Origin of the sequence: Pseudomonas imrae, from assembly GCF_046352735.2 — a bacterium.
GTDB classification, from domain to species: Bacteria; Pseudomonadota; Gammaproteobacteria; order Pseudomonadales; family Pseudomonadaceae; genus Aquipseudomonas; species Aquipseudomonas imrae.
Genome location: NZ_CP110853.2, coordinates 2413576 through 2528918, shown reverse-complemented (window position 1 = coordinate 2528918; position 115343 = coordinate 2413576). Strand labels below are relative to the sequence as shown.

At 58.8% G+C, this 115343-nt stretch carries 97 protein-coding genes, 4 pseudogenes and 2 riboswitches (2 of these 103 only partly in view); of the genes and pseudogenes, 55 read left to right on the top strand and 46 right to left on the bottom strand.

Annotated features, from left to right (window positions below; genetic code table 11):
- The 3 genes in view from mexE to OQ460_RS11310 are tightly spaced (at most 15 nt apart) and all read left to right on the top strand, a layout consistent with a single transcriptional unit that may run on beyond the window.
- A protein-coding gene (mexE, locus tag OQ460_RS11320; protein WP_410021879.1) for a multidrug efflux RND transporter periplasmic adaptor subunit MexE crosses the window boundary here: on the top strand, positions 1-134 show its 3' end. It extends 1111 nt beyond the left edge of the window; only the last 134 of its 1245 coding nucleotides appear in the window; its start codon lies beyond the left edge, outside the window; the stop codon is at positions 132-134.
- Positions 135-149: 15 nt separating this feature from the next.
- A complete protein-coding gene (locus OQ460_RS11315) occupies positions 150-3329 on the top strand; it encodes an efflux RND transporter permease subunit (RefSeq protein WP_410021878.1) in 3180 nt (1059 codons plus the stop codon).
- Entirely contained in the window at positions 3326-4741 is a 1416-nt protein-coding gene (locus OQ460_RS11310; protein WP_410021877.1) for an efflux transporter outer membrane subunit, read from the top strand. Before OQ460_RS11315 ends, OQ460_RS11310 begins: the two co-directional genes overlap by 4 nt.
- Before the next feature lie 81 nt (positions 4742-4822).
- Here OQ460_RS11310 and OQ460_RS11305 read toward each other — a convergent pair whose 3' ends face one another.
- Positions 4823-10537, bottom strand: a complete 5715-nt coding sequence (locus OQ460_RS11305; RefSeq protein WP_410021876.1) for a hypothetical protein — start codon at positions 10535-10537, stop codon at positions 4823-4825.
- 342 nt (positions 10538-10879) lie between these two features.
- Between OQ460_RS11305 and OQ460_RS11300 the strand changes: the two genes are divergently transcribed.
- Positions 10880-12262 carry a TcdA/TcdB catalytic glycosyltransferase domain-containing protein gene (locus OQ460_RS11300; RefSeq protein ID WP_410021875.1) on the top strand — a complete coding sequence of 461 codons (1383 nt, stop codon included), beginning with the start codon at positions 10880-10882 and terminating at the stop codon, positions 12260-12262.
- Positions 12263-12429: 167 nt separating this feature from the next.
- Here the strand turns inward: OQ460_RS11300 and OQ460_RS11295 are convergent, their stop codons facing one another.
- Positions 12430-13443: an AraC family transcriptional regulator gene (locus OQ460_RS11295; protein WP_410021874.1), complete on the bottom strand. Its 1014-nt coding sequence runs from the start codon at positions 13441-13443 to the stop codon at positions 12430-12432.
- 216 nt (positions 13444-13659) lie between these two features.
- Between OQ460_RS11295 and efeU the strand changes: the two genes are divergently transcribed.
- From efeU to OQ460_RS11270, 5 genes are all read left to right on the top strand, one after another.
- Positions 13660-14499, top strand: a complete 840-nt coding sequence (gene efeU, locus OQ460_RS11290; protein ID WP_410021873.1) for an iron uptake transporter permease EfeU — start codon at positions 13660-13662, stop codon at positions 14497-14499.
- A 10-nt stretch (positions 14500-14509) separates the two neighbouring features.
- Entirely contained in the window at positions 14510-15712 is a 1203-nt protein-coding gene (gene efeO, locus OQ460_RS11285; protein ID WP_410021872.1) for an iron uptake system protein EfeO, read from the top strand.
- Between the two features lie 14 nt (positions 15713-15726).
- Positions 15727-17031 carry an iron uptake transporter deferrochelatase/peroxidase subunit gene (gene efeB, locus OQ460_RS11280; protein WP_410021871.1) on the top strand — a complete coding sequence of 435 codons (1305 nt, stop codon included), beginning with the start codon at positions 15727-15729 and terminating at the stop codon, positions 17029-17031.
- 23 nt (positions 17032-17054) lie between these two features.
- On the top strand, positions 17055-17873 hold the full coding sequence (gene efeO / locus OQ460_RS11275) for an iron uptake system protein EfeO (protein ID WP_410021870.1): 819 nt from the start codon (positions 17055-17057) through the stop codon (positions 17871-17873).
- Positions 17874-18014: 141 nt separating this feature from the next.
- Positions 18015-19229 carry an MFS transporter gene (locus OQ460_RS11270; protein ID WP_410021869.1) on the top strand — a complete coding sequence of 405 codons (1215 nt, stop codon included), beginning with the start codon at positions 18015-18017 and terminating at the stop codon, positions 19227-19229.
- Here OQ460_RS11270 and pssA read toward each other — a convergent pair.
- A complete protein-coding gene (pssA, locus tag OQ460_RS11265) occupies positions 19226-20569 on the bottom strand; it encodes a CDP-diacylglycerol--serine O-phosphatidyltransferase (protein ID WP_410021868.1) in 1344 nt (447 codons plus the stop codon). The genes OQ460_RS11270 and pssA overlap by 4 nt on opposite strands.
- Positions 20570-20694: 125 nt before the next feature.
- Here pssA and OQ460_RS11260 point away from each other — a divergent pair, with 125 nt between their 5' ends.
- Together OQ460_RS11260 and OQ460_RS11255 are read left to right on the top strand one after the other, a co-directional pair.
- Positions 20695-21258: a TetR/AcrR family transcriptional regulator gene (locus OQ460_RS11260; protein ID WP_410021867.1), complete on the top strand. Its 564-nt coding sequence runs from the start codon at positions 20695-20697 to the stop codon at positions 21256-21258.
- Positions 21259-21304: 46 nt separating this feature from the next.
- Positions 21305-21784 carry a DUF1348 family protein gene (locus tag OQ460_RS11255; protein WP_410021866.1) on the top strand — a complete coding sequence of 160 codons (480 nt, stop codon included), beginning with the start codon at positions 21305-21307 and terminating at the stop codon, positions 21782-21784.
- 90 nt (positions 21785-21874) lie between these two features.
- Here OQ460_RS11255 and OQ460_RS11250 read toward each other — a convergent pair whose 3' ends face one another.
- A complete protein-coding gene (locus OQ460_RS11250; RefSeq protein ID WP_410021865.1) occupies positions 21875-23035 on the bottom strand; it encodes a PQQ-dependent sugar dehydrogenase in 1161 nt (386 codons plus the stop codon).
- A 39-nt stretch (positions 23036-23074) separates the two neighbouring features.
- A complete protein-coding gene (locus OQ460_RS11245) occupies positions 23075-23392 on the bottom strand; it encodes a hypothetical protein (protein WP_410021864.1) in 318 nt (105 codons plus the stop codon).
- A gap of 243 nt (positions 23393-23635) precedes the next feature.
- Here OQ460_RS11245 and OQ460_RS11240 point away from each other — a divergent pair.
- Positions 23636-24155: pseudogene (locus OQ460_RS11240) on the top strand (hypothetical protein); the annotation flags it as partial.
- A gap of 18 nt (positions 24156-24173) precedes the next feature.
- Here OQ460_RS11240 and lpxO read toward each other — a convergent pair.
- Both lpxO and OQ460_RS11230 read right to left on the bottom strand, forming a co-directional pair.
- Positions 24174-25073 (bottom strand): lipid A hydroxylase LpxO, encoded by a 900-nt coding sequence (lpxO, locus tag OQ460_RS11235; protein ID WP_410021863.1) that lies wholly within the window; start codon positions 25071-25073, stop codon positions 24174-24176.
- A 264-nt stretch (positions 25074-25337) separates the two neighbouring features.
- Positions 25338-26681 carry a Wzz/FepE/Etk N-terminal domain-containing protein gene (locus OQ460_RS11230; protein ID WP_410021862.1) on the bottom strand — a complete coding sequence of 448 codons (1344 nt, stop codon included), beginning with the start codon at positions 26679-26681 and terminating at the stop codon, positions 25338-25340.
- Between the two features lie 295 nt (positions 26682-26976).
- Here OQ460_RS11230 and OQ460_RS11225 point away from each other — a divergent pair, with 295 nt between their 5' ends.
- Positions 26977-27387 (top strand): TIGR03067 domain-containing protein, encoded by a 411-nt coding sequence (locus tag OQ460_RS11225; protein WP_410021861.1) that lies wholly within the window; start codon positions 26977-26979, stop codon positions 27385-27387.
- Positions 27388-27520: 133 nt separating this feature from the next.
- Here the strand turns inward: OQ460_RS11225 and OQ460_RS11220 are convergent, their stop codons facing one another.
- Positions 27521-28333 (bottom strand): class I SAM-dependent methyltransferase, encoded by an 813-nt coding sequence (locus tag OQ460_RS11220; protein ID WP_410021860.1) that lies wholly within the window; start codon positions 28331-28333, stop codon positions 27521-27523.
- Between the two features lie 740 nt (positions 28334-29073).
- Complete coding sequence (locus tag OQ460_RS11215; protein WP_410021859.1) at positions 29074-30021, bottom strand: polyprenyl synthetase family protein; 948 nt, start codon at positions 30019-30021, stop codon at positions 29074-29076.
- 425 nt (positions 30022-30446) lie between these two features.
- Between OQ460_RS11215 and OQ460_RS11210 the strand changes: the two genes are divergently transcribed.
- From OQ460_RS11210 to OQ460_RS11200, 3 genes and pseudogenes are all read left to right on the top strand, one after another.
- Entirely contained in the window at positions 30447-31439 is a 993-nt protein-coding gene (locus tag OQ460_RS11210) for a terpene synthase family protein (protein ID WP_410021858.1), read from the top strand.
- An 18-nt stretch (positions 31440-31457) separates the two neighbouring features.
- Positions 31458-31964: pseudogene (locus OQ460_RS11205) on the top strand (tyrosine-type recombinase/integrase); the annotation flags it as partial.
- Positions 31965-31969: 5 nt separating this feature from the next.
- On the top strand, positions 31970-33556 hold the full coding sequence (locus tag OQ460_RS11200) for an ABC-F family ATPase (protein ID WP_410021857.1): 1587 nt from the start codon (positions 31970-31972) through the stop codon (positions 33554-33556).
- A 280-nt stretch (positions 33557-33836) separates the two neighbouring features.
- On the opposite strand, the pseudogene OQ460_RS11195 reads toward OQ460_RS11200, so the two are convergent.
- Positions 33837-34060 (bottom strand): annotated as a pseudogene (locus tag OQ460_RS11195) (dienelactone hydrolase); the annotation flags it as partial.
- Between the two features lie 184 nt (positions 34061-34244).
- Positions 34245-34856, bottom strand: coding sequence for an FMN-dependent NADH-azoreductase (locus OQ460_RS11190; protein ID WP_410021856.1), 612 nt, complete (start codon positions 34854-34856; stop codon positions 34245-34247).
- 126 nt (positions 34857-34982) lie between these two features.
- Between OQ460_RS11190 and OQ460_RS11185 the strand changes: the two genes are divergently transcribed.
- Positions 34983-35891: a LysR substrate-binding domain-containing protein gene (locus OQ460_RS11185; RefSeq protein ID WP_410021855.1), complete on the top strand. Its 909-nt coding sequence runs from the start codon at positions 34983-34985 to the stop codon at positions 35889-35891.
- Positions 35888-36253, top strand: a complete 366-nt coding sequence (locus OQ460_RS11180) for an MmcQ/YjbR family DNA-binding protein (RefSeq protein WP_410021854.1) — start codon at positions 35888-35890, stop codon at positions 36251-36253. The genes OQ460_RS11185 and OQ460_RS11180 overlap by 4 nt, the downstream gene beginning before the upstream one ends.
- Here the strand turns inward: OQ460_RS11180 and OQ460_RS11175 are convergent.
- On the bottom strand, positions 36242-36634 hold the full coding sequence (locus OQ460_RS11175) for a DUF1294 domain-containing protein (RefSeq protein ID WP_410021853.1): 393 nt from the start codon (positions 36632-36634) through the stop codon (positions 36242-36244). The genes OQ460_RS11180 and OQ460_RS11175 overlap by 12 nt on opposite strands.
- A gap of 5 nt (positions 36635-36639) precedes the next feature.
- A complete protein-coding gene (locus OQ460_RS11170; protein ID WP_410021852.1) occupies positions 36640-37470 on the bottom strand; it encodes an undecaprenyl-diphosphate phosphatase in 831 nt (276 codons plus the stop codon).
- Positions 37471-37720: 250 nt separating this feature from the next.
- Here OQ460_RS11170 and OQ460_RS11165 point away from each other — a divergent pair, with 250 nt between their 5' ends.
- The 3 genes from OQ460_RS11165 (at position 37721) to OQ460_RS11155 (ending at position 40530) form a co-directional block, all read left to right on the top strand.
- Positions 37721-39355, top strand: a complete 1635-nt coding sequence (locus tag OQ460_RS11165) for a methyl-accepting chemotaxis protein (protein WP_410021851.1) — start codon at positions 37721-37723, stop codon at positions 39353-39355.
- Positions 39356-39445: 90 nt separating this feature from the next.
- A complete protein-coding gene (gene pnuC, locus OQ460_RS11160) occupies positions 39446-40009 on the top strand; it encodes a nicotinamide riboside transporter PnuC (RefSeq protein WP_410021850.1) in 564 nt (187 codons plus the stop codon).
- On the top strand, positions 40006-40530 hold the full coding sequence (locus OQ460_RS11155; RefSeq protein WP_410021979.1) for an AAA family ATPase: 525 nt from the start codon (positions 40006-40008) through the stop codon (positions 40528-40530). Before pnuC ends, OQ460_RS11155 begins: the two co-directional genes overlap by 4 nt.
- Positions 40531-40579: 49 nt before the next feature.
- Here the strand turns inward: OQ460_RS11155 and OQ460_RS11150 are convergent, their stop codons facing one another.
- Complete coding sequence (locus OQ460_RS11150) at positions 40580-42883, bottom strand: acylase (RefSeq protein ID WP_410021849.1); 2304 nt, start codon at positions 42881-42883, stop codon at positions 40580-40582.
- Positions 42884-43134: 251 nt separating this feature from the next.
- On the opposite strand from OQ460_RS11150, the gene OQ460_RS11145 reads away from it, so the two are divergent.
- The gene (locus OQ460_RS11145; protein WP_410021848.1) at positions 43135-43515 is read left to right on the top strand and encodes a fe2+ zn2+ uptake regulation protein; all 381 of its coding nucleotides are present in this window, start codon (positions 43135-43137) and stop codon (positions 43513-43515) included.
- Between the two features lies 1 nt (position 43516).
- Here OQ460_RS11145 and OQ460_RS11140 read toward each other — a convergent pair whose 3' ends face one another.
- From OQ460_RS11140 to OQ460_RS11105, 8 genes are all read right to left on the bottom strand, one after another.
- A complete protein-coding gene (locus OQ460_RS11140) occupies positions 43517-43711 on the bottom strand; it encodes a hypothetical protein (protein WP_410021847.1) in 195 nt (64 codons plus the stop codon).
- A 219-nt stretch (positions 43712-43930) separates the two neighbouring features.
- Complete coding sequence (locus OQ460_RS11135) at positions 43931-44704, bottom strand: enoyl-CoA hydratase (RefSeq protein WP_410021846.1); 774 nt, start codon at positions 44702-44704, stop codon at positions 43931-43933.
- Positions 44705-44718: 14 nt separating this feature from the next.
- Positions 44719-45846 (bottom strand): acyl-CoA dehydrogenase, encoded by a 1128-nt coding sequence (locus OQ460_RS11130; RefSeq protein ID WP_410021845.1) that lies wholly within the window; start codon positions 45844-45846, stop codon positions 44719-44721.
- Positions 45847-45869: 23 nt separating this feature from the next.
- The gene (locus tag OQ460_RS11125; RefSeq protein ID WP_410021844.1) at positions 45870-47063 is read right to left on the bottom strand and encodes an acetyl-CoA C-acyltransferase; all 1194 of its coding nucleotides are present in this window, start codon (positions 47061-47063) and stop codon (positions 45870-45872) included.
- A 12-nt stretch (positions 47064-47075) separates the two neighbouring features.
- Positions 47076-47843: an SDR family NAD(P)-dependent oxidoreductase gene (locus tag OQ460_RS11120; RefSeq protein WP_410021843.1), complete on the bottom strand. Its 768-nt coding sequence runs from the start codon at positions 47841-47843 to the stop codon at positions 47076-47078.
- Positions 47844-47864: 21 nt separating this feature from the next.
- Positions 47865-49529, bottom strand: a complete 1665-nt coding sequence (locus OQ460_RS11115) for an AMP-binding protein (protein ID WP_410021842.1) — start codon at positions 49527-49529, stop codon at positions 47865-47867.
- 277 nt (positions 49530-49806) lie between these two features.
- Entirely contained in the window at positions 49807-51111 is a 1305-nt protein-coding gene (locus OQ460_RS11110; protein ID WP_410021841.1) for an ATP-binding protein, read from the bottom strand.
- Between the two features lie 4 nt (positions 51112-51115).
- Complete coding sequence (locus OQ460_RS11105; RefSeq protein ID WP_410021840.1) at positions 51116-51817, bottom strand: response regulator; 702 nt, start codon at positions 51815-51817, stop codon at positions 51116-51118.
- A 175-nt stretch (positions 51818-51992) separates the two neighbouring features.
- Between OQ460_RS11105 and OQ460_RS11100 the strand changes: the two genes are divergently transcribed.
- The 11 genes and pseudogenes from OQ460_RS11100 (at position 51993) to OQ460_RS11050 (ending at position 64685) form a co-directional block, all read left to right on the top strand.
- Positions 51993-53147, top strand: a complete 1155-nt coding sequence (locus OQ460_RS11100; RefSeq protein ID WP_410021839.1) for an efflux RND transporter periplasmic adaptor subunit — start codon at positions 51993-51995, stop codon at positions 53145-53147.
- Positions 53148-53165: 18 nt separating this feature from the next.
- Positions 53166-56264 carry a multidrug efflux RND transporter permease subunit gene (locus tag OQ460_RS11095; protein WP_410021838.1) on the top strand — a complete coding sequence of 1033 codons (3099 nt, stop codon included), beginning with the start codon at positions 53166-53168 and terminating at the stop codon, positions 56262-56264.
- Positions 56265-56389: 125 nt separating this feature from the next.
- Positions 56390-56515: pseudogene (locus OQ460_RS11090) on the top strand (DUF1345 domain-containing protein); the annotation flags it as partial.
- 402 nt (positions 56516-56917) lie between these two features.
- Entirely contained in the window at positions 56918-57943 is a 1026-nt protein-coding gene (locus tag OQ460_RS11085) for a LacI family DNA-binding transcriptional regulator (protein ID WP_410021837.1), read from the top strand.
- Between the two features lie 66 nt (positions 57944-58009).
- The gene (locus tag OQ460_RS11080) at positions 58010-58792 is read left to right on the top strand and encodes a sugar phosphate isomerase/epimerase family protein (RefSeq protein WP_410021836.1); all 783 of its coding nucleotides are present in this window, start codon (positions 58010-58012) and stop codon (positions 58790-58792) included.
- Positions 58785-59729 carry a sugar kinase gene (locus tag OQ460_RS11075; RefSeq protein WP_410021835.1) on the top strand — a complete coding sequence of 315 codons (945 nt, stop codon included), beginning with the start codon at positions 58785-58787 and terminating at the stop codon, positions 59727-59729. The genes OQ460_RS11080 and OQ460_RS11075 overlap by 8 nt, the downstream gene beginning before the upstream one ends.
- A gap of 58 nt (positions 59730-59787) precedes the next feature.
- Positions 59788-61089: an MFS transporter gene (locus OQ460_RS11070; RefSeq protein WP_410021834.1), complete on the top strand. Its 1302-nt coding sequence runs from the start codon at positions 59788-59790 to the stop codon at positions 61087-61089.
- A complete protein-coding gene (locus OQ460_RS11065) occupies positions 61086-62063 on the top strand; it encodes a 2-hydroxyacid dehydrogenase (protein WP_410021833.1) in 978 nt (325 codons plus the stop codon). Before OQ460_RS11070 ends, OQ460_RS11065 begins: the two co-directional genes overlap by 4 nt.
- A 150-nt stretch (positions 62064-62213) precedes the next feature.
- The gene (locus tag OQ460_RS11060) at positions 62214-63641 is read left to right on the top strand and encodes a nucleobase:cation symporter-2 family protein (protein WP_410021832.1); all 1428 of its coding nucleotides are present in this window, start codon (positions 62214-62216) and stop codon (positions 63639-63641) included.
- Between the two features lie 8 nt (positions 63642-63649).
- Positions 63650-64117: an LEA type 2 family protein gene (locus OQ460_RS11055; RefSeq protein ID WP_410021831.1), complete on the top strand. Its 468-nt coding sequence runs from the start codon at positions 63650-63652 to the stop codon at positions 64115-64117.
- A 22-nt stretch (positions 64118-64139) separates the two neighbouring features.
- The gene (locus OQ460_RS11050; RefSeq protein ID WP_410021830.1) at positions 64140-64685 is read left to right on the top strand and encodes a GNAT family N-acetyltransferase; all 546 of its coding nucleotides are present in this window, start codon (positions 64140-64142) and stop codon (positions 64683-64685) included.
- Positions 64686-64726: 41 nt separating this feature from the next.
- Here the strand turns inward: OQ460_RS11050 and OQ460_RS11045 are convergent, their stop codons facing one another.
- Entirely contained in the window at positions 64727-64981 is a 255-nt protein-coding gene (locus OQ460_RS11045; RefSeq protein WP_410021829.1) for a hypothetical protein, read from the bottom strand.
- 163 nt (positions 64982-65144) lie between these two features.
- Between OQ460_RS11045 and OQ460_RS11040 the strand changes: the two genes are divergently transcribed.
- Positions 65145-65465, top strand: a complete 321-nt coding sequence (locus OQ460_RS11040; RefSeq protein ID WP_410021828.1) for a DUF883 family protein — start codon at positions 65145-65147, stop codon at positions 65463-65465.
- Positions 65466-65503: 38 nt separating this feature from the next.
- Here OQ460_RS11040 and OQ460_RS11035 read toward each other — a convergent pair whose 3' ends face one another.
- Together OQ460_RS11035 and OQ460_RS11030 are read right to left on the bottom strand one after the other, a co-directional pair.
- Positions 65504-66514: an Ldh family oxidoreductase gene (locus OQ460_RS11035; protein ID WP_410021827.1), complete on the bottom strand. Its 1011-nt coding sequence runs from the start codon at positions 66512-66514 to the stop codon at positions 65504-65506.
- A gap of 224 nt (positions 66515-66738) precedes the next feature.
- Positions 66739-67008, bottom strand: coding sequence for a PepSY domain-containing protein (locus OQ460_RS11030; RefSeq protein WP_410021826.1), 270 nt, complete (start codon positions 67006-67008; stop codon positions 66739-66741).
- 152 nt (positions 67009-67160) lie between these two features.
- Between OQ460_RS11030 and OQ460_RS11025 the strand changes: the two genes are divergently transcribed.
- The 7 genes from OQ460_RS11025 to OQ460_RS10995 all read left to right on the top strand — a co-directional run bounded on the left by OQ460_RS11025 (position 67161) and on the right by OQ460_RS10995 (position 73189).
- Positions 67161-68156 carry a FecR family protein gene (locus OQ460_RS11025; protein WP_410021825.1) on the top strand — a complete coding sequence of 332 codons (996 nt, stop codon included), beginning with the start codon at positions 67161-67163 and terminating at the stop codon, positions 68154-68156.
- Positions 68157-68495: 339 nt separating this feature from the next.
- Entirely contained in the window at positions 68496-68954 is a 459-nt protein-coding gene (locus tag OQ460_RS11020) for a hypothetical protein (RefSeq protein WP_410021824.1), read from the top strand.
- Positions 68951-69505 (top strand): adhesin, encoded by a 555-nt coding sequence (locus OQ460_RS11015; RefSeq protein ID WP_410021823.1) that lies wholly within the window; start codon positions 68951-68953, stop codon positions 69503-69505. Before OQ460_RS11020 ends, OQ460_RS11015 begins: the two co-directional genes overlap by 4 nt.
- A 68-nt stretch (positions 69506-69573) precedes the next feature.
- Positions 69574-70323: a hypothetical protein gene (locus tag OQ460_RS11010; protein WP_410021822.1), complete on the top strand. Its 750-nt coding sequence runs from the start codon at positions 69574-69576 to the stop codon at positions 70321-70323.
- 61 nt (positions 70324-70384) lie between these two features.
- A complete protein-coding gene (locus tag OQ460_RS11005) occupies positions 70385-71065 on the top strand; it encodes a C39 family peptidase (protein WP_410021821.1) in 681 nt (226 codons plus the stop codon).
- Between the two features lie 35 nt (positions 71066-71100).
- Positions 71101-71847: a hypothetical protein gene (locus OQ460_RS11000; protein WP_410021820.1), complete on the top strand. Its 747-nt coding sequence runs from the start codon at positions 71101-71103 to the stop codon at positions 71845-71847.
- A gap of 49 nt (positions 71848-71896) precedes the next feature.
- On the top strand, positions 71897-73189 hold the full coding sequence (locus OQ460_RS10995; RefSeq protein ID WP_410021819.1) for a hypothetical protein: 1293 nt from the start codon (positions 71897-71899) through the stop codon (positions 73187-73189).
- A gap of 11 nt (positions 73190-73200) precedes the next feature.
- On the opposite strand, the gene OQ460_RS10990 is transcribed toward OQ460_RS10995, so the two are convergent.
- Positions 73201-74526: a sigma-54 dependent transcriptional regulator gene (locus OQ460_RS10990; RefSeq protein ID WP_410021818.1), complete on the bottom strand. Its 1326-nt coding sequence runs from the start codon at positions 74524-74526 to the stop codon at positions 73201-73203.
- Between the two features lie 341 nt (positions 74527-74867).
- Here OQ460_RS10990 and OQ460_RS10985 point away from each other — a divergent pair, with 341 nt between their 5' ends.
- Positions 74868-75128 (top strand): hypothetical protein, encoded by a 261-nt coding sequence (locus tag OQ460_RS10985; RefSeq protein ID WP_410021817.1) that lies wholly within the window; start codon positions 74868-74870, stop codon positions 75126-75128.
- A 158-nt stretch (positions 75129-75286) separates the two neighbouring features.
- On the opposite strand, the gene OQ460_RS10980 is transcribed toward OQ460_RS10985, so the two are convergent.
- The 3 genes from OQ460_RS10980 to gnd are packed head-to-tail and all read right to left on the bottom strand — an operon-like array spanning position 75287 to position 78608.
- Positions 75287-76111 carry an HAD family hydrolase gene (locus OQ460_RS10980; RefSeq protein WP_410021816.1) on the bottom strand — a complete coding sequence of 275 codons (825 nt, stop codon included), beginning with the start codon at positions 76109-76111 and terminating at the stop codon, positions 75287-75289.
- A complete protein-coding gene (gene zwf / locus OQ460_RS10975; protein ID WP_410021815.1) occupies positions 76108-77631 on the bottom strand; it encodes a glucose-6-phosphate dehydrogenase in 1524 nt (507 codons plus the stop codon). The genes OQ460_RS10980 and zwf overlap by 4 nt, the downstream gene beginning before the upstream one ends.
- Positions 77628-78608: a phosphogluconate dehydrogenase (NAD(+)-dependent, decarboxylating) gene (gene gnd / locus OQ460_RS10970; protein WP_410021814.1), complete on the bottom strand. Its 981-nt coding sequence runs from the start codon at positions 78606-78608 to the stop codon at positions 77628-77630. The genes zwf and gnd overlap by 4 nt, the downstream gene beginning before the upstream one ends.
- A 285-nt stretch (positions 78609-78893) precedes the next feature.
- Here gnd and OQ460_RS10965 point away from each other — a divergent pair, with 285 nt between their 5' ends.
- The 4 genes from OQ460_RS10965 (at position 78894) to OQ460_RS10950 (ending at position 83721) form a co-directional block, all read left to right on the top strand.
- The gene (locus OQ460_RS10965) at positions 78894-79052 is read left to right on the top strand and encodes a DUF6026 family protein (protein WP_410021978.1); all 159 of its coding nucleotides are present in this window, start codon (positions 78894-78896) and stop codon (positions 79050-79052) included.
- Between the two features lie 150 nt (positions 79053-79202).
- Positions 79203-80942, top strand: coding sequence for a phosphoethanolamine transferase CptA (locus tag OQ460_RS10960; RefSeq protein WP_410021813.1), 1740 nt, complete (start codon positions 79203-79205; stop codon positions 80940-80942).
- A 156-nt stretch (positions 80943-81098) separates the two neighbouring features.
- A complete protein-coding gene (locus tag OQ460_RS10955) occupies positions 81099-83348 on the top strand; it encodes a TonB-dependent siderophore receptor (RefSeq protein ID WP_410021812.1) in 2250 nt (749 codons plus the stop codon).
- 154 nt (positions 83349-83502) lie between these two features.
- The gene (locus OQ460_RS10950; protein ID WP_410021811.1) at positions 83503-83721 is read left to right on the top strand and encodes a hypothetical protein; all 219 of its coding nucleotides are present in this window, start codon (positions 83503-83505) and stop codon (positions 83719-83721) included.
- A gap of 182 nt (positions 83722-83903) precedes the next feature.
- Here the strand turns inward: OQ460_RS10950 and OQ460_RS10945 are convergent, their stop codons facing one another.
- The 10 genes from OQ460_RS10945 to OQ460_RS10900 all read right to left on the bottom strand — a co-directional run bounded on the left by OQ460_RS10945 (position 83904) and on the right by OQ460_RS10900 (position 93484).
- The gene (locus OQ460_RS10945) at positions 83904-84395 is read right to left on the bottom strand and encodes a GNAT family N-acetyltransferase (protein ID WP_410021810.1); all 492 of its coding nucleotides are present in this window, start codon (positions 84393-84395) and stop codon (positions 83904-83906) included.
- A 146-nt stretch (positions 84396-84541) separates the two neighbouring features.
- Positions 84542-85651, bottom strand: coding sequence for a cell division protein ZapE (zapE, locus tag OQ460_RS10940; protein WP_410021809.1), 1110 nt, complete (start codon positions 85649-85651; stop codon positions 84542-84544).
- 43 nt (positions 85652-85694) lie between these two features.
- The gene (locus tag OQ460_RS10935) at positions 85695-86036 is read right to left on the bottom strand and encodes a nuclear transport factor 2 family protein (protein WP_410021808.1); all 342 of its coding nucleotides are present in this window, start codon (positions 86034-86036) and stop codon (positions 85695-85697) included.
- 52 nt (positions 86037-86088) lie between these two features.
- Positions 86089-86805: a helix-turn-helix transcriptional regulator gene (locus OQ460_RS10930; RefSeq protein WP_410021807.1), complete on the bottom strand. Its 717-nt coding sequence runs from the start codon at positions 86803-86805 to the stop codon at positions 86089-86091.
- 162 nt (positions 86806-86967) lie between these two features.
- On the bottom strand, positions 86968-89625 hold the full coding sequence (gene pepN / locus OQ460_RS10925) for an aminopeptidase N (RefSeq protein WP_410021806.1): 2658 nt from the start codon (positions 89623-89625) through the stop codon (positions 86968-86970).
- Positions 89626-89638: 13 nt separating this feature from the next.
- Positions 89639-90469, bottom strand: a complete 831-nt coding sequence (locus tag OQ460_RS10920; protein ID WP_410021805.1) for a DUF2797 domain-containing protein — start codon at positions 90467-90469, stop codon at positions 89639-89641.
- Complete coding sequence (locus OQ460_RS10915) at positions 90466-90726, bottom strand: YeaC family protein (RefSeq protein WP_029291449.1); 261 nt, start codon at positions 90724-90726, stop codon at positions 90466-90468. Before OQ460_RS10915 ends, OQ460_RS10920 begins: the two co-directional genes overlap by 4 nt.
- A 30-nt stretch (positions 90727-90756) precedes the next feature.
- Positions 90757-91626 carry a rhomboid family intramembrane serine protease gene (locus OQ460_RS10910; protein ID WP_410021804.1) on the bottom strand — a complete coding sequence of 290 codons (870 nt, stop codon included), beginning with the start codon at positions 91624-91626 and terminating at the stop codon, positions 90757-90759.
- Positions 91623-92594, bottom strand: coding sequence for a metallophosphoesterase (locus tag OQ460_RS10905; protein ID WP_410021803.1), 972 nt, complete (start codon positions 92592-92594; stop codon positions 91623-91625). The genes OQ460_RS10910 and OQ460_RS10905 overlap by 4 nt, the downstream gene beginning before the upstream one ends.
- A complete protein-coding gene (locus OQ460_RS10900; RefSeq protein WP_003217892.1) occupies positions 92594-93484 on the bottom strand; it encodes an NAD(+) kinase in 891 nt (296 codons plus the stop codon). Before OQ460_RS10900 ends, OQ460_RS10905 begins: the two co-directional genes overlap by 1 nt.
- Before the next feature lie 155 nt (positions 93485-93639).
- Between OQ460_RS10900 and OQ460_RS10895 the strand changes: the two genes are divergently transcribed.
- Positions 93640-94587 carry a DUF1853 family protein gene (locus OQ460_RS10895; protein ID WP_410021802.1) on the top strand — a complete coding sequence of 316 codons (948 nt, stop codon included), beginning with the start codon at positions 93640-93642 and terminating at the stop codon, positions 94585-94587.
- A gap of 117 nt (positions 94588-94704) precedes the next feature.
- On the opposite strand, the gene OQ460_RS10890 is transcribed toward OQ460_RS10895, so the two are convergent.
- The 4 genes from OQ460_RS10890 to cobW form a co-directional block, all read right to left on the bottom strand.
- A complete protein-coding gene (locus OQ460_RS10890) occupies positions 94705-95307 on the bottom strand; it encodes a vWA domain-containing protein (RefSeq protein ID WP_410021801.1) in 603 nt (200 codons plus the stop codon).
- A gap of 53 nt (positions 95308-95360) precedes the next feature.
- Positions 95361-96365, bottom strand: a complete 1005-nt coding sequence (locus tag OQ460_RS10885; RefSeq protein WP_410021800.1) for an ATP-binding protein — start codon at positions 96363-96365, stop codon at positions 95361-95363.
- Positions 96366-96599: 234 nt separating this feature from the next.
- A complete protein-coding gene (gene cobN, locus OQ460_RS10880) occupies positions 96600-100373 on the bottom strand; it encodes a cobaltochelatase subunit CobN (RefSeq protein WP_410021799.1) in 3774 nt (1257 codons plus the stop codon).
- A gap of 3 nt (positions 100374-100376) precedes the next feature.
- The gene (gene cobW / locus OQ460_RS10875; protein ID WP_410021798.1) at positions 100377-101438 is read right to left on the bottom strand and encodes a cobalamin biosynthesis protein CobW; all 1062 of its coding nucleotides are present in this window, start codon (positions 101436-101438) and stop codon (positions 100377-100379) included.
- A 102-nt stretch (positions 101439-101540) separates the two neighbouring features.
- Positions 101541-101743, bottom strand: a riboswitch (cobalamin riboswitch).
- Positions 101744-101785: 42 nt separating this feature from the next.
- A riboswitch (cobalamin riboswitch) is annotated at positions 101786-102011 on the top strand.
- Between the two features lie 95 nt (positions 102012-102106).
- Between cobW and OQ460_RS10870 the strand changes: the two genes are divergently transcribed.
- The 4 genes from OQ460_RS10870 (at position 102107) to cobM (ending at position 104245) form a co-directional block, all read left to right on the top strand.
- Entirely contained in the window at positions 102107-102295 is a 189-nt protein-coding gene (locus OQ460_RS10870; RefSeq protein WP_410021797.1) for a CbtB domain-containing protein, read from the top strand.
- Between the two features lie 11 nt (positions 102296-102306).
- The gene (locus OQ460_RS10865; protein ID WP_410021796.1) at positions 102307-103008 is read left to right on the top strand and encodes a CbtA family protein; all 702 of its coding nucleotides are present in this window, start codon (positions 102307-102309) and stop codon (positions 103006-103008) included.
- Entirely contained in the window at positions 103005-103418 is a 414-nt protein-coding gene (locus OQ460_RS10860; RefSeq protein ID WP_410021795.1) for a cobalamin biosynthesis protein, read from the top strand. The genes OQ460_RS10865 and OQ460_RS10860 overlap by 4 nt, the downstream gene beginning before the upstream one ends.
- 80 nt (positions 103419-103498) lie before the next feature.
- A complete protein-coding gene (cobM, locus tag OQ460_RS10855) occupies positions 103499-104245 on the top strand; it encodes a precorrin-4 C(11)-methyltransferase (protein WP_410021794.1) in 747 nt (248 codons plus the stop codon).
- 243 nt (positions 104246-104488) lie between these two features.
- On the opposite strand, the gene nfuA is transcribed toward cobM, so the two are convergent.
- Complete coding sequence (gene nfuA / locus OQ460_RS10850; protein WP_057436766.1) at positions 104489-105073, bottom strand: Fe-S biogenesis protein NfuA; 585 nt, start codon at positions 105071-105073, stop codon at positions 104489-104491.
- A 93-nt stretch (positions 105074-105166) separates the two neighbouring features.
- The gene (locus OQ460_RS10845) at positions 105167-107458 is read right to left on the bottom strand and encodes a fatty acid cis/trans isomerase (RefSeq protein ID WP_410021793.1); all 2292 of its coding nucleotides are present in this window, start codon (positions 107456-107458) and stop codon (positions 105167-105169) included.
- Between the two features lie 164 nt (positions 107459-107622).
- Here OQ460_RS10845 and metH point away from each other — a divergent pair, with 164 nt between their 5' ends.
- Positions 107623-111333, top strand: coding sequence for a methionine synthase (gene metH, locus OQ460_RS10840; protein WP_410021792.1), 3711 nt, complete (start codon positions 107623-107625; stop codon positions 111331-111333).
- Positions 111334-111472: 139 nt separating this feature from the next.
- The gene (locus tag OQ460_RS10835; protein WP_410021791.1) at positions 111473-111691 is read left to right on the top strand and encodes a DUF2970 domain-containing protein; all 219 of its coding nucleotides are present in this window, start codon (positions 111473-111475) and stop codon (positions 111689-111691) included.
- Positions 111692-111695: 4 nt separating this feature from the next.
- On the opposite strand, the gene OQ460_RS10830 is transcribed toward OQ460_RS10835, so the two are convergent.
- Complete coding sequence (locus tag OQ460_RS10830) at positions 111696-112775, bottom strand: ABC transporter substrate-binding protein (protein WP_410021790.1); 1080 nt, start codon at positions 112773-112775, stop codon at positions 111696-111698.
- A gap of 450 nt (positions 112776-113225) precedes the next feature.
- On the opposite strand from OQ460_RS10830, the gene OQ460_RS10825 reads away from it, so the two are divergent.
- Positions 113226-114884 carry a nitrite/sulfite reductase gene (locus OQ460_RS10825; RefSeq protein ID WP_410021789.1) on the top strand — a complete coding sequence of 553 codons (1659 nt, stop codon included), beginning with the start codon at positions 113226-113228 and terminating at the stop codon, positions 114882-114884.
- Positions 114868-115343: the 5' portion of a DUF934 domain-containing protein gene (locus OQ460_RS10820; protein WP_410021788.1), read on the top strand. Its footprint extends 19 nt past the window's final position; only the first 476 of its 495 coding nucleotides appear in the window; its start codon is at positions 114868-114870; its stop codon lies off the right edge, out of view. Before OQ460_RS10825 ends, OQ460_RS10820 begins: the two co-directional genes overlap by 17 nt.

The window sequence follows — 115343 nt, the reverse complement described above, 5'->3', positions numbered from 1 at the left end:
TTCCGATGGCCAGCAAGGAAACGCTCGCCGCCCTTGCACAACAACGACAAGCACTTGAAGCCAGCAACCTGGAGCAAGTGGCGCCGGACAAAACCGCGCCCAAGCTCGCCAGCGTCGCGACTCCACGCGGTTAAGGGATTACACACCAGATGAATTTTTCCAAGTTCTTCATTTCGCGGCCGATCTTCGCAGCAGTGCTTTCACTGTTGATCCTGATCGCTGGCGCGATTTCACTGTTCCAGTTGCCGATCAGTGAATACCCGGAAGTGGTGCCGCCGACCGTAGTGGTACGCGCCAACTTCCCCGGCGCCAACCCCAAGGTCATCGGCGAAACCGTGGCCGCACCGCTGGAGCAAGCCATCACCGGCGTCGAGAACATGCTCTACATGTCCTCGCAGTCGACGGCCGACGGCAAGATCACCCTGACCATCACCTTCGCCCTGGGTACCGACCTGGATAACGCGCAGGTGCAGGTCCAGAACCGTGTGACCCGCACCCAACCCAAGTTGCCGGAAGAAGTGACGCGCATCGGTATTACCGTGGACAAGGCCTCTCCGGACTTGACCATGGTGGTGCACTTGACCTCGCCGGACCAACGCTACGACATGCTCTACCTGTCCAACTACGCCATCCTCAATATCAAGGATGAGTTGGCACGCCTGGGCGGTGTCGGTGATGTGCAACTGTTCGGCATGGGCGACTACTCGCTGCGCGTATGGCTGGACCCGAACAAGACCGCTTCGCGCAACCTGACCGCCACCGACGTGGTGACCGCAATTCGCGAGCAAAACCGCCAGGTGGCCGCCGGTGCCCTGGGTGCGCCGCCTGCACCGAGCGCCACCAGCTTCCAGCTGTCGGTCAATACCCAAGGGCGCCTGGTCACTGAGGAAGAGTTCGAGAACATCATTATCCGCTCAGGCGATAACGGTGAAATCACTCGCCTCAAAGACATTGCGCGGGTGGAGTTGGGCTCCAGCCAGTACGCCTTGCGCTCGTTGCTCAATAACCAGCCGGCGGTAGCAATCCCGATTTTCCAACGCCCAGGTTCCAACGCCATCGAGATCTCCAACGAGGTTCGCGACAAGATGGCCGAGTTGAAGAAGAGCTTCCCCGAAGGCATGGATTTCAGCATTGTCTATGACCCGACGATCTTTGTGCGCGGCTCCATCGAGGCCGTGGTGCATACGTTGTTCGAAGCGTTGATCCTGGTGGTACTGGTGGTGATCCTGTTCCTGCAAACCTGGCGCGCCTCGATCATTCCGTTGGTGGCGGTGCCGGTATCGTTGATCGGTACCTTTGCGGTGATGCACTTGTTCGGCTTCTCGCTGAACGCGTTGTCGCTGTTCGGCCTGGTGCTGGCCATCGGGATCGTGGTCGATGACGCCATCGTGGTAGTGGAAAACGTCGAGCGTAATATCGAGCTGGGCCTGGAGCCGTTCCCGGCCACCGAAAAAGCCATGAGCGAAGTGACCGGCCCGATCATCGCCACGGCGCTGGTGCTGTGTGCGGTGTTTATCCCCGCCGCGTTTATCAGCGGCCTGACCGGGCAGTTCTACAAACAGTTCGCCTTGACCATTGCGATTTCCACGGTGATCTCGGCTTTCAACTCGCTGACCTTGTCGCCCGCCCTGGCTGCCGTGTTGCTACGCAGCCATGACGCGCCGAAGGACCGCTTCTCCAAAATACTCGACAAGCTGTTCGGTGCCTGGCTGTTCCGTCCGTTCAACCGCTTCTTCGAGCGTGCCAGTGGTGGCTATGTCAGCACCGTGCGCCGGGTGATTCGCGGCAGCGGCATCGCGCTGTTCCTGTACGCCGGCTTGATGGTGCTGACCTGGTTCGGTTTTGCCCACACTCCGACCGGCTTCGTACCGGCCCAGGACAAGCAATACCTGGTGGCCTTCGCCCAACTACCGGATGCCGCCAGCCTGGACCGTACCGAAGACGTGATCAAGCGCATGTCCGACATTGCCCTGAAACAGCCGGGCGTGGATAGCGCCGTGGCCTTCCCCGGCCTGTCGATCAACGGTTTCACCAACAGCCCCAACAGCGGCATCGTGTTCGTGACCTTGAAGCCGTTCAACGAGCGTAAAGACCCAAGCATGTCTGCCGGTGCGATTGCCGGTGCCTTGAATGGCAAGTACGCCGATATCCAGGAAGCCTATATGGCGATCTTCCCGCCGCCGCCGGTACAGGGCCTGGGCACCATCGGTGGGTTCCGCCTGCAAGTCGAGGACCGTGGCAACCTGGGTTATGAAGAGCTGTACAAGGAAGTGCAGAACGTCATCGCCAAGAGCCATAACGTGCCGGAACTGTTTGGCCTGTTCACCAGCTACACGGTCAACGTGCCCCAGGTCGATGCAGCGATCGACCGCGAAAAAGCCAAGACTCACGGTGTGGCGATCAGCGATATTTTCGACACCCTGCAGATCTACCTGGGCTCGTTGTACGCCAACGACTTCAACCGCTTTGGACGTACTTACCAGGTCAACGTGCAGGCCGAGCAGCAGTTCCGTCTGGACGAAGACCAGATCGGCCAGCTCAAAGTACGCAACAACAAAGGCGAGATGATCCCGCTGGCGACCTTTATCAAGGTCAGCGACACCTCGGGGCCGGACCGCGTGATGCACTACAACGGTTTTATCACCGCCGAAATCAACGGTAACGCAGCACCTGGCTATAGCTCCGGCCAGGCTGAGGCGGCGATTGAAAAACTGTTGAAGGAAGAGCTGCCCAACGGCATGACCTACGAGTGGACCGACCTGACCTATCAGCAAATCCTCTCGGGCAATACCGCGCTGTTCGTGTTCCCGCTCTGCGTACTGCTGGCGTTCCTGGTACTGGCCGCCCAATACGAAAGCTGGAGCCTGCCGCTGGCGGTGATCCTGATCGTACCGATGACCCTGCTGTCGGCGATTACCGGGGTGATCCTGTCCGGTGGCGACAACAACATCTTCACCCAGATCGGCTTGATCGTACTGGTGGGGCTTGCCTGTAAGAACGCGATCCTGATCGTGGAGTTTGCCAAGGATAAACAGCAGGAAGGTCTCGACCCGCTGGCAGCGGTACTGGAAGCCTGCCGTCTGCGTCTACGGCCGATCCTGATGACCTCGTTCGCCTTCATCATGGGTGTGGTGCCCCTGGTGTTCTCCAGCGGTGCCGGTGCCGAGATGCGCCATGCCATGGGCGTGGCGGTGTTCTCCGGGATGATCGGGGTGACGTTCTTCGGCCTGCTGCTGACACCTGTGTTCTATGTACTGATCCGTCGTTATGTCGAGCGCAGCGAAGCACGCAAAGCGGCCAAGGCCTTGAAGCTGGAGACACAGCAATGAGTGTGAAAGTGTTCCTGCCGAGCCTGCTGGTACTGGCGCTGAGCGCCTGTGCCGTGGGCCCCGACTACCAGAGTCAAACCCCGGAGGCGGCCAATATCACGGCCGCCGCCGACGCCAAACAGTATGACCACGCCCGGTTTGAAGGTATCTGGTGGCAGCAGTTCGAGGACCCGACCCTTAACCAGTTGGTGACTCAATCTCTGCAAGGTAACCGTGACTTGCGCGTGGCATTCGCCCGCCTGCGTGCAGCCCGGGCGATCCGCGATGACGCCAGCAATGACGCCATGCCGACCATTACCAGTCGCGCCAGCAGCGATTTGGCCAAGGGCCAGATACCCGGCCAGACCACGCGCCGGGTCAACAGCGAGCGCTACGACCTGGGCCTGGACATGGCGTGGGAGCTGGACCTGTTCGGCCGTATCCAGCGCAACCTGGAAGCCAGCGACGCCGACCAGCAAGCCGCCGAAGCCGACCTCTATCAACTGCAAGTCACGATGATTGCTGAACTGGTGGACGCTTACGGGCAACTGCGGGGTGCGCAGCTGCGAGAAAAAATCGCCCTGGCCAACCTGAAGAACCAGCAGGATTCGCGCACCATCACCGAGAGCCTGCGTGACGCCGGCGTCGGCGATCAACTCGATGTGGTGCGCGCCGACGCGCGCCTCGCCGCCGTTGAAGCCAGCGTACCGCAACTGCAAGCCGAACAAGTGCGCGAGCGTAACCGCATTGCCACCCTCCTCGGCCAGCGCCCGGACAAACTGACCGTAGACCTGAGCCCGGCTAACCTGCCGGCGATCGCCAAGGCCTTGCCGATTGGTGACCCCGGGCAATTGCTGCAACGTCGCCCGGACATTCTCAGTGCCGAGCGAAAACTGGCCGCTGCCACCGCGCGCATCGGCGTGGCGAAGGCCGACCTGTTTCCACGGGTCAGTCTCAGCGGGTTCCTGGGCTTTACCGCCGGGCGGGGTTCACAGATCGGCTCTTCGGCCGCCAATGCCTGGGCCCTGGGCCCGAGCATTACCTGGGCCGCCTTCGACCTGGGCAGCGTGCGGGCACGCTTGCGCGGCGCCGATGCCGAAGCCGATGGCGCCCTGGCGACCTATGAGCAACAAGTACTGCTGGCCCTGGAAGAATCGGAAAACGCCTTTAGCGACTACGGCAAACGTCAGCAACGCCTGGTGTCGCTGATTCGCCAGAGCGAATCCAGTCGCGCCGCTGCAGACCTGGCGCAAATTCGCTACCGCGAAGGCACTGTGGACTTCCTCGTACTGCTCGACGCCCAGCGTGAGCGCCTGGCCGCCGAAGATACCCAGGCCCAGGCCGAAGTAGACCTGTATCGCGGCATCGTGGCGATCTACAAGGCATTGGGCGGTGGCTGGCAGCCAGACACAGTGGTCGCCAGCAGCAAGTGAGGTAAAAGAGCTCCTTTGGTTGGTCGCATCCAGCCAATTTTTAGCCCCGTGGTCCATTCGGTCACGGGGCTTTTTTTGGCTTTATTGCCAGCGAAAGACGCTTTGCACCAGATCAACGACGTGCTGGCTGGCATTGCGATTGGCGGCGGTTTGTGCCGCAGGCATACGCTCGAAGACCGCCACGATGTCACCGGTCCGCTGATTACGTGCGATCAGAAAAGGAGGCATCTGTCGCGTCGCTGCTTCTCGTTTGGTGATGACCTTGACCGGTACGGTGTCCCTGATCACCCCGCCGCCGGCCTTATCCAGGGCAGCCGTGATCGCTGCTATGTTTCTGTTATACAGCGCTCGATTGTTTTTGGCCTGGTCCAGCAGCGCGACACCAAACATCGTGGAGTCAGCATTGTGGCCTCGCGCAACGTCGGGATGTTTGGCGAACAGACTGAGAGAGCCATCTTCCACTTCATCGCCTGGGTAGTTGAAGTCTTCAACTCGCGTCGACTTGCCCAGGTTCAACAAGTCAGCAATATCTTCCCGCGCGCCTCGCAACTTGGCGGCGTACACGAAATCTTCATCAGCGGGCATACCATGGCTCACCTCATGGATCAGCGTGTTGGCCAAGGCATCATCGCTGTTGCCCATGTCTCGATACACCTCCATCGCACCGTCGTCACTGACCTCCAGATACTGGGTGTCTACTTGCCCTGCGGCGTACTTTTTATAAGCCGAAGGATCAAGTTGTGCTATCCAGCCGCCCTCGCCTTCACCCGCAATGAAGCGGATATTCTTGAGTTCCAAGCGATCCAGATCGGTTTGCATTTCAAGTTGCTTGCTTTTGAATCCCTGAACGGTGGCATCGGAATCAGAGCCAAAGAAGATTTTACAGACTTGCCTGGAATCTTCCCGATGCGCTGGGTCGGCAATGGTGCGGATGGCTTGGCTGAGCCGACTGCGTGCAATCGGGAGTGCACGCTCAACAGCTTGTCGGCTTTGCTCAGCCGTGGACAGCACAGCGGTCATGCCCGTCACTATCTTCGGCGGACTGGGGGCTGGCGAATCGAGGGTCTTGGCTGGCGCACTGGGCTGCGCCTCCACCAACTCTCTTTTAATTTGCAATGGTTTGTCCCTGGGCGTTGCTCGCGCCGGCACCCTGTGCGCACTGGCAGCATGCCGAAGCCTATGTTCACGAATCTCGGATGGCGACAACGTTGCCGCGTTGGGCGTGGCTGCCTGAGCAACTTTGTTGCGCCCATGCGACAGAATGTGCCCACCTTCAATAAACTCTTTTGGATCGGAGGATCCGTAAGGATTAAAGGCCGTTTCTGCCGACCGCAGATTTGAAAAGTCCTTGTACTTTATGATCGCGTTGTCACTGGCTGTTTGATAAGCCTTCATCAGTGCCGGCTCCGGCAAAAACATCGGTTTGGTGAGCGTGGGCAGTCCTGAGTTTGCGAACTGTGGAGCCGTCAGATCAATAGCGTACGTGGTTCCCTTGTAATTACCGATAGGAAAAAAATGATTCCTGACCTCATTTGGGTTACGCGATACCCAGATGCGCATGGCGCGGTACCGGACTTTTTCGAATCCCTGGTCCACCATGAACTTGCCGACAATTTCGGACGCAACGGCACACTGCCCCGACGGTTTGGAAAAGGCTTCGGCCAGTGCGTCATTGTTGCGAAATTCATCCATGAACCCGCGCATGTGCGGTGGAATTTCACGAGAGGGGTTCGCTTCGATCTGCCGAAATGGCTCGACGCGTGTATCAACTGGCTGGCTGGAATCCGGCGGCTGATGGCTATTGGCGCTCGTTCGCGAAGGAGCCCGCTGCGCAGCCCCTGCAGAGCCGGTTAACGGAGGGTTTTCGATAATTGCTATCGGCGTCAGTTGCTGTTCGGCTGTTCTTGTCAGCGCATTGAATACGTGATTGTTGGTGTCCTGAAGCTGCGCAATAGAGTAAAGAACCCTGGCCAGTGGATCGTTATTTTTCGCGTAGGGTTGAATGTTCCGGGTCAAGGCAAATAGCCACTCGGCTCGAGTCAGTGCATTTGATTGGCCCGCAGCGTACGGGGCAGCGAGCATTTTCTGGTAATAGCCGTGGGCAATATCAGAACCCATCAGTGGCCCAACACCACTTGGGCGAAAGTTACTGGCGGGCTGAATATCGAACGTGGAAGTCAGGGCGCTATGAATGTCATCCACAATATTCGCGCGACTAAGATCCGCCCCTTGATACTGCTCAATAATCTGGCGAAGACGCCCTTCGGGCAATTTGACCTGACTGGACGCGGCCACCCACGACGCTGCAGCATGCTGAGGGTTGCCTATAGCCCTGGTGGTTTGAATAACAGGTGGGTGCGACCGCAATTGATCCAAGGCCTTGCTGGTCTGGGTCAACCGATTGAGGTCGGATTTAAGCTTGGTCCTGGCTCGAAAGGTCTCTACATATGCTTTGCCCCACTCGTAATGCTGTCTGGGGGCACCTGCACTGTCCATTTCCAGATTGTTGACCACCGATCCTGTGACCGCAGCCTCGCTGGTTTTTTCAGACAGCTTCCTGCCGACCGGAGAGTCAAGCGCTTGCGCCGACACACGGGCAACCTTGCCCGCATCGCTTAGTTTACTCCACCTCTGCGCTTGCTCTGCAACAGGCGCCGTCCCCTTTACGACGCTACTGCCTGCTGGCACACGGTTGATAGCCACTCGCGGTGCGCCGCCCACTCTGGGAAAAGGCTTGTTTGCAATCGCTGGCATCTTTACATAGGGGGTAGCACCGCCGGTTCTTCGGGCGATGAAGTCCCTGACTATTTGAGGCAAAGTGGCCTTTATTGTGCTTTTTGCGAAACGGTGATAGCCAATTTTTGAAGCAAAGCTGTCCACCGCTTTCGCGGTTTGGGCAGCGTTCCCGAGCCCGCCAATGGCTACTGGCGCGCCTACCATGACCGCGCTGGTTATCAGGGACGTCATGGCTTGTTTGTTGGCGGCATCACGCTCGGTTGGGTCGTCGGTTACTTGGCCCTGTATTGCGCTTAGCCCCGCACCAGCGGCGTTGATCACGGCAGGTGCTGCAAATGCGGCGGCTCTTGATAGAAACGACCCAGTGCCGGGGGCCAGCATCATGCCCGAGTAGCTGTATAAGTCGAATAACGCTTTGCCGACACGCAGTCCCTCAAGCCCGAACTGCTCCCAATCGGTGAAGATCAGCGTATCAATGTCCGAACGCACGCGCTCCATCGAGGCGTCGAACAAACCGGTACCGAGGCTTTCCAGGTTTTCTTTCGACTCAAAAGCAATGGGTTTGCCACTGACTTTTCCGCCGTGATCGCCCATGCCGATAAATGCGTTTTTTGCGTTCTTTGTTCTGGTGACATCAAATGCAGCGGGATTTCTTTCCAGTTTGACTTGTTCGATCTTGGGTAACTTTACGCGTATCCACTCTCGAAATTTTTTATCGCTGGGATAGTTCGGTATAACTTCTTTTTCTCGATAACCAAAATTAGAATAATGATTTATCTTTTTACCAATATAGAAATAAGCATCATCGTCCACACTGCACAGAACTGCTGTTTGACCGTGAGTAACAGCAAATACCCCATTTACCGCCGCACCATGGAATGTCACGGTAGAAGCCTTTGCATCCCCCTTGAGGAAATCCGTCATCAGCTTATGGCCCGGATGAGAGACCGGGGTGGCCTCCAGATAGTTGCGCGCAGCGTTTAAAACTCTTTTCTGATAGAACTCAAGCGAATTCTCTTTCAGCTCTGGGCGTTTTAAATAAGCATCAAATTCTGACTCCAGCTGATTCTTTATGGAGCTCTTATCTATGAAGTCAACCAGTTGCTCATGCTCAACTCCCACCACTTTGAAGCTGCGCCCTAACGCATCCTTCATCAGACTTAATTCGCGTTCGTGAATACCGGTAGCTACTTGATAAAGTGGAAACGACTTGCTCTTTTTGACCGACGCGGTGATTTGCCAGTTAGGGTTTGCCGATTGCGCCTCCTCATAATCAACTCGAATCAAACTCTCGGGTTTCAGATTCGTCGGTTTACCGGTTTCTTTTTCATAACGTTTAATCTGCTCGCTGACAATCTCATCGAGACGCCCGGCAGGGATCAGAATTGGCGAATAAAGTTGCTCCATCCATTTGAATGCCCGACTCACCGTCTCGCTCATCTGCTTTGACAACTGGGGCGCATACACGAGCTCCAATAGGGCTGCATGGCGCTCCAGGTCGGAGGAGATCGCCTGAGCCAACTCTTGATCACTGACTGAGTCGGCGATATCCGCGGCCTGGCGGATCAAGGATCCAAACGTCTGCGTCCCGCTGGGAGTCAACTCGTTCATGACCGCAAGCATTTGCCGGGCTTTGTCCGAAGGCTCGTCGATACTGGATGTATCTCGCCGATCCCGCGAATGCACCGTGTCCAGATAGTTTTGCAGGGCTTCTCCGATCGTTTCCTCTGGCTTGCCAGGCAGAGGTGTATCCAGGGCAATCTCGACCTGCCTTTCCAGGAGAGTGAGGTCACGCTCATGGGAAGGTATTGGCGGTTCATCCAGGGCTGGGGATGGCGGTAGATTCCAGGCACTGTACGTGTTGCTTATCACCCCCAAAGCAGCCAGTGCGCCGACGGTAATTACCGGATGCTGCTCGATCGCATTGCCAACACGCTGCGCCGCCAAGGCGCCCGTCATCACCAGCCATCCTCTTAGCGCGACGGCCATGGACTGCAACTGCTCGGTAAACTCCTCGCTCGCGATGCGCTCTGTTGTGGGGCGGTACACGCCGTTGCTCAACGCCTGCAAACTGACAGTTTCGGCATGACGGCCCTGCCCGACCATGTCTTTTAACAGGACAACAACTTCCTTCAGGTCCGCGCCCTCGGCACTTGGCAGACTTAGCAACTTATCGATGCGGCTCAAAAGTTCCCGGGCGTCTGAGGCGAACTGTTGGACCCACGAACTGCCAACTGCTGCGCAGGCTTGAGTGGTTTGCGGCGGTTTATCGAGGGCAATTGCTTCATTTGTCGCCCAGGCCTGGCGTTCATCCTCAGCAAACATTTTTGACCGGTTCTCATAGAGCCGGTTGGGCCGAGTACCGAATTCCCCACGGTAGAGGTCTTGCGCAGCACGGGCAGCCCCGCGGATGTCATCGCCTGCTTGCTGAAGCCCTAGATAAGTCGTCAGGTTGAACAACGGCATCAGGGGTTCGGCGTCTTTCGCAAAGTCCTGTCCGATGCTAATGGCCAAGCCGAACTTTGCTGCCTCATAGCGTTCCTTGAAGCGCTCAACCTGAGGCTTTAGCTCAGCTGCGAGAGCGTCAGGAAGGCTTTCAAGGGTCTGTTCTGCTGCCATCAGTTGATCGCTCATCTGCGCCAAGGCTTCTGCCGTGGCCAGTGGAACGTAGCGCTGGTTCAGTTGCGTCAAGCGTTCTTCTGCCGCCCATTTCTTTTGCATGGCGCAGTTCGGAACGTGTCCTGGTTGGTGGCCAGAGCCAGCCATTTGCACGCGCACCAACAGGTCCTTGAGCTTTTGAGCAGTACTTAGCGGATGTTGACGTACATCCTCATAGCCGGCGTGCAATTGGTGACGCTGAAGTTCCTCCGAGGTTCGCTTGATATCGCGCCGCAGTTGCGCCAATTCGGCCTGAATCGAAGGTTGTGCTGCGCTGTTGTTGACGCTCGACACCGCTCCACTGACGGGGCTCAAGTGACGACGGGCGAGATTATCCGACGGGCGATAATCTTTTACGGTATCAGCATAGAGGCAATCCAATGGCATTTCGGCACTCTTCATTACGGAAAAAGTGCTTCCAGCTTATAGTTCACATCATCGCCACCTATAGGAAGTTTCCTATATTGCTGCCGACTGTTTCGACAACCGAGGTCGTTGAGAGTCGAATGGCGGTCTTTCAAGAATTGGCGGCCAGCCAGAAGCCCCATCACCTTTGAAGTAACAATTGAGTCGAAGAGAGTTATTGGTCGAAAAGAAGCAGCAAGCTTCATAACAGTTTGTAAATTTATTTTACTATAAAACTAGTTACACTATTAAGCTTTGTTTCGCTTGTTATGTAAGAGCAGTATTGGCCGCGCTATCAGAATTAGCGCAGGGAGGCGTAGTCAACCTATTGGAGTTAATATGTTCAAGTCTCTCTCTGTGCCTAACCTGCCGACTCATATGGCAAGTGCAAACCATGCGCCTTTCCATGCTCCAGCTACTGCGAGCTTTGCCGCCTCTTATCCAAAGGATGAATTCAAACCCGTCCCAAACAATATTCATATGGTGTGGGTTGGTTCCGAGCCAGGAAAAGTACAAGAGCAATATCTTCGTCAGTGGGCAAAAATGAACCCCAGCCATACCGTCATGCTGTGGGTGGATTCCCTTCAGTTCAAGGCCTACGCCACCAACAAACTGGCACAGCAAAGAGCGCAGGATATTTACCCCGACTATCAATCGGAAAGACCTATGCGTGGCTTATTCAGCCAACTCAAGGTGGCAATGCAAGCCCCGGTCAATACCGAGCATTTACCTAGCAGTAAAGTTGCAAAGCTGCAAGTAATCAGTGAGTTGAACAAGGCGCTTTCCACTTCTGACAACAAACAACTTAAAGCGTTATTGCTTCCCGACGGCGGAAAAGTCAATCCAGACAATGCCACGGCGGTACTCAATGCATTTGCCAGGTATGCCGCTCGTACCGACGACAAGTTCTACCAGGCAGAAGCCGTGATTTTGGATCAGACGACGAAGTCCTGGGATCGCTATGCCAATAAGCCTTCCCGTGACACGACTACCCTGGATGCATTGCACGAGCGATTCGGCGACCTGAAAAACGTCCAGATCCGAGACCTGAGCGATCCCTCGGATATCCGCTTGAAGAACCGGGATGTGTATCAACATGAAATCATGGGCCGCAACGGTGGCTATGCGGCCGCTTCTGACGTCGCGCGTTATGAAATCGTCGAGCAGTACGGCGGCACCTATACGGACATCGATTTGGAGAGCACTCGGTCTCTCGACGGAGCGTTGAATGCTCACCCCGACCTTATGTTGATTGGCATGGCCGAAGGCAAGAATGAAGCCAGCGGCAGCAAAACCCCTTATTTTGCCAACGCCTTGTTTTCCGCCCACCCCGGGAGCGAGATGATTTCAAGACTGGTAAAAAACATCGGCAACGAATACCGCTGCATGAAAGGCAATGAATACACGGGCGATCGCTATTTTAGCCGCCCGAACAAAAGCACCATCGAAACCACCGGCCCCAATGCATTGCGGGCTCATGTCGACAGGGTCATACAAGAGGCCAAGGGACGGCCGGACTTGACCCGCAATGACGCCGCGTCCCTGGCGCAAAGGATCTGGGACGTGGATCAGCCGCAGAATGAGGAGTTCTGGGAAGTGATGGATTCGCACTTCAGGTTCCCGGATAACTTCGTCAACTTTGAAACGCAGGAGCAGCAAAACAGCTCGACCAAGGCCATGGCCGGAGGACCCGCTCTGGCGTTGAAATCGACCCAAGGGTGAATGGTTAAACCTTCGCAATACTGGTCACCCGAGGTTGACTCAACAACCCTCAGTTGCAGCACATCCGGAGTCTGATTTGGGACTTCGGATTTTTGATGTCTATTGCTCAGGATTCGAGCCCAGTCCTGCAGGTTGTCGAGCGGCCACTCTTACGTGAAGTGTGCGCCTTAGACGTCGTTGAGAATCAAACTGCGGTAATGCCCGGGATTGGAACCCGACCACTTGCGAAAAGCCTTGTAGAACGAACTCACATCGGCAAAACCCAACCGGCTGGCGATATCACCAAAACTGATGTCCGGCTCGGCCAGCCAGACAATGGCCAATTCCTTGCGCACGCTGTCCTTGAGGCCCTGGTAAGTCTGACCCTCTTCGGCCAGGCGTCGGCGCAATGTAGAGGCAGACATGCACAGGCTGTTGGCCAGGCCTTCGGTTTCCGGCCAACTGCCGGCGGGCATCTGGCGCAAGTCTTTTTTGATACGGGTAGCGAGACTGTCAGGGTCCCGGTACTTGACCAGGATATTGGCCGGCGCATGTGCCAGGAAGCGTTTGAGCTCAGCGGGGCTGCGCTTGATCGCCAGGTCGAGGCAATCGGCGGAGAAAATCATCCGTGTGCGTGGTCGATCAAAACGTAGGTTGTCGGAAAACATCACCTGATAATCATCACAGAACGCCGGTTGCGAACAGCGCAGTTCAATGGCCAGGATCGGGATACGCCGGCCTGCCAGCCAGCAGGCGACGCCGTGGACGATCATCCAATAGCAAAAATAGGTAAAAGCACGCCGAGGTTCGGTTTCGGGTTCCAGCAACACGATTTCCGCCAGGCTTTGCTGGCGCACCAGTTGTGCCGGCATGCGTTCAAGCATCAACGACAAGAAGTCCAGACCCATTTCAAGGGCCGTGCCCAGGCTTGGCTGGGCCATGGAGGTGCGGCAAAGGAACGCCAGGCTGCCGGATTTGAGCTTGCGCGGGTCCATGCCGAAAAACTCATCATCACTGCGCCACGCCAGCAACCGCCACAGCCGTGCGTAGGCCATGGCCGCAACCCGGGCCGACGGCTGCTCCAGCAACGCCGGGTCAATGCCAACCTTGATCAGCGCTTCCCGGGTCGCCGCCCCCGGAGCGCAACTCTGCAACAGCGCTTCACGTACCAGGTGGATGGAGATGGTGTCTTTTTCCGACATTGGCGGCAGCTCGATCTTGTTCTTCTGTGTGGTCGATCATTGTAGGAGCCAGATGGCCAGTGCGAAAGGCCGACGCCGGCAAGGTTCAGGGGCATCGGCTCTGGCTATTGAAAGCCCTGTTCAGCTGCCGTTCAGCAAACGCCAATAAATATCATTTGGGAATACGTATCACCATGTTACAACTTAGCTCCCTATCTAATTTGTCATCGGTGCCCAATGCTCGTTCCATTTCTGATCATGTTGCGCGAAGGGATTGAGGCGGCACTGATCGTTGGCATTATCGCCAGTTACCTGCAACAGACCGGGCGCGGCCAATGGATGCCCGCGGTATGGATCGGGGTCTTTCTCGCCGCCGCCCTGGCGCTGCTGGTGGGGGGCGGCCTGGAGTTGATGAGTGCCGAGTTCCCGCAAAAACAGCAGGAGCTGTTTGAGGGCATCGTCGGTCTGGTAGCCGTGGGCATTCTCAGCTCCATGGTGTTCTGGATGCGCAAGGTGGCGCGATCGATCAAACATTCCCTGCACCAATCCCTCGAATACGCGCTGGCCGGCCCCAGGCATCAGGTCCTCGGCCTGATTGCCATGGCGTTTTTCGCCGTAGCCCGGGAAGGCCTGGAAACCGTGTTCTTCCTGCTCGCGGTGTTCCAGCAGAGCGAAGGCCCCGGCGCACCCATCGGTGCCGTGCTGGGGCTGGCCCTGGCGATCGTCATTGGCTGGCTGATCTATAGCGCCAGCATGCGCCTGAACCTCGGCGCGTTCTTCCGTTGGACCGGGCTGTTCATCCTCGTGGTCGCCGCCGGCATTCTCGCCAACTCGGTGCAGGCCTTGCACGAGGCCGGCGTGTGGAACCATCTGCAAAACGTCTTGTTCGACTTCAGTGCCACGTTGCCCATGGACAGTTCGCTGGGCTCAGTGCTGGCGGGCATGTTCGGTTATCAGGAGGCGCCGACAGTCAGCACCTTGGGGGCGTATCTGATTTACCTGGTGGTCGCTCTGGTGATGTTCTTGCTGCCAGCGGCACCCGCCCCCCGCTCAACTTCCTCCGTTTGCAACCCGTAAGGACTGCCACTTGCCCAGCCAATCCCCTCAACCGTCCTCGCCTCCTCGCGCCTTGCGCTGGGCGTTGGCCGGCTCGGTGGTCGTGATGATCGCCGCGGCGGGCCTTTTCTACTATGCCTCGCAACTGGCCGCCGCCAAGCGCCAGGCCAATCACAGCGAAATAACCGTGACCATTCACGCTCACAACTGCGAGCCCGATGCCTTGGTCGTACCGGCGGGCCGAGCCAGCTTTCGCATCATCAACCGTTCGGACCGGGCAGTGGAGTGGGAAATCCTCGATGGCGTGCTGGTGGTTGAAGAACGCGAAAACATCGCGCCAGGCTTGAGCCAAGTGATCAACGCCAACCTGCTGCCCGGCGACTACGCCATTACCTGCGGCTTGTTGAACAACCCACGTGGCACCTTGCATGTAACGCCGACGGCAGCATCCGAAGCCCAGGCGAAAGCCAAGCCATCGATGGTCGCCTTTATCGGGCCACTGTCGGAGTTCCGTGTGTACCTGAGCCGCCAGGGCAGCACGCTGATTAATGCGGTCAACGCCCTTGAACAGGCAATAGAAGCCGGTGACCTGCAGCAGGCCCAGGCGCTTTATCTGCCTGCCCGCGAGGCATACCAGCGTCTGGCTCCGGCCTCCCAGCGCCTGGCCTTGCTGGACAACACCATCAACGCCCGCGCCGACTACTACGAAAAACGCGAGCAAGACCCGGCGTTCGGCGGCTTCCACCGCCTCGAATATGGCCTGTTCGAGCAACGCAATCTCGACGGTTTGATACCCGTCGCTCAGCAATTGCTCTCCAACGTCACACGCCTCAAGCAACAACTGCTGGCCCAGCCACTGCCCCCTGAGCAGTTGGTGAACATCCTGGTGCGCAATCTCAGCAACCTGGCAGACGTGCGCGCCGCCAGCGGTGAGGAAGAGCGTTATAGCCACCTTGACCTCAATGGCTTCGCCGCCAATCTGCAAGTGACCCGCAAGGTGGTTGATCTGATGCGCCCGCTGCTGAGCACGTCGGCTGCCGGCCTGTTACCCGAGATTTCCAGCGCGATGGATGCACTCGACACCCTGCTCGGCACCTTGAAGGTCGACAACCACTACAGCACCTATGACAGCGTTACCGTCGCTCAGCGTCAGCAGATCGCCAACAAGGCCAAGGCTCTGGCCGTTGTACTCGATGGAATCGACCCAGCCCTAGGCCTTACCGGCCTGAAGTGAAGACGTTCAAACCTATGAGTGATTCAGCGCAATTTGATCTACAGCGTCGTCGTGTCTTGCTGGGGATGGCTGCCACCGGCGCCGCAATAGCGGGCAGCAGCCTCAGTTGCCCGGCGATGGCGGCAAATGCCGCCCAAGTCACTGCCGCGCCGAGCAGCGAAAAAACCCGGGGCCACCACGCCTTCCATGGCACGCACCAAAGCGGAATCGTCACCCCGCGTCCGGCTTGCGGCATGCTGGTGGCCTTCGACGTGTTGGCCGGTGACCGCGATGACCTGGAACGACTGTTTCGCACACTCAACGAGCGCATCGGCTTTTTGATGACCGGCGGTGTGGTGCCGCAGGTGGACCCGAAACTGCCTCCTACCGACTCCGGAATTCTCGGCCCGGTGGTGTCGCCGGACAACTTGACTGTCACCGTCTCGGTCGGCGAGTCGCTATTTGATCAACGTTTCGGCCTGACCGGCGCCAAGCCCAAGCACCTGAGCCGCATGCTCGGATTCCCTAACGACGCCCTTGACCCTGCACAGTGTCACGGCGACTTGAGCCTGCAGTTTTGTGCGAACACCCCGGACACCAATATCCACGCCCTGCGCGATATCGTGAAAAACCTGCCGGACCTGTTGCTGGTGCGCTGGAAGCAGGAAGGCAGCGTGCCGCCCCAGGCCCCTGCCCGCCCCGGTACACCGGCGCAAAGCGCACGCAACTTTCTGGGCTTTCGCGATGGCTCGGCCAACCCGGACTCCAATGACAATCAAGCGATGGAGCAAATTGTCTGGGTCCGCCGCGGCAGCGACGAACCCGCCTGGGCGGCCAATGGCAGCTATCAGGCGGTACGGATCATCCGCAACTTCGTCGAGCGCTGGGACCGTACGCCCCTGCAAGAACAGGAAAGCATCATCGGCCGGATCAAAGCCAGTGGCGCGCCCATGGATGGTCATCACGAAACCCAGGTCCCGGACTACAGCCAGGACCCCCACGGCAAGCTGACCAAGCTCGATGCGCATATCCGCCTGGCCAACCCGCGCACCCCACAGTCACAGGCCAATCTGATCCTGCGCCGGCCGTTCAATTACTCCAATGGGGTCAACAAAAACGGTCAGCTGGATATGGGGCTGTTATTCATTTGCTACCAGGCGGACCTGGAGAAAGGCTTTATCAGCGTGCAGACCCGACTCAACGGCGAGCCGCTGGAGGAGTACCTCAAGCCGGTAGGCGGCGGGTATTTCTTTAGCTTGCCGGGCGTTACCGGACCACAGGATTTCCTCGGCCGCACGCTGCTGGAAGCGACCCAGCCGCAGACCACAACCAAGGCGTGAATCTCCCAGACGGAAACCATCCCATGAAAAAAACCACTATCGCGTTGTCGTTGCTACTGACCTCCGTCGCACAGGCGGCCCTGGCCACGCCCGCGCCGCTGGATCTGGTCGGACCGGTCTCGGACTACAAGATCTATGTGACTGACAAAATCGATGAGCTGGTGATCCAGACCCAGGTCTTCACCTTCGCGGTGAAACAAGGCGACCTGGCCACTGCCAGAAAGCTGTATGCGCCGACCCGGGTCTACTATGAGTCTATCGAGCCGATCGCCGAGCTGTTCAGCGACCTGGATGCCTCCATCGATTCGCGCGTCGACGATCACGAAAAAGGCGTCGATGCCGAGGACTTTACCGGCTTCCACCGCCTCGAATACAGCCTGTTCTCCGAGAACACCACCCAAGGCCTGGATGCCCTCGCCGACGGTTTGAACAAAGATGTCAAAGACCTGCAAACCCGTGTCGCCAACCTGACATTCCCACCGGAGAAAGTCGTCGGCGGTGCCGCCGCGTTGCTGGAGGAAATTGCCGCCACCAAGATTTCCGGCGAGGAAGACCGTTACAGTCATACCGATCTGTATGATTTCCAGGGCAATATTGACGGCGCGAAAAAAATCGTCGACCTGTTTCGCGGACAGATCGAGCAACAAGACAAGGTGTTCCTGGCCAAGGTCGATAAAAATTTCGCCACCGTGGACACGATCCTGGCCAAGTACCACACCGCTGATGGCGGCTTTGAAACCTATGACAAGGTCAAGAAAAACGACCGCAAGGCGCTGGTGGGCCCGGTCAATACCTTGGCCGAAGACCTGTCGACTCTGCGGGGCAAGCTGGGCTTGAACTGATCCCGGCGATGATCACGGGCGAGTCATACCCGGGATCACCTGTTTGCCGGCTGTACATTTTCATCAGTCCCGCTAATCTCGCTATCGGTTTGGTCGTCTTACCTATAACGTTCAATCGACACCCACTCACGGAAGATTCCCATGCCCAATTCGATCGCCGGCGTCGAACCTGCCTTGACCGCCCCGGCCTCGTTCAACCTGCGTCCGCTGCTGATCGCCAACATGGCCTGCACCATGGCAATGATGGCTTTTGTTTCGCTGATCGGCCCCATCGCAAGGGTTCTCGGGCTGGCGACCTGGCAGGCAGGCGCTGCGGTAACCATATCCGGGGTGATCTGGATGCTGCTGGCCCGGCCTTGGGGCCAGGCCAGCGATCGTCTCGGTCGGCGCCGGGTTTTGTTGCTCGGTACAGGCGGCTTCACCTTGGCTTACTGGGCGTTGTGCGTGTTTATAGATGTGTCGTTGCAGGTGCTGCCCTCGGCCATGCTGGCATTTATCGGGTTGATTCTAGGACGCGGCCTGATCGGCGTGTTCTATGCGGCGATTCCGGTGGGTGGCTACGCGCTGATTGCCGACAATATCGAGCCTGGGCATCGCGCCAAGGCCATGGCGTCGCTGGGAGCCGCAAACGCCTGCGGCCTGGTGCTGGGCCCGGCCATCGCCGCGCTGCTGGCGCGCTACAGCCTGAGCCTACCGTTTTACGCAATGGCATTGCTGCCGATGGCCGGCTTTTTGGTGCTGCTGAAAAAACTGCCGCGCCAGGAACTGCACCTCAAGCAACCCCCGAAAGCAGTGAACCTGTCGGACCCGCGCTTGCGGCGGCCACTGGTGGTGGCGTTTGTCGCGATGCTATGTGTGTCGATTGCCCAGATCACCGTGGGCTTCTTCGCATTGGACCGCCTGCAGATGACCCCGGCCGACGCTGCGCAAACGGCCGGGATTGCCCTGACAATGGTTGGCCTGGCGTTGATCTGCTCGCAGCTGTTGGTGCGCAAGCTGGAGTGGCCACCCCTGCGGATGATTCGTGTCGGTGCCGTCGTCTCGGCCCTGGGGTTTGCCGGCAGCATGTTCGCCGACACGGCGTGGATCCTGTGGCTGTGTTTCTTTGTCTCGGCAGCCGGGATGGGCTGGATCTTCCCGTCCTTCGCAGCACTGGCGGCCAATGCCGTAGAAGCTTCGGAGCAAGGCGCGACGGCAGGTTCGGTAGGTGCGGCCCAGGGGTTCGGGGTGGTGATCGGGCCTCTGGCCGCAACCTTGATCTATGCCATCGAGCCGCGCCTGCCGTATCTAGTGGCCGCCGCCCTGCTGTTGCTCGTCGCCTGCTGGCCTGCGGCGCGCAACAGCGCCGCGTCTTAGAGGATCCGGTACAACAAGCGTTCGATGCGTACCCGGCTGACGCGCCGCAGAAACTTGCCGACCGCTGGCGGATAATCCACCAGCGTCTGTAACTGCTGGTAGCCTTCGATTCGCGTGGAGTGCCGAAAAATCTCCACAAGCTCAGCGCGCCGCGGCTCCAGCCACTGCCCCTTGGGGTCGTCGATCAGCAAGGCATTTTCCAGGTCCAGGCGAAATGCCCGCGGGTTGATATTGCTGCCGGTGAGCAAGGTATAGCGCTGGTCAATCCACATGCCCTTGAGGTGGTAGGTGTTATCACCGTCGTGCCACAGGTGCAGGTTCAATTGACCGCTGTCGATCATCCGCTGATGCCGCCGGGCAAAACGCCGCAGGCTGATCTCGTAGAGGTACGGTAGCGCAGCGATTACCTTGAAGGGCTCGCTGGGGGGAATGTAGAAATCGTTGGCCGTCTTGTCGCCGACAATGATGTCGATCTTCACCCCGCGCGCCAGGGCGCGATTGATTTCGCGGGTGACGGCCAACGGCAGGTTGAAATACGGCGTGCAGATGGTCAGTTGTTGCTGGGCGCTGGCAATCAGTTCACAGATCACCCGACTCAGCGGGTTGTTCTTGCCCACCCCCAGCAACGGGCTGACTGACAGTCCGCCATTTGCGAGCTGGCCCGCGCTGGTGTCATACGCCGCGTGCTTGAGGCGGCTGCGCAGGTCACCGATGTCATTGCGCAAGCTGCGAGTGCTGGGCAGGTTTGGCAGGTCCAGGCGGTGCACCGCCTTCGACGCGACCAGCCCATGCTCCACCAGGTGCTGCATCGAGTCAGCCAATGGCTGGCTGTGAATCAGGTGGTAGCGGTCGAAACGGTACTTGTCGAACTTGTGCAGGTACACATTGTTCAGGCTGGCGCCGCTGTACAGCACACTGTCATCGATCACGAATCCCTTGAGGTGCAATACGCCAAACAATTCGCGGGTCTGCACCGGCACGCCGTACACCGGCACGCTGCTGCCATGACTTTGGGTCATGGCCTGATACCAGGCGCTGTTTCCCGGTTGCTTGCCTGCACCAATCAGCCCGCGCTGGGCCCGCAGCCAGTCGACCACCACCACGATATCCAGCTCGGGCCGGGCGGCCTTGGCCGCATGCAGGGCATCGAAGATTTCCTGGCCGGCCTCGTCGTGTTGCAAATACAACGCAATGATGTAAATGCGCTGGGTCGCCTGGGCGATTTTTTCCAGCAGGCAACGGCGAAACTCGGCGGCCCCGTTGAGCACGTCGATGGCGTCGGTAGTAAGAGGAAAACCGCGCAGCTTGGGTAACAGGGAGCGTTTGAAGAACGACGGCATAGGGCTCGCAGTGGGTCGAATCCGAAGAGCTCACGAGCTTACACCATGGACGTGCACAGGTCTTCCCACCGACCACTGAAAAATAATTTCTTGACCAAGAAGAATGATCGTTCTACTTTTGAAAAATGAACGAAATGAACAGTAATGAAACCTGCGACATTATCTTGGACGTTGCCGAAAAGCTGATCTACAGAAGCGGCATAGCTGCTACCGGTATGGATCGACTGGTAAAAACCGCTGGCGTCTCCAGGAAGAGTATTTACCGTTACTTTGCCAACAAGGACGAGTTGGTTATCGCCGCCCTTCAACGGCGCGATCAACGCTGGATGCAATGGCTACAAACCGAAGTCGAGCGTAACCAGAGCACCGGCGAACGCCTGCTCGGGCTGTTTACCGCGCTCAAGGCCTGGTTCGGCTCCAAGGACTTTCGCGGCTGTGCATTCATCAACACCAGTGGCGAAACCGGCGACCCGCATGACCCTGTACGGCTGTTGGCCAAGGCCCATAAACAAAAACTGTTCGAATACCTGCTGCAACTATGCAAAGCACATGGCTGTGTCGCTGCAGAACAACAGGCCGCGCAGTTGCTGATCCTGATCGATGGTGCCATCACCGTTGCATTCGTCACGGGCGATGCAAGCGCTGCGGATAATGCGCAAGCCATGGCACGAACTTTATTGGCGCTGTGATTGCAACACCGCAAGTTCAAACCTTAACTTTTTCAGGAGTCGACCTATGTCATCCAAGGCTGAAGTCCGCCCGCCCGTTCCGCCGTTTACGCTCGAGTCGGCCATTGAAAAAATTCGTCTGGCCGAAGATGGTTGGAACTCCAGGGACCCGCAACGTGTGTCCCTGGCCTACACACTTGACACGACATGGCGCAACCGCACTGAATTTGCCCACAACCGCGCCGAGGCCAAGGCTTTTCTTGCCCGCAAATGGGCCAGGGAGTTGGAGTATCGACTGATCAAAGAGCTGTGGGCGTTCACGGGCAATCGCATTGCCGTGCGTTATGCCTACGAATGGCACGACGATTCCGGTAACTGGTTCCGCTCCTATGGCAATGAAAACTGGGAGTTTGACGAGGACGGTTTGATGTCCCGCCGCCATGCCTGCATCAATGACATGCCGATCAAAGCCAGCGAGCGCAAGTTCCACTGGCCACTTGGGCGGCGCCCGGATGACCATCCGGGGCTATCCGAGCTGGGCTTGTAATGGTAGTCACGCTGCAAACTGAAGGGTTGTGTTGATCTGGAGTGGGGGGTTCTTGTGGTTTGAACCCCCCTCGGCGCCGCTATCTGCCCCTCAATCCTGATTCAACCCAACCCGATACAACACCCCATTCTCTTCGTCCGTCAGCACATACAAATAGCCATCCGGTCCCTGCCGTACATCGCGAATGCGAGCTTTCAACCCAGCCAGCAATCTCTCCTCATGCACCACCTTGTCGCCATCAAATTGCAGGCGAATCAGTTCCTGGCTGGCCAGGGCGCCGATAAAAACACTGTGTTGCCAAGGGCTGAAACGGTCAGCGTCATAGAACGCCATGCCGCTGATGGCCGGTGACTTCTCCCATACATGATGCGGTGCCACGGTGCCCTCGACGCTCTTGCCCTGGGCCTCTGGAATCGCCAGCAAGGAATAGTTGATGCCGTGAGTCGCCAATGGCCAACCATAGTTTTTGCCACGCTCGATGATGTTGATTTCATCACCGCCGCGCGGGCCGTGTTCGTGTTCCCACAAAGTACCCGTCCACGGGTTCAGCGCAGCGCCCTGGGGGTTGCGCTGGCCGTAGGACCAGATCTCGGGCCGGACCCCTTCCTGGCCGACAAAGGGATTATCATCCGGCACTCGACCGTCGGCGAAGATGCGCACGACTTTACCCTGCAGCTTGTCCAAGTCCTGGGCTGTTGGCCGGTCGTTGTTTTCCCCCAGGGTCACAAACAGATAACCGTCGCGGTCAAACACCAACCGCGAACCGAAGTGATTGCCCGTCGACAGCTTCGGCTCCTGCCGCAGGATGACCTGAAAGTCCTCAAGACTGCTCAAATCTTTGCTAAGCCGTCCTCGACCGACTGCCGTGCCAGCCGTGCCGCCCTTACCGCCGCCTTCGGCGTAGGACAGATAGACCCATCGGTCCTGCCTGAAACTCGGCGACAACACCACATCCAGCAAACCGCCCTGCCCCTTGGCCCAGACTTGCGGCACCCCATTCAAAGGCGTTGAAAGCTTGCCGTCCGGGCTGACGACCCGCAGGTCACCAGGACGCTCAGTCACCAAAAAACCCTGGTTATCCGGTAGAAACGCTAGCGCCCAAGGGTTTTTCAAACCTTTGGCCACCGGAGTTACCGTCACGCTGCCCTGTTCGCTGGGAAACTGCTGGGTGTCGGCAGCAAACACCGAGGGTGTCAGCGCAAGCAAGGTGCCGGCGCAAAGTGTCGCCAAAAGCGTTTTACGTAGAAACATACCGTGGGTTTCCTTGTTGGGTTTCAGCCATAACCGTCATCAGGGTCGACGATTGCCGTTGGCGTCACGGGTGGGGGGCGATGGCTGGGTAGCCGGCTGCGCAGGCGTCGTATTGCGCTGCGGATAGCGATTACCGATGCCACCGTTTTCCAGGGTTGGCGGCCGCGGAACGGGCGCGGTATAGATGCCGGGAACACTAGGCGTATTGGGTTTGGTGCCCTGCATGCTATTGGGGTTGGCCCGGTGAATCGGGCTGTTGTAAGGGGTGTTATTACTGGGCAGATTCTGTGCCTGGGCCAGAGCGCTCAACGTCAGGCCGAACGTCAACAGGACAAGATGGTGTATAGGAGCATTCATGACAAACCTCTCTGAGGCGAGCAGTACTTGCTTTCGATAGCACGCTACGCCCTGGGTTCGAGTTTGGTAACTAAATAGTTTCTGATCAGGTGTAACACGACTTTTCAATGACCGTGAAATGCCGGATTCCGGTCAGCCGATGACAGAAACTTTTCTCAAGGCCGGCAGGTCACCTGCACAACTATCCCTACAGCAGGTGATCCTATGCCACGCGCCATATGGAAAGGTGCAATCAGTTTCGGCTTGGCCCATATCCCGGCTTCGTTGTTGAGGGCACCTGAAGGCATCGAGGGCGAGCAGTTTTTCCAGAAACATGCCGAGCGTTTGGCGATCCCCATTATCAAGCAGCTGGACCCTGGGCATGCGCGCCTGATCGTGCCACTGGCGCGCAGAGACAACTGGGAAACGGTAAAGGCTTTCAGCAAAGCCTTTGCCCAGTTCATGACGCAGCAGTTGCCGGAGCTTTACCGCCACTTCCGGGCCAAAAAAACGGCGGGGCAAGATCTTTATCGATTATCTGCGCAATGGGCGCGGAGCCAGTACGGTCGCGGCCTACTCGGTGTGGGTCCGGCCTGGCTTGCCGGTGTCCGTGCCGGTCAGCAGGGATGAACTGAGCGAGCTGCGCGGGGCACAGCAGTGGAACATCGACAACCTGCAAGAGCGCGTGCAGCACCTGCAGGAAGATCCATGGGCGGGCTATGCCAATCGGCAGTGGATCAGCAAGAAGCTGTGGGAACGACTGGGAGCGCATCCTCCAGAGTGATGCGCTCGGTCGGCTGGCTCAAATAAGCAGGAAAACTGCTGCCAGGCCGGCAAAGATCGCCCATTTCTCCAGGTAATAGCGCGTGCGATTGCGCTTTTTCAGCTCTTTGCCCCGCAGACGGATTTTGTACAGCCGGGTGAAAGCTCGATTCAAGCCACCGGTCTTGTCTCCGGCATCATTGGGCGAACCCGCCGCCGCCATCACGTTCCGACTGAACCAGCGATTGAACACAGCGGCCCAGCGGTACTTCATTGGACGTTCGATGTCGCAGAACAGGATGATGCGATTGTGCTGGGTAGTGTTTTCGGCATAGTGGATATAAGTCTCATCGAACATCACCGCCTCACCGTCGCGCCAGTAATAATTCTCGCCATCCACGTTGATGTAGCAACCCGGATCATTAGGCGTATCCAGCCCCAGATGGTAGCGATAGGAGCCGGCATACGGATCACGATGGCGAACCAGTCTTGAACCCGGCGGCAACTCGGCAAACATCGCTGCCTTGATCGAGCCGATGCTCTGCACCAGTTCGGTCGTACGCGGGCACAACTTCATGGCGGAAGGATGGCTGTCGCCGTACCACTTCAGGTAAAAACGCTTCCAGCCTGACTTGAAAAACGAGTTGAAACCCACGTCGTTGTATTGGTCCGAGCGTTTGATCTCCCCCGCCCGCATCAAATTCTGGCCTTCCTGGCGAATCTCTTCCCAGTGCTCCTGCAATGGACTCAAGTCGGGAAAGTCGCTGGGAGAAAGGTACGGTCGGCTGGGCAGCCTGGAAAACAGGTAAAGAAAGCAATTGATGGGGGCCAGGAAGGTGGAGTGATCGCTTAACTGGCGACCCAGCTTATGTCTCACCCGGCCACGCAGGTGTACATACGCAATGGAGACAAGGTAGAGAGCAACAATGATGAGTTTCAAGGGAATTCGTCACATGTCAGAAGAGTACAGGCTGCTCCTGCGGGGCCAACAAGACCGAGGATATTAAGCAGCGCCTGAAATCACAATTCGTCAACAGGCGACACGACGAGCGTGGCAAACCCGCAGATCGTGGCCAATGGCTTTTATTTTAGCCACAGCTTGTAACAAAAGGTTAAGCAAATATTGTTAAAAGGTGTCAGCGATGGACATGTCGGGCTGCGATGCAGCCCGCAAAGGTTACAGCGAGGGTGTGGCTTGAGCCCTTCAGGTCAACGGTTCATCATCCTTGCGTTCGCGCCGGGACAAGCGCTGATCCCCTTGGGATGAAAAGGACGAGGCGTCACGATGGATCAGCGCAAAATGGCGAATCAACGCCGCCAGTATCCCGAGCGCCAACCCGGCCACCAGGCTCAGTGCAACCACCTGGATTTTTCTCGGTTTGATCGGGCTCAGTGGCTCCTGAGCCCGACGATCGATCGTCACCAGTTGCAAGTTGCTCATATCGATATTCAGCCCACGCAGGCGTGCAACCTCGGCCCGCAGCGGCTCGACATCCTGCAGGAAAATATCTTCATTGCCGCGCTTGTTCAGCACCTCGACCTCACGGTTGACCTCCAGCAACTGCAACTCTTTGCTGATTTCAGCGACGCGACTGTTAGTGAAATCGTCACTGGTACGGCGCTGCAGTGCAACACGTTCAGCCTCGAGAGCCTCGGTCCCCAGGAAATACAAGGGGATCTGCTGGTTGGTCACCTCGGTACGCATGACTTGGCCGGAACCGCTACGCCCGGCGTCCGCCATGGCCGAAGGGGTTGTCGGATTCTCTATGCCCATGGATTTGGCAATCGAAATCGCTTCGGCCAGCTCTGCCAAGCGATTGGAGCGCTCCATTTTCATCTGCATGCGCAACGCCTTGAGCTCGTCCTCAAGCCGCGCCCGCTTGAGCTTGTCGCCCTCCAGCAAGGTGGCGACCTTCGACTCCTTGCCCGTTTCGTAATTGGAACGGGCGGCGTCGATCTTACCTTTGAGTTCCGCGAGCCGGTTATTGACGATCACTTTAAGGTCGGCACCAACCTGCTCGCGCTCTGCGGCAATGGCGTAGTCGACAAAGCCGTTGAGAATCGCGACGCCATTGATGTCGGCGGGATATTGCAATTCCAGGCGTATGTGACTGCTGGGCGAGTCAGTGTCTTTTGAGGTGGGCAGGACCAGATTGATAGCGTTGCGATTGAAAGCCTCGAAGCTTTGTTCGAGACTACGCCCCGGTCTCTGGAACGCCTCGAACAATCCCTGGTTGGCCTTGAAGAAGTTCAACCGGGCTTCATACGAATCCAGTTGCGAGCCCACTTTGGCCAGCGCATCGGCCGGTGGCAACTTATAGACTTCGGAACGGTTCAGGGCATCCAGCTCGTTGATCGCAGCCGGGCGCAAGACACTGCTGACCTGATAGACGCGCGGTGCCAATAATGCGTAGCCAACTCCCACGAGACCCGCAAAAACCGTACAGCCAATGACCAGTTTTTTTTGCCGCCAGACAGAGTGAAACAGTTCAAACAAATCAAATTCGTCTGATGCCGCATTAGCGTGAGACTGGGGAGTTCTATTCAAAATGGGCACACCCTTAGATAGCGGACACTGATTGTCCAATACACTGTGGATCCTGAAACTAAATAAAATAACCGGGACAACGCTCTGCGCACGGCAGATGCACGCGAGTCAACGTTCATCCGACCGTTCAGGCCAGGGAAAAATCCCTACAGCTCAAAGATAGTTTTCTTTCTGACACATAGGCGTCATTTATCGCCTTCAGGAGCGTAGACCACTTGGGGGGCTGCGTAACTCTTGCGCCATGCCACAATTGCTGCGCGCGCTCATGTCACCCATTACCGAAAAGGAATTTCCCATGGCCTGCCCCACCAATCACCCAGAACACTGCCCTGGCGATCAAGATCGACAGAACCTGCAAGGTACGTGGGAACAGACCGCACTGGAAGACAGCGGCATCAACAACCCTCCAGACGCGCACACCGCTCCGGGCGCGCTGACCACCATCAGCGGCGACCAGTTTCGGGTCGTGACGCCAAATGGCGAGGTGCTATTGGCGGGCAGCTTCACGCTGGATGCCAGCACCACGCCCAAAACCATTGTCTGGATCGATTCGATGGGCAGCGACGCCGGCAAACAACTGCCCGCAAGTTACATCCTCGAGGGTGACCACTTCAGGTTTATCGCTGCAGACGAGGGTATGCCAAGGCCACTACGGTTCAGCACCGGACCCGGGCAAACCATGCGTACTTTTATTCGCAGGCGGTGATCCGTTCGGATAAGCATTTTTGCGACAGGATTTTCACAAGCCCTTCACCTTTGGCGCTATAGGGTGAAGCCTACTCCTCAAGTGAATCCCTTGGCCTGCCTCCCCAGCAGGCTTTTTTTTGCCCGATCATCCTTCAAACCGATTCTTTGACCGCCGTTAGCGTGTAGCACATGGGCAATTGTGCGGGCTGATTTTCATATTGGTCGTACAGGTCTTCACGGTTGGAGTGCGGGTATTCGCGCAAATGAGTGATCCGCAGGCCCGCCGCGATGGCTGCGTTGACGATGTCTCCCAGCGTATGCACGAACCAATAAGAAGTCGCCACCGAGTTCTTGGTTTCGCCCTGGTAAGTAAGTGCCTGTTGCAGAACAAATGGCTCGCGCCGGAAGTATGAACTGGACGGCAACATCGGGTTGGCCGCCTCGGGGTCGAAAACCTCAAGCAACGGATGGGTCTCGTAAATTACCAGCGTCGCGCCGGCCTTCAGCGTGTTGGCGATACAAGCCATAGCCTGTGCGACATCCGGCATCCAGTTCAGCACCCCAATCGTGATCAACGCCATGTCAAAGCGACCATAGAGCAGATCAGGCAATTGATGAATGTCGGTTTCGATAAATTCAGGCGAATGGGGTGATAAGCTCGCCAGCTCTCTGGCTTGCTGCAAAAAGGCCGCGGATTGATCCACACCCACTACGTGGGATGCCCCGAGACTATAAAGCGACAAACATTCGCGACCATTATTGCAACCCAGTTGCACTACATTCTTTCCCTGGACGCCAACCTGCCGCAGCAACGCTGTAAGCGTCGAATCCAGGCAGGAAAACTCCGGTTTTGCGACACTATCGAGCAAGGTTTGCCAGGTGTCGTTGCCCCGATGGTATGCGGCGGATTCGTTCCAGGCATCTCTGTTGCTTGAAACCACGTGTTGAGCTGAGAGCTTGTCCATTGTGTCTCCTGACGGGCGGACGGGCACAGGCTATAGAAGGAGTTCGCCCCGCACCAACAGCCTCGTCGTCCTTGAGCTGGTAAAGAGCCATCACTGCAGGGCGAACGATGCAAACTTAGGCCACGGCAATGAGATGTTCAACTGTCAACAACGTGAAAGAACAGAAAACCTGACCGAACGCAAAACTATCGCTGCAATTTCGTGAATTTTATCGGGCTTTTCCTGCAACCCACTCAACAATGCCAACCCGCCCAGCCGACACCGCCTCCCTGGCATACAACTCACGCCTCACATATGGGACAACGCGCGCCAAATTCCAGCATGCACCCCATATTTTCCGCTCAGCGACTGGGCCTTACGCCCCAAAGTCGCTGTCCAAGCATGCCCGTCGGCCCTGATCCACATCGGTCCAGGCCCAGCGATCATCTGTTCGTGGCCGCCCGCTGCGGCGAGGTTCATAGAAAATGTCTGCAACCAAATCCCAGATCGCTCATGGAGGCCAATATTGACGGGCTTCGCTCTCCGGCCACAATAGCCCGAACTATTCGCATGCCGGTAACTCTGGTGACATCCACCACAACATGGTGCAGTTGCAGATTCATATGTGTGATTTTTTTGCATGTACTGAATATGCGCGGCCGCCTAGTCAAGGTAGCGCTCTCGCAGCTTGGTCATCTGACACCTCGATATGGCGAGCACTCTCGCCTGAATGGATGTCCGGTTTCATTAGACCACTACATCTAAGTAATCCGCTGGGTGTAGTAGTTGTCATTCGGTCCCGGCTGAAACCGCATATTACGTACAAAATCCACTAGCGGTTTCACGTTGTGCCTGACGCTTTCTTGAGAAATACTCTCCAGGCGCTGCTCGATCCTCAAGTAGGTGTCTTCCATCATCGTTAGCGCAGTATCAAATACACCTGCGCGACCAAACTCCTGAATAATTTGACTCTTTTGCTCCATAGTTCTCTTGCCTTTAAGTAAAGGCCTATCCGCCAAAATCATTAAAAATGATTTGGGGCCACCCTCCAGGTCCGGCGCAAAGCCTTTCTTTTCGAAGTGTGGAACATAGTTGATGTCACAATAGTCATTGACATAGCGATAGTAAACCCCCAATTCAAGCAATAGTTCCTTAAGTCCTATATGCACATGCTCCTTCAATGGACTCAAGGATTGGCATGCGGTCAAGAGAAATACAAATAAACAGCTCGTATTGGTCTGCGCAATGAATCGATACTGTTCCAGCGTCGGCAACGTATCCCCATCACTGAACTTCGCATCGAGATGCTGTCCCACATGCAGAGACTCAAGAGCAGCCAACGCGGCCCGAACAACCTCCATATTGTTCAAGGAGGTAAGGCGCTCAAGGCCATGAAGGTAGCCGTACATACCTGAAATGAGCGCAACACCTGGTCCATATTTGGCCCACACCGAAGCAACGCCACGGCGAACGAGATCGCCGTCAAGCAGATCATCATGTATCAATGAGGACAGGTTGATATGCTCTATGGCATCACACAGTACGTGAGTTTGCGTAGCGGGTAAATTATAGAGTGCTGAAAGCGCCCAAGCGAGTTCCGTGCGGACCTTTTTTCCTCCAGATTTTTCCTGGTACTCAAACGGCTCGCGCCATTGAGCTTTAGCCTGGGCTTGATAGCTGGCATCAAACTTTAGAGCGGTATTAATCATTCTCCTAGCCTCGCTGGATATCGTGACTTATGAGTGTGAGTTTTGACCTGAATGAAAGACCAGAACAAGCAACGGCCGGCACTGCTTACAGTGTCGGCGGTTTAATGGTAGCCGCCTCACAAAAAGACGAATCAATATCCGTTATATCTTTTCCTGCTAATCTCAATAAAACAATATTATAAGAAAAACTTGAAAAGCCTTCCATGCTTTGTAAGATGTTCATCTCGCACAAACAGAACAGTTAAGTTTCGTTGAAGTAGATGCTCTTCGCTAATGCGAAGCAAGGGGAGTGCCGAGATAACGCTAGAACCCCACTGGAGGATTCATAATGGTTTGATTTGTATAAATTTTATCTTCATTGACGAAGTATGCTGACGGATAGACCGACTCTTCACTGGGTAAATGACATGGAGCCATCACAACTCATGACCACGGAACATCATCATGCCAATACGCCCTTTCAACTCCCCCAAGCTTTGCAGGAAGCTACATACCCACTGAGTCCTTACACCGATGAAGCGGAGCAGCACACCCGGCTGTGGCTCAAGAATATTGGTCTGGAATCCACAGCCCACGCGACCCATCAGCAGGACATTTACTCTCCCGGACAATATGCCGGCTTCATGTGGAACGATGCACCTCGAGAAACATTGTTTGTTCTGTCTGATTTAACAGGCTGGTTTAGTTGTCAGGACGACCTCGCGGACGAGGAATGCGAGGATCCTGATGCCCTGGAGCGCCATATCCGGGGAGTCTATGATGCTGCTTTTGTCTACCGCAGTAGGCCACAGGGCCCTCTAGCCACAGGCCTGGCGGATATCATCCGACGTGCCGCCCGCCTGATGCCACCACAGTGGAAAGAGCGAGTGGCAGAGCAATATGCAACCTACCTCAAGCCGTGCGTGACGGCCCTGATGCACCGTATCAATCACACCCAGCCTGGCGTCGAGGGTTATGACAGCCTCTGGCGTAGCGCGGGCGGCTTTCAGGTGTGCGTTGAGTTCACCTACTTCGCGCTGAATATTCACCTGCCCTCATCGCTTTACTACAGCCAACCCTGGCAGGAACTGAATACTCTGGTCCTCAACCATCTCAAAGCAGTCAACGACTTGCTCTCATTCCCCATCATGGAAAACCCGGATGAAGATATCTATAACCTCCTGACCCATCTCAGGCATACCAAAGGTTATTCACCAGAACGTGCGGCCAGTGAGGTGTCACGGCGTATCGAGGCCTGGACTGAAGACTACACAAACGCCCAAAGACTGCTACCAGAACGTCTTGCACTGTATGGCTATGACGAGCGCTCCAGGGAACAGGCTCAACTTTGCGCCCAAGCCATGAGCAACCTTTTTCGCGGCAATATCGCCTGGCATCTTACAGTGCCGCGCTATCGCGAAATTCGTTTCAAAGGATAGTCACGGGTCACTCTACAAGACGACGGGAATAGGACGGCCCACGTCTGTCGCGGGATTGCCCTAGGGGAAGTGGTGGAGCGAACGAAAACGGGCGCAGGCCGGTGCGTTTTGTTGAATGACCGCGCCATGCACGCCTTAAAATTTGCCGGGGAATATGCAGGGCGTCGGAAAAATGGCAAAGGAAAGGTGCTAGAAACTCCTTTCATTTTCCCGCCTTCAAAGAACTCGGAGTACGTGAAACAGACATCTGACCTGCATAAACAATGGATTCCGACACTAAAGGCTCTGAACATCCGTCGTCGTCCGCCATACAACTGTCGTCACACCTATGCGACAATATGCATTATGTCTGGCATGAACCCCGCCTTCATTTCCCAGCAGCTCGGCCATAGTGTGCAGATGCTGCTCTCGACTTATGCGCGTTGGATCAACTCAAGCTCGGACTGAAGCGAAATGGAAAAGCTTCAGATTGGTCCCAAATTGGTCCCGGCTCAAATAAGCGCACCCCAAGCTATTGATAGGTAAAGTAATTGATCTCCACAGCTAACATCACCATGCAGTTCGGCGCCAAGCCGCTCTTTGAGAACGTCTCGGTCAAGTTCGGCGCCGGTAACCGTTATGGTTTGATCGGTGCCAACGGTTGCGGCAAGTCGACCTTCATGAAAATCCTCGGTGGCGACCTGGATCCGTCCGGTGGACAGGTCATGCTGGAGCCGAACGTGCGCTTGGGCAAGCTGCGCCAGGATCAGTTCGCCTACGAAGAATTCAACGTCATCGACACCGTGATCATGGGTCACGAAGAGCTGTGGAAGGTCAAGGCCGAGCGCGACCGTATCTACTCGCTGCCGGAGATGAGCGAAGAAGACGGCATGGCCGTCGCCGAGCTGGAAACCGAGTTCGCCGAAATGGACGGCTACACCGCCGAATCCCGTGCCGGTGAGCTGCTGTTGGGCCTGGGCATTCCCCTGGAGCAACATTTCGGGCCGATGAGCGAAGTGTCGCCAGGCTGGAAGCTGCGCGTGCTGCTGGCGCAGGCATTGTTTTCCGATCCGGAAGTGCTGCTGCTCGACGAGCCGACCAACCACCTGGACATCAATACCATTCGCTGGCTGGAAAATATCCTGACCCAGCGTAACAGCCTGATGATCATCATCTCTCACGACCGTCACTTCCTGAACAGCGTCTGCACCCATATGGCCGACCTGGATTACGGTGAGTTGCGTCTGTTCCCAGGCAACTACGACGAGTACATGACCGTGGCGACCCAGTCCCGCGAGCAACTGCTGTCGGACAACGCCAAAAAGAAAGCGCAGATCTCCGAGCTGCAGTCCTTTGTCAGCCGCTTCTCGGCCAACGCCTCGAAAGCCAAGCAGGCTACTTCCCGTGCCAAGGCGATCGACAAGATCCAGCTGGCCGAGGTCAAACCTTCGAGCCGTGTGAGCCCATTCATCCGCTTCGAACAGACCAAAAAACTGCACCGCCAGGCGGTCATCGTCGATCGCATGGCCAAAGGCTTCGACGGCAAGCCACTGTTCAAGGACTTCAGCTTCCAGGTTGAAGCTGGCGAGCGCGTCGCGATCATCGGCCCGAACGGTATTGGCAAGACCACCCTGCTGCGCACCCTGGTCAACGAACTGACGCCGGATGCCGGCACCGTCAAGTGGACCGACGCGGCGGAACTGGGCTACTACGCCCAGGACCATGCTCACGACTTCGAAGACGACGTCACGCTGTTCGACTGGATGGGCCAGTGGGCTCAGGGCGAGCAGGTTATCCGTGGCACTCTGGGTCGCATGCTGTTCTCCAACGATGAGATCCTCAAGTCGGTCAAGGTTATCTCCGGTGGTGAGCAAGGTCGCATGCTGTTCGGCAAGCTGATCCTGCAAAAGCCCAACGTGCTGATCATGGACGAACCGACCAACCACTTGGACATGGAATCTATCGAAGCGCTGAACCTGGCGCTGGAAAACTATCCGGGCACGCTGATCTTCGTCAGCCACGACCGTGAGTTCGTATCGTCCCTGGCTACCCGCATCATTGAATTGAGCCCAAGTGGCGTAATCGACTTCAGCGGTACCTATGACGACTACCTGCGCAGCCAGGGCGTGGTGATTTAAGAGCAGTATCGTGTCGTGAGCAGCAAGCAAAAGCCCCGTCCGATGTGACGGGGCTTTTTGCTTTATCAGCCAGGCCAATCTGCGGTGTTTTTCGACTTGGCGCGGGCAATCGCCGGGCTCAAGCGCCGGGCCTAGCGGCCAGGCGTCTGCCCGATGCCGTGGTTCGGCTGGCCAAGGGCATGCCTGAAAAAAAGCCCGGCCTCGGAGATCAGGTTGCGGTGAATACCGGCGCGATCAACACCCTCTGCGTCCGTACCCAGCATCGGCATCGCCGCCAAGGCCTGGCGTCTTCGGCCGCACCAATACGGTAGGCGCCTATCTGGCTGACGTGTTCGCGCCCCGTGGATGGGTAGAACGCGATGGCTTTATCGGCGGTGAGTCAAGCGGGTCGAGAAAGCTCATTCGGTGATAGCCCACGCTCCAATGGGGGGGCGGTGCTGGCGCGGCATGCGCGGAGACAAGGCCGCCAAGCAGGCAGACAAACAGCAGGCCTGCATTTCGCATCAGAAAGGTCATGCTCAATGCACTCAGGCCCAGGCAACTTGGCTTTGGACGGCATAAGCCAGGCCAGACTCACCCTTTCAAAACAAAAAAACTCCGTATTCCGCGGCTTTATTGCCACCAGAATACAGAGCTTTGACGTCTCGAATCAGACAGATATCGAACCTCGGTGAAACTTACATCCTACTTATGCCGCAATGAACAACTGGTCGCTGATCATCGCATCCGCTTCGTTGAGTGCCTTGCTGCGCATTTCGTCACCGTAAGCCAGGCCATGGGCGCGGACGAACTCTACGTCGGTGATCCCGAGAAAACCCAGCAGTACTTTCAGATAGTCCTCATGGGCAACGCCCGTTGGCTGGCCCACGTGCAAGCCGCCAGCAGTGGAGACCACGATCACTTTCTTGTTGCCGCACAAGCCTTGCGGGCCGGCTTCGGTGTAGCGGAAGGTCTGGCCGGCGACGGCGATCCGGTCAATCCAGGCTTTGAGCTGGGTAGGAATAGTGAAGTTGTACATCGGCGCGGCCAGTACTACGGCGTCAGCGGCGAGAAACTCTGCCAGGGTCGAGGCGCTCAGGTCTGCTTCGTGCGTCTGCACGGCATCACGCAGCTCGGCGGCGGTGCCCAGCGCTCCCAGGGTCACGCCAGAGAAATGGTTGATGCCTTCACTGGCGAGGTCGCGATAAATCACTTCCACGCCCGGCTCGGCTGCTTGCCAGGCTTTGACCACCTTGGCGCTCAACTGACGGGATGCAGAGTTGTCGCCGAGAATGCTGGAATCAATATGCAAGAGTTTCATGTGGGATCTCCAAGTGAGGATCGCCACCGGCGATCTAATGGCGGCCATCCTACCGATCAATCCAATAGCCGATTAGCCAGCTAAAATGCGATAGTTCGTCCCACTGACAGGACAATAGGCGCACTCATGCAAGACCTTAATGACCTCTACTATTTTGCCAAGGTGGTGGAAGCCGGTGGTTTCGCCGCCGCCGGGCGCCTGCTGGGCGTGCCCAAGTCGCGACTGTCGCGACGTATTGCCGAGCTGGAAGAGCGTCTTGGCGCCCGCCTGCTACAACGAACCACCCGCCAGTTGACCTTGACCGCTGTCGGCGAGCGCTATCTGGGGCATTGCCAGGCGATGTTGCTCGAAGCGGAGATGGCGGACGAAGCCGTCGTCAATATGTCCAGCGAGCCACGGGGCCGCTTGCGGGTCAGTTGCCCGGTGGGCCTGGCTCACGAAATCCTGCCAACAATGGTTGCGCAGTTTCTTTCCAATTATCCCCAGGTGCAGTTGGAGATGATGCTGGTCAATCGGCGCGTCGACCTGGTGGCCGAAGGCGTCGATGTTGCACTGCGAGTGCGGGAATTGGGGGATGAAGACCCGCTGCTGGTAACGAGACGCCTGCGCCAGGCCCGCACGGCGCTGGTTGCCCATCCTGAACTAGTGCGCGGCAGGCAGATCAAGACCCTGGACGACCTCAGGCAACTGCCGGTACTCGGCGCACTGGAGGCCGATCGCCTGGTTCACCTGCGCTTGCTTGACCCTGAGGGCGACAGCCGGGATCTGGTGATGGAGGCGCGCCTGGGCACCGATGACTTCCTGGTGCGCAAAGCCAGCGTCCTCGCCGGCCTGGGCTTTACCATGCTGCCAATGATGTATTGCGAGCAGGAACTGCAAAGCGGCCAGCTGGTGCAACTGTTACCCGACTGGTCATTACCCGGCGGTTGGCTGCAGGCGGTTTACCCGCACCGGCGCGGTGTTTCGCCGGCGATACGTGCCTGGATTGACTTCCTCGCGCATGCCTTTGATAACTGCGGAGACCGGCTGCTATGAGTGCCAGCAAGATGTCTGAAGAAGACGTCGCCCACTTCTGCCTGGGGTTGCCCGGTGCGCGTGAGGATTACAAGTGGGGCGGCGTGCGCGTGTTCTCGATAGCGGGAAACAAGATGTTTGCCTTGCAGAACCTGCGGGGCGATTCCCTGGCGTTCAAGGTCGACAAGGAACTGTTTCTCGGCCATGTGGACCGCCCGGGAATCCACCCAGCACCGTATCTGGCACGGGCCCAGTGGATCATCATGCAGACGCCTTATCCGCTGGGCGGTGAAGAGTTGCGCGAGTTGTTGCAGCGCTCCCATCAACTGGTGGTGGCCAAACTGCCCAAACGCACGCAGATCGGGCTCAGGCTAGAACATTGAGAGCAGCGTGCCACCGAGAAACAGTTGATCGATCCAGAAGACCTGGTGCAGCAACACGATCGCCCAGAACACCATCTGGTAGGAGACCTTGCGTGTCTTGTGGCGAAACACTTGTTGCGCCACCAGCCCACCCGGCCAGCCGCCGGCCAGTTCCAGGGCGTGGAGGACTTTCTCTGGCGTACGCCAGCTGTCGCTCTGGGCCTTGCGCTTGTCACTCCAATACAGCAAAAACGTGAGCACACTGACAATCCCATAGGCCGTCAGCGGGATCAACGACGTCCCGCGATACCCGAGCAGCGCCGTGCCGAACAACGGCACGGCACACAACAGCACAAACACCAGCACCTTGAAGCGCAGATGCTGGATAGCATTTTCGTTCATGCTCATCATCCCTCGGCCGCCGTCCAGTCAATCCAGCCGAACTGCCAGGTGGCAAGGATCAACAAGCCGAAGGCAATGCGGTACCAGGCAAAAGCGGCATAGCTGTGGCTGGCGATGAACTTGAGCAAGCCCCGGACAGCGATCATTGCGAAGATGAACGAGGTCACAAAGCCGACGGCAAACACCGGCAGATCCGCTGGTTGGAACAGGTCGCCATACTTGTAGCCCGAATACACCGCCGCACCGACCATCGTCGGCATCGCCAGGAAGAACGAAAACTCCGTCGCGGTCTTGCGCGACAGGCCGAACAACAGGCCGCCAATGATGGTCGAGCCAGAACGTGAAGTCCCTGGGATCATCGCCAGGCATTGAGCAAAGCCCACTTTCAACGCGTCTTTCCAGGTGATGTCATCGACGCTTTGAGCATGGACTTCATGCTCGCGGCGTTCGGCCCACAACATGACCACACCACCCACCACCAGCGCCGTGGCCACGGTGATCGGGTTAAACAGATATTCGTGGATCAGGTCGGCAAAAATCACCCCCAGCACTACCGCCGGCATAAAGGCAATCAGCAGGTTGGTCGTAAAGCGCTGGGCGTTACGCTGGGTGGGCAACCCCACCACCACGTCGATGATCTTGCGTCGAAACTCCCAGACCACCGCCAGAATGGCGCCCAGTTGAATGATGATGTTGAATGCCATGGCGCGCTCGCCACCGAAGTTGAGCAAGTCGGCGACGATGATCTGGTGACCGGTACTGGAGATCGGCAAAAACTCCGTCAGCCCTTCGACAACTCCAAGTATCAATGCCTGAAAGGCGGTCCAAAGATCCATTATTCCCCCAAAAGGTCATGCGTCAGCATGCCTCGTTGATATTTTTTCGATGTTCACTAACGATGAGCACGCTCAGGAATCAGCGCGCAGGATCAAGGCTGGACTGCAAAAATTTCGTGAAAAATCAGGCAGGGCTCAGGTTTTTTGATTCCGGGCCGAAAGCCTATCAGACAAGCCCGAATTTCGCTTTGCGTTATCACTGGCCCAGCAACGCGACACCAAAAATATAAGAACGCGGAGTGACAAGACAATGAACAGTTTGCGCAATATGTCGATCAGCCGGCGCCTTTGGTTGATCCTGATAGTCGCCGTGTTGATGTTGCTTACCCTGGGTTTGCTGATGCTCAAGCAGATCCACAATGACCTGTACCAGGCCAAGAGCCAGCAGACCCGGCATGTCGTGGAAACCGCCAGTGGGATTCTGAATTTTTATCACAACCTCGAAACCACCGGCGTACTTACCCGTGACGCAGCCCAGAAACAAGCCTTGGGCGTAGTGCGCGGGCTGCGTTATGACCTCGATGACTATTTCTGGATCAATGACCTGACACCAGTAATGATCATGCACCCGGCCAACCCCAAACTCGATGGCCAAAATCTCTCGGCCATTCGTGATCCGGACGGCTTTGCGGTGTTCAACGAATTTGTCAGCCTGGCCAAGGCCCAGGGCGCTGGCATGGTCGACTATCGCTGGCCCAAACCCGGCGCGGATGCGCCCGTGGCGAAAACCTCCTATATCCAGCTGTTCAAGCCTTGGGGCTGGATCATCGGCTCCGGCGTGTATGTCGATGATGTGCAGGCTGAGTTTCGTATCCAGATGTGGAAGGCCTCGATTATTGGTCTCGGCATTGCCCTGATCATGACCCTGCTGGTGGTCCTGATCGCCCGCAGTATCGTGCGCCCGCTGCAAGAAGCAGTGAATGCCATGGCCAACATCGCCAGCGGCGAGAGTGATCTGACACGCAGTCTAGATACTCACGGCCAGGACGAAGTCACCCAACTGTCCCGCCACTTCAACAGCTTCACCGCCAAGTTGCGCAGCGTGGTCAGCCAGTTGCAGACCTGCGCCAATGCCTTGGGCCAATCATCGACGGAGCTGGGCAGCAATGCCAGCCAGGCCCATGCTCGCAGCCAGCAGCAGTCCCAGCAGATGGAGTTGGTGGCCACCGCGATCAATGAAGTGACCTACGGCGTGCAGGACGTCGCAAAAAATGCCGAACATGCGGCCAGTGAAATGCGCGACGCCCAGGCCCAGGCCGAACAAGGCCAGGTCAATATCGATGGCAGCCTGCAGCAGATCGACTCGCTGTCCGCCACCATCACTCAGGCAGTGGAGGTGATCCGTACCCTCTCCAGCGAAAGCACACAAATTGGTGGTGTACTCGAAGTGATCCGCTCGATTGCCGACCAGACCAACCTGCTGGCACTCAACGCTGCCATCGAAGCCGCCCGGGCCGGCGAACAAGGCCGGGGTTTTGCCGTGGTGGCTGACGAAGTGCGGCTGCTGGCCCAACGTACACAAAAGTCCACCGCCGAAATCCAGAGCATGATCGAGCGCCTGCAAGGTCATTCCGAAGCCGCAGTCAAGGTGATCAGCGATAGCCACCAGGCCTCGCAACTGACCATTGAGCAAGCGGGCCAGGCGGGTGCCAGCCTCACTGCCATCGGTCAGGCCTTGCGCAACCTCAACGGCCTGAATGCCTCGATTGCGAGCGCCACCCTGCAACAGGCGCATGTGGTCGAAGACATCAATCAGAACGTGACCCAGGCAGCCGGCCTGTCCCAGAGCACCGCGCTGGCGGCGCAACAATCGAGCGCGGCCAGCGATCATTTGAAGGACTTGAGCGAAGAACTGAACGGTTTGCTACGCCAGTTCAAGGTTTGATCGCCGGGGCGTCACACGCTAATCGTTGCAAGATTTTGTCCGGGCGGTTGGTTACAATCGCCCTCCTCTTCGACTCTTCCAAGGAATCCCATGTCCGGGCTTGAACTGTTTGCCGCCGTGCTGGGGGTGATTGCCGTCTGGCTGACGGTCAAGCAGAACCCCTGGTGCTGGCCCATCGGTCTGGTCATGGTGTTGCTGTACACTTGGATTTTCTTCGAAGTAAAGCTGTATTCCGACATGCTGCTGCAAGTGATCTATGCCGCTCTGCAAGTCTATGGCTGGTGGCAGTGGACGCGTGCCGGCGAGGTCCGGCAGGGCCGCGAAGTCACCAGTCTCAGCACTCCATCCATACTGCTGAGCCTCGGTGTCGGGGCAATGGGCAGCCTGATGCTGGGCGCCGCCATGGCGCACTGGACTGACGCGGCACAACCCTGGCTCGACGCGGCGTTGACCGGTTTCAGCCTGGTGGCACAAATGTGGATGGCGCAAAAACGCGTGCAATGCTGGCCGTTATGGATCGTCGTCGATGTGATTTTTGTCGGCCTGTTCCTCTACAAAGGCCTGTACCTCACAGCCGCACTCTATGCCCTGTTCACGGTGATTGCGGTGCAAGGCTGGCGTGCATGGCACGCAGATCCGGCACTGCGCACATGAAGGTCTTGGTGATGGCCGGCCCCGAGTCCAGCGGTAAAAGCTGGCTGGCCGAACAGTTGCAGGCGCACTTCGGTGCGGTGTTGGTGGGTGAGTACGTCAGGTATTTCATCGACCATTTCCAGCGCGATACCACTTTGGCAGATATCCCCGACATAGCCCGAGGCCAGTTGGCCTGGGAAGATGCAGGCCGCGCCCGTGAGCCCGAGCTGCTGATCCTCGATACCAACCTGCTGACCAATAAACTGTGGAGCCTGACGCTGTTTGGTGACGCGCCCCATTGGCTGGACGAGGAGTTGCTCGCACGTCGCTACGACTTGCATCTACTGTTGTCCCCGGACGGTATCGCCTGGACGGCGGACGGGCAGCGTTGCCAGCCGGAGTTGGCAGACCGCAGGGCGTTCTTTGCAGCTTCCAAGGACTGGCTGGAGCGTCATCAACAGCCATTCCGGGTGATTGGCGGGGATTGGCAAGCCCGGCATGACCAGGCTTTTGCAGCGGTAGAGGCACTTCTGGGCTCCTGACACCGATCCGTGCAGGCGCGAGCCTTGCTCGCCCCTACAATGGGTAGCCTTATTCTTCGCTGATCACTTGCACCTGATACTGCGGGTCGGCCGTGATCTGTTGCTCGGTAAAGGGTAGCGGGCTGAGTTTCTTCCGGGAGAACGCCTGGGTCTGGTCCTTCGAGTACGCTGAAGCCGGGTCGCTGGAGAGCGAGAACGCCAGCACGCCTTCGGCTTTCGGACCGTTGTCATCGAACGTGACGATCTGCACGTAGCTGCTGCCGCTGACTACCTCACGCTTGCCATCGCTCCTGGGTACGCTTTGCATGGCGTTATAGATCCCCAGTTCCTGCGGCCCGCCATGGATCGGCGTATTGCCCGACACCTGGATGTCGCCCCAGCGCATGCCCTCTTTGATTCCCAGTTGCCTGACCTGTGCTGCTGTCGCCAGCAACGCCTCGCGCAGCGCCTTGGCTACCGGTGCTCGTTCGATGGCCAAGCCTCGTGGAGTGGTCTGTGCCAGCGCGGGGTCGAACGCAACCCGCCACAGTTCTGGTACGCCTCGCAGTCGCTGCTGCAGATTGATGAAATGCACCAGGCCGAGCCCACTGTCGAGGTTGGCTTTCTGATCCCAGGCCTTGAGGCTCGCGCAGACAGGCTTCAATGCCGCATCGGCGGTTGCCTCACAAAATCTCAGTACGTCCGGCATAACCTGAGCGGCCAGATACACTTGGTTATCCATGACCATATTCTGTAGGTCCGCAACCGTGATCGACTGTTTGGCCAGGTCCTGCAAGCGCTGCAAGGCAAAGCGCGTACGCGGCCCCAATGGCAGTTGTTCCTGGCTGATCAACGGGGAAAAGCCGACCAACGGCGCCTTGGGGTTCGCCAGCCAGGCCGAGTCATTGGAATGCTGTACATAGTCTTTGCGTTCCAGTTGCGGCAACTGGCCTGCGGCAAAAATACCGGCCTGGGCCGCACGCGGATCAACATCCCAGGCACAAGCGCCATGGGCACCGTCGAGCACTATGATTTCCAGGCCAGCCCGTGGATCACTGCATTGTTCAAGCTTCTCAGCGCTGACGTTGGGCACAACCGAATGATTCATGTACAGGCTTTGCCCTTGATCGTCGGCCACCAGGGTGTTGACCCACGGGATGCCTTGCAGTGTATGCACCGAGGTCTGCAGCTCCTTGAGACTGCCGGCGCGATTCATTGCGTACCATTGCTGCAGCACACGATCATTGCCCAGGTTGGCGTCACGCAAGCTGAACGCGTATTGCCCATCCCAATCGAGTTTGCCCGGCCATTGCACCACTGGGCCGAACTGCGAACTGTACAGCGTATGAGATTGCGTTGAGGTGCTGCCGTCCGCACCTTTGACCTGTACTGAAACCCGGGTTTTGTTCATGGGGACCGATTTACCGTCCACCAGGTAACGGGTCGGGTCCTTCGGATCAAGGGTCAAGCGATAGAGGGTGAAATGCTTGGATGTGTCGACGGTGTGGGTCCATGCCACATGCTGATTGAAGCCGATGTTGATTAACGGAAGCCCAGGTAATGCAGCTCCCATCACGTCCAGTTGGCCAGGGATCGTCAGGTGCATCTGATAAAAGCGCATGCCACCGATCCATGGGAAATGGGGATTGGCCAGTAACATGCCACGCCCGTTGAACGAGCGCTCGCCGCCCACCGCCACGGCGTTACTGCCGCGATCCAGGGCAAAGCGTTGCTGATGCAGTGCCGCCATCTCGAAGGCCCTGGCATCTGGTTGTGCTTTCGCTGCGAGCTGCGGCGGTGCTGCTCCGACCAACGCCTCGGCAAACTGCCCGACGCCTCCTTCGACCAACAGCCTGCGGGTAAGCTTGACCAGATCCTGCGTATTGATCGGGCGCACCCACGCTCCCTGGCATTGCACTGGCAGCCCTTGGGCGCTGCGTTCGCTCAAGGAGCGGTTGTATCCGGCCACATAGCCTTTAATGCGCTGCTGCATTTGCGGGGATTGCGCGCTCCAGAACGCCGCGACGGCTTCCGGCGTATTGAGCCAGGTAAAAAATACATCGCTGGTGAGGTTGTTGCGCTCTTCCAGGGTCGATTGTTGTGCGCCGAAATACTTGGCGCGCTCGCCGTTCACCGTGACCACTTCATTGGCCAGCAAGCACAGGTTGTCCTGTGCATAGGCATAACCGATGCCATATCCCAGGCCGAGCTCATTGCTGGCGCGAATGTGCGGGATACCAAAACTGGTGCGGCGAATTTCTGCCGTCGCCTCGCCCACCTGGGCCTCGCTCGCCTGCCGCGCACATCCCGACAAACTCAACCCCAGTAATACGCCCGCCACGCAAGCCCTGGACAACCGGTTAAAAATAATCACGCACACCCCATTATCAAGCCACATTAAACGCCCAAGGCGAGGCCGACCTGCGAATGCCTGCCCATTGTTAGAGACGAAAAAAAACCGCTGGATTTAGTAGCGGTGACGTTGTTGCTGGGCATCCAGAATGGGCCAAGGCTGTGACTGAGAAAATTTATACGCATTCGACTTCATGATTTTCGCCGCTCATACGTCTTATTACTTAACAGCGCCCTCATTTTCCTGATCAGGCTCTGATAAGGAGTTTTTGCATGTACAACCCGCAACTGCCCACGGACGGTCACTCTATGGCACATGACGCCGCTTTCAGCTCGGGAACCCCAGCCTTCGGCAAGCCACCCGAGCACCAGGGCAACCAACGCATTCGATATTTGCTGAAGTGTTTTGGGCTGCGCACCAGCCTGATTCGCCTGAAGGTCATCGATGCCCTGCTCACCGCCGCCGACAACGGTCGCTCACTGGGCGTACGTGGCGTACACAGCCATTTGCTGGACCTGGGCATCCCGTTATCGTTCCTCAGCGTACGCGAGGTGCTCAAGCGCCTGTGCAGCGAAGGCTTGATCACCCTCAACAGCGACAAAAGCTACAGCCTCCATGAAGAGGCTGCGAAGGTACTGGCCTCTGACGCCTGACTCAGAGGTTGGGCTTGACCTTGCGGCGCATGATGCCGTTGATCACCACCACGATCACCGCCACGGCAATGGCGATGTACTGGAATGTTTTCTCACTGATGGCCCCGGCGTTCTGCAGATAGGACAAGCCAAACATCGTTCCCAGGACCACCAGGGAAATCAGAATCGAGTAAATCAAGCGTTGTTTCTGGGTCATGACGGGTTCCTGCACCTGAAAAATGTATCCACTGGGTAATCCTCAGCACCCCGGCACCAGCCCAATTGCAGGAATGGTCCGAGTTGGCCGGGGTGTCATGTTACAGGCGATGAATAATTTTGGCTTGTCCTGCGCCCGATTGGCTATCAAGTTGCGGGGGAACGTGCGCATGCGCCGTCGAATCACATCGCTGGTTCCCCCTGATATTGCCCAGGTCGCTTATTGGTCCTTGAAGGCTGGCTGGCGCTTGGCCACGAACGCGGCCATGCCTTCCTTCTGGTCCTGGGTGGCAAAGGCCGCATGGAACACCCGGCGCTCAAAGCGCACACCTTCGGACAGGCTGACCTCAAAGGCACGGTTGACGCTTTCCTTGACCATCATGCTGATAGGCACCGATTTGCTGGCGATCAGCGCCGCGACCTTCAGCGCTTCTTCCAGCAGTTCGTCTGCCGGCACGATCCGCGCAACGATGCCACATCGCTCGGCTTCCACTGCATCGATAAAGCGCCCGGTCAGGCACATTTCCATGGCCTTGGCCTTGCCGACCGCACGCGTCAGGCGCTGGGTGCCGCCCATTCCCGGTAGTACACCGAGGTTGACTTCCGGCTGGCCGAACCTGGCGTTGTCACCGGCCAGGATGAAGTCGCACATCAGCGCCAGCTCACAGCCGCCGCCCAAGGCGAACCCGTTGACCGCGGCAATGATCGGCTTGCGTCGATTGGCCACGCGGTCGCTGTCGCTGAACAAATCGTCCAGGTAGATCTGCGGGTAGGTCAACTCGGCCATTTCCTTGATGTCGGCGCCGGCCGCAAAGGCTTTTTTCGAGCCAGTCAACACCACACAACCAATCTCGGGGTTGGCTTCCAGGCTGTCCAGGGCGTGATTGACCTCACTGACCAGTTGCGCGTTCAAGGCGTTCAGCGCCTCAGGCCGATTAAGGGTGATCAGCCCGACGCGGCCTTGGACTTCCAGCAAAATGGTTTCGTAACTCATCGATCCGTTCCTCTTCAAAGATTGCGCGAAATGACCATGCGCTGAATATCGCTGGTCCCTTCATAAATCTGGCAGACCCGCACATCGCGGTAGATCCGCTCCAGCGGAAAGTCACTCAGGTAACCGTAACCGCCCAGGGTTTGCAAGGCAGCCGAACAGACTTTCTCTGCCATTTCCGAGGCGAACAGCTTGGCCATCGACGCTTCTACCAACGCAGGTTTACCACTGTCGCGCAGAGCCGCGGCGTAATGCACCATCTGGCGGGCAACAGCGATCTGGGTGGCCATGTCTGCAAGGCGAAAGGCCACGGCCTGGTGCTCGATCAAGGCCTTGCCAAAACTCTCGCGTTCGCGAGCGTAATCACGTGCTGCCTCGAATGCCGCACGCGCCATGCCCACCGATTGCGAAGCAATGCCAACGCGACCACCTTCCAGGTTGGCCAGGGCAATCCGGTAGCCTTCGCCCTCCTCTCCCAGACGGTTGGCGACCGGTACCTTCACATCCTCAAACAGGATCTGGCAGGTGTCGGAGGCATGCTGGCCGAGTTTGTCTTCAACCCGCGCCACCTTGTAGCCCGGCGAGTCGGTTGGCACGATAAACGCGCTGATCCCGCGCTTGCCGGCGGCAGGGTCGGTGACGGCAAATACGATTACGACCCCGGCGTTCTGCCCTGAGGTGATGAATTGTTTGCAGCCGTTGAGGATGTAGTGGTCACCCGCCAGGCGGGCGCGGGTTTTCAGGCTGCTGGCGTCGGAGCCGGCCTGGGGTTCGGTCAGGGCAAAGGCGCCGAGCATGGCACCGCTGGCCAGGGGCTTGAGGAACTGTTCCTTTTGCTGATCGTTACCGAACTTGAGGATCGGCACACAACCCACCGAGTTGTGCACGCTCATGATGGTCGAACAGGCACCGTCGCCAGCTGCTATTTCCTCCAGGGCCATGGCATAGGCCAGGTAGCCGGTATCGCAACCGCCCCACCGTTCTGGAACCAGCATGCCGAAGAAACCCAGTTCAGCCATTTCAGTCACCGCTTCCCTGGGGAAGCGGTGATCACGATCCCACTCGGCCGCGAACGGTTTGAGCCGCTCCTGGGCAAATTGCCGGGCCGCTTCGCTGATTTGCAGTTGTTCGTCATTGGGGAGCATAAACGGCCTCTAGGATAAAAAGCTTAATACAGGCATTCAACGGCCATCGCCGTGGCTTCACCACCGCCGATGCAAATGGCTGCAACACCACGCTTGAGGCCTCTCTGGCGCAGGGCCGAGAGCAGCGTCACCAGAATACGCGCGCCGGATGCACCAATCGGATGCCCCAGCGCGCAAGCGCCACCGTGGACATTGACCTTGTCATGGGGGATCTGCAGCTTGCTCATCGTCACCAGGCTGACCACCGCGAACGCTTCATTGATCTCGAACAGGTCTACCTCGCCCAATTGCCAACCGGTCTTGCTCAACAGTTTGCGAATTGCCCCCACCGGCGCCACCGGAAACAGACCCGGCTCATCGGCAAATGCAGCGTGCCCGTGAATCACCGCCAAAGGCTTGAGGCCGCGCTTTTGCGCTTGGCTCTGGCGCATCAGCAGCAACGCCGCCGCGCCGTCCGAGATCGAACTGGAGTTGGCCGCCGTGACGGTCCCACCCTGGCGGAACGCCGGCTTCAGGCTGGCAATCTTGTCGAGCCGGGCCTTGGGCGGCTGCTCGTCATCGATAATGGTTTTCTGCTCCTTGCCGACGGTGACCTGGACCGGGACGATCTCGGCACTGAAATTGCCCTCCTTGATCGCCTGCTGGGCGCGAGTCAGGGACGCGATGGCAAAGGTGTCCTGTGCTTCACGACTGAACCCGTTATGTTCGGCGCAGTCCTCGGCAAAGGTGCCCATCAGGCGGCCTTTGTCATATGCATCTTCCAGGCCGTCGAGGAACATATGGTCAAGCACTCGACCATGCCCCATGCGGTAGCCGCTGCGCGCACGGTCCAGCAGGTATGGCGCATTGGACATGCTTTCCATGCCACCGGCGATCACCACGTCGACACTGCCAGCCAACAGCGAATCGTGGGCAAGGATCGTCGCTTCCATCCCCGAGCCGCACATCTTGTTGAGGGTGGTGCAGCGAGTCGATTTGTCCAGCCCGGCGCCCAGGGCTGCCTGCCGTGCGGGCGCCTGGCCGAGGCCTGCAGGCAACACGCAACCGAATAGCACTTCATCCACCGCGTCGTGGGCGATGCCGGCGCGCTCGACCGCGGCGCGAATCGCTGCAGCGCCCAATTGCGGCGCGGTCAGGCCCGACAGTTCACCCTGAAAACCGCCCATGGGGGTGCGCACGGCACTGACGATAACTATCGGATCGTGGTTCTGAGTCATGACAATTGCTCCTTACTTGGCCGCCATGCGCAAGGCGCCGTCAAGACGGATCACCTCACCATTGAGCATGCTGTTTTCAATAATATGGCGGGCCAGCGCTGCGTATTCGGTCGGTTTGCCCAGGCGTGGAGGGAATGGCACGCCGGCAGCCAGCGACTCGCGGACTTGTGGGGTCATTCCCGCCATCATCGGGGTTTCGAATATGCCGGGGGCGATGGTCATCACTCGAATGCCGAAGCGCGCCAGTTCCCGGGCGGCGGGCAAGGTCAGGCTGGCAATCGCGCCTTTGGAGGCCGCATATGCGGCCTGGCCGATCTGGCCGTCGAACGCCGCGACCGACGCGGTGTTGATGATCACGCCGCGCTCGCCATCGGCGTCGGCCTCGCTTTCGGCAATGGCGGCGGCGGCCAGGCGCAGCAAATTGAAGCTGCCGATCAGGTTGACATTAATGACTTGGGCAAAGCTGGCCAAAGCGTGCGGCCCCTCTTTACCAAGAATTTTTTCGCCTCGTACCACACCCGCACAGTTGATCAACCCGTGCAAACCGCCAAACGCAGCTACGGTAGCCTGCACCGCTGCCTCAGCGGCTGCTTCCTGACTGATATCAGCCACCACGCTACGGGCCTGATCGCCCAGCTTATTCGCCTGAGCGGCAACCGCGTCGGCATTCAGATCCACCAGCATCACTTTGGCGCCAGCGGCCACCAACATTTCGGCAGTGGCCGCACCGAGGCCGGACGCCCCTCCACTGACCAGAAAAACCTTGTTCTCAATCTGCATCACTGTTTCCTTGAAATGGGGTCACGCCGTGGTTGCGGCAGCAAGCGCGGCCTGGACCTTGGCAATTTCCTGATTACGCAAAATAAAACGCTGCAACTTGCCACTCGGAGTCTTGGGCAAGTCACTGACAAATTCGATCTCGCGCGGATAGGCGTGGGCCGCCAGGCGCTTGCGCACATGCTGGCGCAGCTCTTCGGCAAGCTGCGGGTCGGCGCGGTATTGCCCGCTGATCACCACGAATGCCTTGACCAGCTCGGTACGCTGCGCATCCGGCTTGCCGACGACAGCGGCTTCGATCACCGCCGGGTGCTCCACCAGCGCACTTTCCACGTCAAACGGACCAACGCGATAACCGGAGGTCGTGATCACATCATCGCTGCGCCCGACAAAACTGATGCTGCCATCGGGGTTCAATTCCACGGTGTCGCCGCTGAGGTAGTACTTGCCAACGAACGCCTTGGTCTTGACCCCTTCGTAGCCTGCAAACCAGCACATCGGCGACTGCTCGCGGTCGATGGCAAGGATGCCAGGCTGGCCGGCGGGTAATTCCTGATAGTCGTCGTCGAGGACCACAATGCGATGACCCGGCGAGGCAAACCCGGCGGAGCCCACATGCACCGGGTGGCCCAGGCCATGGTGGTTGCACAACACCATGCCCAGCTCGGTCTGGCCGTAGTGGTCGTGGATGACCACGCCCAGGTTATCGGCGAACCAGCGGATCACTTCCGGGTTCAACGGCTCGCCGGCACTGCTGACAATCCGCAGCTTGCCCTTGATCGAGCGGGCAAACTGCTCGCCACCGGCAATCAACAAGCGATAGGCGGTTGGCGAACCGGTGAGGTTGGTAATCGCGTATTTATTGATGACGCGGCAAGTGCTTTCGAGGGTGAAAGGCCCATCGTAGAAGGTAATCGGATGCCCCATGGAAAGCGGTCCGGTCACGCCAAAGTAGATGCCATAGGCCCAGCCTGGGTCGGCCACGTTCCAGAATGCGTCTTCGGGGCGCAAGTCCACCGCATCGCGGGTGTAGCTCTGGAACGCCACCATCGCCTTGAGCGGCACCGACAGGGCTTTTGAAGGGCCGGTGGTGCCCGATGTAAACATCAGCAGGAATGGATCATCGGCTCCCAGCAGCACAGGGTCGCAGACGTTGGAATAATTCGCCAGTTCGGCCCAGAAGCTGTAGTCGCCCTGCACAATGCCCTCACCCTTGGGCCCCGCGACGGTGACAATCATCGGGCAATCGGCTACTTCCACGAGTTTGCCGCGGTTTACATCATCGGTGACCACCAGCACCGCACCCGAGCTGCTCAGGCGATGCTCGATGGCCTTGGGTCCGAATGCGGTGAACAATGGCTGGTAGACCGCACCGATGCGCCAGGTCGCAAGTACCACCACCAGCAACTCGGCGGTACGCGGCAACAGGCCCGCGACCTTGTCGCCACGCTTGACGCCCTGGGCCAGGAGAAAGTTGGCAAAGCGCGCGGCCTGGTCCTGCAACTCACAGAAAGTGGCGGTGGCGCTGCTGCCATCCTTGCCCTCCCAGAACAACGCTATACGGCCCGGCAAGGCATGGCGGTCACAGCATTCGACGCAGGCATTGAGCCCCTGCAGGTTGCCGGCCAGCGCGGCGTCAACGGTTTGCTGATAGTTGAACTGGGTAGTGGCAGTCGAGTAATCACGCATCGCTTCAAATCCCTCTGTCTTTTTATTTTCAGGATGGGCTACGTAAACCGATGAAATAGTCGCTCCAGAGCGCTCGGTGGACAATGGTCAAAGCCTTCAACATGCCTGACTGGTTTGGCCAATGGCAGCCAGGCATCTACATGGCGCATGATGTTTTCAGGCCTGGCTTGAGAGTCGCTACTCCCAAAAAATCGCCCCTGAAGTTGCGTAGATACCAATGCCAAGAGGGAAAAGGAAGCCGACAACGTGTACTGATGGATACGGGTCGTTCGGCCCGCTACACCTTCTGGCTCGGCAACCACAATCGAAACCGCGCCCCGCCCAACGACGAGGCCTGCGCCGTCAACGTGCCACCCTGCGCCTCCAGCGCTCGCCGGCTGATCGCCAAACCCAGGCCAAACCCGCCGGTTGAACGATCACGGCTGCGATCCAGCCGATAGAACGGCTCGAAGATCCGCTCGCGCTGCTCTTCTGGAATCCCGATACCATCATCGTCAACCCAGATCTCACACCCCTTGGCACACACCTTGACCCCCACCTGGATACGTCGCTCGCAATAGCGCGTGGCATTGCGCAACAGGTTCTGCAAGGCCCGGGCGGTGAGGCGCGGATCAAGGGCGAAGCGCTCCACGGAGCAGTCCAGCGCCACATCGATGACGATCTCGGGGTTCTCCAGCTCGTCGTCGACACTGCCCAGGACGCTGTCGATAAACTCATCGAGCACCACTTCCACCTGTTCAGGTAACTGCGCCGGGTTTTGCAGGCGGCTGTAGGACAGCAGCTCCAGCACCAGGTCATCCAGCTCGCGAATATGCGCCACCAGCCCTTGCAGGCGTTCACGACTGGCCACCGGCAAGTCTTCGGAAAGCGCCAGGGCCAGGCCAAAGTCCAGGCGCGTCAACGGCGTGCGCAACTCATGGGACACTGCGTTAAGCAAGTCCCGTTGCTGGTTGAGCAGCTTTTCGATGTCATTGGCCATAGTGTCGAACACCGCCGCCAGACTTCCGATGTTAGAGCTGGCAGGAATCTGCGTACGTGCATCCAGGTTGCCACGCCCCAGTTGCGCGGCCGTCATCTTGAGCCGCTCCAGATCACGCCAGTGGGGCCTGAGCCACACCAGCAGACCCGCGAGCAATGCCGCGCCGATCAGTACATTCATGCTCCAGTACAACAGGTTCATGTCCATAGGGTCTGGCGGGATAGTCATCTTCACCGCCAACTGCGGGTTGAGCGGCGAACTGACTTCTTCCATCCAGCCCCACTCCCCCAGGCGAATGACTGATCTGCCCTGCTCCAGCAACCGCTCTTCGGCCGGCGTATAGCTCGCATCCTGGCGATGCAGCAACTGCACCTTCAACGGCGCAAATTCCGCAGCCAACTGGTCGGTGACCTGCGACCACTGCTCCACCGGAACGCTGTGGTATTGCTTGACGATGAGCGCCTGCAAGCCACGGGACTGTTCGACGTTGTAATCCATGTAGCGCTGATGGAAGACCTGGATAATGCCCTTGGGGATCAGGTAGATCGCCGCGCTGTAGGTCACGATAGTCAGCAGATAGAGACGAATGAGAACCCGGAACATCGTCTCAGCATTCCCACTCGGAGCGGCTGAACAAGTAGCCCTTGCCCCAGACGGTCTTGATTTTGCGCGCCTCGCCGGCATGATCGTCGAACTTGCGCCGCAGCTTTGAAATCGCCACGTCGACCGAACGATCGGTGCCATTGAACTCAATGCCCCGCAGGCGTTGCAGGATCTGATCGCGGCTGAGGACTTCGCCTGCATGGCGTGCCAGCACCACCAACAGGTTGTATTCGCCACTGGACAGTTCTACCGCCTGGTCACGCCAGGTGACCGTGCGTTCTGACAAGTCGATGCACAGGTTGCCGATCAGTATCTGGTCGTTGGCCACTTGCGGCTCGGTGAGACTGCTGCGCCGCAACAGCGTGCGCACCCGCGCCAGAAGCACGCGCGGCTCGCAGGGTTTGGTCACGTAGTCGTCGGCGCCCATTTCCAGGCCCAGCACCTGATCGTGGCTGTCATCGCGCGCCGTGAGCATCAGGATCGGCAGGCCAGCCGAATCCGCCCGCAGCAACCGGCACACTTGCAGGCCGTCGAGCCCCGGCAGCATCAGGTCGAGGATCACCAGGTCAGGCGGATTGAGCCTGGCCCGCTCCCGGACATGGTCGCCGCGACTGAGCACACTGACGTGATAGCCATTGCGCTCAAGGTAACTGGCAATCAACTCGGAAAGTGCGGCGTCGTCTTCGACCAGGAGGATGTTGGGCATGGTGTTTCCAAAGGGTGCGGTTTTCGGTGTGGTACGGCTTGGCGGCTATAGAGGATATACGTGCGCGCCGCAGCGTGCGCCGTACCTTACATTTCTTCACACACGCCCTACACAGCTTCACAGCACCTCAGCCTGGGCGTGCGTAGGATGCGCCAGTCAATATTGGGATAAGAGCATGTCGAAGAATCTGTTTGCGCCGTTTTGCCTGCTGACACTGACACTGGCCTTGAGTGCGTGTGGCAACTCAGATGACGCTGTGGAAATGCCGCTGGCCAAAGTGCGCATCGAAACCCTGGAAGCCAAGCCTCTGTCCATCAGCACCGAGCTGAGCGGGCGCATCGCCGCCCCGCGCATTGCCGAAGTACGCGCACGGGTGGCCGGCGTGGTGTTGGAGCGGGTATTCAGCGAAGGGCATGATGTCAAACAGGGCGACGTGCTGTTTCGCATCGACCCGGCGCCGTTCAAGGCCGACCTGGACAGCGCCCAGGCCAATTTGCGCAAAGCCCAGGCCAATGCCTTCCAGGCCAGGCTGCAAGAACAGCGCTATAGCCAGTTGGTGGAAGGAAACGCCATCAGTGCCCAGGACTACGACAACGCACGTGCGGCCGCCCGACAAACCGCCGCCGACGTGGCGGCCAATCAGGCTGCCGTGCAGCGCGCCCGGCTCAACCTCGGCTATGCGACTGTGACCGCGCCCATTTCCGGGCGTATTGGCCGGGCACTCGTGACCGAAGGCGCACTGGTGGGCCAGAACGAGACCACCCCGTTGGCGGTGATTCAGCAACTGGACCCGATCCACGCCGACCTCACCCAGTCCACCCGCGAACTGAATGACTTGCGCCGCGCCTTTCGCGCAGGGCATTTGAAACAGATCGGTCAGGACCAGGCCAAGGCCACGCTGATCCAGGATGACGGCAGTCTTTACCCGTTGCCGGGCAAACTGTTGTTCGCGGAAATTTCCGTAGATCCCGGCACCGGGCAAATCAACTTGCGCAGCGAGTTCCCCAACCCGGACCTTGATCTGCTGCCCGGCAGCTTTATCCGCGTGCGCCTGGAGCAGGCCGTCGACCAGCAGGGCCTTAGCGTGCCGCAACGGGCCATCAGCCGCGACAGTGCCGGCATTCCCATGGTGTTGCTGCTCGACGCCGAGCAAAACGTCATCCAGCAGCCGGTGGAACTCGGCTCGGCGGTCAATGACCGCTGGATCGTCAACAGCGGCCTCAAGGCCGGCGACCGTATCGTCGTCGAAGGCCTGCAACACGCGCGCCCCGGTGAGAAAGTGCAAGTCGATGCCAGCCCCGAGTCCATCGCCCAGGCGCCTGGCCAGTAACCAAAGGGATAGGAAACAATGCCGCAGTTCTTTATTGACCGCCCGATCTTCGCCTGGGTGGTCGCTCTGTTTATCCTGCTGGCCGGCGCCATGGCCATCCCGCAGTTGCCGGTGGCCCAGTACCCTGACGTCGCGCCGCCGAAGGTCGAAATCTACGCCACCTACCCGGGGGCTTCGGCCCAGACCCTGGACGAAAGCGTGGTCAGCTTGATCGAGCAAGAGCTCAACGGCGCTGATCACCTGTTGTATTTCGAATCCCAGAGCAGCCTCGGCAGCGCGACCATCACGGCGACTTTCCAGCCGGGCACCAACCCGGAAATGGCTCAGGTCGATGTACAGAACCGCCTCAAGGCCGTTGAGCCGCGCTTGCCGCAAGCGGTGACCCAGCAGGGTTTGCAAGTGGAGAAAGTCTCCGCCGGTTTTCTGTTGCTGGTGACCCTGACCTCCAGTGACGGCGCCCTCGACGACGTAGCCCTCAGCGATTACCTGGCGCGCAACGTGATGAACGAGCTCAAACGCCTTGACGGCGTGGGCAAGGCGCAGCTCTATGGCGCTGAACGAGCGATGCGGATCTGGATCGACCCGCAGAAACTGATTGGTTTCAGCCTGACCCCGGCGGACGTCAACGCCGCGATAGCCGCACAGAACGCCCAGGTCTCGGCAGGCAGCATTGGCGACTTGCCGGGCAGCAATACCCAGGAAATCACCGCGTCGATTCTGGTCAAGGGTCAGTTGTCGACGCCTGCCGAGTTCGCCGACATTGTGCTCAAGGCCAACCCGGACGGCTCTACCGTGCGTATCGGCGATGTAGCGCGTGTCGAAATCGGCAGCCAGGAGTACCAGTTTTCCACGCGTTTGAACGGCAAGCCGTCCACGGCGGTCAGCGTGCAGCTGTCGCCGGGGGCCAATGCGTTGAACACCGCGACGCTGGTGCGGGCGAAGATGGATGAACTGTCTCGCTACTTCCCGGCCAACGTGGAGTACAAAATCCCGTATGACACCTCGCCTTTCGTCAAGGTCTCGATCACCAAAGTGGTCTACACCCTGGGCGAAGCGATGCTGCTGGTGTTTGCGGTGATGTTCCTGTTCCTGCAGAACATCCGCTACACCTTGATCCCGACGCTGGTGGTGCCGATTGCATTGATGGGCACCTTCGCCACCATGTTGCTGCTGGGATTTTCGATCAACGTGCTGACCATGTTCGGCATGGTATTGGCCATCGGCATCCTGGTGGACGATGCGATCGTGGTGGTGGAGAACGTCGAACGGATCATGGTCACTGAAGGCCTTTCGCCCAAGGAAGCGACGCGCAAGGCCATGGGGCAGATTACCGGGGCGATTATCGGCATTACCCTGGTGCTGGTGGCGGTGTTTCTGCCGATGGCGTTCATGTCGGGGTCGGTGGGTGTGATCTACCAGCAGTTCTCGTTGTCGATGGCGACTTCGATCCTGTTCTCGGCATTTCTCGCCCTGACCCTGACACCGGCGTTGTGCGCAACGTTGCTCAAGCCGATTGCCAAGGGCGAGCACCATGCCAAAGGCGGTTTCTTTGGCTGGTTCAACCGGCGCTTTGATCAGTTCAACGACCGCTATGAAGGCTGGGTGGCCTATGCGCTCAAGCGCAGCGGGCGCTACCTGCTGATCTATCTGGTGTTGCTGGTGGGCCTGGGGCTGTTGTTCAGTCGCCTGCCCTCCTCGTTCCTGCCGGTTGAGGACCAGGGTTACACCATCACCGATATCCAACTGCCGCCGGGTGCGAGCAAGAACCGCACAGTGCAGGTCGCCGAACAGATCGAGGCCCACAACGCGAGCGAACCTGGTGTGGGTGATACGACGATGATCATGGGCTTCAGTTTCTCAGGCTCAGGGCAAAACGCCGCGCTGGCCTTCACCACGCTCAAGGACTGGTCCGAGCGTGGCAGTGACGACTCGGCAGCGGCCATCGCCGACCGCGCGACCATGGCCTTTACCGAGCTCAAGGACGCGATTGCCTATGCCATCCTGCCGCCTCCGGTGGATGGTCTGGGCACCTCCAGCGGCTTTGAGTTCCGCCTGCAAGACCGTGGCGGCGTTGGCCACGCAGCATTGATGAGCGCACGCACCGAGTTGCTGGCCGCGGCTGAAAAGAGCCCGATCCTCGCCAACGTGCGCGAAAGTGCCCTGGCCGAAGCCCCGCAAGTACAGCTTGAGGTTGACCGCAAGCAAGCCAACGCCTTGGGCGTGTCATTTGCCGATGTCGGCAATATCCTGTCCTCGGCGATTGGCTCGGCCTACATCAATGACTTTCCCAATCAGGGACGCATGCAGCGGGTGGTGGTACAGGCCGAAGGCGATCAGCGCAGTCAGGTCGAAGACCTGATGAAGATCCATGTGCGCAACAACGCCGGGAAAATGGTGCCGTTATCAGCCTTCGTCCAGGCCCGCTGGATCCAGGGCCCCGCGCAGTTGACTCGCTATAACGGTTACCCGGCCATCGCGATTTCCGGTGAAGCGGCGCCAGGCCACAGCACCGGCGAGGCCATGGAGGAAGTCCAGCGCCTGGTCAGCCAGTTGCCGGCCGGCCTCGGCCAGGAATGGACCGGGTTGTCGTTGCAGGAGCGTCTATCCGGCGCCCAGGCACCGCTGTTGCTGGTGCTGTCGCTGCTGATCGTATTCCTGTGCCTGGCTGCACTGTATGAGAGCTGGTCGATCCCCACCTCGGTGCTGCTGGTGGTGCCGCTGGGGGTGTTGGGCGCGGTGCTGGCAGTGTCTTTGCGCGGCATGCCCAACGATGTGTTTTTCAAGGTGGGCCTGATCACCATCATTGGCCTGTCGGCGAAAAACGCGATCCTGATCATCGAGTTCGCCAAGGACCTCTATGACCAGGGCGAGGACCTGATCGACGCAACGTTGAAAGCCGCGCGCCTGCGCCTGCGCCCGATCATCATGACGTCGCTGGCGTTTATCCTCGGCGTGGTGCCGTTGGCAATTGCCACCGGAGCCAGTTCGGCGAGCCAGCAAGCCATTGGCACCGGCGTGATTGGCGGGATGATCACCGCGACATTGGCGATAGTGTTTGTACCGGTGTTTTTTGTGGTGGTGATGAAGTTGGTGCGTAGAGGCAGCAGTAAGCTTTAAGCTGCAAGCTGCAAGCTGCAAGAAAGAGCCGGTAGCCTGTGACTTGCAGCTTGTAGCTCACCTACCGCTTGCCGCGCACATCCGCGCAACCTATGGTGCTTGCACAGCCTAACCGTGTGAGCACCATGCCTTTCCTCGCCCGTACCCACCCCCGCCTCTCCGCCGCTGCCACCCTGGGCCTGGCGGTGGGCATCCTGGCTCCTGCGGACTCAATCCTCAGCAAAATCCTCATCGGTTGGAACACCGAAGTGGTGCTGGGACAATCGCTGGTCGGTTTTCTCACCGCGATTCTGGGCTTTTCGATCAATATCGCCGCCGGGCTGTTCAATTGATGCGGCACAAAGCTTCCAGACGCTGGATTGATCTGGCTCAAGAAACCGAGGCAGGCATCGAGACCCTGCGGGAAGACAGGACGGGGCTCCCACCATTGATCTTCACGACTTGTACTGAATGCCTGCTTTACTGGCCGGCGTTAGCCGCATCAGGTTGATTTTCTCAAAAACCTTGAAAAGACAGGTTTTTAGTCCGACTGTCGCGCGTAGTCCTACAAAATATTGACTGCCTTCCTACTTTAGTGTTTCCTGAAACCGGTTTCAGCTGTTGCACAACCGCACGCTGTTGCCGTTAAACCTATAAAAAGAAGGTCGACAGCCGTGAACAGTTTTTCCGCCGCCCAGCGCCGCCGCGTGACCATGCTTGATGTGGCCGAACGCGCCGGCGTATCCAAAGCCAGCGTGTCGCGTTTTATCGGCGATGACCGTGCGCTGCTTTCCGACGCTACCGCCCTGCGCATCGAACAGGCCATTGACCAGTTGGGCTACCGTCCCAATCAAATGGCACGTGGCTTGAAGCGCGGGCGTACGCGCCTGATCGGCATGCTTGTGGCCGATATCCGCAACCCCTATTCGATTGCCGTGATGCATGGCGTGGAAACCGCCTGCCGCAAGCACGGCTACAGCCTGGTGGTGTGCAACACCGACCGCGATGACGAGCAGGAGCGCCAGCACCTGGCGGCGTTGCGCGCCTACAACATCGAAGGGCTGATCGTGAACACCCTAGGTCATCACCTGGATCAACTGCTGGAACTGCAGCAGGAAATGCCGATGGTGCTGGTGGATCGCAAGGTCGACGCACTGCATAGCGACCTGGTAGGCCTGGATAACCGGGTAGCCGTATCGATGGCACTCGATCACCTTGAACAAAAAGGCTATCGCGATCTGTTGCTGATCAGCGAAGCGGCTGATGGCACCAGCTCGCGACTGGAGCGAATGGACAGTTTCAAGGCCCAGATCGAACGTCGCAAGGCCCTGCGTGGCGCTGTACTGGAAATCGGGCCCGACCTGCACGCTCGCGTGCAAGCCTTTCTTGACGCTGACACTGCGGGTCCCAAAGCCCTGTTTTGCGCCAATGGCATCGCCACGCTGGCTTGCACGGCTGTCCTGCGCGAGTTGGGCTGTGCATTGTTCGAGGACATCGGCCTGATTGCCCTCGATGACCTGGACTGGTACCCGCTGGTGGGAAGCGGCATTACCGCCCTCGCCCAGCCGACGGACGCTATCGGCGCCAGCGCATTTGACTGTCTGCTCCAGCGTTTGCGCGGCGATTCAGAGCCGGCGCGCACCTTGGATTTCCTGCCACAACTGATCGTCCGAGGCTCCACCCAGTCGCTACACAAATAGGCCATTGGGTTGGAACACATCGCCATTTACGACAAAAAATGAAACCGGTTTCAGAGGTCAATAACAATGCACAAATACCCCGTTTCCATCAGCCTCTCCAGCTACGGCGCCGACCTGATCCGCCAACGTGGCCAATTAAGCTTCGCCGCGCTATTGGCCGCCGCTGGCGCCCGGCGTATCGAGTGGCGCGAAGAACTGTTGACCAGCGAGCAGCCTGCTGAACTGGCACAGGCCGCCGCCGAGCACGGGTTGGAATGTGTTTTTTCATCGCCATTGGAACTATGGGTCGCCGGGCGCTCGCAACCCAATGCCCAACTGGCCGACACCCTGGACCGTGCCCTGGCCTTCGGTGCTCGCTGGCTGAAGGTCTCCCTGGGTTATTTCACCGACACCAACGACCTGCACAGCCTCAGCGCCCTGCTCAACCGCCACCCCGTTGGCCTGCTGGTGGAGAACGATCAGACCCTGCACGGTGGACGTATCGAACCCATGCAGCGCTTCTTCGACGAGGCCGAACGATTGGCAGTGCCAGTCAAAATGACCTTCGACATCGGCAACTGGCAATGGCAGGACCAATCAGCCCTGACGGCGGCACGGCTGCTGGGGCGTTATGTCGACTATCTGCACTGCAAGGCCGTGGCCCGGCGGGCAGACGGCAAGCTGGTGGCCCTGCCGCCGAGCGCCACCGACCTGCATCTGTGGGAACAATTACTGCGCCATATGCCCCAAGGTATCAGTCGGGCCGTGGAGTTTCCGTTGCAAGGCGAAGACCTGCTCGAGGTCACCGCACGGCAGGTCTGCGCCCTCGCCAGCCTCGGCCAACCCCGTTTGGAGAACGCTCATGTCTGAGATCGATATTCTGTCGTTCGGTGAAACCATGGCGATGTTTGTCGCCGAGCAAACCGGCGACCTGGCCCACGTCGAGCATTTTGAAAAGCGTATTGCCGGCGCTGACAGCAATGTAGCCATCGGCTTATCGCGCCTGGGTTTCAATGTCGCCTGGCTGAGCCGGGTCGGCAATGACTCATTGGGCCGTTTCGTGGTCGACACCCTTGAACGTGAAGGCCTGGATTGCCGGCATGTGGCGATCGACCCGCTGCATCCGACTGGCTTTCAGCTCAAGTCCAGGGAAGAAACCGGCGACGACCCACACGTGGAATATTTCCGACGTGGCTCTGCCGCCAGTCACTTGTCGTGCGCAGCGATCCACCCCGAACTCCTGCAAGCACGGCATTTGCACGCTACCGGTATTCCGCCGGCCTTATCGGATACCACCGCGCAGCTGTCTCGCCAATTGATGACGCAGATGCGCGAAGCTGGGCGCAGCGTGTCGTTCGATCCCAACCTGCGCCCGTCACTGTGGGACAACGAGCAGCGCATGGTCCGTGAAATCAACGCCCTCGCCTGCCTGGCGCACTGGGTCTTGCCGGGTTTGAGCGAAGGCCGACTGCTGACCGGCTTCGAAGACCCGGCGGATATCGCCGCGTTTTATCTCGATCAGGGTGTTGAAGCCGTGGCGATCAAGCTCGGGCCACATGGCGCTTATTACCGTACCCAACTGGACCAGGGCTTTGTTGGCGCGGTACCGGTGGCCAATGTGGTGGATACCGTGGGGGCCGGCGATGGTTTCGCGGTGGGCTTGATCAGCGCCCTGCTGGAGAACCTTAGCTTTGCCCAGGCCGTACAGCGCGCCAACTGGATCGGCAGCCGCGCGGTGCAGAGTCGTGGCGATATGGAAGGTTTGCCATTGCGTACCGATCTTGCGTCGCTGCAAAAAGCTGGCTGACCCCAACCGAAACCCCGTTACCTGTTGCCACAACTACAACAAGCTCAGGAGCCTCCTTATGCAAACGCCGAAACTCGCCACCCGCCGTTGGTGGTACATCATGCCGATTGTCTTTATCACCTACAGCCTGGCGTATCTGGACCGCGCCAACTATGGCTTTGCCGCAGCCTCGGGCATGGCCGAAGACCTGATGATCACGCCGGGCATGTCATCGCTGCTTGGCGCGCTGTTCTTCCTTGGCTACTTCTTCTTCCAGGTGCCGGGCGCGATCTATGCCCAGAAGCGCAGTGTGAAGAAGCTGATTTTTGTCAGCCTGATCCTCTGGGGCGGCTTGGCGACGCTGACCGGCGTGGTCTCCAACGCCTACATGCTAATCGTGATCCGCTTCATGTTGGGCGTGGTAGAAGCCGCGGTGATGCCGGCGATGCTGGTGTACCTGTGCCACTGGTTCACCCGCGCCGAGCGCTCGCGCGCCAATACGTTTCTGATCCTCGGCAACCCGGTAACCATGTTGTGGATGTCGGTGGTGTCGGGCTATCTGGTGCAGCATTACAGTTGGCGCTGGATGTTCATCATCGAAGGCCTGCCGGCGGTGTTCTGGGCCTTTATCTGGTGGCGCCTGGCCGATGATCGCCCGAGCGATGCCAAATGGCTCAACGTGCAAGAGAAGCAGGACCTGGAAACCGCCCTGGCCGCCGAGCAGGTAGGGCTCAAGGCGGTAAAAAACTACGCTGAAGCCTTTCGCTCGCCCAAGGTGATCATCCTCGCCCTGCAGTTCTTCTGCTGGAGCATCGGGGTCTATGGCTTTGTGTTGTGGTTGCCGTCGATCCTCAAGAGCGGCTTGCAGATGGACATGGTCGAGGCTGGCTGGTTGTCGGCCCTGCCTTATCTGGCAGCCGTGATCGCGATGCTAGCGGTGTCCTGGGGCTCGGACAAACTGCAAAAGCGCAAACGCTTTGTGTGGCCGCCGTTGCTGATCGCCTCCGTCGCCTTTTATGGCTCGTACCTGCTGGGTGCCGAACACTTCTGGTGGTCATACACACTGTTGGTCATCGCCGGGGCCTGCATGTATGCGCCCTACGGACCATTTTTTGCGATCGTCCCGGAGATCCTGCCAGCCAACGTCGCCGGTGGCGCCATGGCCCTGATCAACAGCATGGGCGCCCTGGGCTCGTTTGGTGGTTCCTATCTGGTGGGCTATCTGAACAGCAGCACCGGATCACCCGGCGCCTCCTACCTATTGATGAGCGGCGCGTTGCTGGTGTCGGTGGTCTTGACAATATTTCTTAAACCCAATGCCGATGAGCGGTCACAGCCAGCACCGTTGCGCGCCCTTGATTTACAGGTAAAAAACCCATGAAAAAGCATGTCGTGCTGTACAAAAAGCTCTCCGCACCACTGATGGCTCGCCTGCATGGACAGGTGAATGTGACGCTGATCGAGTCGCTGGATGAAGGCGGCCTGGCGCAGTTGCGCGACGCGTTGCCCAGCGCCCAGGGGTTGCTGGGTGCCAGCTTGCGCCTGGACGCCAAACTGCTGGACCTGGCGCCCCGCCTGGAAGCGGTCGCCAGCGTTTCGGTGGGTGTCGACAACTACGACATTGACTACTTGACTCGACGCGCCATCCTGCTCAGCAACACACCGGACGTGCTCACCGAAACCACGGCCGACACCGGCTTCGCATTGATCCTGGCAACGGCCCGGCGAGTGGTGGAGCTGGCCAACATGGTGCGCGCCGGCAACTGGAACCAGAATATCGGCCCGCTGCACTTCGGCAGTGACGTCCACGGCAAGACCTTGGGCATCATCGGTATGGGCCGCATTGGTGAGGCCCTGGCCCAACGCGGGCATTTTGGTTTCGGCATGCCGGTGATCTATCACAGCCAATCGCCCAAGCCTGCGGTGGAGCAGCGGTTCGGCGCCGGTTATCGCAGCTTGCCCGACTTGCTCGAGCAAGCCGACTTTGTCTGCCTTACGCTGCCCTTGACCGCGCAGACCCAGGGTTTGATCGGCGCCAGGGAGTTCGCGCAGATGGGTCCGGAAACCATCTTCATCAACATTTCCAGGGGCAAGGTGGTGGACGAAGCGGCGCTGGTGCAGGCCCTGCAACAACGCACCATCCGCGCGGCGGGGCTGGATGTGTTTGAACGTGAGCCATTGAACCAGGACTCAGCTCTGCTGCGTCTGAACAACGTGGTGGCGACGCCGCACATCGGCTCCGCGACCCATGAAACCCGCGAAGCCATGGCGCGGTGTGCGGTGGACAATCTGTTGGCGGCCCTGGCGGGAACACGACCGCAGAATCTGGTGAACGAATCGGCCTGGCAGCCTTGATCCAGCACCGCGCGGATTAAGGGCAGCTCGAACAGGCCGGAGTGTTTTCTCGGCCTGCGGCTCGAAAGCCGGAAAAATATACTGTCACACTTCTGACCGTCGCCGCTTTCTGGCATCCTGCGCCTCCATTTTCTGACCCGAGCACGTATTTTGTCTGACGCTCAAGCCCCTCGCCCCCGCTATAAGTCCGACCTGATTTATGGTCTGGAAGATCGTCCGCACTTTAGCGCGGCGATTTTTGCCGCGTTGCAGCATGTGCTCGCCAGCTTTGTCGGGATCATCACACCCACGCTGATCGTCGGCGGCGTGCTGGGCCTGGAAAGCGAAGTACCTTACCTCGTAAGCATGGCGTTGTTTGTCTCGGGCCTGGGTACATTTGTCCAGGCGCGGCGCTTCGGCCCGGTGGGTTCGGGTCTGCTGTGCCTGCAAGGCACCAGTTTTTCGTTTATCAGTGTGATTCTCAGCGCCGGTTTCATGGTCAAGGCCCGGGGCGGCGGCACCGATGAAATTCTCTCGACCATCTTTGGCATCTGTTTCTTCGCAGCGTTTATCGAAGTGGTACTCAGCCAGTTCATCGGCAAGCTGCGCAAGCTGATCACCCCGGTGGTCACCGGCACCATCATTACCCTGATGGGCTTGTCGCTGATCAAGGTGGCCGTCACCGACATGGCCGGTGGCTATGGCGCCAGCGACCTTGGCGCAGCCGGCAATATGGGGCTTGCGGCATTGGTATTGCTGACGATCGTGGTACTTAATCGCTTCAACAACCCATTCCTGCGCCTGGGCTCGATTGTCATCGGCCTGACCCTGGGTTTCGTGGTTGCCTGGTGGCTGGGCCGGGTAGATCTGGCTGCATTGCCTCAAGTGCCGCTGGTCAGCGTGCCCGTCCCGTTCAAGTACGGGTTTTCGTTTGATTGGGTGGCGTTTATCCCGGTGGCGGTGATTTTCCTGATTTCACCCCTGGAGGCCGCAGGCGACCTGACGGCCAACTCAATGATTTCCCAGCAGCCAGTCAAGGGGCCGCTGTACATCAAGCGCATAAAGTCTGGCCTGCTGGCCGACGGCTTGAATTCGGTCATGGCAGCCACGTTCAACAGCCTGCCGATGGTGACCTTCGCCCAGAACAACGGGGTGATCCAGTTGACCGGCGTGGCCAGCCGCTACGTGGCATATTTCATCGCCGCCCTGCTGGTGCTGCTGGGACTGTTCCCGATGATCGGCGCGGTTTTGCAACTGATGCCCAAACCGGTGCTGGGCGGGGCAACCCTGATCATGTTCGGCACAGTCGCGGTGGCCGGGATCAAAATCCTCGCCGAAGCCGGCCTGCATCGTCGCAACGTGTTGATCGTGGCCATCTCATTGGGGATGGGCCTGGGCGTTGCAGCGGTGCCGGAAGTCTTGCGCGAACTGCCCAAGGCGCTGCACAACATCTTTGAATCGCCGATTACGGTCGGCGCGTTCTGTGCGATCCTGCTGAACATATTCCTGCCTGAAGAGTTCATAGAGCTGGAAGAAGATGAATTTGAGCCGGAAGCCTCGACCCTCAAAGTGATGCAGGACCCGGACGCCACCCAATAGGACACCTTATGCGCAGACTGATCGGCCTGACCTTGTCCCTGGTATTGCTCAGCCTGAGCGCCTGTGCACTGTTCCCCAATCGCGACCCGGTGAACATCAACGTTGTGGGGATCGAACCGCTGCAAAGCCAGGAGCTGGAGGTACGCTTCGCGGTCAAGCTGCGTGTACAGAACCCCAACGAAACAGCGATCGACTACAACGGCGTGGCCCTGGACCTGGAGGTCAATGGGCGGCCACTGGCCTCCGGCGTCAGCGACCAGCAAGGCTCCATCCCGCGATTCTCCGAAGCGGTCCTGATGGTGCCTGTGAGCGTTTCTGCGTTTTCGGTGTTGCGTCAGACCCTGGGCCTGAGCCAGACCCAGAGTTTGAACAACTTGCCCTACGTGCTGCGTGGCAAGTTGGCGGGCGGGCTGTTCGGCACCATGCGCTTTGTCGACCGTGGCACGCTGGACCTGCCCAACACCGTCACTTGGTGAAACAGATGGAGGGTCCTACCCCATGGACGCGCTACCGACGCTCTATACCGAACGCCTGATTCTGCGCCCGCTGACCCTGGACGATGCCGAAGGGATCCAGCAACAGTTTGCTCACTGGGAGGTGGTGCGTTACCTCAACGCCCTTGTACCTTGGCCCTACCCGGCCGATGGCGCCCGCACCTATCTGGAAAATATTGCACTGCCCGCCATTGCCCAGGGCCGCGAATGGCATTGGTCGATTCGTCTCAAGCAAGCGCCGGAGCAATTGATCGGCAACGTGAGCTTGATGGACGAACAGGATAACAATCGAGGCTTCTGGCTCGGCCCGCAATGGCAAGGTCAGGGCTTGATGGCTGAAGCCAGCGAGGCGGTCACCGAGTATTGGTTCAGCGTGCTCAAACGACCGTTGATGCGGGTGCCCAAGGCAGCACCGAACCGGGCGTCGCGGCGGATATCCGAAAAAGCCGGAATGCGCTTGATCCGGCGTGAGGAGGGACTGTTTGTGGAGGGGGCTTTCCCGAAGGATATCTGGGAAATGACCCGCGAAGCGTGGCTCGCCAGGCGATAAACCGCACGCTTGGCCAGCCCCTTTGGTTACCCGCCAGGTTTTTACTTGTTGGCCGCCATCAAGCGATTGACTTCACTGCGCACCATGTTGGCAAACTCCGGGGGCGACATGCCATCCAGTTCCGAGCGCACCCATTCCGCCCATTTGCCCTTGCGCTTGGAGCGCTCGCCAAACAATCGCGCGCCCTCACCCTTGGCTTTACCCAGGTTGCTTTGCCACAAGTCGTACAGGCGGGACTTTTCATCTTCAAGCGCTGCGCGCTCGGCGAGGGGTTTGTTGGCCAGATTGAAACTCATGTGGAATTACCTGCTACACAAATAGGTGACATCTTACACTGTAGGTCGAAAGGTCCGAATCCGGATTTTTGTTGCGCGGGTAATTGTCAAAAATAACCTGCAACTTTTGCCGACCTTTCCGACTCCATTGTTCATTGCCCACCACCAGCCAAGGAACTATTCAATGGCCCGTAAAACTTCCGCACAAGCTGTCGAAGAACAAATCAAGGATCAGGCGTTCAGCGAACTCCAGGCACTGATCGAGGAGTCCGACAAACTGCTAAAAAGCAGCGCGTCGCTGATAGGGGAAGAAGGCGAAACCCTGCGTGAGCAGGTAGCGTTGAAGCTCAAGCAGGCCCTGGATTCGGTGTCCAGCGTACGTGAGCGCAGCAAGCCAGTAGTGGATGCCACCGAACACTACATCGGCGGCCACCCATGGCAGACGGTCGCGATCAGCGCAGGCTTTGGCCTGGTGGTCGGCCTGTTGCTGGGCCGTCGCAACTGACAGCTGCCTTCGCAGAGGCGGGTCGCCCGCTTCTGCGATTATTCGTGTGCCAGCATCTGCAACCGCTCCAGTTCTTCCCGATCGATAACGATCCCCTCCTTTTCGGACTTGGCCCTTGCCCGATGGCGACGCTCGCCCGGCAAGCGTTTCAACCCTGAGGCATGCATCTGCCGCACCAGTTCCTGGCTGCGTTTGGCAAAGTCCTGCCCGGCGCTTTTAGCGGGGTCAATCACGATCAGCAACTGCCCGGTCCAGGGTGTCTTGGCGCCTGGGTGATTGGACCAGTCGAACTCGAAGGAAAAGTTACCGCCGGTCAAGGCTGCGGCCAACAGTTCAACCATCATCGACAACGCCGAACCCTTGTGCCCCCCGAACGGCAACAGCGCGCCACCTTCAAGGATGGCCTTGGGGTCCTCGGTCGGCTGGCCCAGGCTGTCGACGCCGGTGCCTGGCGGTACACGCTCGCCTTTGCGTGCGGCAATCTGCACGTCACCATGGGCGATGGCACTGGTGGCCAGGTCAAACACAATCGGCATTCCATCGGCGCACGGAGCAGCAAAGGCGATGGGGTTGGTGCCGAACAAGGGGCGGTGGGCGCCGTGAGGTACCACGCACGTCATGCTGTTGACGACGCTGAGGGCTACCAGCCCTTCATCGGCGAAGGGCTCGACATCCGGCCATAGCGCCGCGAAGTGATGGGAGTTACGAATAGCCAACACCGCGATTCCCGCGCTGCGCGCCTTCTCGACCAGCAATGGACGTGCGGCAGCGAGTGCCGGCTGGGCAAAACCATTGCCTGCATCGACCCGCACAAAACCAGCAGCAACGTCCTCGACCACCGGCAGCGCCGCACCGTCAACCCAGCCGCTATCGAGTGTCGACACATAACCTGGAATACGAAACACCCCATGGCTGTGGGCGCCATCGCGTTCGGCACTTGCACAGTTGTGCGCGAGAATGGCCGCCACCTCTGGTGAGGTGCCATGCCTGATGAATACCTGTTCCAGCAATGCCACCAAATCGGTGAAGGCGAGAGACTGCGCGGACATTTGAAGCTCCGTTTTTATGATTGGAGGGGCAACAAAAATAGACATTCAGACGTCGATTAAACAACCCATTGCGTATCCGCTGTCAACCTGCGTTTAACTCGATATTGGCCCCCGGCAAGGCGTCAGTGCGCCTCTACTCTGCCGATCCGTACATCATGGCGGGACGCCCCGGAACGCTCTGCTTTGTCGATGCGGGGGCCTGGGCAGGTCCCCGGCGAGGTTGATCAGTCTTTCTGGTCGCGCAGGATATTGCCCGACGCGCCGTCGATTCGAGCCTCGTAGACCACACCGTCAGATTTGCGGCCCTTGATCTCCCAGTAACCATTGTCGTCTGCTTCAGCCTGGTAGACCTCAACATAGCCAGCCTTGGTCTTGGCCGTCTCGATGGCCTTTTCAATGGTGATCCAGCCAGCGCCCGGCTTGTCGGCAAGAGCAGCACCAGCACCGAACAGCGCCGCAGTGGTGAGCATTACAGCGAGGGTTTTCTTCAGCATTTTTATGACTCCGTTGTAGAGAATGGCTTTCAGATCCAGAATTTTAGGGTGTCTTGCCCCCTAATTAGTTCCACATTGATGCTCATACGCCATTATCGCTGTTCTCGGCGCCCTGTCTGGAAGGTTAGAATGTAGGAAATCAGGAACAGAAAATGAAAGAGCAGTCCCTATCAGAAGTCGAATATGACGCTATCACCGATGCCGCCGCGCACTGGTGTATGCGCCTGCACGCTTTTGATTGCACGGCTGCCGAGCGTCAGGCGTTTGAGCAATGGCACGACGCTCATCCCCTGCACGCCTTCGAATACGCGGCCATGCTGGAGATCTGGGATGTGGCTGATCATTTGCCACGTAGTGAAGCGGTCGCGCCGCCGGTCCCTCTCCCCCGCCCCGGACGCTGGCGCAACTACGCATTAGCCACCGCGATATCACTGGTGGCGATACCGTTGGCAGCATTCATCGGTTGGGAAGCGGGTTGGGTACCCAGTTCGTATGAGCATTACGCCGCGCAAGACAGTTTGCGCAAGGTACAACTAGCTGACGGCAGCCAAGTAGAACTGAACGTGGGCACCGACCTCGTCTACAGCAACTATAAGGACGAACGACGGCTCACCCTGAAAAAAGGTGAAGCGTTCTTCAATGTCAGTCATGACGCTGAACACCCGTTCGTGGTGCGCGCTGGCAAGGGCCAGATCCGTGTCACGGGCACCCAGTTCAACGTCTGGAAATATGAAGATCGCGTGCGGGTCATGCTGCTGGAAGGCTCGGTGAACATTACCGGCAATGCCAGCCAAAGCGGGCTCAGCCTGACCCCGGGCATGCAAGCCACCTACCACCGCGGTAACGCACTTCCACGCGTTACCCCATTCGCTCCCGAAGACGGGGCGCTGGCATGGCGGACAGGCAAGTTGATTCTTGACGATCTGGCCCTGGCAGATGCTCTACCGCTGATCAACCGCTACCTGAGCAAACCAGTCATGCTCGCGGATACTGCAACGGGCGCCATACGCATCGGCGGAATCTACGATGTCCAGGAAGTCTCCCATCTCGTCTCCTCCTTGCCCAAGGTCCTGCCGGTCTACCTGACCCGCAACCAGAACGGCAACACGGTACTTAACTCAATACCGGGCAAAGCCCTCAAGCCCTGAGCCGAGCACTGCCTGGCGTGCGGTCTGCGCCTGCTCGCCCCCTTTCCGATCTGTCCGATTCTGAAACACTCATCTCGCCTCGACAGGCCTGCTGCATCGGGTCAGTTGATTTTTCATGGATTGTGTTTCACAACTGAAACAGCGTTGACACTCCCCTACATCCATACCGACCGGGGCTGGCTTGCGCCGGGTGTTTCACCCTTGAAACACCTCAATCAACATTGGTCCGGTGGTATCTCCCAAATTCTTGAATAAATAGAGTTTTTAAAAAGCGGCACGGCTTCTGCTCTATTCCTGGCAACGCTGTTTAGGGTCAGCGTTAAAACAAGGAATGATGCCGTGGCAACTCTCGATTCAGGTTTGTTGAGCCGACTGCTGATCAGCTGTGTACTCAGCACCAGTGTGAGCGTTCCTGTTTCCGCGCAGGACGGCGTCATCGTCACCGGGCGCAACGTCCAAGGCTTTCACGTGGGACGCCCGGCCTTCGCTCCTGATCCCTATCCCGCCACCGCCAATGCCAACCCCGCCAAGCAGATTCTGCGCGCCACCGGGGGTGAACTCAGCGACAAGGAATTTGCAGGTGTCAGCAGCGGCTCCAGTATCACTCGCGCGATCCTGCCAAACGGCGATCTCCCTGCTTTAAGCAACACCCTGGGCAACCACTCGGCCGGCCTGGGCACCGGCGGGGCCGCCGGTCACGGCAGTGGCAGCAACCTGGGGGGCCAGATCAGCGGCCAGATCGAACGCGGCATGGCGCCCTTGCATAACATCGGCAACATGATGGGGGTTGGCCAATGACACGCCCATGGCTGGTCCTCGCCGTGCTGGGTTGCTCGCCAGCCGTGGCCGATCACGGTAGCGACGCCGTAATCAATCACTCAGGCCAACAGTACACCGGCGTGATTTCGGTCAACCAGGCCGCCGGCAATCAGCAACAACAGATCAATAGCCGGACCATCACCGTCAGCGGACAGTCCAGAGGTCTACTCACCCAGAAACTCGACGGCAAGGTCGACCCTTCCCTGAATGCCAACGCGGCGATCCAGGGCAGCTCTTTCAGCAATGGCAACGGTGTGCTGGGTGTCAACCAGTCGGCCGGAGCCAGCAACCAGATGATCAATGCCGTGCGGATCAGCATCAACCCTGGCCCGCAAAGCATCGATGACAGCGCGCTCTCACAGCAGAACGTGACGCTGTTACCAAACTCCGGTTCCACCTCTACCACTGGCAGCCGCCAGGTCGTTACCAGCGACCAGGCCTTCACCGGCAGCCGTGGAGTGGTACAGGTGAATCAGAGTGCAGGGGTGGGGAACCGCATGGCTAACACCCTGGGCATCACTATCAAGTAACCCCTTGATAGGTGTTCGTCAGACCGTACCAACACTTAACCAACAAATCAGAAGCAAGGAGATACACCATGAAACCTACAATGGCCCTCAAACCACTGGTTTTCGCTCTCGCTGCGCTCATGGCTGTTGCTGCACAGGCGGGTCCCGCCGAAAAATGGAAACCAACCCCTGTAGTCACTGGCACCGTGGCTGCCGTTGTCACAGACACCCAAGTCAGCGAAGACAACACATTCGACGACACCCAGACCACCAACAATGCGTCGGCCAACGGCTCGCTGAACGGCAGCAACGGTAACCTGGGCGGCAACGTGGCTGCGGGCTCGGGCAACCAGCAAGATAACGCTGCGGCAATTACCAGCAGCGCCGACGATGCTGCATCGGTATTCGCCGTAGCCGACATCTACCAGGGTAGCGAAAACAACCAGTTCGACAGTAAAGGCGCGCAGAACAACGCTTCGCTGAACAACTCGGCCAATAACAGCTCCGGCAACGTCGGGGTCAACGCTGCTGCCGGCCAAGGCAACCAGCAGAAAAACAACCTGGCTATCGTGACGGCTGACGGCAACAACGTCGCTGCTGCCTCGAACACCGAGCAGGTGTCGCTGGACAATGAGTTCCTGAATGCCGCGGCCAGCAAGCATGGCTATGGCCAACCTCAGTATGTGGTCAACAACGCCAGTCTGAACAACTCAGGCAACAACGCCAGCGGCAACATCGGCATCAATGTGGCCTCAGGCCAAGGCAACCAGCAAAGCAATACCCTCACCCTGGGCAGCGGCTGCACCGTCTGCGCAGCGGGCAGCAACGTACGCTTCTGATGCAATGGGGCCTTGGCGACAAGGCCCTTTTTCATACCCGTGCCCAACAGGTCATTCGATCATGCGCCTTGCGACCTTCACACTCTTGCTGTTACTCGCCAGCCCTTCGTGGGCGGGGCAAATGGCGATTGCCGCGATGCCCGGTGGTGCAGTGATCTTCAAGAAGGTCCAGAGCCTGCGTGAACACAGGTTCACCAACCTGGTGGAGCAGAAAACCGATTTCAGCTGTGGTGCTGCGGCACTCGCAACCGTCCTGCGCCAGGCCTACTGGCTGGACGTCGACGAAGAACACATCATCAAAGGCATGTTGATCAACGCTGACCAGAACCTGGTGCGCACCCAGGGTTTCTCCATGTTGGACATGAAGCGCTATCTCGAAAGCATCGGCATGCGCGCAAGGGGCTACAAGATCGGGCCAGACACGCTGGCCACGGTGAAAATCCCGGTCGTGGTCTTGCTGGAAATTCGCGGCTACAAACACTTCGTGGTGATGCAGCGCGCCGATAAAGATTGGGTCTATATCGGCGACCCGGTACTGGGTAACAAACGCTATACGCGTGACGATTTCGTCAAGGGTTGGAATGGTGTGGTATTCGCGGTTCTGGGAGAGGGCTACGACAAGAACAACGCCCTGCTCGATCCGCCAAACCCGCTGACCGCCAGGCACCGCCTGAATGAGTTCAAGCCCGTGGGCGACTCGGAACTGATGGAGTTCGGTTTCATCCAGAGCGATTTTTTCTAGGGCGAACAAGGAGCAGGACGCTTCAGGAGCAGATGATGAACACTTTCCGTTGGCTGACGGCCATGTGCCTGGCAGCCGCGCTGCCCGCTTACGCTTCCTCGGCGTTCAAGCCGATCGAAATGAACGACTCGCAATTGGCTGAGCTTCGCGGGCGCTTCGTGATGCCGGGGCGGATTGTGAGTTTCGGCCTGGTCATGAGCACCACGTGGACTAACGCGGCCGGCGATACCAGCACGGTGGCGGCCAACATGCACATCGATGCTTCCACCGTCACCCCGCAATTCTATGTCCAGACCACCAGCACTGCTGGCACAGGCACCAGTCGCCCCACCGGCTCCGGCACGGTGATCGGCGGCGCGGGCCTGGGCAGCGGCAAGGGCGTCACGCAAAGCGTACGGGCGGCAGGTGATGGCAACTCGGCCTACAACAATGTGGGCATCAACGTCACCGAAAACGGCCTGGCCCCGGCCAACCTGATGCAATCGGGGCAGGTGCTGGTGGCTGGCGGGTCCATTGCCGGTAACAGTGCTGCCGGCAGGGTCAGTATTTCGGCTAACCATGGGGGCCTGCAGATGGCAATCCAGGCCAACGGCAACCAGGGCAACGCAGTGCAGCAAATCGGCGGCGGCAACGTGCTGCAGGGCACGGTTTTGCAAGGCAACGGCAACTTCGTCAACAACATGACACAGCTCAACGTAGTGCTTGGCAGCAACACCCTGAACAACGCCGCGCTGAACTGCAACCTGGATCAACTCAAAGGCCTGCGCGCCCCTGGTTACTGATCTGTGTTGCCCCTCGACACTTACGCCTTGGAAAAGGACGGCCTATTTCATGCATCGTTCGTTATCGCTCCGTGCGGTTGTCTGCTTAAGTGCGCTCTTGCCTGCGAGTGTGTTGTACGCGGCGCCTGGCACCGACATCGAAAACCTCAAGCAGGAACTGCTGGACCTGAAGCAGCGCTATGACGCGCAGCAAAAAGCTTTGGCGGTGCTGGAGCAACGGGTACGTCAGGTTGAAGACCAACCTGCGACGCCTGCCCCCAGGCGCCTGGCAAAATCGCCAGCCGACTTCAAAAAAGGCGGGAGCACGCTAGCAACTGCCAGCAGTCCGGGGGCTGCGGCGGGCGGCAGCTCTTATGGGAAAGCTCTCAAGGATGACTCAGCCCCGGCGCAAAGTGTCAGCAACTTATACGATGAGGCCAGCGGATTCTTTGGCAGTGGCAGGTTCAGTGTTGAAACAGGTATTACCTATGCCCGTTACGATGCTCGGCAGCTGACCCTCAATGGTTTTCTGGCGTTGGACTCGATTTTCCTGGGCAATATCAACCTGGACCGTATCAAGGCAGACAACTGGACGTTTGACCTGACCGGACGCTACAACCTCGATAATCGCTGGCAGTTCGACGTCAACGTACCGCTGGTGTACCGCGAGTCGACCTATCAGTCAGGCGGCGCCAATGGCGGCGATCCACAAGCGACCTCCGAAGAATCGGTAAGCCGTGACCCTTCACTTGGCGATGTCAATGTCGGGATTGCCTACAAATTCCTCGACGAGTCGCCAAGCATGCCAGACGCCGTAGTCTCGGTACGGGTCAAGGCCCCGACCGGCAAAGAACCTTTCGGCATCAAGCTGGTGCGCTCGACCGCCAACGACAACCTGTATGTGCCGGAAAACCTGCCGACCGGCAACGGTGTATGGTCGATTACGCCAGGTATTTCGCTGGTCAAGACGTTCGACCCGGCGGTGTTGTTCGGCTCGATTTCCTACACCCACAACTTCGAGGGCTCGTTTGATGACATCAGCAGCGACATCAACCAGAAAGTCGGCGGCAAGGTACGCCTGGGCAACAGCTTCCAGATAGGCGCCGGCGTAGCCTTCGCCTTGAACGAGCGGATGAGCATGTCGTTTTCGGTGTCCGACCTGATTCAACGCAAGAGCAGACTCAAGCCCGATGGCGGCGACTGGCAATCGATTGTTTCCAGCGACGCCAACGCTGGCTACTTCAATGTCGGCATGACCATTTCCGCCAGCGAAAACCTGACCATCGTCCCCAATCTGGCAATTGGCATGACCGATGACGCACCTGACTTTACGTTCAGCCTGAAATTCCCGTATTACTTCTAGAGCAAACAAACCTAGCGGATCTGGTGCTTGTGCAGTAACCGGTAGAATGTCGGCCGGGAAACCCCAAGCATGCGCGCGGCGACACTCAGGTTGTCGCTGTGCCGGTGGAGTACATCACACAGAGCCTGCCGTTCTGCACGGTACTTATAATCCTCCAGTGTCGCCATTGGCAGTGCGGTTGCCTGCTCGGTTTGCAAGCCGAGGTCGGCGGCTTCGATCTGGCGCCCTTCGGCCAGCACCAGGCCCCTGCGCACACGGTTGGCCAGCTCCCGGACGTTACCTGGCCATCCATGCTTACCCATGGCGTCCAGCGCATCTTCCGTGAAGCTGCGAGGCCGACGCCCGGTTTCCTGGCTGTAAACCCGCGAAAAATGATTGGCCAGCATGCCGATGTCGCCATGCCGCTCGCGCAGGGGCACGGTCATGACTTGCAGGACATTGAGCCGGTAATACAAGTCTTCCCGGAACAAACCCTTCTCGATAGCCGCCTCCAGGTTCACGTGAGTCGCAGCCAACACCCGTACATCCACCGGTATTGGCTGGCTGCTGCCAACACGCTCGATCTGTTTTTCCTGGAGAAAGCGCAGCAGGTTGGCCTGCAACTCCATTGGCAGGTCGCCAATTTCGTCAAGAAACAAAGTGCCGCCATGTGCCGTTTCGATACGTCCGACCTTGCGTTGATGGGCGCCGGTGAACGCGCCCTTTTCATGCCCGAAGAGTTCGGACTGAATCAAATGCTCGGGAATGGCCCCACAGTTGATTGCGATAAAAGGCTTGGCATGACGTTGAGATTGTCGGTGCAGGGTCTTGGCGACCAACTCCTTGCCAGTGCCGCTGTCACCGCGAATCAGGATCGGCGATTCGGTCGGGGCCAGCTTTGCCAGCAGCTTGCGCAGTTCACGGATCGGCCGGCTGTCACCCAGCAGTTCGTGCTCCGGCTCGTTTACTTGCGCCGCGACCTTGCCGCGCAGACGCGCCATGCCAAACGCCCTGCCCAGCGTCACTTGCACGCGCGACACATCAAACGGCAAGGTATGAAAGTCAAAAAACCATTCGCAGACAAAGTCACCAACATTCTGCAGGCGCAATACCTCAGGACTCAACACCGCGATCCATTCCGTGCCGCTGCGGCTGATCAGTTCCTTGACGGCTTCCGGCCGCTCCAGATGAAACGGTTGCAAGCGCAACAAGCCCACGTCGCAGATGCCATGTCCTACCGCATCCAGCGCACCGCTGGAGACGTCCCATCCAGCGGCCCTCAATCTCGGTAATAGCCGATGACAATCATCACAAGGCTCGACCACGAGCAAGCGGCGCGGCGCAGTTGTCTCAAGCATGACTCTTCCTTGGCGTCAAAATTGTAAAATTATTTAGAAACAACAGCTTGGAATGACTGCCTACAACCCTAGCAAAATATTGACGACCCCCTTGTACCATTTTGCGATAAGCACGTTATTTGAATAGGCTTTTATTCGCCCCTTGCGCTGAATTGCCGCAGCCATATCTTTCAGGCAGCTTTCAAAAGCGCGCCTGACATGACGTTAATCACGAAAGTTTGAAAATTGTTGCTCTAAGATGTGACCCGTACCGTGCCTTCGTGCATCAGTACAAGTACGAGCCGAACGGTAAGCCCAACCGACGGCACATCATTTGATTGGGCATTTAGAGAGAAGACCCCATGAACGCCCCGCTCCGCATCAACGAAGCTCTTTTGATCGCAGACCGTGCATTTCAGCCCTTTCAGTGCGTGGCCTGGCACGACGGTAACGGCGCCCTGTCGCTTTCCGTCATCGACCGCACCAACACCCGTATCGGCAGCAAGCAACTGTCCTCCAGTACTTATAGCGACCCGGCACAGCTTGAAGGATTGTTGCTGGAAGTGCGTGCCGAACTTGATAAAGAAGGTCATCAGTTGCAGTCCTGGGCAATGCCCAAGTAACTATTCGCCGTTACTTGATGATCAACGTTATCGATCAACTGTTCGACAAGAGCGATTACCAAGTCGCGGTAGTGGTCATTGCATCTAGATGCATGTTTATCCTGAATCGATAAAGTGGCGAACGATGTAACTCGTTCGCCACAGTCATGAGCACATTCTTATCGAGCCGACAGGATAAACCGCTCAATGGCCTCTGCCACACCGTCCTCGACATTGCTGCCGGTAACTATCTGGGCTGCACGCTTGACCACTTCTTCAGCCTGCCCCATGGCAATCGATAATCCGGCGACGTGAAACATTGCCGGGTCGTTGCCGCCGTCACCAATGGCCGCGGTCTGTTTCATCGGCACCCCCAGGTGCGCAGCGATGGTGGCCAGTGCTTCACCTTTGTTGGCTTTCATCGCCGTCACATCCAGATAGACCGGTTGTGAACGGGAAGCCTGAGCGAGCCCTTCGACCCTTGGTTGTAATTGCGCCTCCAGCTCGATCAGCAACTGGGCGTTGAGGCTGGCAGCGACGATCTTGTCGATGCACGCAAGAAATGGCTCGAAACTTTCGACCACGACAGGTGCGTAGCCTAAGCCATGTTGTTCGCGTGCAACCATCGGGCCTGTTGGGTCACGCAACAACCAGTCGCCCCCGGCAAATACCCAGGTTTCAACCTCGGGATGTGCCGAAAACAACGCCAGGGCAATCAACGCCGCGTCCATCGGTAAATGGTGGGCCACCAGAATGCTGCCGTCCGGGTTGACGATAGTGCCGCCATTGAACCCAGCCGTAGGCACATCGACCCCCAGCGCTTCGATCTGCTGCAGCATGGCTTTGGGGGGACGCCCGGTGGCCAGGCTGAAAAACACTCCGGCCTCGCGCAATGCGTGCACCGAGTCAATGGTGCGCTGGCTGAGGCTGTGATCCGGCAGCAGCAACGTACCGTCCATATCACTCAACAGAAAACGGATGGGATGAATCGTCTCGTCACTCATCCGAGGCTATGCCAGGTACGACCATCGCGGGCCAGCAAAGCGTCTGCCGCCGCCGGACCATCTTCGCCAGCCTTATAGGCTTCAATCCCATTGTCTTCCTTCCACGCATCGAGGAACGGTTGCACTGCACGCCAGCCGTTTTCGATGTTATCGGCGCGCTGGAACAACGTCTGGTCGCCGCTCAGGCAGTCGTAGATCAGTGTTTCGTAGCCGGTCGATGGTTGCATTTCAAAAAAGTCCTTGTAGGCAAACCCCAGTTCGATATTGGCCATATCGAGGGTCGGCCCGGGTTTTTTCGCCAGCAAATCGAACCACATGCCTTCGTTGGGCTGGATCTGGATCTTCAGGTAGGTGGGCTTGAGCGCATCCACCTCCGTATCGCGGAACTGCGCATAGGGCGCGGGCTTGAAACAAATGATGATTTCCGTGTCGCGAATGCTCATGCGCTTGCCGGTACGCAGATAGAACGGCACGCCAACCCAGCGCCAGTTGTCGATCATCACTTTCAAGGCAACGAAAGTTTCGGTAGTGCTGTCGGGGGCGACGTTGGCTTCTTCACGGTAACCCGGCAATGATTTCCCGCCAATTTCACCTGCGCTGTACTGCCCCCGGACCGAGTTGGCCCGCGCATCCTCCACCGACCAGGGACGCACCGCACCGATCACCTTGGCCTTTTCCCCCCGCACCGCATCGGCGCCAAAGGCAGCTGGCGGTTCCATGGCAATCATTGCCAATAATTGGAACAGGTGGTTGGGCACCATGTCGCGCAAGGTGCCTGTTGTTTCGAAAAAACTGCCACGGGTTTCGACGCCGACGGTTTCGGCGGCGGTGATTTGTACGTGGTCAATGTAGTGATTGTTCCAGAACGCTTCGAACAGCACGTTGGAAAAACGGCTGATCAAAATGTTCTGCACCGTTTCCTTGCCCAGGTAATGGTCGATTCGGTAGATCTGCTTTTCCGTCATGACCTTGAGCAGGCAGGCGTTCAAGGCCTGGGCGGTGGCAAGGTCGGAGCCAAACGGCTTTTCGATCACCACACGGCGGAAGGCCTCAGGGCTTTCGTCCAGCAGATTGGCGCGCCCCAGGCGCTGCACCACCTCACTGAAGAAGCGTGGCGCGGTGGCCAGGTAGAACACCGCATTGCCGGTACCGCTCGCGGCGATTTTTTTGCCGATATCGGCATAAGTCGCGTCGTCGAGAAAGTCGCCCTGTACGTAGCTGATGCCCTTGGCCAGTTGGGCCCACAATTGCGGGTCCAGGGTATTTTGGGCATTGCCTTTGCTCTTGCTGGCAGCCTCCGCGCGGATGAACTCTTCGAGTTTCTTGGCGAAGTCGGCATCGCTGATAGCGTTATGGTCCACGCCAACGATGCGCAGGCCATTCCCCAGCAGGCCATCGCGGCTCAGGTTATACAGCGCCGGCATAAGCAGGCGCTTGACCAGGTCGCCATGGGCGCCAAACAGAAACAAAGTGGTCGATGGAGTGGGTTCGGCCTTGGGTTTCCTGCCGTTTACGGTCATTTTTTGGAAGTCTCCACGTGTCCACCAAAGCCAAACCGCATGGCTGAGAGCAGCTTGTCACCGTAGGTGCTTTGCTGACGCGAGCGGAAACGCGCAAACAACGAGTTGGACAGCACCGGTACCGGAACCGATTGCTCCATGGCGGCCTCGATGGTCCAGCGCCCTTCGCCGCTGTCGGCCACGGAGCCTGAATAACCGTCGAGCTTCGGATCGGTGGCCAGGGCATCGGCCGTCAGGTCGAGCAGCCAGGACGACACTACGCTGCCGCGACGCCATACTTCGGCGATGTCAGCCACGTTCAGGTCGAAACGTTGATCTTGCGGCAGATTCTCCGAGTTTTTGGTCTTGAGGATGTCAAAACCCTCGGCAAAGGCCTGCATCATTCCGTACTCGATGCCGTTGTGGATCATCTTGACGAAGTGCCCGGAACCGGCAGGGCCTGCATGAATGTAGCCACGCTCGGCGCGATCATCGGTAGCGGTACGGTCCTTGGTGCGCGGGATATCGCCCAGGCCTGGCGCCAGGCTGGCGAAGATCGGGTCCAGATGCTTGACCGTCTCGGCGTCACCACCAATCATCATGCAATAGCCGCGTTCCAGGCCCCAGACACCGCCGGATGTGCCGACGTCGATATAGTGCAGGCCTTTTTCCGCGAGGGCCTTGCCCCGGCGTACGTCATCCTTATAGAAAGTGTTGCCGCCGTCGATAATCACATCGCCGGGTTCCATCAGTTCGCTTAATTCCTGAATCGTGGTTTCGGTGGGATCGCCCGCCGGCAACATGACCCAGACCGCCCGCGGCTTTTGCAGCCCGGCAACCAGGGCTGGCAGGTCGACGACGCCGGTGGCACCCTCTTCACTCAAACCTTTGACGAATGCTTCATTGCGGTCAAAAACCACAGTGGTATGCCCATTGAGCATCAAGCGGCGCGCAATATTCCCGCCCATGCGGCCTAGTCCGATAATCCCCAGTTGCATGTGTTGATGCTCCTAACTACAAATAAAAAGTGTGCGACAGTTTATAGCGCAATGAGGCTAATGAGTGATTAGTCCGACGCCAATCGCGCGAGTTTCATGACAAAAAAAGGCCATCATTTCACCATCAACCCAAGAAAAGTCACAGCGACCATGAAAAATAAAAAAGTTCCATTGTGCCAAAAAAGAAATCAGAATTGGCCCGACTGTTGCCCAGAGCTTCGACTCAAGCGCTCTGGCACCGCGACACACCGGCAATTTGCGAGGTAAGCAATGAGCACTGCACAGATGACACGCCCACAGACCCTCTACGTCACCATCCTGCGTGATGAGCTGCGTCAGTTGAAAGACGAACGCGACCAACTGCAACAGGAAGTGATGCGTCTACGTGCGCATTTGCAGGGCCAGCTTGCTCAATCAACAGGTGCAGTACCTGCGGTCTGCTGAAGTACAGGCAAAATCTTCGACAACTCTCACAAACTTTTCACACGTTCTTACCGATAATCCCGCGCGACAAGGCTGCCCATTGCATGGGTGGCCTCGATTGCGTGCAGTCAATGCGCAAATTCTGGGAAAATTATCAGGTGGGAACGCTGGATGGCGATGTTTAAACGCAGCAGTAAGTCTGCGAAAGGATTTGATTGGGCCGGCCTCGGCTGGATGTTCCTGTTTTTCTGGTACTTCTCGGGGATTACGCAACTGCTGATCCAACTGACCGGCACCTCCGGCTTCAGTGGGTTTCGCCAGGCTTTCTTCATGAGCGCCTTGTGGCTTGCGCCAATGCTGCTGTTTCCGCGGCGCAGCCGCCTGCTGGCAGGGCTGATCGGCGTAGTGCTGTGGGCATGCTCCATGGCCAGCCTGGGCTACTTCTTCATTTACCAGCAGGAGTTTTCCCAAAGCGTCATCTTCATCATGTTCGAGTCGAACATCTCTGAAGCTGGCGAATACGCCACCCAGTACTTTGCCTGGTGGATAGTCCTGGCATTCATTGCCCATACGGCCTTGGCGATATTCCTGTGGACGCGCCTGCGCCCGGTCTACCTGCCGCGCGGCCAGGCGATGCTGGCGGCTGCAGCCATTGTGGTCGCAGTTATCGGCTACCCGCTGGTCAAGCAAATCGCCAAAAGCGAGACCATGGAGCTGGCCATCGACCGCTTCGAAACCCGTATCGAGCCGGCCGTTCCATGGCAGATGATCGTCGCCTACCGTCGCTACACCGAACAACTGGACAACATGCAGGGGATGCTGGACAACGTCAGCAAGATTCCGCCCCTGACCAACCTCAAGGACAGTACCGCTGGCCAGCCCTCGACGCTGGTGCTGGTGATCGGTGAATCGACCAACCGCCAGCGCATGAGCCTCTATGGCTACCCGCGCAATACCACTCCGGAGCTGGACAAGCTACGCAGCCAACTGGATGTGTTCGATAACGTCATCACCCCGCGGCCTTACACAATCGAAGCGTTGCAGCAGGTGCTGACGTTTGCCGACGAAGACAACCCCGACCTTTATCTCAAGACGCCGTCGATTGTCAGCGTGATGAAACAAGCCGGCTACAAGACCTTCTGGATCACTAACCAGCAGACCATGACCAAGCGCAACACCATGCTGACAACGTTTTCCGAACAGGCTGACGAGCAGGTGTACCTGAACAACAACCGCAACCAGAACGCCCGCCAATATGACGGTGATGTGCTGGAACCGTTCTCCAAGGCCATGGCCGACACTGCCGAGCGCAAGTTCATCGTTGTGCATTTGCTGGGCACGCACATGAGCTACCAGTATCGCTACCCATCGACGTTCGACAAATTCACCGATCGCCAAGGCGTGCCGGACGGCGTGCGTGACGACCAGTTGCCGACCTATAACAGCTACGACAACGCGGTGCTTTACAACGATTTTGTGGTGTCGAGCCTGATCAAGGATTACGCCAAGAACGACCCCAACGGCTTCCTGATGTACCTTTCCGACCACGGCGAAGACGTGTTTGACTCGGCAGGCCACAGCACCCTGGGCCGCAATGAAGGCAAGCCGACGGCGCCGATGTACACCATTCCGTTCATGACGTGGGCCTCGCCAAAATGGCGGGAAACCCATAACTGGAACGTTCAGGGCGATCTGCAGCGCCCCTACAGCAGCTCGCAGTTGATTCACACCTGGGCTGACATGGCCGGCCTGAGCTTCGACGAGCTGGACCATCGCCGCAGCCTGGTCAGTGACAGCTTCAAACCGCGCCCCCTGCTGATTGGCAATCCTTATGAACGCCAACAGAAAGCCCTGATCGATTTCAGCCTGATAAAACCCAAGATCAACCCGGGCGACATGGTAGCCAAGTAACTCCTGCAGGCCCGGGTTTCACACGCGCAAAGCGCTGTGACCCGGGTTTTTGCATCATAAAGATAACAATTATTCTCGTTTATAGCTAAAGATCCCCTCCTCCTTTCGTCTTTGTGCCAATGGCATTTTTTCATTGACGACAAGGAGTTCGCCGCGATGTTCGCGCCTGTTACCCGTTCCATGACTTTGACTCTCGGGCTTTTCAGCGTTGTGCTGAGCATGAATCTGCAGGCGGAAAACGCCTCCGAACAGCCCAAAACACCCGCCCAAGCCTTGGAACTAGGCACCACCAGCGTCACCGCCCAGGGGCTGGGCACCACCACCGAAAATAGCGGCACCTACACCACAGGAGCGATGAGTACCGCTACCAAGTTGAATCTGTCGATCAAGGAAACCCCGCAGTCGGTGTCTGTCATCACCCGACAACAGATGGATGATTTTCACCTCGATACCCTGACTGAAGCCATGCGCCAGACCACCGGCATTGTCGTGCAGCACACCGACTCGGACCGTGTCGGGTATTCCGCCCGTGGTTACTCCATCAACAACTTCCAGATCGATGGCATGCTCAACACGTTCGGCCGCATGAAGACCGATGCCGACACCATCATTTACGACCGTATTGAAGTGGTGCGCGGCGCAACCGGGCTTACGACCGGCGCAGGTGATCCCTCGGCCACGATCAATATGGTGCGCAAACGCCCGACAGCCCAATGGCAGGCGAAAACCGGTGTCAGCGGCGCATCCCATGATAACTATTACAGCTACGTGGACGTCGGCGGCCCGCTGGCATTCGAGGGACGGCTGCGTGGACGCGCAGTCATTGCCTATCGCGACAGCAAGTCATTTCGGGACAACTACGCCCAGCAACGCGAGGTGGGCTACGGCATCCTCGAAGCAGACCTGACAGATGACACCGTTCTGGCCGTGGGCTACGACTATCAGAACAAACATGTCCAAGGCACCTCCTGGGGCACTCTGCCGTACTGGAACAGCAACGGAGGCAAGGCCAAGCTGCCCCGCTCCGCCAACCTGGCGGCCGACTGGAGTTCGTGGCCGCTTGAGGACAAGATCGCCTTTGCCACACTGGACCACCGACTGGCCGATGACTGGCGCCTGAAAGCCGCGTATACCCATCGCCAAAGCGACACCGACGGCAAGGTGTATTACGGCGGCGCCGGATTTCCCAGTGACGACCGCAGCGGCATGATGGCCTGGACCAGCCACATGATTGGCGAAACCAAGATGGACGTGGTGGATTTGAACCTGGCGGGCTCTTATTCCTTGCTGGGACGCGAGCATGAACTGATGGTCGGCTATGGCGAAGCCGAGCTCAAGTCGTCATCGCCCCTGGTGCTCAGAGGCAAGACTGCGGCGGGATACACCACTATCGATGACTGGAAACACATGGGTGGGATCGGCAAGTTTCCCGACACAGTCACCGGCCTGAAAAGCGAAGAAGGCAGTACCCGGCAAAAGGCCGGCTATTTGGCGACACGCCTGAGCCTGACCGATCGCTTGCATGCGGTGCTGGGCAGCCGCTATGGCAGTTGGGAAATCCAGAGCAAGGCCTACAGCTATAAAAGCGCTGACAAACAGACCATCAGTAAAACCGGCCAGACCCACAATGACATGTGGACCCCTTACGCAGGCTTGCTGTACGACCTGACTCCGGAGTACACGGTCTATGCCAGCTATACAGACATTTTCAAACCTCAGTCTGAACGCGACAGCAGCAAGAAATACCTGGAGCCAGTCGTGGGCAGCAACTATGAGGTGGGGGTCAAGGGCAGCCTGTTAGACGAGCGTCTGAATATTGCTGCAGCCTATTTCTGGAGCAAGCAGGACAACGTGGCGGAGCTGGATGACTTGGCCCCACCCGATCCCAAGACCAATGAACAGTTCTACAAGTCCGGCGGCAAGGGCAACAAGGTCAACGGCTTTGAAGTAGAGATGTCGGGCGAAATCCTACCGGACTGGAACCTCACCGCCGGCTACACCTATACCCATTCGCTCAATGGCAACAAACAACGCAACCGTACCGATGAGCCGATGAACCTGCTGCGTGTATCAACAGCCTATAAGCTGCCCGGCGAATGGCGTGCCCTGACCGTAGGCGGTGCGGTCAACTGGCAGAGTGATTTCTATGAGTTCACTAACCGCCCTGTCGGGGGAGGAGCGCGAGATAACGACGGCAACCTTGTCACCGAGAGCGCCAGGATCAGCCAGCAGGCGTACACCGTAGTGAATGTGATGTCCCGCTACCAGTTTGACCAGCACCTTTCTGCGTCGCTGAACGTCAATAACCTTTTCGATAAAAAGTATTACGAGCGCGTAGGCTTTTATAATGGCGTTTATTGGGGTGACCCACGTTCGGTCACCCTCGCCCTGGATTGGAAGCTTTAATTCAATCTGCGCAGCATCAATCCAAAGTTAACAACCCCGTTAACTTTGGACTCGCAGGCGTTAACTCCCACTTAATAAAATTCCTACAGACTCTTCCCATAAATCTGATCAAGGACGGTACAGATACCGATCACATTTACTGGAAATACACGCAATGAAATTATCGACATTGATGCTTGCTGCTGTGATGAGCCTGACCTCTGCTGCTGCTTTCGCCGAGGGCGGCGCGGAGCGTGTGAAGGAGTATTACAACAACTTCAGCTTCATCCAGGAAAAAACCCACGGCAGTACCGAACAGACCGCCGCTAGCGACGCCAAGCCGGCGGATGCCGACACCGCTGAACCCGCGAGCGATAGCCAGGGTTCGAGCTAACGCAATTCGTACTACCCTGCGCCATTCCGCTCTGATGGCGAAGGTCTACTTGGCGCCCGCTATCGGGCGCCTTTTTTATATCTGGAAATTAATCCGTCAGGATTAAACTTGCTTCAAATTATTACAAGTAACAGATCACGACGCATTGTTAGTGCCAACGGCGCGCTGTTAATCCTTGAGAGTTAAAGCGGTTTACTCCAGAACAACATACGGCCATGGGCAGTATCAAAGACCGCATCGTCAAAACCGAACTTGCGGTAAGCCCCCTGGGCTGCCGCGTTGCCCTCCAATACTTCCAGGGTGATCTTGCAGCACCCACGCTGGCGAGCGATTTCTTCGACTTTCTGCAGCATTTTCTGACTCAGCCCCAAGCCACGAAACTTATCCATGACCGCCACATCGTGGACATTGACCAATGGGCGACAGGCAAAGGTCGAGAAACCTTCGAAGCAATTCACCAACCCGGCCGGCTCACCGCCGACAAAGGCCAGAACACTGAAAGCGTGGGGCCGCTTGGCCAATTCAGCAGGTAATTGTTGCAGGAGGTCCGCTGGCAAGCCCTGGCCACCGCCCATTGGATCCTGTGCGTAATGGTTAAGCACCAGGCCAACGGCCTCGGCATGTACCGGGTTGCTGTAGCTAGCTTGCAGCACCAATATTTCTGCGGCTTCCATTTCCTTCCTCGATAACAGCTGTGTGGGGATTGCCTCCCCCGGGCCCCCGATTGTAAGCGCGGCGCAGGCTTTAGATGAAGGAGATTAACTACATCTTGCTGAAGGAAAACAGCATCAGGCACGGCACACGCGAACGGACCCAACAGTCATGACTGACCGAAGCGCTGCAACTGCATCTCCTGCAAACGGCTGAGCGTACGGCGAAATGCGAAGTCCAGGTAACCTTCGGTGTAAAGCGCGGTCAAGGGCACCCGCGCCTCGATGAACAGCGGCACTTTACGGTCGTAGCATTCGTCGACCAAGGCAATGAAACGCCGCACACTATCGTCATGGATGGATAACTCCGGTAGCTCACGGTCCCCCGCTTCCACCCGCAGGGCCCCATCCTCGGTACCACGGGCAATTCGTCCAGGGCGTTTCTGCGCGCTCAGGTTGGGTACGTCTCCCAACACAATGGCGGTGTAGCGATCGCACAGTCGCATGAAATCCATCGCCGACAGCGCTTGCTCACACAAGTCGGCGTAGCGACACCACAATACCGTCTCGCAGGCTTTGACGACCACTATGACGCGGGAGCCAACAGCGATGGGGACATCACTACAGGGTTGCCCCTGGCTCAATTGCTCAAACACCTGCGCCAGTGCGCCAGGCTGATCGACCCAGTAGCGCTGCTGCGCCAACCCAGGATGCAAGCGATGATCTTCCCCGCCATCGACAGCGACCACCTGCATATGCGCCTTGAGCGCTTGGAGAGCTGGCAAGAACCGTTCGCGATTGAAGCCGTCGCCATACAACTGGTCCGGCGGTTGGTTAGAGGTGCAGACCATCACCACCCCTTCCTCGAACATCACCTGAAACAAGCGCCCCAGAATGATTGCGTCACCGATGTCATTGACGAACAGCTCGTCGAAACACAGTACGCGCAGCTCTTGACTCAACTCACGTGCAAGGGCCTGCAGCGGGTCCGCAGTGCCGGTCAATTGGAACGAGCGCTGATGCACCCAGCCCATGAAATGATGGAAATGCTGACGCCGCGCAGGTACTCGCAGGCTTTGGTGGAACTGATCCATCAGCCAGGTCTTGCCACGGCCCACCGGCCCCCACAGATAAACCCCGCAGACATTCACGCCTCCTTGGTGCAAAGCCTGGTGACAATCCTGCAAGGCTTGCACCGCCTGAAGCTGCGCATCGTCGGCAACGAAACCATGATCAGTGAGGGCAAATTGGTATGCGGCGAGTGGCGAGTCGAAAGTCATGCCGGGCAGTATGCCATGATCGCCCCACGCCACAGATAAACTGCTATAGGGAAATATCCAGGCGCACTATCTGGCCTAGCTCATTGAGACGGAATGTATAGCGCAGCTCCAGCGGGCTTCCGGGAAAACTGCCGCTGACCAGGTTGTTCACCAACACCTTTCCGGTGCGCTGCTGGACGTCCAGTACCTGGACCTTCGGCTGGTATCGACGCCCAGTATCTTCCATCCAGCGGGCTATCGCCGCCCTGCCGACTTGATGCTGGCCCTCATCGAAGACATTGGCTTCTTCGGCAAAACAATCAACCACCACCGATACATCGCCAGCATTGGCCGCCGCGATATAAGTCGCAATGGACGGGGCCAACTGAGAGGTGGGTTTGGGCATGGTGATAACTCCTTGTTAGTAATTTCTGGAGCCATCCTAAAACAGTGCCGTGTCAGTTCTTGTCAGGAGTGAACAGCGCGGATTCATTCTGTTCCATCAATGTGCGCCATTCGCGCAACCAATCACTGCGCCGTCCTGGATAGCGCTCTCCCTGTTCCCTGGCGGCGGCGATCCGGTCGGTGCGAAAGGTCCGATAGGCGCCGCGCAACTCGCACCACGCCACAATCACTCTCGCTTCATTGAGAAAGCCTAGGGCCAATGGCCAGATCAGACGTTGGCTGGGCGTTTGAGTAACATCCGAGTAATCGATATGCAGCTTGGCCTGGCTACGAATCGCCAGGCGAAACACATTGAGTGGCACCGTATTGCGTGGGTATCCGTAACCCGCCGGCCCTGGCAGCAATGTCGGGTTGTGCAAGGCATCTCGGGCGCTGGGATCAAGCACTGCGGCGATTTTTGCCAACGCACTAGCAGCGGCCTGGTTCAAGACCTCATCGCCCCGTTGATCGACGTAACGCAAGCCCAACACTATGGCTTCAGTTTCGTCGGCGTTGAGCATTAACGGCGGCAGAAACAGCCCACTGCGTAACACATAACCGATCCCGGCCTCACCATGGATCGGGGCTCCCAACGCCGACAGCTCAGCGATATCCCGATAGAGCGTGCGTTCGGAAACTTCCAGTTCTGCTGCAAGCACGGCAGCGGTTACCGGGCGTTTCTTACCCCGCAAAACTTGCAACAAGGTCAGTAGACGAGTGGTTCGCGACACATTCATCACGCTTGAACGGTGGGAAGTTTCGCAGCTTATCAGAGGGTAGTGTCAGAAAGTGTCAGGAGCCCGACGCTGTGTGCAGCCGAGCGCAGACACGCGTTCATGATCAAGTTCAGCAGCGGCGGCTTGCCTGTTGCAGGCAAACCGCCGCCCGAGCCATTACGCCAGGCTTTTGCTGACCACTTCAAACACATCGCTGGACAGCTCACCCGAACCACGGATGCGCTCCAATTCGGCCCTCATCAATGCCTGACGGGCGCTGTCGTACTTGCGCCAGCGGGTCAGCGGGGCCAACTGTCGCGATGCGATCTGCGGATTGAGAGCATTGAGTTCGATCACCAGATCCGCCAGGAAACGATAGCCCGAGCCATCGGCGGCGTGGAAGTTGATCAGGTTCTGCCCGGCAAACGCACCGATCAGCGCACGTACCTTGTTCGGGTTCTTGAGGGTGAAGGCCGGGTGTTGCATCAGTGCCTTGACGCGCTCAAGCCCGCCCGGCAACACACTGCCGGCCTGGACACTGAACCACTGGTCCATCACCAACGGGTTGTCCTTGAAGTTCTCGGCGAACACCGCCAGCGCCTTGGCCTTTTGCTCTTCGAACGGCGAATTGACCAGCACTGCCAGCGCTGTCAGGCGCTCGGTCATGTTGTCGCAGGCATCGAACTGTTCGAGGGTCGCGGCCAGCACCTCAGGTTTGCCGCTGAGCATCAGGTAAGACAGCGCGATGTTCTGCAAGGCGCGGCGCGCGAAATGCTCGGCGCTTGCCACGTACGGTGTGTCGCGCGACAGGTCGCGATTGGCCTGGTAACGCAGCCAGAGGCCTTCGAACAGGTTGTCGGCCAATTGCTTGCGTGCAAACTCGCGGGCGGTGTGGATGGCGTCGACATCGGCCACTTCGCTGATCTCTGCCAGATAGGCCTCGCCCGGCAGCGACAGCATTTCCGCAACCATGGCCTGATCCAGGCTTTCGTCACTCAATACACTGCGCAATGCCGTGATCAAGCGTTGGTCCAGCACCAAGGTCTTATTCTGCTGATACTGGGCGATCAGTTCCTGCAATACCTGCACCGACAGTTGCTGACCCGCCTCCCAGCGATTGAAACCATCGCTGTCGTGCTGCATCAGGAACATCAACTGGTCGCGGCTGTAGGGAAAGCTCAGTTTCACCGGCGCCGAGAAGCCACGCAGCAGCGAAGGCATTGGCTGCTCGGCAATATCGACAAAGGTAAACGTCTGTTCGGCCTCGGTCACCGACAGGACGCGCGACGTACCCACCGCCGTTGCTTCGCCAGCCAGACGCAGCGGCATGTCGCTGCCTTTGCTGTCCAGCAGGCCAAGTTCGACCGGAATCACGAACGGCAGCTTTTCCAGCTTGTCCGGAGTTTGCGGGCAGCTCTGGCTGAAGGTGAGGCTGTAGGTCTTTGCCGCAGCGTCGTAGGACTCGCTTACCGCCAGGCGTGGCGTGCCGGCCTGGCTATACCAGCGCTTGAATTGCGTCAGGTCGGCGCCGTTGGCGTCTTCCATGGCCTTGATAAAGTCGTCACAGGTCACGGCCTGGCCGTCGTGGCGCTCAAAGTACAGGTCGCTGCCTTTGCGGAAACCTTCGGCGCCGAGCAAGGTGTGGATCATGCCAACGACTTCCGAACCCTTTTCGTACACGGTCAGGGTGTAGAAGTTGGAAATCTCGATAAAGCTGTCCGGGCGCACTGCGTGGGCCATCGGACCGGCGTCTTCGGCGAACTGGTGGGTACGCAGGTAGGCCACATCCTGGATGCGCTTGACAGTGGCCGAGTTCATGTCAGCAGAAAAACCCGAGTCACGGAACACCGTGAAACCTTCCTTGAGCGACAACTGGAACCAGTCGCGGCAGGTCACGCGATTGCCCGACCAGTTATGAAAGTACTCGTGAGCGACGATGGCTTCGACCCGCTGGTGCGCGGCGTCGGTAGCGGTTTCGGCCCGGGCCAGCACGGCGCTGGAGTTGAAGATATTAAGGCCCTTGTTCTCCATCGCCCCCATGTTGAAGTCATTGACCGCAACGATCATGAAGATGTCCAGGTCGTACTCGCGACCATAGACTTCTTCATCCCAGCGCATGGACTTTTTCAGGCTGTTCATGGCGTGCTGGCACTTGTCGATATTTTCCGGCTCGACGTAGATGCGCAAAGCCACGGTGCGCTGAGTCATGGTGGTGAAGGTGTCTTCAACGCACCACAAGTCACCGGCTACCAGGGCAAACAGGTAGGCCGGTTTCTTGAACGGGTCCTCCCAGGTCGCCCAGTGCCGGCCGTCTTCGCCAGGCCCGCTGGCAATCGGGTTGCCGTTGGACAGCAGCACCGGGTAGCTATGCTGCTCGGCGATAACCGTGGTGGTGAACGTGCTCATCACGTCCGGGCGGTCCAGGTAATAGGTGATCTTGCGAAAGCCTTCGGCCTCGCACTGGGTACAGAACATGCTGCCGGATTTGTACAGGCCTTCCAGGGCGGTGTTGGTTTCTGGATGGATCTTGACGCTGGTATCCAGGGTAAAACTGGCGCTGGTTGGCTGCAAGGTCAGTTGGCTAGCGGTCAGTTGGTAGTCGCTGCTCGTCAGTTCCTGGTCGCCCAGGCTGACGGACAGCAACTCCAACTGCTGGCCGTCCAGTACCAGCGGAGGCAGGCCGGTGCCACGCTCGGGATTGCGGCGCATTACCAGCTGCGCGTGGACCAGGCTGTGGTCCTCGAACAACTCGAAGGTCAGGTGCGTCTCGTCGATCAGGTACTCGGGGGCCTGATAGTCCTTCAGGTAAATCATCTTCGGTTGTTCGGTGCGCATGCGTCGAATCCTTCTACTGATGCACGGCGAGCTGGTAAGCCGTGTATTTACGAATGTTGATAACGCCAGTGTCGAAGATCAGGTATTGGCCCTTGATCCCCAGCAGCGTGCCTTCGGCAATCGGGTTCTTGTCTAGGTTGAAGCTGACAATCTTGGCCGGATATTGCTCCACCGGATAGCGGATTTCGAGCGGTTCGATGTCCGTTACCGCTTGGATGGCCTGTAGGCCAAAGCGTTCCTGTAATTGCAGCAAGCCGTCGGCGCAGGAGGCGAACAATTCGTCGCGCACCTGCTTGAGGTCCACGGCCTGCGCGTCACCCTTGAGCAGCGCACGCCAGTTGGTTTTGTCGGCCACCTGGCTGCGCAACACATCCTCGACAAAACCTGACTGCTGGCGGGTGGCTACGCGCATGATCGGCAAGGCCTGGCTCGCGCCCTGATCCAGCCAGCGGGTCGGTAACTGGGTGGCACGGGTGATGCCGACCTTGATCCCCGAGGAGTTGGCCAGGTACACCACATGATCGGTCATGCAGAACGTTTCACCCCAGGCCGGGTCGCGACAGGTGCCCGCATCGAAATGGCAGCGCTCGGGGCTCATGATGCACAGGTCGCACTGGGCCAGCTTGGTCATGCACGGGTAGCAATAACCCTGGCTGAAACTGGTCTTGGTCTTGCGTCCGCAATGGGTGCAGTGGATTGCCCCCAGGTACTCCAGGCGCACGGTCGTACCGATCAGCGGATTGACCGGCACCTCGGTATCACCCAGGCGAAAAGCATATTGCACGGTCGGCGAACCCAGTTGCGCCGACATCTTGCTGACTGCACCACGGCCAATCTCAATCAATGGATGGCATCCGACTTGAACAGGATGTTTTCCACAGGAGTCGACTTCGATTGGCACTCCTGGGGGCCCATGTAACCCGTACGCTGGTCTTCGGGCAGGTTCTGCAGTTCCCACGCGATCATCGCTTGCAGGGACAGTTCGCGCTGCTCGGCGGTGAGCTTGCGCCCGTCGGACCATTTGCCGATTTCCACGGCGAGCTTGAGGCTCTGGTAAATATCCGGCGTGATGTTTTCAATCATTTCAGCAAAAGAGGACATAAGACTCTTCCTTAACCTAATAGGTAATATTCAAGAAGCCCGTTTGCGCCGGCCGTACAGCCCGCCCAGCAAACCGGTAACGCAACCGACCACCAAGCCGCCGACATGGGCCGCGTTGGCGATTTCGCCGAAGCCGATCATCGAGACCAGCCCCGACAGGCAAAGCAACAGCCATACCAGCATCATCACCAGTACCCCACGGGGCAAACGATACGCCGGGTTTGGGGCCAGCATCTGGTAGATCCAGCAATGCCCCAGAAGGCCATACAACACACCGGACAAACCGCCAAACAGACCGGGGCCGCCGAACGTGTATTGCGCATAGTTGGAAGCCAGACTGAACAGCAGTGTCAGGCCAAGCAGATTGATACTGCCCTGGCGCGACTCGATACGTCGCCCCAGTTCCCAGTACCACATGCCATTCATCGCCAGGTGCAGGATGCCGAAGTGAATCAGCATCGGTGTGACCAGGCGCCACCACTGCCCGGCTGCCAGGCTGTCGGCCAACGGCGTGAAATACAGGTATTCGCCAGCGACGCGGAACTGCAAGAACGTCAACCAACTCATGGTTTGCAGGTTGTCGCCCAGCATCGTTACCGCACCGACGATCAGGCTCAACAGCAAGACCCCGGCAGTCAAAGGGCTGTGCCGCAGTTGCTGGACAAAACCGGGGCGCTTAGGGACCTGTTCCTGGGGGATGTCCAACTGCTGGTCCGGGTCTCCGGCGGGGAAACGTTGATATAACGTACGCACGTCATCGCTGATGGCGTCGGGAACCCACAATACCTGCTCGCCCGCTTCTTCACTGACGCGATGGGGCACCTGCATGCGCTGCAGGAGTTTGACAAAGCCGCCGAGATCCACATTCAGTGGCAAACGCAATACAGCTACGGTACTCATGTGATGACCTCCGGGCGCTCGACATCCACCCAGACGAACTTGCCTGGGTCGAGGCGGGTTTCCTGATCCAGGCGATAGGCAACCAGCTTGCCGTACAGCACCGCGCTGTAATCAAGGCAAGCCAGGTTCGGGCGGATCGGCGCCGGTTTGCCGCTGCGCCAGTAGTGCCCGACAAACAACAAGGGTTCATCGACGCCGTAACGCAGCAGGGAGTTCTTTTCGCTGGACGACAAGGGCGTGCGCGCCACCGGGTCGGGCAAGGCGTCAGGCTGGAAGACGATATCACCGTAGGTTTTCGGGTCGTCTTCCCAAAACTTGGTGCGAAAGAATGAACGCGTCAGGCCGTCACCACCAGTCAGCGTCAAGCCATCCGGCAGGCGCATGTCTGTGCCTCGCAGCAAACGATCAAACGCATTGCAGGCAAAACTGCCCGGCACAGCGGCGGCTTGCAGGAAGTGCCGATCGATGCAGCCATCGGTGAACGTCGTGCGCAAAGGTTCGATGAAACTGTCGTCCCAACACGCATGCACCACGCGAAAACGCCCGGCATCGACAAACAGCGGCATGCCGTAGAACCAGCCAAGAAAGTCTTGCCAATCGCCCGGATGGTGTTCGAACTGCGTCAGGGTTTCCTGGATCAGTCGCGCGTGACGCGGGGTGTGCTCGCGCACAAACTGCTTGCCGCTGCCCGGCGGCGCAGGCGTGGTCCAGCCGAGGGCATTGAACTCATGGTTGCCCATAATGCACAGCGCCTGGCCGGCTTCGGCCATGTCATGGACGATATGCAGCGCCTCGCGGATACGCGGGCCGCGGTCGATAATATCGCCGAGGAACACCGCCATTCGTGAAGGGTGGCGCCAGGTGCCGCCTTGCTTGTGGTAGCCCATTTGGTCGAGCAAGTGCTCAAGGGTATGAGCACAACCATGCACGTCACCAATCAGGTCGTAGCTACGCGCGGGATCGAGCATCAGTCGCCTCCACCCCCCAAGCGGCTGCCCCAGCCCAGCTTGGTTCGGCACACTTCGTAGTAGTTGTGGTCCAGCGGATGGATCAGCCGCAGCTTCTGCGCTTTTTTACTCACCGTGATGGTGTCACCGGGAGCGCAGGTGAAGTGGTTCTGCCCGTCACAGGAGACTTGCGGGTAGATCTGCATGTCTTTGGACACCACGATTTTCAGTTCACTGTTGCCGTCAACCACGATGGGCCTGCTGGACAACATATGGGGATACATCGGCACGATCACAATGGCGTCGAGCTTGGGATGCATGATCGGGCCGCCCGCCGACAACGCGTACGCCGTCGAGCCTGTAGGCGTGGCGACGATCAGGCCGTCGGCCTTCTGGCTGCAGACGAACTGGCCGTCGATATACAGTTCGAACTCGATCATCCGCGTCGACTTGCCAGGGTGCAGCACCACATCGTTGAGGGCATCCCCCTGGCCGATGGCTTCACCGTGGCGACGCACTTCGGCCTGCAACAGGAAGCGGTTTTCCACCAGGTAATGGCCATCAAGGACCTTGGCCACTTCGACTTCCAGCTCATCCGGGCGGATATCCGTGAGAAAACCCAGGCTGCCCCGGTTGATCCCCAGCACCGGAACGTTGTGACGCGCCAGGGCACGGGCCGCGCCCAGCAGGCTGCCGTCCCCCCCCACCACTATGACCATATCGCACACTTCACCGAGCATCTTGCGCGACGAGGTCTGCAGGCCGTGGCCCGGCAGAATCTCGGCAATGGTGTCTTCGAGGATCACATGCAGGTGGCGCTCGAGCAGAAACTTTTTCAGCCGGCGGACGGTGTCCAGCACCTGGGTACTGCCCAGGCGACCGATGATGCCGATATTGCGAAATTGCTCCATGGGGCTCCTGCGGGGTTTGGGGTCTGGCAAAAAGAACGATTATGGGCGAAAGCCGGCATTAGACAAAATCCTTTGTGCCCCAGAGGCCCAGACGACAACGGTTATCAATGCCGCAGGCCATCACGCGATTCCGCGTAAACGGCTATGCTCGCAGCATGACTTTGTTCCCTGACTTGCAGCACCTGCCCCGCCAGTTGCGCCACCCCGAGGTGCGCGATCTGGCGTGGGTGATCATTGCCCCGCCGATGCTTGCGCAAACGCCCTGGCCGCAGCGTCATCCGCTGGCGGGCACTGACTGGGCCCGGGCGCCCGATCAACTGGAGCACTGGCTCAGGCAACTGGACCACGACAGTCACGTCTTGCTGCAGTGGTTGAGCCAGGCACGGACCCGGCGTTTAGGCCTGTATTACGAGCGCTTGTGGCAATTTGCGGTGCAGCATGCACCGGGTGTCGTGTTGCTGGCGGCCAACCTGCCTATCCGCCAGGACCGCCACACCCTGGGTGAACTGGACTTGCTGTTACGCGATCGTGACGGCGTGCATCATCTGGAACTGGCGATCAAACTCTACCTCGGCCCCCAGGATGGTGGAGGCCTGGACCCCGCCCGGTGGCTGGGCCCGGGGTGCCATGATCGCCTGGACCGCAAGCTCGCCCATCTGACCCGGCACCAGTTGCCGATTTCCGCCCGCCCGGAAAGCCGTGAAGTGTTGGCGGCGCTGGATATCCAGCAGTTCGATGCGCAGCTCTGGCTGGGTGGGTACTTGCTGTATCCCTGGCCCGGTCACACCGAGCCGCCGCTTGGCGCCCATCCGCAGCATTTGCGCGGGTGTTGGTTGCATCAGCGTGATTGGCCGAACTTTGCCAGAGATCGCCCACCAGGTCGCTGGCAACCCCTGCCCCGGCATGCCTGGCTGGCCCCGGCGCATTACCCGGCGGATGAGGTATGGAGTGATGAGCGGATGCGCGGGTGGCTGGCGGAGCTTGATCCGATGGCACCAGCGCAGTTGTTGGTGCGCCTGGTTCCGGAGGGTGAAGACTGGGAGGAAGCTGAGCGACTGTTCCTGGTAGCGGACCTATGGCCGAATGTACCGGGAGCGGGTTGAACCCGAACATTTAGGAGCGAGGGGGCGCCCAGCCGTTGCTCGCGAAAACGCCCGGCTCGCCTCGGTGTGCCAGACTTCCTGCGTCATCGTTGACGATCTTCGCGAGCAAGCTCGCTCCTACAGCGTGTCGATATGCCGGTAGTCGATTTGCAGCCCTTGCGCAAGTGCCTTCCCCTTGCCGAGCTTGATGGCCCCACGCTCGATATCCACCAACAACCCAGGACAATCCAACTGTGGCAATCGGCAAATATTCTTCAGACGACCATCGGTCACCACCAGCAACCGTTGCTGCTCCGCCGGATAGCGTTTACGCCGTGCTACCAGCCAGTTCGCGGCCTCAGCCAATGCCGCCAGCAACGGAGTGCCACCACCAGCGCCCAGCCCGTCCAGCCACTCCGCCAAACCTTTGGCCGCCTTCAATCCCTGCACCTGCCATTTGGGCGCGTGCCCGCTGACCGTCAACAGCGCCATCCGCGCGCGCTGGCGATAGGCATCGTCAAACACCTGCGCCAGCAAACCCTTGGCATCGCTCAATGCCTGATGACGGCGGGTAGACGCCGAGGCATCGACAATCACCAACCATAGCTCATGGACCGAACGGCAACGCAGTCGATATATCAGGTCATCCCGGCGTTGCGGACGCCCGCCCAGCAAGGTGCCTGGCCAGTTGATCGAACCTTCGGGAGTGCTACGCGCCCGTCCCTGCCTGCCCTTGTCCAATCGGCCCGCCTTGGGCCGGGCATCCGCCCCCGTGTCAGGTCGAGGACGAATGCCTAGGGCTTTTTTGGCCAGTTGGGCACCTCTCGCCGGGCGCCCATCGGTAACGCAGGTGCCGGCATTTCACCCCACTGGCCTTGATCTTGCTCTTGCGCCCGGTTTACAGGTGGCGCCGACTGCCCTGTTGCCGGCGGGATCGCGGGGGAGGATTGCTCATGGCGTCGGTGACGCAAGGCAAATTCCGCTACCGCGTCGATATCCTCTGCGGTTATCGCTGTCGCACCGCGCCACGCAGCATGAGCACGCGCGCCGCGCAGCCAGACCAAATCCGCCCGCAACCCATCGACGCCAGCGGCGAAACAACGTTCGGTAATCTGCGCCAACGCCTGATCATCCAGCGCAATGCTTTCCAGCACTGCGCGAGCCTGGGTACAACGCTCGCGCAGCGCTGCCTGTTGAGCCGCCCATTGCGCGCAGAAGCCATGTGCATCGCTGTCGAAATCCAACCGCCTACGGATAATTTGCCCACGCTCGGTGGGCAAGGTCCGGCCGCTCAAGGCCACGTTGAAACCAAAGCGATCAAGCAACTGCGGGCGTAACTCGCCCTCTTCGGGGTTCATCGTGCCAATCAGCACGAAACGCGCCGAGTGTCGGTGGGATATACCGTCGCGCTCGATCAGATTGGTGCCGCTGGCGGCCACGTCCAGCAACAGGTCCACCAGGTGATCGGGCAACAGATTGACTTCATCGACGTACAGCACGCCGCCATCAGCCTTGGCCAGTACACCGGGGGAAAACTGCGCGCGACCTTCGGCCAGCGCCGCGTCAAGATCCAGCGTGCCTACCAGGCGCTCTTCGGTGGCGCCCAGCGGCAAGGTGACAAACTGTCCGCTGGCCAGCAGATCCGCCAGGCCCCGGGCCAATGTTGATTTGGCCATGCCCCGCGGGCCTTCGATCAACACGCCACCGATCTTCGGGTCAATGGCCGTGAGGCACAGGGCCAGCTTCAGGTCGTCGGCGCCCACTACGGCAGACAGTGGAAAATGAGGTGTGTCGTTCATTGCTGGGTCTCAGTCGGTAATGCCAGTCAGTTAGGTGAAACACCTGTGGGAGCGGGCTTGCTCGCGAAAGCGGTGTGCCAGGCAATATCAATGTTGGCTGTTACACCGTCTTCGCGAACAAGCCCGCTCCCACAGGTTCCGCTGCTTAGCTGAGCGGCACTAGTCTCAGTGGGTTGCTTTTTTGTGGCGAGGCAGATGGACCGCCCCAAAGAAGAGAGGGGATGATTCGAAGTCTCAACCCTCCTCCTCTATATCCAACAACAGATTCTCCAATGCCTCGCGATACGCCCCCGGCTCCTGCCACATACCCCGTTGCTGGGCCTCCAACATCCGTTCAGTCATATCGCGCAAAGCATCGGGATTGTGCTGCTGCACAAACGCGCGGGTGTCGGGGTCCAGTAGATAGGCATCGGCCAGCAACGCATATTGATGATCGTCGATCAGCGCGGTTGTGGCATCGAATGCAAACAGATTGTCCACCGTCGCCGCCATCTCGAACGCACCTTTATAGCCATGGCGCTTGACCCCTTCAATCCACTTGGGGTTGGCCGCCCGGGAGCGGATCACTCGGTTCAACTCTTCCTTGAGCGTACGAATCTTCGGCAAATCGGGCTGGCTATGATCGCCATGGTAACTGGCGACCTGTGTGCCGCTCAGGGTTTCCACGGCGGCGAGCATGCCGCCCTGGAATTGATAGTAGTCATTGGAGTCGAGCAGGTCGTGCTCACGATTGTCCTGGTTCTGCAACACCGCTTGCACCTGGCTCAAGCGCTGGGTGAACTGTTCGCGCGCGGCGGTGCCTTCGTCGGCGCCGCCATAGGCGTAGGCGCCCCAGTTCAGGTAGACCTGCGCCAGATCCTCGCGACTTTGCCACAGGCGCCCATCGATCGCGCCCTGCACACCAGCGCCATAAGCGCCGGGCTTGGCCCCGAAAATCCGCCAGCCCGCCTGCTTCGCCGCTATCTCGTCATCCACTCCGGACAGGCGCAAGGCCTCGCGCTCGCTGCGCACCTTGGCCGCCAGCGGATTCATCTCATCCGGCTCGTCCAATGCCGCCACTGCCTGTACTGCCGCATCGAACAAACGAATGAGGTTGGCAAACGCATCGCGAAAGAAACCCGACACCCTCAAGGTGACATCTACCCGTGGGCGGTCCAGAAGACTCAGCGGCAGGATCTCGAAGTCATCCACACGCTGACTGCCAGTGGCCCACACCGGACGCACCCCCATCAACGCCATGGCCTGGGCGATGTCATCACCGCCGGTACGCATGGTGGCCGTGCCCCACACCGACAAACCCAGTTGACGCAGGTGGTCGCCGTGGTCTTGCAGGTGCCGCTCCAGGATCAGGCTTGCCGATTGGAAGCCAATGCGCCAGGCGGTAGTGGTCGGCAGGTTGCGCACGTCCACCGAGAAAAAGTTACGCCCGGTAGGTAACACATCCAGGCGACCACGGCTTGGCGCGCCACTGGGGCCGGCCGGTACAAAGCACCCAGCCAGCGCATCCAGCAAACCGTGCATTTCTGCCTGACCGCAAGCGTCCAGACGAGGCGCGACAACGCATCGCAAGTTTTCGATCATGGCCTTGACGTCTTGCCAGCCGGGCTCGTCGAGCTGCTCGACGGCGCCTTCCAGGCTGCTCTCTATCAAGCGCGCGGCGTACAGCTCCAGGCGCTCGCGGGTGTCGCCAGCCGTGCGCCATAGTTGGGAGTCAATGCTCTGCAACGCCTCGGGGCGACGCCCGGTCCAGGGTTCGGACAACGCGCAATCCAGCGGGTCGAATCCCAACCCGAAGGCCTTGGCCAACACCCGTAACAGACTGGCTTGAGGACCACGGCCATCACCACGAGGAATGCGCAGCAGCGCCAGCAAGGTGTCGATGCGCAGTCGACCTGCTGGGGACTCGCCAAAGACATGCAAGCCATCGCGGATCTGCGATTCCTTCAAATCGCAAAGGTAGGTGTCCAGGCGCGGCAGCCAGATGGCCGCGTCGGCATCGCTATTGAGGCCCGCGTCCAGCATCAACTCCTGGTCGATACGGGTTTCGCGTACCAGTTGCAGAATATTTTTTTGCAGCTCCCTGGCGCGTCGTGGGTCGAGCAACTGCGCTTCGTAGTACTCGTCAGCCAACAGTTCCAGGTCGCGCAACGGCCCGTAGGTTTCTGCGCGGGTCAGGGGCGGCATCAGGTGATCGATAATCACTGCTTGGGTACGGCGCTTGGCCTGGGCGCCTTCGCCTGGATCATTGACGATAAACGGATAGATATTGGGCAATGGGCCGAGCAACGCATCCGGCCAGCAGTTCTCGGAGAGACCAACGCCCTTGCCCGGCAACCACTCCAGATTGCCGTGCTTACCGACATGAATTACTGCATGGGCACCGTAGGTCTGGCGCAACCAGAAGTAGAACGCCAGGTAGGCGTGAGGAGGCACCAGGTCCGGGTCGTGATACACCGCACTGGCGTCCACCTGATACCCACGTGCCGGCTGGATCCCGACAAAGGTCAGGCCAAGGCGCAGACCGGCAATCATCAAGCGGCCGTCGCGGAACATCGGGTCCTGATCGGGCGCCCCCCAGCGTTCCGACACAGCATGGCGATTGGCTTCGGGCAACCGATTGAGCAGGGTCTCGTAGTCAGCCAGTGCCAGGCTTTGATGGCAAGGGCGCAGGTCCAGGCTGTCTGGATCATTGGTCACGCCACCCAACAGCGCATGAATCAACGCCGTGCCGCTTTCCGGCAATGTCTCGGGCAGCGGATACCCTTGGGCTCGCATCGCACACAGGATATTCAAGGCAGCGGCCGGGGTATCCAGGCCTACACCGTTGCCAATGCGACCGTCACGGGTCGGGTAGTTGGCAAGAATCAGCGCAATGCGTTTTTGCCCATTCGGCACCTGTGCCAGTTCAACCCAGCGCCGCGCCAGCTCGGCAACAAAGTCCATGCGTTCCGGCGCTGCCCGGTAGCACACCACGTCGGACTGGCTGCGCTCGCTGCGCCAGGCAAGGTCCTTGAAGCTGATGGGCCGACTGATGATGCGCCCATCCAGCTCCGGCAAGGCGATGTGCATCGCCAGGTCACGGGGCCCAAGACCTTGCTCGCTGGCTTGCCAACCGGGTTGGTTGTCCTGGGCGCAAATCGCCTGAATCACTGGAACATTGCGGCGAAACGGGCGCAAGTGCGGGGCTTCGGGGCTGGACTGGGCAAAACCGGTGGTATTGAGGATTACCGCGGCACCAGCCTCATCCAGCGTGTCCTCCACCACTGCAAGGCAGCCGGGCTCTTTCAGGCTGGCCACGGCGATTGGCAATGGATTAAGCCCCGCAGCCTGCAGGCGCTGGCAAAACACATCGATAAAACCGGTATTGGCTGCCTGCAAATGCGAGCGGTAGAACAGCACCGCAGCGACTGGCCGGCCAGGTTGCCAGACTGCTTGCCAATCGGTGAGTTCGGCATGGGCTGTGTGCGGATGATAAATCGCCGTTCGCGGCAGGGATTGCGGCTCGCTCCAGGGATAATCGCGACCCAATTGGCCAGTTGCCAGGCAATTGTAGAAATTCAACGCGTTACCCAGGCCACCCTGGCGCAAGAACTGCCACAAGCGATCACGGGTCTCAATGCCGACGGTACTCAGGCTGCTGAGTTCCGGGTCGGGCCGATCATCTCCGGGCACCAGAATCAGTTGCACGCCCTGCTCTGCCAACTCTGCCAAGCGCTGAATGCCATAGCGCCAATAGCCGATGCCGCCATGCAACGAAATCAGGATCACCTTGGCGTGCCGCAGCACCTCATCGAAATACAGGTCAACGGAGGCATGGTTCTGCACCTGCATCGGGTTGGCCAGGCGCAGGCTCGGGTAGTCCTCGGGCAACTGCCGTGCGGCTTCGGCCAGCAGCGCCAGGCTCGAGTCGCCGCTGCACAGGATCACCAGGTCGGCAGGGGTTTGCCCAAGGTCGGCGATGTTGTCATCGGCAACGAAGCCGCCGGGCTGGGTCCTGAGCAGGTGCATGGGTCAGACGCTTAGGGCAGCGCGCAGTTGCGCTTCGAGACCCGCAGCATCCAGCTCCTGACCGATCAGCACCAGGCGCGTGATACGCGCTTCATCGGCACTCCAGGCGCGGTCGAAATGCTTGTCGAAACGCGTGCCAACCCCCTGGATCAGCAGGCGCATCGGTTTGCCGGGGATCGCGGCGAAACCTTTGACACGCAGGATGCCGTGTTGCACCACCAATTGCGTCAGGGCATCGAGCAGCAAGGCTTCGTCGGCCTGGGGCAAGTCGATGGAAATCGAGTCGAAGGCGTCGTGATCATGATCTTCTTCACCTTCGTGATGACTATCGTGATGGCTGTGGCGGGCGTCGATATGTTCTTCAGAACCGGCGCCAAGGCCGATCAAGACATCCAGGGGCAGCCGACCGCTACTGGCTTCGATGACTTTTACCGCTGGCGGCAGCTCTTGCGCCACTTCCAGGCGCACCTGGGCCAGGTCCTCGGGGCTGATCAAATCGGTTTTGTTGAGAATCACCAGATCTGCGCTGGCCAATTGGTCGGCAAACAACTCGTGCAGTGGCGACTCATGGTCCAGGTTCGGGTCCAGCTTGCGCTGGGCATCGACCTGATCCGGGAACGCCGCAAAAGTGCCAGCGGCGACTGCCGGGCTGTCAACCACGGTGATCACCGCGTCAACCGTGCAGGCGCTGCGAATCTCAGGCCATTGGAAAGCCTGGACCAGAGGTTTTGGCAGGGCCAGGCCCGAGGTTTCGATCAGGATATGGTCGAGGTCGCCACGTCGTGCCACCAATTCACGCATGACCGGAAAGAACTCTTCCTGGACGGTGCAACACAGGCAGCCATTGGCCAACTCGTAGACCCGACCGCTGGCCTCCTCTTCGGTACAGCCGATGGAGCACTGCTTGAGGATTTCGCCGTCGATGCCCAGTTCGCCGAATTCATTGACGATGACCGCGATGCGGCGGCCTTGCGCATTATCCAGCATGTGGCGCAGCAAGGTGGTTTTGCCCGAACCGAGGAAACCGGTGACGATGGTAACGGGGAGTTTGGCCAGTGTTTTCATCGAATGCCCTTAAATGCCCTTAAGGGCGGGCGTACGGGACGACTGGCCCTGCGGCGCGGCGCAAGGGCAGATTTCGTCACCGGATCACCCCGCCCGGTTGAAATGGAAAATCAGTTGCGAGGCAGGTCTCCTGGCTTGGGGCTTGCCGGCCTTTGAACCGGCGCTGACTGCGCCTTCCCGCCGTTTTTTGGCAGTGGCGTGGCAGTCAGAAAAACCCTTTACAGTTGCGGGGGCAGCCGCGGCATTGACCGCGTTCCCTTCTTAGCTTCGACCTGGGCCGAAGAACCTCGAAGGTGCAAGGCTACAGGGGCTCGGTCAATTTGACTACCGTCACTGGACCATGCTCTCCTACACATCTTGTTTCGGGTGCCCTTCACAGGGTGAAACGGGAAACCGGTAAATCCTGGGCTTTTTTCAAAGCCCGCGACCAGTCCGGTGCTGCCCCCGCAACGGTAAGCGAGTGAAGCGTCAGATCCACTGTGCCAGCGGCATGGGAAGGTGACGCTTGTCGGGATAACTCTTTCAAGAGCCCCCTCGCAAGCCCGGAGACCGGCCCGATCATTCCAATAACAAACCCGCGGTGGGCGGGCGCTGTTCTGAACCCTGCGTGCCCTGCTCGCGGGGTTTGCATGCGCTCGTTTCACCCTGTCACTCGAAAGGGACGCGCCATGTCGATCACCAGCAGCACCTCGCACACCGCCAGCAGCAGCACCACCTTGAGCCAACGCCTGAGCGCCGCCATTGGTGCGTCGATCCTCGGTGTGTGCCTGGTGTACTTCGCCGGGTTCTCCCATATCGAGGCCGTTCATAACGCTGCCCACGATACGCGCCACAGCGCTGCCTTCCCGTGCCATTGAGACCTGCCGACATGATTAAGCGAATCGCTCAAACTGCCGGTTTTACCGGCCTGCTGGCCGCGTTGTTGCTGACTTTGCTACAAAGCTTGTGGGTCGCCCCGCTGATAATCCAGGCGGAATCCTTCGAGAGCGCCCCGGCCACCACCGAGATGCATGAGCACGCCGCAGACGCTGGCGCCCACAGCCACGACGCCGAAGCCTGGGCCCCGGAAGACGGCTGGCAACGCGTGCTGTCCACCACCGGCGGCAATCTGGTGGTCGCCGTGGGCTTTGCACTGATGCTCGCCGGCCTCTACACCCTGCGCGCGCCGACCCGTACGGCCCAGGGCCTGCTCTGGGGCCTGGCCGGCTACGCCACGTTTGTGTTGGCACCGACCCTGGGCCTGCCGCCAGAGTTGCCCGGCACGGCTGCTGCGGACCTGGCGCAACGGCAAATCTGGTGGATCAGCACTGCGGCGTCTACTGCCGCCGGTATCGCGCTGATCGTGTTTGGTCGCAATTGGCTGCTGAAACTCCTTGGTGTGGCGATTCTGGCAGTCCCCCATGTAATTGGTGCACCGCAACCACTGGTGCATTCGATGCTGGCTCCCGAAGCCCTGGAGACCCAGTTCAAGATCGCATCGCAGCTGACCAACGTGGTGTTCTGGCTGGCCCTGGGGCTGATCAGCGCCTGGCTGTTTCGACGCAACCGCGACGACCAGTATTCGGTATGACAACGGACAACACGGTGCCGACCCTGGTGGTCGGCCTGGGTTGCCAACGCGACTGCGCGGCCGACACGATGCTCGCACTGTTTCACGCAGCCTTGGTTGCCGGGGGTATAGATCCCTGGCGTATCACCGCGCTTGCCAGCATCGATCACAAGCGTAATGAGCCGGGGCTGCTTGCACTGGCCAACGCTCTGCAACTGCCCTTGCAGTTCTTCAGCGCCGAACAACTGGCCGCTTACGAACCCCGCTTGAGCCACCGGTCGGCACTCGCATTTGCCCATACCGGCTGCTACGGGGTCGCAGAAAGTGCTGCCCTGGCCCTGGCCGAACACTTGTCCCAGAGCCCTGCTCGGCTGCTGATCACCCGGCAAAAAAACTCACAGGCAACCTTTGCCTTGGCGTGTGCCAGCTGAACGCCCGATAATCCCTTCCTTGATCATGAGCAATCTTCATCTGCGACCTTGCTCGCGCGCTTTTCCACAGGAATCCATCCATGACCGTCTTCTTCATTGGTGCGGGCCCCGGCGACCCCGAACTGATTACCGTCAAAGGCCAACGACTGATCCGCAGTTGCCCGGTAATCATCTACGCCGGTTCCCTGGTACCTGCCGCTGTACTGGAGGGGCATCAGGCGGCGCAGGTGATCAACAGCGCCGAGCTGCACCTGGAACAGATCATTGAATTGATCAAAAGCGCGCATGAAAAAGGCCACGATGTGGCGCGAGTGCATTCCGGCGACCCAAGCTTGTATGGCGCTATTGGCGAGCAGATCCGTCACTTGCGCGAGTTGGGGATTCCCTTCCAGATCATTCCGGGAGTCACCGCGGTAGCTGCCTGCGCGGCCTTGCTGGAAAGCGAGCTGACTTTGCCGGATATCGCTCAAAGCGTGATTCTGACCCGGTATGCCGATAAAACCACAATGCCCGCCGGTGAAGACTTCGACAGCCTGGCGCGCCATGGCACGACCATGGCGATTCATCTGGGAGTCAACCATCTGGAGAAGATCGTCGCCGAGTTGTTGCCGCACTACGGAACGGATTGCCCGATTGCCGTGGTACATCGCGCGACGTGGCCGGATCAGGATTGGGTGGTGGGGACGCTGAGTAATATAGCTGGGAAGGTTGCAGCCAAAGGCTTCAGGCGTACGGCGTTGATTGTGGTGGGCCGGGTATTGGCCAGTGACAGTTTCAGCGAGTCTTCGCTGTACCGGGCCGGGCATGCCCATCTTTACCGACCCTAACAATCCGCATCAAATAACGGACACAATAAATTGATTTAAATAGAAATTTAACAGTTTTGGAACGGGCTTGCTCGCGAAGACGGTGTGTCAGGCGCTGGATAATAGACTGATGGACCGCCTTCGCGAGCAAGCCCGCTCCCACAGTGAATCTTCTTTGTTAGATAGATAGCGCAAGCTACTGAATTACAAATATAAAAAACGGCGCTCACGAGCGCCGTTTTTTGTTTGCAGCGAACACCTTACTCAGTAGTAGGCGTTTTCTTTCTGCGTGTGGTCGGTCACGTCACGTACACCCTTGAGCTCGGGAATACGCTCCAGCAGCGTGCGCTCGATACCTTCACGCAAGGTCACATCGGCCTGGCCGCAGCCTTGGCAACCGCCGCCAAATTTCAGCACCGCAATGCCGTCATCGACCACGTCGATCAAGCTGACCTGGCCACCGTGGCTGGCCAGCCCCGGGTTGATCTCGGTCTGCAGGTAATAATTGATCCGCTCGTTGATCGGGCTGTCGGCGTTGACGTTCGGCACTTTGGCGTTGGGCGCCTTGATGGTCAGTTGGCCACCCATACGGTCGGTGGCGTAATCGACCACCGCATCGTCAAGAAAGGCTTCGCTGAACGCGTCTATATAAGCAGTGAAGCTCTTGAGCCCCAGCGCGGTGTCTTCAGGTTTCTCTTCGCCCGGCTTGCAATAGGCAATGCACGTCTCTGCGTACTGGGTGCCAGGCTGGGTGATAAAGACGCGGATGCCGATGCCTGGGGTGTTCTGCTTGGACAGCAGATCAGCCAGGTAATCGTGGGCGGCGTCGGTAATGGTTATGGCAGTCATGGAAACTCCTCACAGGCTTGCCGGCAGTTTACGCCAATCCTTGGGATGGCACAAAGTCCTAGTATTTTTGTCGGGAAAGGCCGACGGCCACAATCAAAGGTTTTCATAGCGATTCATATCCAACACACCCTCTTCCACCGGCCTCGTTTCACGGATGTATTGCGACAGGTCGTGGAAGTAGTGCCAGAACCGCGGATTGCTGCGGCGAATCCCCCAGCGCTCGACAATACGTTCGAAGCCCTTGGCATCCCTGGCCAACTCCATGTCTGCGACGAACTCGGGCACGTCCTCGGCCGGAATATTGAAGATAAAGTTCGGGTAACTGCTGAGCACACCGGGATAGATCGTCACAGTGTCCAGCCCCGGCTGATAGCGATAGGCCTCGCCCAGCATGAACGCCACATTGCTATGGGCCCGGTTACGCAACAGGCTATACACCTCCCGCTTGCCGCCACGGGTTTCGATACGCAGCATGGTAGCTTCCGGCAACTGCTCAATGACCTTGAGCCCAGCCGCAGGCCTGGAGGTCAGGCGGCTCAGGGCCTGTTCGGCATAGCGCAGCGCCGGGTCGATACCCGGCCGCGAACAATACGCACTGATACAGCGGTTGATCGGGTCCGGGCTGGCGTTCAGAGGGCCGGACCGGGCAAGCAACTGCCTGGCGAAATCACGCTTGGGGTCGCCATCCTGCAGTGTCAGCCCGGTGGGCTTGTCATCGTCGATGGCTTCGTAATCCAGCCACAACTTGACCTTGCCACTGTTCTGGTACCAGTCATCGAGAAATCCTTCGCGGGAATCGGCTGGCATCAGGCGCAGGAAGTTCTGTTCGGCGCCGTTACGGATCAGGTCGAAATACAGCCGGGTCTGGGCCTGGTGAGAGACGTTGCCGAACACATCAAAGTTGACCGCCAACTGATAGTAAGTGCGCTCCAGCAACGGATAGTCGAACAGCCACATCGTTTGCGGCACTTCACCCACTAGGCCCTTGGTGACCGAGGCGCTGTCGAAATGACGGAAGATGCTCAACAGTGCATTGTCATTGCCCATCCACAGGCTCGACCAATCGGGCGTGGGCAGATCGGCGTAGTTATCCCGGCGCAAGGCTTCGTATTGGTTGCGTTTGTCGCGGTAGGCCAGCCACAGGCTCAGCACGCTGCCCACGTCATCATTCTGCCCCGGCATTGCCAGCAATGGCGTGGCCTGGCCGCGGTAACGCGCATCGGTAACGTACAAGTCGTGATCCGGGTCCTGGAACAGGGTCCAGAAGTTATCGCGAATCACGTCCGTGGCAATCTGTCCGCGGCACACCGGCCCGCGAATAAAGGTGCGCACGAAGTACTCGGCGTTATCGAGCATGAATTGGTAGCGCGCCTTGGCCGGGATCGCCTCAAAGGTCTCGAACGGGTTGGCCCGGCGCCCCGGCCCGTACCCCGGCAGTGCTGCGACTTGCCAGTCGCCGCTATAGAACAGCGACTTGACCCGCGCCATTTTCTCGGCGCCGAACGGGTACGTGATATGGGTCTTGTGGACGATCACCCCTTGTACCGGCCACAACCGGTAGTAAACCTGGGTGCCCGGATCGTCATTGGGGCGACGGGTATTGATCAGGTCGATAGGTTGCCCACTAGGTGTACGCGAACGTACCCACTGGAAGAAATGCCCCGATTCACCGCCCTCGAAATAGATATGCGCCAGGTACAGATGCTCGTACAACCAGCGCGCCACCAGGCTTTCCCTGGCGCCTGGCTGGTTGAGCAGGTCTTCCCATTGCTGCACCTGCAAGGCTTCCTTCGCGCTGGGCGCCAGGCTTTGTTCATCAATCGGTGCGCCAGAGGCCAGCCATCGCTGCAAGGTCTGGTATTGCTGGTCAGTCAGACCCGTGACCGCCAGGGGCATGCCTTCCGTGGGATGGGCACCGGCATATGCCGCGAACTCTCCCGGTAGCGGACACATGTTTTGCCGATTCAGGCCCAGCACAATCTCCTCGGGCAACTTGGCATTAGGCACCAGCGGCGTGCTATGCCCCAGTTCCAGCATGCGCGCCATCAAGGCAGCTTGGCTGTCTTGGGCGTCCAGCACCGAATGAAAGCCCTTCTGTTGCCAAGCCGCTTTGCCAAACGCGTCATAGAACAAGCGCGTAGTCGGCGCTGCCTGGCTGCGCTCGCCGTCATACACCGGCATTTTGCTCGCCCCGCGCGCCGCGCCCTCGCCACTGCCCAGGTTAAGCTGGCAGGCCGAGTCATAGCACGCGTGGCAGGCCACACATTTCTCAGTGAAAATAGGCTGTATATCACGGGTGTAGGAAATCGCCGGGGCGCTACCTTGTGCCTGTGCAGAACTAGCCATCAACGCCAGGGCAGCGCTGATGATGAGGCGAAATGACATGTATCCGGTCCCGATTCGATGGGTGCGCTGAAAAGTGCGGCGATTCTACCGGGCCATGCCCCCATCCAACATGAACGATATTCATGCAAAACCCGAACATGCTCCAATAGCGCACAGGTTTGCTATGATCCATGCCCTCCGTAATGCCTGACCAGAGTAGCCCCATGTCCGATCGTAGTGCGCGTCTGCAAGCCCTTCATAAAGCCCTCAAGGAACGCATCCTGATCCTCGACGGCGGGATGGGCACGATGATCCAGAGCTACAAGCTGGAGGAACAGGACTACCGTGGCAAACGCTTTGCCGACTGGCCAAGCGACGTCAAGGGCAACAATGACCTGTTGCTGCTCAGCCGCCCGGACGTCATCGCCTCTATAGAAAAAGCCTACCTGGATGCCGGCGCCGATATTCTCGAAACCAACACCTTCAACGCCACCCAAGTGTCCCAGGCTGACTACGGCATGGAGTCACTGGCCTACGAACTGAACGTAGAAGGCGCACGCGTTGCCCGCAAAGTGGCCGACGCAAAAACCCTGGAAACCCCGAACAAGCCACGTTTTGTCGCCGGCGTCCTGGGCCCGACCAGCCGCACCTGCTCGCTGTCTCCCGACGTGAACAACCCCGGCTATCGCAACGTCACCTTCGATGAACTGGTGGAGAACTACACCGAAGCCACCAAAGGCCTGATCGAAGGCGGCGCGGACTTGATCCTCATCGAAACCATCTTCGACACCCTGAATGCCAAGGCCGCGATCTTCGCCGTGCAAGGCGTGTATGAAGAACTGGGCTTCGAGTTGCCGATCATGATTTCCGGCACCATCACTGACGCCTCTGGCCGCACCCTGTCGGGCCAGACCACTGAAGCATTCTGGAACTCCATCGCCCATGCCAAACCGATCTCCGTCGGTTTGAACTGCGCGCTCGGTGCCAGCGAACTGCGGCCGTACCTGGAAGAACTCTCCAACAAAGCCGACACCTATGTCTCGGCGCACCCGAATGCCGGCCTGCCCAACGAATTCGGCGAGTACGACGAGTTGCCCTCGCAAACCGCCAAGGTCATCGAGGAGTTCGCCCAGAGCGGCTTTCTCAATATCGTTGGTGGGTGCTGCGGCACTACCCCAGGCCACATCGAGGCGATTGCCAACGCTGTCGCCGGCTATGCACCGCGGCCGATCCCCGACATCCCCAAGGCCTGCCGCCTGTCGGGCCTGGAGCCATTCACCATCGATCGCCAGTCGTTGTTCGTCAACGTCGGCGAACGCACGAATATCACCGGCTCCGCCAGGTTCGCCCGGTTGATCCGTGAAGACAACTACACCGAAGCCCTGGAAGTCGCCTTGCAGCAGGTGGAAGCCGGCGCGCAGGTGATCGACATCAACATGGACGAGGGCATGCTCGATTCGAAGAAGGCCATGGTGACCTTCCTCAATCTGATTGCCGGCGAACCGGATATCTCCCGCGTACCGATCATGATCGACTCCTCCAAGTGGGAAGTGATCGAGGCTGGCCTCAAGTGCATCCAGGGCAAGGGCATCGTCAACTCCATCAGCATGAAGGAAGGCGTCGAGCAGTTCATTCACCACGCCAAACTGTGCAAGCGCTACGGTGCCGCCGTGGTGGTGATGGCCTTCGACGAAGCCGGCCAGGCCGACACCGAAGCGCGCAAGAAAGAAATCTGCAAACGCTCCTACGACATCCTGGTCAATGAAGTCGGGTTCCCGCCGCAAGACATCATCTTCGACCCGAACATTTTCGCGGTCGCCACCGGTATCGAAGAGCACAACAACTATGCGGTCGATTTCATCAACGCCTGTGCCTATATCCGCGACGAACTGCCGTATGCGCTGACATCGGGCGGCGTGTCCAACGTGTCGTTCTCGTTCCGTGGCAACAATCCGGTACGCGAGGCGATCCACTCGGTGTTCCTGCTGTATGCGATCCGCAACGGCCTGACCATGGGTATCGTCAACGCAGGCCAACTGGAGATCTACGACCAGATCCCCGCCGAGCTGCGCGATGCCGTGGAAGATGTGGTGCTCAACCGTACCCCGGAAGGCACCGACGCACTGCTCGCCATCGCTGACAAGTACAAGGGCGATGGCAGCGTCAAGGAAGCCGAGACCGAGGAATGGCGCAGCTGGGACGTCAACAAGCGTCTGGAACACGCGCTGGTCAAGGGCATTACGACGCATATCGTTGAAGACACCGAAGAATCCCGGCAGTCGTTCGCCCGCCCGATTGAGGTAATCGAAGGCCCGCTGATGTCCGGCATGAACATCGTTGGCGACCTGTTCGGCGCCGGCAAGATGTTTCTGCCTCAGGTGGTGAAATCCGCCCGGGTAATGAAACAGGCCGTGGCTCATCTGATTCCGTTTATCGAACTGGAAAAAGGTGACAAACCGGAAGCCAAGGGCAAGATCCTGATGGCCACGGTCAAGGGTGACGTACATGACATCGGCAAGAACATTGTCGGCGTGGTGCTGGGTTGCAACGGCTATGACATCGTCGACCTCGGGGTGATGGTGCCGGCGGAGAAGATCCTGCAGGTGGCCAAGGAGCAGAAGTGCGACATTATTGGCCTGTCCGGTCTGATCACGCCGTCGCTGGATGAGATGGTGCACGTGGCCCGCGAGATGCAGCGCCAGGATTTCCACCTGCCACTGATGATCGGTGGCGCCACGACCTCCAAGGCCCATACGGCGGTGAAGATCGAGCCCAAGTACAGCAACGACGCGGTGATCTACGTCACCGACGCTTCACGCGCCGTGGGCGTGGCAACGCAGTTGCTGTCCAAGGAGTTGAAGGCCGGCTTCGTCGAGAAAACCCGCCTGGAATACATTGACGTGCGCGAACGCACCGCCAACCGTAGCGCCCGCACCGAGCGCTTGAGCTACGCGGCGGCGATCGCCAAGAAACCGCAGTTCGACTGGAGCAGCTACACACCAGTCAAGCCGACCTTCACCGGCGCCAGAGTGCTGGACAATATCGACCTCAACGTCTTGGCCGAGTACATCGACTGGACGCCGTTCTTCATCTCCTGGGACCTGGCCGGCAAGTACCCACGCATCCTCGAGGACGAGGTGGTGGGTGAAGCCGCCACCGCGCTATACAAGGACGCGCGGGAAATGCTGAGCAAGCTGATCGATGAAAAACTCATCAGCGCTCGCGCCGTATTCGGCTTCTGGCCGGCCAGTCAGGTGCAGGACGACGACCTGGAAGTGTATGGCGACGATGGCCAGCCATTGGCACGCTTGCATCACCTGCGCCAGCAGATCATCAAGACCGACGGCAAGCCGAACTTCTCCCTGGCCGACTTCGTCGCACCCAAGGACAGCGGCGTAACCGACTACATCGGCGGCTTCATCACCACCGCCGGCATCGGCGCCGAAGAAGTGGCCAAGGCTTATCAGGACGCGGGTGACGACTACAACTCGATCATGGTCAAGGCCTTGGCCGACCGCCTGGCCGAAGCCTGCGCCGAATGGCTGCACCAGCAAGTGCGTAAGGATTACTGGGGTTATGCCCAGGACGAGGCGCTGGATAACGACGCGTTGATCAAGGAGCAATACAGTGGCATCCGCCCTGCTCCAGGCTACCCGGCCTGCCCGGATCACACCGAGAAAGGCACCCTATTCAAACTGCTGGACCCTGAAGCCCGCGAGATGCAGCCAGGCCGCAGCGGGGTGTTCCTGACCGAACACTACGCGATGTTCCCCGCGGCGGCCGTCAGTGGTTGGTACTTCGCCCATCCGCAGGCGCAATATTTTGCCGTGGGCAAGGTCGACAAGGATCAGGTGGCAAGCTATACGGCCCGCAAGCAACAGGAGTTGGAGGTGAGCGAGCGCTGGCTGGCTCCGAACCTGGGTTACGACAACTGATCCCTGCGCCCGACAGCCGACCAGGCTTTGTGAACGAACTCCTGCCTATGCAGGAGCGAGGGCGCTCGATCCTCACTCTTGCAGAAGCTCACCAGGAAATTGGCTATGCTGTCCTAACACACCTTGCAACGAGGGATGTATGGACGATCCAGTCGACAACAAGCCACCGACCTTTTGGCAAATGCTCCACAGCGTGATGGCCGCGGCATTTGGCGTGCAAAGCGGAAAAAATCGCGCCAGGGACTTTACCCACGGCAAGCCCAGCCACTTTGTGGTGCTGGGCATCCTGTTTACGGCAATCTTCGCCTTGACCCTGTTTGGCATCGTCAAGCTGGTGTTGCACCTGGCTGGAATCTAGTCGCTTACTCCAACAAGAGCTTCAGTCTGAAGGGATAGTTATAGGTGTCAGGCTTGCCCACGGCCGACAGCGCACGGAAGTCGACGCCATCGCCCTCCCGGCTACGCATGTCCAGCAAACGCCGTGCCTGACGCTCATCAATCAGCTGAAACAACGATACCTGCCGCTCGCGTTCGCCATGCCGCTCGATGTCCACGCCCTTGGCGTCATCATGCAGCAGCACCATCGCCCAGCCACCGACGGTGAAATGCCCTGCCACCAAGGCACTGACCCGCCCGTCGAGGCGTGCTTGAAGTACCTCGGGCGAGCTGTTGAGCGCACTGAACAACACATCCTTGCCAGGCACACGACCATTGCCGTGCAATGCCTGCATGGCGCCTAGGGCCATTTCATCATTGGCCGACCAGACAAGCGTTGTTTGCGGGTAACGCTTGAACAACTGGGTAGCCTGGTCAAACGCGCGCTTGCGGGCCCATTCACCGTAGACCAGTTGACGCAGGTGAACTTCAGGATGCTCTCGCAGGGCGCGGTGCAAGCCCTGCTCGCGCAGTTGCGCGGCTGGCGTGTTTTTAGCCCCGGAGAACGCCAGCAAATCAATACTCCCTCCGGGTTCAATCGGGCCGCGCTGGCGCAGCAACTCCTTGAGCATCAAGTAGCCCGCCTCCTCATCATTGGCAGTAATGCTGCCCAGCCAGTCCGGGTATTTGCCTGCATTCAACAGTTGCGCCTGATCGCGCGTCAGGGCGTTGTTGACGATCAGTAGCTTGACTCCGCTGTTTTGAGACAAGCGCATGATCTGCGGTGCGATGTACTGCTCGTTGACCAGCACCAGATAGTCCGGGCGCTGCGGCCCCAGGAGCGCATCGCGCGCCTGCTGGAGGGTGTTCTGCGGGTCACGCTCGGAATAGCGCACGCGCAGATCCAGACCAAGGTCCTTGGCCGCAGCCTGCATGAATTGCGCGTAACTGACCCAGAAGGTTTCAGTGGAAGAGCCCGGGTTGAGAAATACCACTGACGTGGCGTGGGCCATCGACCCAAACATTATCCCCAGCCACCAGAGACACCCGCAAAAAACCTTACGCATTGCTGCCCGAGCCTCGATAATTGACTGTCCAGTGTAGTGGCAATGCGCCCTTTAAGCTGGGCTATTTGCCAACTGTCGGACAATCGAGGATCGGTTAGTTCCGTTACTGGTGACTGACCCAGAACACGGCGGTTGAAACCACCAAGACAATCAGGAAGAAAATGGCCCACGCGTCCACGGTACTGTCGTTTTTCCGGGCTTTGGTTGGATTGCTCATCGCATCGCCTCTTGTCGGTTTTATCGGTGATTGCATTAAGACTCGACCACAGTAAAGTCCATGGTTGACCTCATGACAAATGTGGGTATGCCAATAATCAGTCTCATTAGTCGATTTGGTTCTTTACATATACTCAAACATCACTTTTGCGCATAAACGCAAACTGGTATCGTGCGCCGGCTCCGTTGGGAGTGCGCGGCCGTGCGCGCGGATTTGCCGAGAACAGGACCTATATGTACGTATACGACGAATACGATCAGCGCATCATCGAGGACCGCGTCAAGCAGTTCCGTGATCAGACCCGACGCTATCTGGCAGGCGAGCTGAGCGAGGAAGAGTTCCGCCCTCTGCGCCTGCAAAATGGCCTTTATGTTCAGCGCTTTGCGCCGATGCTGCGGGTTGCCGTGCCCTATGGCCAACTCACTTCGCGCCAGACGCGAATGATGGCCAGGATTGCCCGGGACTTCGACAAAGGCTACGCCCACATCAGTACCCGCCAGAACGTACAGTTCAACTGGCCGGCACTGGAGGACGTGCCGGATATCCTGGCAGAGCTCGCTACCGTGCAGATGCATGCAATTCAGACCAGCGGTAACTGCCTGCGCAATGTGACCACCGACCAATTCGCCGGCGTTGCGGCCGATGAACTGATCGACCCGCGCCCTTGGTGTGAAATCGTCCGCCAGTGGACTACTTTTCACCCGGAATTCGCCTACCTGCCGCGTAAGTTCAAGATCGCCATCAATGGCTCGACCTCGGACCGCGCAGCCATCGAAGTCCACGACATCGGCCTGGAGCCGGTCTACAACGCCGCTGGCGAACTGGGCTTCCGTGTATTGGTAGGTGGCGGCCTGGGCCGTACGCCAGTGGTCGGCGCCTTCATCAACGAGTTTCTGCCGTGGCAGGACCTGTTGAGCTACCTCGATGCGATCCTGCGGGTCTACAACCGCTACGGTCGACGTGACAACAAGTACAAGGCGCGGATCAAGATCCTGGTCAAAGCCCTGACGCCTGAGGTTTTTGCCCAGAAGGTCGATGCCGAAATGGAGCACCTGCGCGGCGGCCAGACCACTCTGACCGAAGCCGAAGTACATCGTGTTGCCAAACACTTCGTCGATCCGGACTACAAGGCCCTGAGCAATCTGGACGCCGAGTTCGCCGAGCTCGAGCAGCAGCACCCCGGCTTTGCTCGCTGGCGTGCACGCAACACCCTGGCCCACAAAAAGCCAGGCTATGTGGCCGTGACCCTGTCGCTCAAGCCTACCGGTGTTGCACCGGGCGATATCACTGACAAGCAATTGGACGCGGTTGCCGACCTGGCCGAGCGCTACAGCTTCGGTCAACTGCGCACCTCCCATGAGCAGAACATCATTCTGGCCGATGTTGAACAGCGCCAGTTGTTCACCCTGTGGGGCGAATTGCGCGAAGGCGGTTTCGCAACGCCGAACATCGGCCTGTTGACCGACATTATCTGCTGCCCGGGTGGCGACTTCTGCTCCCTGGCCAACGCCAAATCGATCCCGATCGCCGAATCGATCCAGCGCCGCTTCGACGACCTGGATTATCTGTTCGATATCGGCGAACTGGACCTGAACATCTCTGGCTGCATGAACGCCTGTGGCCACCACCACGTCGGCCACATCGGTATTCTCGGAGTGGACAAGAAAGGCGAAGAATTCTACCAAGTGTCCCTGGGCGGCAGCGCCAGCCGCGATGCGAGCCTGGGCAAGATCCTGGGCCCCTCGTTCGCCCAGGAAGCCATGCCCGAGGTGATCGGCAAGTTGATCGACGTGTATGTCGAGCAGCGCACCGAAGATGAGCGTTTCATCGATACCTACCAGCGCATCGGCATTGACCTGTTCAAGGAGCGCGTCTATGCAGCGAATCATTAAGAACAACGAAGTCCTCGACGAAACCTGGCACCTGCTACCCAAGGACGCGAGCTTCGACGGCATTTCCAATTGCGACGACCTGATCGTCCCGTTGGCGTTATGGCGCGAACACTCCCACGCCCTCAAGGCCCGCGACGGCGGCCTGGGTGTGTGGCTGGATGCCGATGAAGAAGCCGAGGAAATCGGTGATGACGTGGAACACTTCCAGGTTATCGCCCTGAACTTCCCGGCGTTTACCGACGGTCGCAACTACTCCAACGCAAGATTGCTGCGTGACCGTTATGCGTACAAGGGTGAATTGCGGGCGATTGGCGATGTACTGCGTGACCAACTGTTCTACCTGCGTCGCTGCGGCTTTGATGCATTTGCATTGCGCGCCGACAAAGACCCGTATGAAGCACTGGAAAGCCTGAAGGATTTCTCGGTGACCTACCAGGCTGCGACGGATGAGCCGCTGCC

Excerpts from the sequence above, each read along its gene's own strand:
- OQ460_RS10995 (WP_410021819.1), top strand. The coding sequence starts at position 71,897 with ATGCATCGTTCGTTATCGCTCCGTGCGGTTGTCTGCTTAAGTGCGCTC.
- OQ460_RS11175 (WP_410021853.1), bottom strand. The coding sequence starts at position 36,634 with ATGAACGAAAATGCTATCCAGCATCTGCGCTTCAAGGTGCTGGTGTTT.
- OQ460_RS11215 (WP_410021859.1), bottom strand. The coding sequence starts at position 30,021 with ATGATTAATACCGCTCTAAAGTTTGATGCCAGCTATCAAGCCCAGGCT.
- OQ460_RS10935 (WP_410021808.1), bottom strand. The coding sequence starts at position 86,036 with ATGCCCAAACCCACCTCTCAGTTGGCCCCGTCCATTGCGACTTATATC.
- OQ460_RS10915 (WP_029291449.1), bottom strand. The coding sequence starts at position 90,726 with ATGTCCTCTTTTGCTGAAATGATTGAAAACATCACGCCGGATATTTAC.
- OQ460_RS10835 (WP_410021791.1), top strand. The coding sequence starts at position 111,473 with ATGGACGATCCAGTCGACAACAAGCCACCGACCTTTTGGCAAATGCTC.
- OQ460_RS11140 (WP_410021847.1), bottom strand. The coding sequence starts at position 43,711 with ATGACCCAGAAACAACGCTTGATTTACTCGATTCTGATTTCCCTGGTG.
- OQ460_RS10960 (WP_410021813.1), top strand. The coding sequence starts at position 79,203 with ATGGCGATGTTTAAACGCAGCAGTAAGTCTGCGAAAGGATTTGATTGG.
- OQ460_RS10860 (WP_410021795.1), top strand. The coding sequence starts at position 103,005 with ATGACAACGGACAACACGGTGCCGACCCTGGTGGTCGGCCTGGGTTGC.
- OQ460_RS11305 (WP_410021876.1), bottom strand. The coding sequence starts at position 10,537 with ATGAAGAGTGCCGAAATGCCATTGGATTGCCTCTATGCTGATACCGTA.
- OQ460_RS10830 (WP_410021790.1), bottom strand. The coding sequence starts at position 112,775 with ATGCGTAAGGTTTTTTGCGGGTGTCTCTGGTGGCTGGGGATAATGTTT.
- OQ460_RS11185 (WP_410021855.1), top strand. The coding sequence starts at position 34,983 with ATGCAAGACCTTAATGACCTCTACTATTTTGCCAAGGTGGTGGAAGCC.
- OQ460_RS10825 (WP_410021789.1), top strand. The coding sequence starts at position 113,226 with ATGTACGTATACGACGAATACGATCAGCGCATCATCGAGGACCGCGTC.
- OQ460_RS10950 (WP_410021811.1), top strand. The coding sequence starts at position 83,503 with ATGAAATTATCGACATTGATGCTTGCTGCTGTGATGAGCCTGACCTCT.
- pssA (WP_410021868.1), bottom strand. The coding sequence starts at position 20,569 with ATGCCGTCGTTCTTCAAACGCTCCCTGTTACCCAAGCTGCGCGGTTTT.
- OQ460_RS11050 (WP_410021830.1), top strand. The coding sequence starts at position 64,140 with ATGGACGCGCTACCGACGCTCTATACCGAACGCCTGATTCTGCGCCCG.
- OQ460_RS11210 (WP_410021858.1), top strand. The coding sequence starts at position 30,447 with ATGACCACGGAACATCATCATGCCAATACGCCCTTTCAACTCCCCCAA.
- OQ460_RS11270 (WP_410021869.1), top strand. The coding sequence starts at position 18,015 with ATGCCCAATTCGATCGCCGGCGTCGAACCTGCCTTGACCGCCCCGGCC.
- OQ460_RS11005 (WP_410021821.1), top strand. The coding sequence starts at position 70,385 with ATGCGCCTTGCGACCTTCACACTCTTGCTGTTACTCGCCAGCCCTTCG.
- OQ460_RS10905 (WP_410021803.1), bottom strand. The coding sequence starts at position 92,594 with ATGCTCGATCCCGCGCGTAGCTACGACCTGATTGGTGACGTGCATGGT.
- gnd (WP_410021814.1), bottom strand. The coding sequence starts at position 78,608 with ATGCAACTGGGGATTATCGGACTAGGCCGCATGGGCGGGAATATTGCG.
- OQ460_RS10845 (WP_410021793.1), bottom strand. The coding sequence starts at position 107,458 with ATGTCATTTCGCCTCATCATCAGCGCTGCCCTGGCGTTGATGGCTAGT.
- OQ460_RS11055 (WP_410021831.1), top strand. The coding sequence starts at position 63,650 with ATGCGCAGACTGATCGGCCTGACCTTGTCCCTGGTATTGCTCAGCCTG.
- efeB (WP_410021871.1), top strand. The coding sequence starts at position 15,727 with ATGAGTGATTCAGCGCAATTTGATCTACAGCGTCGTCGTGTCTTGCTG.
- OQ460_RS11245 (WP_410021864.1), bottom strand. The coding sequence starts at position 23,392 with ATGAATGCTCCTATACACCATCTTGTCCTGTTGACGTTCGGCCTGACG.
- pnuC (WP_410021850.1), top strand. The coding sequence starts at position 39,446 with ATGTCCGGGCTTGAACTGTTTGCCGCCGTGCTGGGGGTGATTGCCGTC.
- OQ460_RS11130 (WP_410021845.1), bottom strand. The coding sequence starts at position 45,846 with ATGCTCCCCAATGACGAACAACTGCAAATCAGCGAAGCGGCCCGGCAA.
- OQ460_RS11100 (WP_410021839.1), top strand. The coding sequence starts at position 51,993 with ATGTCGAAGAATCTGTTTGCGCCGTTTTGCCTGCTGACACTGACACTG.
- OQ460_RS10885 (WP_410021800.1), bottom strand. The coding sequence starts at position 96,365 with ATGAACGACACACCTCATTTTCCACTGTCTGCCGTAGTGGGCGCCGAC.
- OQ460_RS11220 (WP_410021860.1), bottom strand. The coding sequence starts at position 28,333 with ATGGACAAGCTCTCAGCTCAACACGTGGTTTCAAGCAACAGAGATGCC.
- OQ460_RS10980 (WP_410021816.1), bottom strand. The coding sequence starts at position 76,111 with ATGAGTGACGAGACGATTCATCCCATCCGTTTTCTGTTGAGTGATATG.
- OQ460_RS10955 (WP_410021812.1), top strand. The coding sequence starts at position 81,099 with ATGTTCGCGCCTGTTACCCGTTCCATGACTTTGACTCTCGGGCTTTTC.
- efeU (WP_410021873.1), top strand. The coding sequence starts at position 13,660 with ATGCTCGTTCCATTTCTGATCATGTTGCGCGAAGGGATTGAGGCGGCA.
- OQ460_RS11070 (WP_410021834.1), top strand. The coding sequence starts at position 59,788 with ATGCAAACGCCGAAACTCGCCACCCGCCGTTGGTGGTACATCATGCCG.
- metH (WP_410021792.1), top strand. The coding sequence starts at position 107,623 with ATGTCCGATCGTAGTGCGCGTCTGCAAGCCCTTCATAAAGCCCTCAAG.
- OQ460_RS11310 (WP_410021877.1), top strand. The coding sequence starts at position 3,326 with ATGAGTGTGAAAGTGTTCCTGCCGAGCCTGCTGGTACTGGCGCTGAGC.
- OQ460_RS11180 (WP_410021854.1), top strand. The coding sequence starts at position 35,888 with ATGAGTGCCAGCAAGATGTCTGAAGAAGACGTCGCCCACTTCTGCCTG.
- OQ460_RS11135 (WP_410021846.1), bottom strand. The coding sequence starts at position 44,704 with ATGAGTTACGAAACCATTTTGCTGGAAGTCCAAGGCCGCGTCGGGCTG.
- OQ460_RS10985 (WP_410021817.1), top strand. The coding sequence starts at position 74,868 with ATGAACGCCCCGCTCCGCATCAACGAAGCTCTTTTGATCGCAGACCGT.
- OQ460_RS11110 (WP_410021841.1), bottom strand. The coding sequence starts at position 51,111 with ATGTTCCGGGTTCTCATTCGTCTCTATCTGCTGACTATCGTGACCTAC.
- OQ460_RS11015 (WP_410021823.1), top strand. The coding sequence starts at position 68,951 with ATGACACGCCCATGGCTGGTCCTCGCCGTGCTGGGTTGCTCGCCAGCC.
- OQ460_RS10870 (WP_410021797.1), top strand. The coding sequence starts at position 102,107 with ATGTCGATCACCAGCAGCACCTCGCACACCGCCAGCAGCAGCACCACC.
- OQ460_RS11260 (WP_410021867.1), top strand. The coding sequence starts at position 20,695 with ATGAACGAAATGAACAGTAATGAAACCTGCGACATTATCTTGGACGTT.
- OQ460_RS10895 (WP_410021802.1), top strand. The coding sequence starts at position 93,640 with ATGACTTTGTTCCCTGACTTGCAGCACCTGCCCCGCCAGTTGCGCCAC.
- OQ460_RS11105 (WP_410021840.1), bottom strand. The coding sequence starts at position 51,817 with ATGCCCAACATCCTCCTGGTCGAAGACGACGCCGCACTTTCCGAGTTG.
- OQ460_RS11315 (WP_410021878.1), top strand. The coding sequence starts at position 150 with ATGAATTTTTCCAAGTTCTTCATTTCGCGGCCGATCTTCGCAGCAGTG.
- OQ460_RS11000 (WP_410021820.1), top strand. The coding sequence starts at position 71,101 with ATGAACACTTTCCGTTGGCTGACGGCCATGTGCCTGGCAGCCGCGCTG.
- OQ460_RS11035 (WP_410021827.1), bottom strand. The coding sequence starts at position 66,514 with ATGTCCGCGCAGTCTCTCGCCTTCACCGATTTGGTGGCATTGCTGGAA.
- nfuA (WP_057436766.1), bottom strand. The coding sequence starts at position 105,073 with ATGACTGCCATAACCATTACCGACGCCGCCCACGATTACCTGGCTGAT.
- OQ460_RS11165 (WP_410021851.1), top strand. The coding sequence starts at position 37,721 with ATGAACAGTTTGCGCAATATGTCGATCAGCCGGCGCCTTTGGTTGATC.
- efeO (WP_410021870.1), top strand. The coding sequence starts at position 17,055 with ATGAAAAAAACCACTATCGCGTTGTCGTTGCTACTGACCTCCGTCGCA.
- OQ460_RS10865 (WP_410021796.1), top strand. The coding sequence starts at position 102,307 with ATGATTAAGCGAATCGCTCAAACTGCCGGTTTTACCGGCCTGCTGGCC.
- OQ460_RS11025 (WP_410021825.1), top strand. The coding sequence starts at position 67,161 with ATGAAAGAGCAGTCCCTATCAGAAGTCGAATATGACGCTATCACCGAT.
- OQ460_RS10900 (WP_003217892.1), bottom strand. The coding sequence starts at position 93,484 with ATGGAGCAATTTCGCAATATCGGCATCATCGGTCGCCTGGGCAGTACC.
- cobN (WP_410021799.1), bottom strand. The coding sequence starts at position 100,373 with ATGCACCTGCTCAGGACCCAGCCCGGCGGCTTCGTTGCCGATGACAAC.
- zwf (WP_410021815.1), bottom strand. The coding sequence starts at position 77,631 with ATGACCGTAAACGGCAGGAAACCCAAGGCCGAACCCACTCCATCGACC.
- cobW (WP_410021798.1), bottom strand. The coding sequence starts at position 101,438 with ATGAAAACACTGGCCAAACTCCCCGTTACCATCGTCACCGGTTTCCTC.
- OQ460_RS11120 (WP_410021843.1), bottom strand. The coding sequence starts at position 47,843 with ATGCAGATTGAGAACAAGGTTTTTCTGGTCAGTGGAGGGGCGTCCGGC.
- OQ460_RS10965 (WP_410021978.1), top strand. The coding sequence starts at position 78,894 with ATGACACGCCCACAGACCCTCTACGTCACCATCCTGCGTGATGAGCTG.
- OQ460_RS11010 (WP_410021822.1), top strand. The coding sequence starts at position 69,574 with ATGAAACCTACAATGGCCCTCAAACCACTGGTTTTCGCTCTCGCTGCG.
- OQ460_RS11225 (WP_410021861.1), top strand. The coding sequence starts at position 26,977 with ATGGCCTGCCCCACCAATCACCCAGAACACTGCCCTGGCGATCAAGAT.
- OQ460_RS11030 (WP_410021826.1), bottom strand. The coding sequence starts at position 67,008 with ATGCTGAAGAAAACCCTCGCTGTAATGCTCACCACTGCGGCGCTGTTC.
- OQ460_RS11080 (WP_410021836.1), top strand. The coding sequence starts at position 58,010 with ATGCACAAATACCCCGTTTCCATCAGCCTCTCCAGCTACGGCGCCGAC.
- OQ460_RS11170 (WP_410021852.1), bottom strand. The coding sequence starts at position 37,470 with ATGGATCTTTGGACCGCCTTTCAGGCATTGATACTTGGAGTTGTCGAA.
- OQ460_RS11155 (WP_410021979.1), top strand. The coding sequence starts at position 40,006 with ATGAAGGTCTTGGTGATGGCCGGCCCCGAGTCCAGCGGTAAAAGCTGG.
- OQ460_RS10945 (WP_410021810.1), bottom strand. The coding sequence starts at position 84,395 with ATGGAAGCCGCAGAAATATTGGTGCTGCAAGCTAGCTACAGCAACCCG.
- OQ460_RS11145 (WP_410021848.1), top strand. The coding sequence starts at position 43,135 with ATGTACAACCCGCAACTGCCCACGGACGGTCACTCTATGGCACATGAC.
- cobM (WP_410021794.1), top strand. The coding sequence starts at position 103,499 with ATGACCGTCTTCTTCATTGGTGCGGGCCCCGGCGACCCCGAACTGATT.
- OQ460_RS11115 (WP_410021842.1), bottom strand. The coding sequence starts at position 49,529 with ATGCGTGATTACTCGACTGCCACTACCCAGTTCAACTATCAGCAAACC.
- OQ460_RS11295 (WP_410021874.1), bottom strand. The coding sequence starts at position 13,443 with ATGTCGGAAAAAGACACCATCTCCATCCACCTGGTACGTGAAGCGCTG.
- OQ460_RS11040 (WP_410021828.1), top strand. The coding sequence starts at position 65,145 with ATGGCCCGTAAAACTTCCGCACAAGCTGTCGAAGAACAAATCAAGGAT.
- OQ460_RS11075 (WP_410021835.1), top strand. The coding sequence starts at position 58,785 with ATGTCTGAGATCGATATTCTGTCGTTCGGTGAAACCATGGCGATGTTT.
- zapE (WP_410021809.1), bottom strand. The coding sequence starts at position 85,651 with ATGACTTTCGACTCGCCACTCGCCGCATACCAATTTGCCCTCACTGAT.
- OQ460_RS11300 (WP_410021875.1), top strand. The coding sequence starts at position 10,880 with ATGTTCAAGTCTCTCTCTGTGCCTAACCTGCCGACTCATATGGCAAGT.
- OQ460_RS11255 (WP_410021866.1), top strand. The coding sequence starts at position 21,305 with ATGTCATCCAAGGCTGAAGTCCGCCCGCCCGTTCCGCCGTTTACGCTC.
- OQ460_RS11190 (WP_410021856.1), bottom strand. The coding sequence starts at position 34,856 with ATGAAACTCTTGCATATTGATTCCAGCATTCTCGGCGACAACTCTGCA.
- OQ460_RS11125 (WP_410021844.1), bottom strand. The coding sequence starts at position 47,063 with ATGACTCAGAACCACGATCCGATAGTTATCGTCAGTGCCGTGCGCACC.
- OQ460_RS10910 (WP_410021804.1), bottom strand. The coding sequence starts at position 91,626 with ATGAGTACCGTAGCTGTATTGCGTTTGCCACTGAATGTGGATCTCGGC.
- OQ460_RS11095 (WP_410021838.1), top strand. The coding sequence starts at position 53,166 with ATGCCGCAGTTCTTTATTGACCGCCCGATCTTCGCCTGGGTGGTCGCT.
- pepN (WP_410021806.1), bottom strand. The coding sequence starts at position 89,625 with ATGCGCACCGAACAACCGAAGATGATTTACCTGAAGGACTATCAGGCC.
- OQ460_RS11250 (WP_410021865.1), bottom strand. The coding sequence starts at position 23,035 with ATGTTTCTACGTAAAACGCTTTTGGCGACACTTTGCGCCGGCACCTTG.
- OQ460_RS10990 (WP_410021818.1), bottom strand. The coding sequence starts at position 74,526 with ATGCTTGAGACAACTGCGCCGCGCCGCTTGCTCGTGGTCGAGCCTTGT.
- OQ460_RS11045 (WP_410021829.1), bottom strand. The coding sequence starts at position 64,981 with ATGAGTTTCAATCTGGCCAACAAACCCCTCGCCGAGCGCGCAGCGCTT.
- OQ460_RS11065 (WP_410021833.1), top strand. The coding sequence starts at position 61,086 with ATGAAAAAGCATGTCGTGCTGTACAAAAAGCTCTCCGCACCACTGATG.